General features: G+C 65.8%; 112 protein-coding genes and 5 tRNA genes (2 of these 117 only partly in view). 79 read left to right on the top strand and 38 right to left on the bottom strand.

Annotation, left to right across the window (positions count from 1 at the left end; all coding sequences use genetic code 11):
• The 4 genes in view from AC3IR9_RS03530 to AC3IR9_RS03545 are tightly spaced (at most 51 nt apart) and all read left to right on the top strand, a layout consistent with a single transcriptional unit that may run on beyond the window.
• Positions 1–428, top strand: the 3' portion of a protein-coding gene (locus AC3IR9_RS03530) for a TPM domain-containing protein (protein ID WP_489294089.1). It extends 61 nt beyond the left edge of the window; the window shows 428 of its 489 coding nt (coding positions 62–489); its start codon lies off the left edge, out of view; its stop codon occupies positions 426–428.
• Between the two features lie 51 nt (positions 429–479).
• On the top strand, positions 480–1370 hold the full coding sequence (lgt, locus tag AC3IR9_RS03535; protein WP_489294091.1) for a prolipoprotein diacylglyceryl transferase: 891 nt from the start codon (positions 480–482) through the stop codon (positions 1368–1370).
• Positions 1367–2161 carry a thymidylate synthase gene (locus AC3IR9_RS03540; protein ID WP_489294093.1) on the top strand — a complete coding sequence of 265 codons (795 nt, stop codon included), beginning with the start codon at positions 1367–1369 and terminating at the stop codon, positions 2159–2161. Before lgt ends, AC3IR9_RS03540 begins: the two co-directional genes overlap by 4 nt.
• Before the next feature lie 5 nt (positions 2162–2166).
• The gene (locus AC3IR9_RS03545; RefSeq protein WP_489295685.1) at positions 2167–2661 is read left to right on the top strand and encodes a dihydrofolate reductase; all 495 of its coding nucleotides are present in this window, start codon (positions 2167–2169) and stop codon (positions 2659–2661) included.
• A 66-nt stretch (positions 2662–2727) separates the two neighbouring features.
• Here AC3IR9_RS03545 and AC3IR9_RS03550 read toward each other — a convergent pair whose 3' ends face one another.
• The 10 genes from AC3IR9_RS03550 to AC3IR9_RS03595 all read right to left on the bottom strand — a co-directional run bounded on the left by AC3IR9_RS03550 (position 2728) and on the right by AC3IR9_RS03595 (position 12606).
• Entirely contained in the window at positions 2728–3366 is a 639-nt protein-coding gene (locus tag AC3IR9_RS03550) for a DUF1287 domain-containing protein (RefSeq protein ID WP_489295687.1), read from the bottom strand.
• Positions 3366–4373 carry a symmetrical bis(5'-nucleosyl)-tetraphosphatase gene (locus AC3IR9_RS03555; RefSeq protein WP_489294095.1) on the bottom strand — a complete coding sequence of 336 codons (1008 nt, stop codon included), beginning with the start codon at positions 4371–4373 and terminating at the stop codon, positions 3366–3368. Before AC3IR9_RS03555 ends, AC3IR9_RS03550 begins: the two co-directional genes overlap by 1 nt.
• A gap of 13 nt (positions 4374–4386) precedes the next feature.
• Positions 4387–4770 (bottom strand): Co2+/Mg2+ efflux protein ApaG, encoded by a 384-nt coding sequence (gene apaG, locus AC3IR9_RS03560; RefSeq protein WP_489294096.1) that lies wholly within the window; start codon positions 4768–4770, stop codon positions 4387–4389.
• A gap of 9 nt (positions 4771–4779) precedes the next feature.
• Positions 4780–5601, bottom strand: coding sequence for a 16S rRNA (adenine(1518)-N(6)/adenine(1519)-N(6))-dimethyltransferase RsmA (gene rsmA / locus AC3IR9_RS03565; protein WP_489294097.1), 822 nt, complete (start codon positions 5599–5601; stop codon positions 4780–4782).
• Positions 5598–6578, bottom strand: coding sequence for a 4-hydroxythreonine-4-phosphate dehydrogenase PdxA (gene pdxA / locus AC3IR9_RS03570; protein WP_489294098.1), 981 nt, complete (start codon positions 6576–6578; stop codon positions 5598–5600). The genes rsmA and pdxA overlap by 4 nt, the downstream gene beginning before the upstream one ends.
• Before the next feature lie 10 nt (positions 6579–6588).
• Entirely contained in the window at positions 6589–7944 is a 1356-nt protein-coding gene (locus AC3IR9_RS03575) for a peptidylprolyl isomerase (protein ID WP_489294099.1), read from the bottom strand.
• A complete protein-coding gene (gene lptD / locus AC3IR9_RS03580; protein ID WP_489294101.1) occupies positions 7941–10388 on the bottom strand; it encodes an LPS-assembly protein LptD in 2448 nt (815 codons plus the stop codon). Before lptD ends, AC3IR9_RS03575 begins: the two co-directional genes overlap by 4 nt.
• Positions 10389–10508: 120 nt before the next feature.
• The gene (locus AC3IR9_RS03585; protein WP_489294102.1) at positions 10509–11420 is read right to left on the bottom strand and encodes a histone deacetylase family protein; all 912 of its coding nucleotides are present in this window, start codon (positions 11418–11420) and stop codon (positions 10509–10511) included.
• 34 nt (positions 11421–11454) lie between these two features.
• Positions 11455–12009, bottom strand: a complete 555-nt coding sequence (locus AC3IR9_RS03590) for a cob(I)yrinic acid a,c-diamide adenosyltransferase (RefSeq protein WP_489294103.1) — start codon at positions 12007–12009, stop codon at positions 11455–11457.
• Positions 12010–12021: 12 nt separating this feature from the next.
• Positions 12022–12606 carry a hypothetical protein gene (locus tag AC3IR9_RS03595; RefSeq protein ID WP_489295689.1) on the bottom strand — a complete coding sequence of 195 codons (585 nt, stop codon included), beginning with the start codon at positions 12604–12606 and terminating at the stop codon, positions 12022–12024.
• Positions 12607–12701: 95 nt separating this feature from the next.
• On the opposite strand from AC3IR9_RS03595, the gene ubiH reads away from it, so the two are divergent.
• Positions 12702–13907 (top strand): 2-octaprenyl-6-methoxyphenyl hydroxylase, encoded by a 1206-nt coding sequence (ubiH, locus tag AC3IR9_RS03600; RefSeq protein ID WP_489294104.1) that lies wholly within the window; start codon positions 12702–12704, stop codon positions 13905–13907.
• The gene (locus AC3IR9_RS03605) at positions 13904–15079 is read left to right on the top strand and encodes a UbiH/UbiF family hydroxylase (RefSeq protein ID WP_489294106.1); all 1176 of its coding nucleotides are present in this window, start codon (positions 13904–13906) and stop codon (positions 15077–15079) included. Before ubiH ends, AC3IR9_RS03605 begins: the two co-directional genes overlap by 4 nt.
• Before the next feature lie 29 nt (positions 15080–15108).
• Here AC3IR9_RS03605 and AC3IR9_RS03610 read toward each other — a convergent pair whose 3' ends face one another.
• From AC3IR9_RS03610 to AC3IR9_RS03625, 4 genes are all read right to left on the bottom strand, one after another.
• Entirely contained in the window at positions 15109–15504 is a 396-nt protein-coding gene (locus tag AC3IR9_RS03610; RefSeq protein WP_489294107.1) for an EF-hand domain-containing protein, read from the bottom strand.
• 57 nt (positions 15505–15561) lie between these two features.
• A complete protein-coding gene (gene rlmM, locus AC3IR9_RS03615) occupies positions 15562–16608 on the bottom strand; it encodes a 23S rRNA (cytidine(2498)-2'-O)-methyltransferase RlmM (RefSeq protein WP_489294108.1) in 1047 nt (348 codons plus the stop codon).
• 24 nt (positions 16609–16632) lie between these two features.
• A complete protein-coding gene (locus AC3IR9_RS03620; protein ID WP_489294109.1) occupies positions 16633–17193 on the bottom strand; it encodes a nucleoside deaminase in 561 nt (186 codons plus the stop codon).
• Between the two features lie 87 nt (positions 17194–17280).
• Entirely contained in the window at positions 17281–19029 is a 1749-nt protein-coding gene (locus tag AC3IR9_RS03625) for a glutamine--tRNA ligase/YqeY domain fusion protein (RefSeq protein WP_489294110.1), read from the bottom strand.
• A gap of 275 nt (positions 19030–19304) precedes the next feature.
• On the opposite strand from AC3IR9_RS03625, the gene AC3IR9_RS03630 reads away from it, so the two are divergent.
• Together AC3IR9_RS03630 and msrA are read left to right on the top strand one after the other, a co-directional pair.
• Positions 19305–19571, top strand: coding sequence for a putative signal transducing protein (locus AC3IR9_RS03630; protein ID WP_038690397.1), 267 nt, complete (start codon positions 19305–19307; stop codon positions 19569–19571).
• 30 nt (positions 19572–19601) lie between these two features.
• Positions 19602–20255, top strand: a complete 654-nt coding sequence (gene msrA / locus AC3IR9_RS03635) for a peptide-methionine (S)-S-oxide reductase MsrA (protein WP_489295691.1) — start codon at positions 19602–19604, stop codon at positions 20253–20255.
• Positions 20256–20459: 204 nt separating this feature from the next.
• Here the strand turns inward: msrA and AC3IR9_RS03640 are convergent, their stop codons facing one another.
• The 5 genes from AC3IR9_RS03640 to ahpC all read right to left on the bottom strand — a co-directional run bounded on the left by AC3IR9_RS03640 (position 20460) and on the right by ahpC (position 25381).
• Positions 20460–21416: a transaldolase gene (locus tag AC3IR9_RS03640; protein ID WP_489295693.1), complete on the bottom strand. Its 957-nt coding sequence runs from the start codon at positions 21414–21416 to the stop codon at positions 20460–20462.
• Between the two features lie 52 nt (positions 21417–21468).
• Positions 21469–21876: a nucleoside diphosphate kinase regulator gene (gene rnk, locus AC3IR9_RS03645; protein WP_489294112.1), complete on the bottom strand. Its 408-nt coding sequence runs from the start codon at positions 21874–21876 to the stop codon at positions 21469–21471.
• 137 nt (positions 21877–22013) lie between these two features.
• Positions 22014–22970: a DNA-binding transcriptional regulator OxyR gene (gene oxyR, locus AC3IR9_RS03650; protein WP_489294113.1), complete on the bottom strand. Its 957-nt coding sequence runs from the start codon at positions 22968–22970 to the stop codon at positions 22014–22016.
• Between the two features lie 92 nt (positions 22971–23062).
• Complete coding sequence (ahpF, locus tag AC3IR9_RS03655; protein WP_489294114.1) at positions 23063–24655, bottom strand: alkyl hydroperoxide reductase subunit F; 1593 nt, start codon at positions 24653–24655, stop codon at positions 23063–23065.
• 162 nt (positions 24656–24817) lie between these two features.
• A complete protein-coding gene (ahpC, locus tag AC3IR9_RS03660; protein ID WP_489294115.1) occupies positions 24818–25381 on the bottom strand; it encodes an alkyl hydroperoxide reductase subunit C in 564 nt (187 codons plus the stop codon).
• 435 nt (positions 25382–25816) lie between these two features.
• On the opposite strand from ahpC, the gene prmC reads away from it, so the two are divergent.
• From prmC to pip, 3 genes are read left to right on the top strand one after another with little or no spacing between them, the layout of a single operon-like run.
• Positions 25817–26671: a peptide chain release factor N(5)-glutamine methyltransferase gene (gene prmC, locus AC3IR9_RS03665; protein ID WP_489295695.1), complete on the top strand. Its 855-nt coding sequence runs from the start codon at positions 25817–25819 to the stop codon at positions 26669–26671.
• A 54-nt stretch (positions 26672–26725) separates the two neighbouring features.
• The gene (locus AC3IR9_RS03670; RefSeq protein WP_489294116.1) at positions 26726–27079 is read left to right on the top strand and encodes a DUF5713 family protein; all 354 of its coding nucleotides are present in this window, start codon (positions 26726–26728) and stop codon (positions 27077–27079) included.
• A 41-nt stretch (positions 27080–27120) separates the two neighbouring features.
• On the top strand, positions 27121–28062 hold the full coding sequence (gene pip, locus AC3IR9_RS03675) for a prolyl aminopeptidase (RefSeq protein ID WP_489294118.1): 942 nt from the start codon (positions 27121–27123) through the stop codon (positions 28060–28062).
• Between the two features lie 108 nt (positions 28063–28170).
• Here the strand turns inward: pip and AC3IR9_RS03680 are convergent, their stop codons facing one another.
• Positions 28171–29058, bottom strand: a complete 888-nt coding sequence (locus tag AC3IR9_RS03680; RefSeq protein WP_489294119.1) for a LysR family transcriptional regulator — start codon at positions 29056–29058, stop codon at positions 28171–28173.
• 110 nt (positions 29059–29168) lie between these two features.
• Between AC3IR9_RS03680 and AC3IR9_RS03685 the strand changes: the two genes are divergently transcribed.
• A complete protein-coding gene (locus tag AC3IR9_RS03685) occupies positions 29169–30605 on the top strand; it encodes an MFS transporter (RefSeq protein ID WP_489294121.1) in 1437 nt (478 codons plus the stop codon).
• 63 nt (positions 30606–30668) lie between these two features.
• Entirely contained in the window at positions 30669–31331 is a 663-nt protein-coding gene (locus AC3IR9_RS03690; RefSeq protein ID WP_489294122.1) for a DUF7716 domain-containing protein, read from the top strand.
• A 37-nt stretch (positions 31332–31368) separates the two neighbouring features.
• Here the strand turns inward: AC3IR9_RS03690 and AC3IR9_RS03695 are convergent, their stop codons facing one another.
• Genes AC3IR9_RS03695 through AC3IR9_RS03710 form a run of 4 tightly spaced genes read right to left on the bottom strand, consistent with a single transcriptional unit; the run spans position 31369 to position 34234 of the window.
• Complete coding sequence (locus AC3IR9_RS03695) at positions 31369–32163, bottom strand: N-formylglutamate amidohydrolase (RefSeq protein ID WP_489294123.1); 795 nt, start codon at positions 32161–32163, stop codon at positions 31369–31371.
• Positions 32156–32707, bottom strand: coding sequence for an NUDIX hydrolase (locus AC3IR9_RS03700; protein ID WP_489294125.1), 552 nt, complete (start codon positions 32705–32707; stop codon positions 32156–32158). Before AC3IR9_RS03700 ends, AC3IR9_RS03695 begins: the two co-directional genes overlap by 8 nt.
• Complete coding sequence (locus tag AC3IR9_RS03705) at positions 32704–33657, bottom strand: 5'-3' exonuclease (protein WP_489294126.1); 954 nt, start codon at positions 33655–33657, stop codon at positions 32704–32706. The genes AC3IR9_RS03700 and AC3IR9_RS03705 overlap by 4 nt, the downstream gene beginning before the upstream one ends.
• A 1-nt stretch (position 33658) precedes the next feature.
• A complete protein-coding gene (locus tag AC3IR9_RS03710; protein ID WP_489294128.1) occupies positions 33659–34234 on the bottom strand; it encodes a nitroreductase family protein in 576 nt (191 codons plus the stop codon).
• Between the two features lie 330 nt (positions 34235–34564).
• On the opposite strand from AC3IR9_RS03710, the gene AC3IR9_RS03715 reads away from it, so the two are divergent.
• Together AC3IR9_RS03715 and AC3IR9_RS03720 are read left to right on the top strand one after the other, a co-directional pair.
• Complete coding sequence (locus tag AC3IR9_RS03715; protein ID WP_489294129.1) at positions 34565–36877, top strand: DUF1631 domain-containing protein; 2313 nt, start codon at positions 34565–34567, stop codon at positions 36875–36877.
• Positions 36878–37004: 127 nt separating this feature from the next.
• Entirely contained in the window at positions 37005–38090 is a 1086-nt protein-coding gene (locus AC3IR9_RS03720) for an NAD(P) transhydrogenase subunit alpha (protein WP_489294130.1), read from the top strand.
• Positions 38091–38123: 33 nt separating this feature from the next.
• Here AC3IR9_RS03720 and AC3IR9_RS03725 read toward each other — a convergent pair whose 3' ends face one another.
• Genes AC3IR9_RS03725 through AC3IR9_RS03735 form a run of 3 tightly spaced genes read right to left on the bottom strand, consistent with a single transcriptional unit; the run spans position 38124 to position 39453 of the window.
• Positions 38124–38555 carry a DUF3106 domain-containing protein gene (locus tag AC3IR9_RS03725; protein WP_489294132.1) on the bottom strand — a complete coding sequence of 144 codons (432 nt, stop codon included), beginning with the start codon at positions 38553–38555 and terminating at the stop codon, positions 38124–38126.
• Positions 38556–38557: 2 nt separating this feature from the next.
• On the bottom strand, positions 38558–38893 hold the full coding sequence (locus AC3IR9_RS03730) for a hypothetical protein (RefSeq protein WP_489294134.1): 336 nt from the start codon (positions 38891–38893) through the stop codon (positions 38558–38560).
• A complete protein-coding gene (locus AC3IR9_RS03735) occupies positions 38890–39453 on the bottom strand; it encodes an RNA polymerase sigma factor (RefSeq protein WP_489295697.1) in 564 nt (187 codons plus the stop codon). Before AC3IR9_RS03735 ends, AC3IR9_RS03730 begins: the two co-directional genes overlap by 4 nt.
• 129 nt (positions 39454–39582) lie before the next feature.
• Between AC3IR9_RS03735 and AC3IR9_RS03740 the strand changes: the two genes are divergently transcribed.
• The gene (locus AC3IR9_RS03740; RefSeq protein WP_489294135.1) at positions 39583–39891 is read left to right on the top strand and encodes an NAD(P) transhydrogenase subunit alpha part 2; all 309 of its coding nucleotides are present in this window, start codon (positions 39583–39585) and stop codon (positions 39889–39891) included.
• Complete coding sequence (locus tag AC3IR9_RS03745) at positions 39888–41342, top strand: NAD(P)(+) transhydrogenase (Re/Si-specific) subunit beta (protein ID WP_489294137.1); 1455 nt, start codon at positions 39888–39890, stop codon at positions 41340–41342. Before AC3IR9_RS03740 ends, AC3IR9_RS03745 begins: the two co-directional genes overlap by 4 nt.
• Positions 41343–41529: 187 nt before the next feature.
• Here the strand turns inward: AC3IR9_RS03745 and AC3IR9_RS03750 are convergent, their stop codons facing one another.
• Positions 41530–41949 carry a hypothetical protein gene (locus AC3IR9_RS03750; protein WP_489294138.1) on the bottom strand — a complete coding sequence of 140 codons (420 nt, stop codon included), beginning with the start codon at positions 41947–41949 and terminating at the stop codon, positions 41530–41532.
• A 117-nt stretch (positions 41950–42066) separates the two neighbouring features.
• On the opposite strand from AC3IR9_RS03750, the gene sufT reads away from it, so the two are divergent.
• The 3 genes from sufT to AC3IR9_RS03765 all read left to right on the top strand — a co-directional run bounded on the left by sufT (position 42067) and on the right by AC3IR9_RS03765 (position 45965).
• Positions 42067–42618 carry a putative Fe-S cluster assembly protein SufT gene (gene sufT / locus AC3IR9_RS03755; RefSeq protein ID WP_489294139.1) on the top strand — a complete coding sequence of 184 codons (552 nt, stop codon included), beginning with the start codon at positions 42067–42069 and terminating at the stop codon, positions 42616–42618.
• A gap of 61 nt (positions 42619–42679) precedes the next feature.
• Positions 42680–43777 (top strand): branched-chain amino acid aminotransferase, encoded by a 1098-nt coding sequence (locus AC3IR9_RS03760; protein ID WP_489294140.1) that lies wholly within the window; start codon positions 42680–42682, stop codon positions 43775–43777.
• A gap of 442 nt (positions 43778–44219) precedes the next feature.
• Complete coding sequence (locus tag AC3IR9_RS03765; RefSeq protein ID WP_489294141.1) at positions 44220–45965, top strand: S8 family peptidase; 1746 nt, start codon at positions 44220–44222, stop codon at positions 45963–45965.
• Positions 45966–46535: 570 nt separating this feature from the next.
• On the opposite strand, the gene AC3IR9_RS03770 is transcribed toward AC3IR9_RS03765, so the two are convergent.
• The 3 genes from AC3IR9_RS03770 to wrbA all read right to left on the bottom strand — a co-directional run bounded on the left by AC3IR9_RS03770 (position 46536) and on the right by wrbA (position 48053).
• Positions 46536–47021, bottom strand: a complete 486-nt coding sequence (locus AC3IR9_RS03770) for an asparaginase domain-containing protein (protein ID WP_259209029.1) — start codon at positions 47019–47021, stop codon at positions 46536–46538.
• A 115-nt stretch (positions 47022–47136) separates the two neighbouring features.
• Positions 47137–47466, bottom strand: a complete 330-nt coding sequence (locus AC3IR9_RS03775) for a DUF2069 domain-containing protein (RefSeq protein ID WP_489294143.1) — start codon at positions 47464–47466, stop codon at positions 47137–47139.
• Positions 47463–48053 carry an NAD(P)H:quinone oxidoreductase gene (gene wrbA / locus AC3IR9_RS03780; protein WP_489294144.1) on the bottom strand — a complete coding sequence of 197 codons (591 nt, stop codon included), beginning with the start codon at positions 48051–48053 and terminating at the stop codon, positions 47463–47465. The genes AC3IR9_RS03775 and wrbA overlap by 4 nt, the downstream gene beginning before the upstream one ends.
• Positions 48054–48218: 165 nt before the next feature.
• Between wrbA and AC3IR9_RS03785 the strand changes: the two genes are divergently transcribed.
• Entirely contained in the window at positions 48219–49493 is a 1275-nt protein-coding gene (locus AC3IR9_RS03785) for a YihY family inner membrane protein (RefSeq protein ID WP_489294145.1), read from the top strand.
• Positions 49490–50047: a TlpA family protein disulfide reductase gene (locus AC3IR9_RS03790; protein WP_489294146.1), complete on the top strand. Its 558-nt coding sequence runs from the start codon at positions 49490–49492 to the stop codon at positions 50045–50047. The genes AC3IR9_RS03785 and AC3IR9_RS03790 overlap by 4 nt, the downstream gene beginning before the upstream one ends.
• 21 nt (positions 50048–50068) lie before the next feature.
• Here the strand turns inward: AC3IR9_RS03790 and ppk2 are convergent, their stop codons facing one another.
• The 4 genes from ppk2 to hemA form a co-directional block, all read right to left on the bottom strand.
• Complete coding sequence (ppk2, locus tag AC3IR9_RS03795) at positions 50069–50848, bottom strand: polyphosphate kinase 2 (protein ID WP_489294148.1); 780 nt, start codon at positions 50846–50848, stop codon at positions 50069–50071.
• A 180-nt stretch (positions 50849–51028) separates the two neighbouring features.
• Entirely contained in the window at positions 51029–52726 is a 1698-nt protein-coding gene (locus AC3IR9_RS03800) for an O-linked N-acetylglucosamine transferase, SPINDLY family protein (protein WP_489294149.1), read from the bottom strand.
• 2 nt (positions 52727–52728) lie between these two features.
• The gene (gene prfA, locus AC3IR9_RS03805; protein ID WP_489294151.1) at positions 52729–53814 is read right to left on the bottom strand and encodes a peptide chain release factor 1; all 1086 of its coding nucleotides are present in this window, start codon (positions 53812–53814) and stop codon (positions 52729–52731) included.
• Complete coding sequence (gene hemA, locus AC3IR9_RS03810; protein WP_489294153.1) at positions 53792–55075, bottom strand: glutamyl-tRNA reductase; 1284 nt, start codon at positions 55073–55075, stop codon at positions 53792–53794. Before hemA ends, prfA begins: the two co-directional genes overlap by 23 nt.
• Positions 55076–55139: 64 nt before the next feature.
• On the opposite strand from hemA, the gene AC3IR9_RS03815 reads away from it, so the two are divergent.
• The 8 genes from AC3IR9_RS03815 (at position 55140) to ychF (ending at position 62111) form a co-directional block, all read left to right on the top strand.
• A complete protein-coding gene (locus AC3IR9_RS03815) occupies positions 55140–56837 on the top strand; it encodes a tetratricopeptide repeat protein (protein WP_489294154.1) in 1698 nt (565 codons plus the stop codon).
• Positions 56834–57496 carry a lipoprotein insertase outer membrane protein LolB gene (gene lolB, locus AC3IR9_RS03820; protein ID WP_489294155.1) on the top strand — a complete coding sequence of 221 codons (663 nt, stop codon included), beginning with the start codon at positions 56834–56836 and terminating at the stop codon, positions 57494–57496. Before AC3IR9_RS03815 ends, lolB begins: the two co-directional genes overlap by 4 nt.
• Complete coding sequence (gene ispE, locus AC3IR9_RS03825; protein ID WP_489294157.1) at positions 57493–58362, top strand: 4-(cytidine 5'-diphospho)-2-C-methyl-D-erythritol kinase; 870 nt, start codon at positions 57493–57495, stop codon at positions 58360–58362. Before lolB ends, ispE begins: the two co-directional genes overlap by 4 nt.
• 9 nt (positions 58363–58371) lie before the next feature.
• Positions 58372–58448, top strand: a tRNA-Gln gene (locus AC3IR9_RS03830).
• A 108-nt stretch (positions 58449–58556) separates the two neighbouring features.
• Positions 58557–59516: a ribose-phosphate diphosphokinase gene (locus AC3IR9_RS03835; protein WP_026070235.1), complete on the top strand. Its 960-nt coding sequence runs from the start codon at positions 58557–58559 to the stop codon at positions 59514–59516.
• Between the two features lie 108 nt (positions 59517–59624).
• Complete coding sequence (locus AC3IR9_RS03840; protein ID WP_489294159.1) at positions 59625–60239, top strand: 50S ribosomal protein L25/general stress protein Ctc; 615 nt, start codon at positions 59625–59627, stop codon at positions 60237–60239.
• Between the two features lie 81 nt (positions 60240–60320).
• The gene (gene pth / locus AC3IR9_RS03845) at positions 60321–60899 is read left to right on the top strand and encodes an aminoacyl-tRNA hydrolase (RefSeq protein WP_489294160.1); all 579 of its coding nucleotides are present in this window, start codon (positions 60321–60323) and stop codon (positions 60897–60899) included.
• Between the two features lie 120 nt (positions 60900–61019).
• On the top strand, positions 61020–62111 hold the full coding sequence (gene ychF / locus AC3IR9_RS03850; RefSeq protein WP_489294162.1) for a redox-regulated ATPase YchF: 1092 nt from the start codon (positions 61020–61022) through the stop codon (positions 62109–62111).
• 1519 nt (positions 62112–63630) lie between these two features.
• Here ychF and AC3IR9_RS03855 read toward each other — a convergent pair.
• The gene (locus AC3IR9_RS03855; protein ID WP_489294163.1) at positions 63631–66381 is read right to left on the bottom strand and encodes a TonB-dependent receptor plug domain-containing protein; all 2751 of its coding nucleotides are present in this window, start codon (positions 66379–66381) and stop codon (positions 63631–63633) included.
• A 184-nt stretch (positions 66382–66565) separates the two neighbouring features.
• Between AC3IR9_RS03855 and AC3IR9_RS03860 the strand changes: the two genes are divergently transcribed.
• The 47 genes from AC3IR9_RS03860 (at position 66566) to AC3IR9_RS04090 (ending at position 103844) form a co-directional block, all read left to right on the top strand.
• A complete protein-coding gene (locus tag AC3IR9_RS03860) occupies positions 66566–67579 on the top strand; it encodes a cyanophycinase (RefSeq protein ID WP_489294164.1) in 1014 nt (337 codons plus the stop codon).
• 97 nt (positions 67580–67676) lie between these two features.
• The gene (locus AC3IR9_RS03865) at positions 67677–68696 is read left to right on the top strand and encodes an isoaspartyl peptidase/L-asparaginase family protein (protein WP_489294165.1); all 1020 of its coding nucleotides are present in this window, start codon (positions 67677–67679) and stop codon (positions 68694–68696) included.
• Positions 68697–68834: 138 nt separating this feature from the next.
• Positions 68835–68920: transfer RNA gene (locus AC3IR9_RS03870), tRNA-Tyr, on the top strand.
• Between the two features lie 29 nt (positions 68921–68949).
• Positions 68950–69023, top strand: a tRNA-Gly gene (locus tag AC3IR9_RS03875).
• A gap of 47 nt (positions 69024–69070) precedes the next feature.
• Positions 69071–69146 (top strand) — tRNA-Thr (locus AC3IR9_RS03880).
• 38 nt (positions 69147–69184) lie between these two features.
• Entirely contained in the window at positions 69185–70375 is a 1191-nt protein-coding gene (gene tuf / locus AC3IR9_RS03885; RefSeq protein WP_489294168.1) for an elongation factor Tu, read from the top strand.
• Between the two features lie 101 nt (positions 70376–70476).
• Positions 70477–70552 (top strand) — tRNA-Trp (locus AC3IR9_RS03890).
• Between the two features lie 43 nt (positions 70553–70595).
• Positions 70596–71003 (top strand): preprotein translocase subunit SecE, encoded by a 408-nt coding sequence (gene secE, locus AC3IR9_RS03895; RefSeq protein WP_489294171.1) that lies wholly within the window; start codon positions 70596–70598, stop codon positions 71001–71003.
• A gap of 10 nt (positions 71004–71013) precedes the next feature.
• The gene (gene nusG, locus AC3IR9_RS03900; protein ID WP_019186115.1) at positions 71014–71574 is read left to right on the top strand and encodes a transcription termination/antitermination protein NusG; all 561 of its coding nucleotides are present in this window, start codon (positions 71014–71016) and stop codon (positions 71572–71574) included.
• 284 nt (positions 71575–71858) lie between these two features.
• Positions 71859–72287 carry a 50S ribosomal protein L11 gene (gene rplK, locus AC3IR9_RS03905; RefSeq protein ID WP_489294172.1) on the top strand — a complete coding sequence of 143 codons (429 nt, stop codon included), beginning with the start codon at positions 71859–71861 and terminating at the stop codon, positions 72285–72287.
• Positions 72288–72291: 4 nt separating this feature from the next.
• Positions 72292–72990: a 50S ribosomal protein L1 gene (gene rplA / locus AC3IR9_RS03910; protein ID WP_489294173.1), complete on the top strand. Its 699-nt coding sequence runs from the start codon at positions 72292–72294 to the stop codon at positions 72988–72990.
• A 388-nt stretch (positions 72991–73378) separates the two neighbouring features.
• A complete protein-coding gene (gene rplJ / locus AC3IR9_RS03915; RefSeq protein ID WP_489294175.1) occupies positions 73379–73918 on the top strand; it encodes a 50S ribosomal protein L10 in 540 nt (179 codons plus the stop codon).
• 62 nt (positions 73919–73980) lie between these two features.
• On the top strand, positions 73981–74349 hold the full coding sequence (rplL, locus tag AC3IR9_RS03920) for a 50S ribosomal protein L7/L12 (protein ID WP_489294176.1): 369 nt from the start codon (positions 73981–73983) through the stop codon (positions 74347–74349).
• Between the two features lie 317 nt (positions 74350–74666).
• On the top strand, positions 74667–78821 hold the full coding sequence (gene rpoB, locus AC3IR9_RS03925) for a DNA-directed RNA polymerase subunit beta (RefSeq protein ID WP_489294178.1): 4155 nt from the start codon (positions 74667–74669) through the stop codon (positions 78819–78821).
• An 89-nt stretch (positions 78822–78910) separates the two neighbouring features.
• Positions 78911–83155, top strand: a complete 4245-nt coding sequence (rpoC, locus tag AC3IR9_RS03930) for a DNA-directed RNA polymerase subunit beta' (RefSeq protein WP_489294179.1) — start codon at positions 78911–78913, stop codon at positions 83153–83155.
• Between the two features lie 378 nt (positions 83156–83533).
• Positions 83534–83908 carry a 30S ribosomal protein S12 gene (rpsL, locus tag AC3IR9_RS03935; RefSeq protein ID WP_017356008.1) on the top strand — a complete coding sequence of 125 codons (375 nt, stop codon included), beginning with the start codon at positions 83534–83536 and terminating at the stop codon, positions 83906–83908.
• Positions 83909–83920: 12 nt separating this feature from the next.
• Complete coding sequence (gene rpsG / locus AC3IR9_RS03940) at positions 83921–84388, top strand: 30S ribosomal protein S7 (RefSeq protein ID WP_489294181.1); 468 nt, start codon at positions 83921–83923, stop codon at positions 84386–84388.
• A gap of 137 nt (positions 84389–84525) precedes the next feature.
• On the top strand, positions 84526–86667 hold the full coding sequence (fusA, locus tag AC3IR9_RS03945; RefSeq protein WP_489294183.1) for an elongation factor G: 2142 nt from the start codon (positions 84526–84528) through the stop codon (positions 86665–86667).
• Between the two features lie 51 nt (positions 86668–86718).
• Complete coding sequence (gene tuf, locus AC3IR9_RS03950) at positions 86719–87909, top strand: elongation factor Tu (RefSeq protein ID WP_489294168.1); 1191 nt, start codon at positions 86719–86721, stop codon at positions 87907–87909.
• A gap of 334 nt (positions 87910–88243) precedes the next feature.
• Complete coding sequence (gene rpsJ, locus AC3IR9_RS03955) at positions 88244–88555, top strand: 30S ribosomal protein S10 (protein WP_010341589.1); 312 nt, start codon at positions 88244–88246, stop codon at positions 88553–88555.
• An 11-nt stretch (positions 88556–88566) separates the two neighbouring features.
• Positions 88567–89217 (top strand): 50S ribosomal protein L3, encoded by a 651-nt coding sequence (gene rplC, locus AC3IR9_RS03960; RefSeq protein ID WP_019186145.1) that lies wholly within the window; start codon positions 88567–88569, stop codon positions 89215–89217.
• A gap of 12 nt (positions 89218–89229) precedes the next feature.
• A complete protein-coding gene (gene rplD, locus AC3IR9_RS03965) occupies positions 89230–89835 on the top strand; it encodes a 50S ribosomal protein L4 (RefSeq protein WP_313217314.1) in 606 nt (201 codons plus the stop codon).
• Complete coding sequence (gene rplW / locus AC3IR9_RS03970; protein WP_489294184.1) at positions 89832–90131, top strand: 50S ribosomal protein L23; 300 nt, start codon at positions 89832–89834, stop codon at positions 90129–90131. The genes rplD and rplW overlap by 4 nt, the downstream gene beginning before the upstream one ends.
• A gap of 10 nt (positions 90132–90141) precedes the next feature.
• Positions 90142–90969, top strand: coding sequence for a 50S ribosomal protein L2 (rplB, locus tag AC3IR9_RS03975; protein WP_489294185.1), 828 nt, complete (start codon positions 90142–90144; stop codon positions 90967–90969).
• 6 nt (positions 90970–90975) lie between these two features.
• Positions 90976–91245, top strand: coding sequence for a 30S ribosomal protein S19 (rpsS, locus tag AC3IR9_RS03980; RefSeq protein ID WP_017355409.1), 270 nt, complete (start codon positions 90976–90978; stop codon positions 91243–91245).
• Between the two features lie 12 nt (positions 91246–91257).
• The gene (gene rplV / locus AC3IR9_RS03985; protein WP_489294186.1) at positions 91258–91593 is read left to right on the top strand and encodes a 50S ribosomal protein L22; all 336 of its coding nucleotides are present in this window, start codon (positions 91258–91260) and stop codon (positions 91591–91593) included.
• A 17-nt stretch (positions 91594–91610) separates the two neighbouring features.
• Positions 91611–92345, top strand: coding sequence for a 30S ribosomal protein S3 (rpsC, locus tag AC3IR9_RS03990; protein ID WP_489294187.1), 735 nt, complete (start codon positions 91611–91613; stop codon positions 92343–92345).
• 5 nt (positions 92346–92350) lie between these two features.
• Positions 92351–92764 carry a 50S ribosomal protein L16 gene (gene rplP / locus AC3IR9_RS03995; RefSeq protein WP_017355412.1) on the top strand — a complete coding sequence of 138 codons (414 nt, stop codon included), beginning with the start codon at positions 92351–92353 and terminating at the stop codon, positions 92762–92764.
• Positions 92764–92949, top strand: a complete 186-nt coding sequence (rpmC, locus tag AC3IR9_RS04000) for a 50S ribosomal protein L29 (RefSeq protein WP_489294189.1) — start codon at positions 92764–92766, stop codon at positions 92947–92949. The genes rplP and rpmC overlap by 1 nt, the downstream gene beginning before the upstream one ends.
• A gap of 11 nt (positions 92950–92960) precedes the next feature.
• Entirely contained in the window at positions 92961–93230 is a 270-nt protein-coding gene (rpsQ, locus tag AC3IR9_RS04005; RefSeq protein ID WP_489294191.1) for a 30S ribosomal protein S17, read from the top strand.
• A gap of 13 nt (positions 93231–93243) precedes the next feature.
• Positions 93244–93612, top strand: coding sequence for a 50S ribosomal protein L14 (rplN, locus tag AC3IR9_RS04010; protein WP_019186153.1), 369 nt, complete (start codon positions 93244–93246; stop codon positions 93610–93612).
• Positions 93613–93628: 16 nt separating this feature from the next.
• Positions 93629–93946 (top strand): 50S ribosomal protein L24, encoded by a 318-nt coding sequence (rplX, locus tag AC3IR9_RS04015; protein ID WP_228886387.1) that lies wholly within the window; start codon positions 93629–93631, stop codon positions 93944–93946.
• A gap of 11 nt (positions 93947–93957) precedes the next feature.
• Positions 93958–94500 (top strand): 50S ribosomal protein L5, encoded by a 543-nt coding sequence (gene rplE / locus AC3IR9_RS04020; protein WP_038690283.1) that lies wholly within the window; start codon positions 93958–93960, stop codon positions 94498–94500.
• 18 nt (positions 94501–94518) lie between these two features.
• Entirely contained in the window at positions 94519–94824 is a 306-nt protein-coding gene (rpsN, locus tag AC3IR9_RS04025) for a 30S ribosomal protein S14 (protein WP_489294193.1), read from the top strand.
• Positions 94825–95118: 294 nt separating this feature from the next.
• Positions 95119–95517 carry a 30S ribosomal protein S8 gene (gene rpsH, locus AC3IR9_RS04030; protein WP_019186156.1) on the top strand — a complete coding sequence of 133 codons (399 nt, stop codon included), beginning with the start codon at positions 95119–95121 and terminating at the stop codon, positions 95515–95517.
• A gap of 18 nt (positions 95518–95535) precedes the next feature.
• Positions 95536–96063, top strand: coding sequence for a 50S ribosomal protein L6 (gene rplF, locus AC3IR9_RS04035; RefSeq protein WP_489294195.1), 528 nt, complete (start codon positions 95536–95538; stop codon positions 96061–96063).
• Between the two features lie 95 nt (positions 96064–96158).
• On the top strand, positions 96159–96518 hold the full coding sequence (rplR, locus tag AC3IR9_RS04040) for a 50S ribosomal protein L18 (protein WP_489294197.1): 360 nt from the start codon (positions 96159–96161) through the stop codon (positions 96516–96518).
• Positions 96519–96676: 158 nt separating this feature from the next.
• Positions 96677–97219 (top strand): 30S ribosomal protein S5, encoded by a 543-nt coding sequence (gene rpsE / locus AC3IR9_RS04045; protein WP_489294199.1) that lies wholly within the window; start codon positions 96677–96679, stop codon positions 97217–97219.
• The gene (gene rpmD, locus AC3IR9_RS04050; protein ID WP_038690275.1) at positions 97212–97403 is read left to right on the top strand and encodes a 50S ribosomal protein L30; all 192 of its coding nucleotides are present in this window, start codon (positions 97212–97214) and stop codon (positions 97401–97403) included. Before rpsE ends, rpmD begins: the two co-directional genes overlap by 8 nt.
• 4 nt (positions 97404–97407) lie before the next feature.
• Positions 97408–97851 carry a 50S ribosomal protein L15 gene (rplO, locus tag AC3IR9_RS04055; protein ID WP_489294200.1) on the top strand — a complete coding sequence of 148 codons (444 nt, stop codon included), beginning with the start codon at positions 97408–97410 and terminating at the stop codon, positions 97849–97851.
• A gap of 3 nt (positions 97852–97854) precedes the next feature.
• On the top strand, positions 97855–99210 hold the full coding sequence (gene secY, locus AC3IR9_RS04060; protein ID WP_489294202.1) for a preprotein translocase subunit SecY: 1356 nt from the start codon (positions 97855–97857) through the stop codon (positions 99208–99210).
• A 362-nt stretch (positions 99211–99572) separates the two neighbouring features.
• Entirely contained in the window at positions 99573–99929 is a 357-nt protein-coding gene (rpsM, locus tag AC3IR9_RS04065; protein WP_489294204.1) for a 30S ribosomal protein S13, read from the top strand.
• Positions 99930–99941: 12 nt separating this feature from the next.
• A complete protein-coding gene (gene rpsK / locus AC3IR9_RS04070) occupies positions 99942–100331 on the top strand; it encodes a 30S ribosomal protein S11 (RefSeq protein WP_017355427.1) in 390 nt (129 codons plus the stop codon).
• A 14-nt stretch (positions 100332–100345) separates the two neighbouring features.
• Positions 100346–100975, top strand: a complete 630-nt coding sequence (rpsD, locus tag AC3IR9_RS04075; RefSeq protein WP_019186164.1) for a 30S ribosomal protein S4 — start codon at positions 100346–100348, stop codon at positions 100973–100975.
• A gap of 55 nt (positions 100976–101030) precedes the next feature.
• Positions 101031–102029 (top strand): DNA-directed RNA polymerase subunit alpha, encoded by a 999-nt coding sequence (locus tag AC3IR9_RS04080; protein WP_489294205.1) that lies wholly within the window; start codon positions 101031–101033, stop codon positions 102027–102029.
• A 201-nt stretch (positions 102030–102230) separates the two neighbouring features.
• Complete coding sequence (gene rplQ / locus AC3IR9_RS04085; protein ID WP_121042892.1) at positions 102231–102617, top strand: 50S ribosomal protein L17; 387 nt, start codon at positions 102231–102233, stop codon at positions 102615–102617.
• A 720-nt stretch (positions 102618–103337) separates the two neighbouring features.
• A complete protein-coding gene (locus AC3IR9_RS04090) occupies positions 103338–103844 on the top strand; it encodes a disulfide bond formation protein B (RefSeq protein WP_489294206.1) in 507 nt (168 codons plus the stop codon).
• Between the two features lie 385 nt (positions 103845–104229).
• Here the strand turns inward: AC3IR9_RS04090 and AC3IR9_RS04095 are convergent, their stop codons facing one another.
• Positions 104230–106356: a TonB-dependent receptor gene (locus AC3IR9_RS04095; protein ID WP_489294207.1), complete on the bottom strand. Its 2127-nt coding sequence runs from the start codon at positions 106354–106356 to the stop codon at positions 104230–104232.
• Between the two features lie 216 nt (positions 106357–106572).
• Here AC3IR9_RS04095 and AC3IR9_RS04100 point away from each other — a divergent pair, with 216 nt between their 5' ends.
• Positions 106573–107964: a class II 3-deoxy-7-phosphoheptulonate synthase gene (locus AC3IR9_RS04100; protein WP_489294209.1), complete on the top strand. Its 1392-nt coding sequence runs from the start codon at positions 106573–106575 to the stop codon at positions 107962–107964.
• A gap of 133 nt (positions 107965–108097) precedes the next feature.
• Positions 108098–109225 carry a mechanosensitive ion channel family protein gene (locus AC3IR9_RS04105; protein WP_489295699.1) on the top strand — a complete coding sequence of 376 codons (1128 nt, stop codon included), beginning with the start codon at positions 108098–108100 and terminating at the stop codon, positions 109223–109225.
• A 126-nt stretch (positions 109226–109351) separates the two neighbouring features.
• On the opposite strand, the gene AC3IR9_RS04110 is transcribed toward AC3IR9_RS04105, so the two are convergent.
• On the bottom strand, positions 109352–110346 hold the 3' portion of the coding sequence (locus AC3IR9_RS04110; protein WP_489294210.1) for an amidase. Its footprint extends 631 nt past the window's final position; 995 of the gene's 1626 nt are visible here — the last part of the coding sequence; the start codon falls outside the window, past its right edge; the stop codon is at positions 109352–109354.

Here is a 110346-nt window from a genome sequence, read left to right on the forward strand (position 1 = left end):
TGCAGGCGATCACCGATGCGATCACCACCGGTGAGCGCCGCCACGGCGGCCAGGTGATGTTCGCCGTGGAGGCCGACCTGCCACTGCGGGCGTTGTGGCAGCGGGTCAGCCCACGCCAGCGTGCCGAACATGCCTTCGCCCAGCTGCGCACCTGGGACACCGAACACAACAACGGCGTGCTGGTCTACCTGCTGCTGGCCGACCACGCCATCGAACTGGTGGCCGACCGCGGCCTGCGCGGCAGGATCGGTGAGGCGCAGTGGCAGCAGATCTGCGCGCACATGCAGCAGCGCCTGCGCCAGGGCGACCGGCACGCGGCGGTGCTGCTGGCCATCGAGGAGATTTCCGACCTGCTGGCCGGGCACTATCCGCCGATCGCCGGGTCCAAGGATGACGGCCTGCCGAACACGCCCCAGCTGCTTGGTTGAGGTGGGGCGGCTGTACCCCGAGAATAGCCGCTTACCTGCAAGGCATCGCCCATGATCTATTTCCACGACATCGACCCCATCGCCATCTCGCTCGGGCCGATCAAGGTGCATTGGTACGGCATCATGTACCTGCTCGGCTTCACTGCGGCCTGGTGGCTGGGGCGCAGGCGGATCGCGGCCGGGCGCCTGCCCGGGGTGGATGCCAACGGGTTCTCCGACCTGCTGTTCTACGCCATGCTCGGCGTGGTGGTCGGCGGGCGCGTGGGCTACATGCTGTTCTATGCGCTGGGCGATTTCCTGCACAACCCGCTGCTGCTGTTCAAGGTATGGGATGGCGGCATGAGCTTCCACGGCGGCCTGCTCGGGGTGCTGTTCGCGGCGTGGTGGTGGTCGCGCAAGCACCGCCTGCACCTGTTTGATACCCTCGATTTCGTCGCCCCGCTGGTACCGCTGGGGCTGGGCTTCGGCCGCATCGGCAACTTCATCGGCGCCGAGCTGTGGGGCAAATACACCGGCGGCAGCTGGGGCGTGGTGTTTCCCAGTGGCCTGCCGGCGCCGTTGAACGGGCTGGACATGGCCACGCTCAAGGCCGAGTTCGCCACCGGTGCGCTCAACCCGTACGCGCGCCATCCCTCGCAGCTGTATGAAGCGCTGCTGGAAGGGCTGGTGATGTTCGTGGTGCTGTGGGCGGTGTCGGCCAAGCCGCGCCATCGCTACGTGATCGGGGGCCTGTTCGCGCTGCTGTATGGCCTGTTCCGCTTCGCCGTGGAGTTCGTGCGCATGCCCGACAACGGCGTTTACGTCGCCTTCGACTGGCTGACCCGTGGCCAGATCCTGTGCGTGCCGCTGATCGCCTTCGGCTTGGTGCTGCTGGCGATGTCGCGCCGCGCCCCGGTGCTGCAGCCGGTGCTGCCGGTAGCTGGCGCAGAGGGCAAGGCATGAAGCCCTACCTGGACCTGCTCCAGCACGTGCTGGAACACGGCGCGGAAAAGTCCGACCGCACCGGTACCGGCACGCGCAGCGTGTTCGGCTGGCAGATGCGCTTCAACCTGGCCGATGGGTTCCCGCTGGTCACCACCAAGAAGGTGCACCTGCGGTCGATCGTCCACGAGCTGCTGTGGTTCCTGAAGGGCGATACCAACATCGGGTATCTGAAGGACCACCAGGTGCGGATCTGGGACGAGTGGGCCGATGCCAATGGCGACCTCGGCCCTGTGTATGGCAAGCAGTGGCGCAGTTGGGCCACCGCCGATGGCGGCAGCATCGACCAGATGCAGTGGCTGGTGGAAGAGATCAAACGCAACCCGGATTCCCGTCGGCTGGTGGTCAGTGCCTGGAACGTGGGCGAGCTGTCGCAGATGGCGTTGATGCCGTGCCACAACCTGTTCCAGTTCTACGTGCTGGACGGCAAGCTCAGCTGCCAGCTGTACCAGCGCAGCGGCGACATCTTCCTCGGCGTGCCGTTCAACATCGCCAGCTACGCGCTGCTTACCCACATGGTGGCGCAGGCGACCGGGCTGGGCGTGGGTGATTTCGTGCATACCCTGGGCGACGCGCACCTGTACTCCAATCACTACGAACAGGCGCGCGAACAGTTGTCGCGTAGCCCACGCGCGCTGCCGACGCTGTGGTTGAACCCGGCGGTGACCGACCTGTTCGGCTTCCAGTTCGACGACATCCGCGTCGATGGCTACGACCCGCACCCGGCCATCAAGGCACCGGTGGCGGTGTGAGTGCCATCAAGCTTTCGCTGATCGCAGCGCTGGATCGCACCCACGGCATCGGCCACGACAACCAGCTGCCGTGGCAGTTGCCCGATGACCTCAAGCGCTTCAAGGCGCTGACCCTGGGCAAACCGATCCTGATGGGGCGCAAGACCGCGCAGTCGCTGGGCCGGGCGTTGCCTGGCCGGCCCAACCTGGTACTGACCCGCAGCGGCCAGGTGCCGTTCGAGAGTATGCAGGCGGTGGCGTCGGTGGACGACGCATTGGCCTTCGCTGCTGCCAACGGCGCCGACGAACTGTGCGTGATCGGCGGCGGCGAGATCTATCGGCTGACGATGGCCCAGGCCACCGACCTGCACCTGACCTGGGTGGACACCACGGTGGCCGCCGACACCCATTTCCCGCCGGTCGATCCGACGTTGTGGGTGGAGGTGGCGCGCGAACACCACCCGGCCGATGCGCGCCATTCGGCGGCGTTCGACTTCGTGGATTACACCCGCCGCCGATAACGCCGGGCGTGGGCCCGGCATGCCCACGCCGGCGCGCATCGAAAGGCAGCCGGGCAGAGCCCGGCGCTACGCTGGCGGCCGGTAATGGCCGATGATGGTATGGGCGAACAACAGGTCTTCTTCCTGCGTGCCGCGCGCGATGTTGTGCAGCACCAGCGGGGTGCCGTCGCTGCGCTGCCGGTCCGAGACGATCCCCACATGCAGCAGTCCGTTGCCGGTGAGCTTCCAGGCCACGATGTCGCCGGCGGCATAGTCGCTGGCGCGTGCCGACGCGTGCTGCTGCCAGCCGTGGCGCTCGAACCAGCGCATCAGGTTGGGCACGCGGCGATGGTCGATGTTGCGGTCCGGGCGGGACAGCCCCCACAGCGCCGGATAGGCGCTGAAATGGCCGCGCATGTCTTCATGGATACGCTGCTGCAGGTCCAGGCCCTGCACGCGCAGCGCACGCACGATCACATCGGTGCACACGCCACGGTCGAGCGCGACGTCGCCCCCCGGATAGCCCAGTACGGTGTAGGCCGGGTCGTAACGCACGGTCTGCCCGATCTGGGCGCGTGCGGCCGCCACCAGCGGTGGTGAGGCCGTCACCGGCGCCGATGCAGTCGGGCGGTCCTCGGCGACATCGCCCGCCGGTGCGGGAACGCGCTGGCAGGCTGTGGCCGAAGCGACCAGCAGGCCGACCAGCAGCCACTGCCGGGCCCGGATCACGCCGGGGTCGGGGTGCTGCCGCCGGTGTCGCCGGCCGGTTCCGGGGCACGCCGCGGTGGCTGCCCGCGTGGCCCGCGCTCGCGGCGCTGGCCCTGCTGGGGTTGGCGCGGCGGACGGCCGTTGGCGTGATCGCCTTCGCCGGCCGAGCGTCGTGCCGGCGCACGCGGCGGGTTCACCGGACGCGGTACATCGCGCCCCGGTACCTGCACCACGCGCAGTTCCTCGGTGTCCAGCTGCAGCGCGGTCAGCTTGCCGCCCCACACCGCGCCGGTATCGATGGCGTGCACGCCCTGGGTGATGGTCAGGCCGAGCGCGGACCAATGGCCGCACACGATCTTCAAATCGCGCTCGACCCGGCCCGGCACTTCAAACCAGGGGTACAGGCCCTGTTCCTGGGTGCCCGGCGTCCCCTTGTCTTCGATCCCGATCCGGCCGCGTGGGGTGCAGTAACGCATCCGCGTGAACAGGTTGATGATCGCGCGCGAACGGTCGTAGCCGGACAGGCCCGGCGACCAGACGGGCTTGTCGCCGTACATGTTGCGGAACAGCTTGCGATAGCCGCTGCCGTGCAGCTGCACTTCCACTTCGCGGGCGTGCTTCTCGGCCAGCTGGGTCGTCCACTTCGGGGCCAGCCCGGCATGCACCATCATCCAGCCCAGTTCGCGGTCCACATGCACCAGCTTCTGCAGGCGCAGCCATTCCAGCAGCACGTCGCGGTCCTCGGCCTGCACGATGCGCAGCAGGTCCGGGTTGACCTTGCGCTGCTCTTCCTCGGTGCGTGCACCCACGGCCAGCAACGATAGATCGTGGTTGCCCAGCACCACCACGCTGCTCTCGCGCAGCGAGTGGACCAGGCGCAGGGTCTCCAGCGACTGCCCGCCGCGGTTGACCAGGTCGCCGCAGAACCACAGCGTATCGGCCGCGGGGTCGAAGCGGATTTTTTCCAGCAACCGCTGGGTGACGTCGTAGCAGCCCTGCAGGTCGCCGATGGCCCAGACACTCATGCGTGCGCCTCCATCAGTGCAGTGTGCGAGGAACGGTCAACACGAACGGCGCGATCGGCGCGGCGAACTCGGTGCCATCGTCGGCCACCATGTCGTAGTGCCCCTGCATCGTGCCGTGTTCGGTTTCCAGCATGACACCGGAGGTGTAACGGAAGTCTTCACCCGGGCGCAGCCGTGGCTGCTCGCCGATCACCCCGTCGCCGTCCACATGTTCGGTGCGGCCGTTGGCATCGGTGATGCGCCAGTGGCGCGCGACCAGGCGCGCGGCGACGCGGCCGCGGTTGTGGATGCGGATCGTGTAGGCGAACGCGTAGCGCCCGTCCTCCGGCGTGGACTGGTCGTCGAGGAAACGCGGGGCGACCTCGACCGAGATCGCATAGTTTGCAGCGTCGTTCATGCGGGCAGTTTAGAGGGTGTCGGGTGCGTGCGGAACGTTGGCCAGGGCAATGAACTGCGCCACCTCCAACTGCTCGGCCCGCGCATCGCTGCGTACCCCGGCCGCCTCGAACTGCTCGGCCGTGACCACGTTGCTGAGTGCGTTGCGCAGGGTCTTGCGGCGCTGGCCGAACGCGGCACGGACCACCTCGGCGAAACGCTTGCGGTCCAGGATGCCGACCGTGGCCGGATCACGCGGAACCAGCCGCACGACGGCCGAGTCGACCTTCGGCGGCGGCCGGAACGCGCCTGGCGGCACCACGAACAGCGAGGTCACCTTGCACCAGGCCTGCAGCATCACGCTCAGGCGGCCATAGACCTTGCTGCCCGGATCGGCGGCCATGCGGTCGACCACTTCCTTCTGCAGCATGAAGTGCATGTCGCGGATCACCGTGGCGTGCTCCATGGCATGGAACAGGATCGGCGAAGAGATGTTGTAGGGCAGGTTGCCGACCAGGCGGATCTGCCCCCCGGCGGCCAGCGCGGTGAAATCCACCTGCAGCACGTCGCGGTGGATGATGGTCAGCTCGCCCAGCGGTTCGGCCGCGGCAGTCAGCGGCGCGATCAGGTCGCGATCGAATTCGATCACGGTCAGGCGTGGATGGCGGCGCAGCAACGGCAGGGTGATCGCACCCTGGCCCGGGCCGATCTCGACCAGGCGGTCGTCGTCTTTCGGGCTGACCGCCAGCACGATCTTGTCGATATAGCTGCGGTCGGCCAGGAAGTGCTGGCCGAGCTGCTTTTTGGGCGGCGCGGTGAACCCGCCAGCCGAGGAGGAATACGAGGAAGTCATGGCGTCAGTGTACGTTGCCGCGCCAGCTGGGCACACAGCGCAGTGGCGGCGAGGAGGCTGGAAGGGTCGGCAATGCCACGGCCGGCCAGGTCCAGTGCGGTGCCGTGGTCGACCGCAACGCGCGGGTAGGGCAGGCCCAGGGTGATGTTGACGGCCTGTTCAAAGCCGCTGTATTTGAGGACCGGCAGGCCCTGGTCGTGGTACATCGCCAGCACCGCGTCGAAGCCGGCCAGCTTGGCCGGCAGGAAGGCGGTGTCGGCCGGCAGCGGGCCGATCAGGTCCATGCCCTCGGCGCGCAGGCGCGCCAGCAGCGGAATGATCAGGTCCAGCTCTTCCCGGCCCAAGTGGCCGTCTTCGCCGGCATGCGGGTTCAGCCCGAGCACGGCGATGCGCGGGGCGGCGATGCCGAACTGCCGGCGCAGGGCGTCGTGCACGGTATGCAGGGTGCGGGCCAGGCCGTCGCGGGTGATCGCGTCGGCTACCGCGCGCAGCGGCAGGTGGGTGGTGGCCAGGGCCACGCGCACGATGTCGTTGGCCAGCATCATCACCACCTGCACGCCGGCCTGGTCGGCCAGCAGCTCGGTGGTGCCGCTGTAGGCGATGCCGCCCTGGTTGATCACGGCCTTGTGCACCGGGCCGGTCACCACCCCCTGCAGCTCGCCGGACAGGCAGGCCTGGCCGGCCTGCAGCAGGGCGCCGATCACCGCGCTGGCGTTGGCCGGGTCGGTGTGGCCGAAGCGCGAGGGGGTGGCATTGCCTACTGCGCGCAACGGCAGATCGCCCGGCTGGCGGGCGATGGCGTCTTCAGGCAGGAGCTGCAGTGGCAGCGACAGCGCCGCGGCAGCGGCGTGCAGGGTGTGCGGGTCGGCAAAAGCAAGCAGCCGGCAATCGGTGCGCGGCTGCTGTGCCAGTCGTACGCAGAGTTCCGGGCCGATCCCGGCGGGCTCGCCCGGTACCAGAGCGAGCTGCGGGATCATCGGCCGGTACTCAGGACTTCGGCGGGGTAGGGGTGGCAGCGCCTTCGGCGCCGTCAGCACTGCCGGTGCGCAGGTTCACGTAGGCTTCGCCACGCAGTTCCTGCAGGTAGCGGTTGTACTCTTCTTCCAGCTTGCGGCGACCAATGGTCTCGCGGATCTGGGCGCGCTCGTTGTCGGTGGTGGAATCGGTCTGGCGCGTGGCAACGCGCTGCACGATGTGCCAGCCGGCATCGGTGCGGAACGGCTGGCTGACGCCGCCGTCGGCCACGCCGGACACCTGCTTGCCGAATTCCGGACCGAACGCATCGACCGGGAACCAGCCCAGGTCACCGCCCTGGCCCTTGCTGTTGTTGTCCTCGGAGGACTCCTTGGCAACCGCGTCGAATTCGGCACCGCCGGCGATGCGTGCACGCAGGGTGTCGATCTTGGCCTTCGCCGCCGCGTTGTCCTGCTGGTCGGTGATGCGCACCAGGATATGGCGACCGTGGTACTCGGTGATGGTCTGGCCGCCGGCAGCGGCGCTGGCATCGCGCACTTCCACCAGCTTCAGCAGCTGGAAGCCGCTCGGGCCGCGGATCGGGCCGACTACATCGCCGGCCTTCATCTGGGTCATCATCTGCGCGAACGCATTGGGGATTTCATCCAGCGAGCGCCAGCCCAGGTCGCCGCCTTCCAGCGCGTTGGGGCTGTCGGAGTAGCGCACCGCAGCGGCGTTGAAATCCAGCTCACGCTTGTCCAGCAGCGCCTTGACGCCATCGGCCTTCTTCTGGCCGGTGCCGATCTGCTCGGCGGTGGCGCCTTCGGGCAGCGCGATCAGGATGTGCGCCAGGTGGTACTGGGTGCCCACGTTGGCCTGCTGCTTCAGCGCGGCATCCACTTCACCTTCGCTGACGCTGATGCGGCTCTGCGCGAAGCTCTGGCGCAGGCGCTGCACGGTGATTTCATCGCGCACCGAATTGCGGAAGTCGTTGAAATCGATGCCGTCATGGGCCAGGCGCTGGCGCAGGGCGTCCAGGTTGGAGCCGTTCTGCTGGGCGATCGCGTTCAGGGCCTGGTTGAGTTCCTGGTCGCTGATCTTGATCCCGCTGCTTTCGGCACGGGCCACCTGCAGCTTGACCAGGACCAGGCGTTCAAGCACCTGGCGGCTGAGCACGTCTTCGGGCGGCAGCTGGGCCTCGCGGCCGGCGTACTGCGCCTTGATGTTCTGGACCGCACGGTCCAGTTCGCTCTGCAGCACGACGTCTTCATCGACGATGGCGGCAATACGGTCCAGCGGCTGGGCCTGCTGGGCCTGCACCTGCAACGGTGCCGAGACGGTGGAAACCGCAAGCAGGGAAGCGAGTAGAACAGGGAAGGTCTTGGTCATGGGATCAGGTTCGGATCGTAGTCTTCGCGGTCAGCGCCAGTATTGCTGGGCGGCACGAGATAGAGGTCGTCTCGGTAGTACCCGAGAATAGCACGGCGCAAGGTGCGGTCCGTGTTCTGGCCAATGGAGCTCAAGCCCTTGAGCACGAACTCGATCTGGAAGGAGTTGTTGAGTTCGCCCTCGCGGTTGCGGACGTAGCGGCGGGCGATGGCGCGGACCGCCAGGCAGCAGCTGTCCCACTGCACGCCACCGATGATTTCCAGTGGAGCCTTGTCTTCCAGGGAGTAGTAGTAACGCCCCACCACGCTCCAGGTCGGGCTGATCGGGTACAGGAAGGACAGGTCCACCTGTTCCAGCAGGGTACGTTCTTCCTTGGTCGCGGTGGCCGAGGCCAGTGCGTTCAGGCGGTGGCGGTAGGTCAGGTTGACCACGCCGTCGTTGGACATCAGGTAGCGCGCACGCACGCTGGCCAGGTCCTCACGCTTGTACTTGGGGTCCCACTGGTAGGTGGCGCCCAGGTTCCAGCGGTCGTTGATGGCGTAATTGGCATCGGCGATCCAGGCCGACTTGCCCTTCTCCACCTGGCTCGGATTGTTGGGCAGGGTCACCTTCGAATCATCGAAGTACAGGATCTGGCCGATGCTGCCGGAGAAGCGCTCGCGGCCGGTGGTCTGGTCGATGAAACGGGTGCTCAAGGCCATGGTCAGCTGGTTGGCATCGTTCTGGCGGTCGGCGCCGGTATAGCGCGAATCGCGGAACAGCTGGCCCCAGCTGAAGGTGAAATCACGGGTGTCGAAGATCGGCAGGTCGCTCTGGTCGCGGTAAGGCGTGCGCAGGTAGAACAGGCGCGGCTCCAGCGTATGCAGGAACGATTTACCGCCCAGGGTGGTCTCGCGGTCGAAGAACATGCCCGCGTCCAGGCTGGCCACCGGCAGGCTGCGGCTGGGCGAGGTGTTGCCGCGCAGCTGGTCCGGGGTCGGGTTGGTGATGCCGGCGGCGGTCAGGTTCTGCAGGCGGATCTGGTCGGCCAGGCCCTGGTCCAGGTCGTAGGCGGTATAGCGCCACGCCACGGTGGGGGTGACATACCAGGACGGGCCGCTGAAGGGCATCGACACGTACGGCTTGATGTCCAGGCGCGAGCCGTTGAAGCGCGGCAGCACCTGGCCGGTGCGCTCGTACTCGCCGGCGGCGTCGAACTTGACGTTGACGTCGTCATGGGTGAACCGCACCGCTTCGGCGTAGACGCCGGTTTCCAGCCACGGCAGCAGCGGCTTGTCCCAGGTGAAGAACGCGCGCGGCTGACGCGCATAGGGCAGGGCGTCTTCGTTGAGGGTGTAGTCGGTGAGCTGCCAGTAATCGGCCATCAGGCCGCTGGTCCAGTTTTCACCGGTGCCGTAGATGCCGACCTGGCTCTGCAGGTTGGAGGCGGTCACGCCCAGCAGCTTGCTGGAGAAATCCTCGGTGTAGCGCTCGTCGCTGACCCAGGCCAGGTTGGCGCGGGCCTGCCAGTGGTCGTTGATGTTGTGGTAGCCGTTGAACTCGACCTGCCCACGGTCCTTGTCGCGCAGCTTGTCGTTGGGCAGGTAGGCGGTGTGCAGCTCGCCGCGGCCACCGTCGTACAGATAGCGGAATTCATTGTCGAGCATGAAACCGCGCTTGCTCATGTAGCGCGGGGTCAAGGTGTCGTCGTAGTTCGGCGCCAGGTTGAAGTAGATCGGCTGGGCGTAATCGAAGCCGTTGCGCCCGGACAGGCCCAGCTCCGGGTACAGCAGGCCGGTCTGGCGACGGTCGTCGATCGGAAACTTGAAGTAGGGCGCCCACAGCACCGGCACCTTGCCGATGCGCAGGATCGCATTGCGTGCGGTGCCGAAGCCTTCGTCGTTGTCCACTTCGATCTGCGGCGCCGACAGCGTCCAGACCGGCTGGGACGGGTCGCAGGTGGTGTAGGTGGAGCGGTGCATCTGCCCGACCGCCCCCTGCAGGTCGACCGATTCGGCGCCGCCGTTGCCGCGCCGGGAGACCAGCTGGTAACGGATGTCGCTGATCTTGTGGGTGTCCGCTTCCTGGTTGCCTTCGGCACGCTTGGCCACCATCCGGATCGAGGAATCCTGGTAGCGGACGTTGCCCTCGGCGATGTAGTTGCCGCTTTCGGTATCGAAACTCAGGTGGTCGGTGCCCAGGAACTGGTCGCCGCGCTTGAGCGCCACGTTGCCCTGGTACTGCGGCACCGTGGAGGTACCAAACAGCTGGTCGCCCTCGATGTCGGTGTCCTGTTGGTCACGGGCGGCGGCCGCCGCCTTGTCGGGCTTGGGGGCATCGGAGAACACGGGCAACACATCGGTGGCCGGGCACAGGCCCCAGTTCACCGGTTTGTCGTCGGCCATGGCCGGCAGGCAGATGGCGATGCTCAGGGGGAGAGGCAGCAGGCGGAGGGCTCGGCGCACGCGGGAGTCGGATTCAGACGAAAACGGATCGTAGCTTGCCCCATCCCTTGCATAGGGGCAATGAAGGCCCCGGCCGGCAAAGGGTTCAGGTTCATGCGCGAGGCCGGACCGCGCAGCGGGTCAGCGCAGCTGGCCCACGTGCGCCACGCTGCATTCGGCCAAGGCCTGCAGGTCGTAGCCGCCCTCCAGCATCGATACCATCCGGCCGCCCCCGTGGCGCCGGGCCAGCGCCCGCAGCTCGGCGGTGATCCAGCCGAAGTCGTCGGTCTCCAGCATCAGATCGGCTTGCGGGTCGCGCATGTGCGCATCGAAGCCGGCCGAGATCAGCAGCAGCTGCGGGCGGAAATCGTCGATCGCCGGCAGCATCTCGTCGGCCCAGGTGTTGCGGAAGCGGAAGCCGCCGCTGCCCGGTGGCAGCAGGATGTTCATCAGGTTGCCGACGCCCCGGTCGCGGCGCAGGCCCGAGTTGGGGAACAGCCCGGCCTGGTGGGTGCTGTAGTAGGCCACGCCCGGGTCGGCGGCGAAGATGTCCTGGGTGCCGTTGCCATGGTGGACGTCGAAATCGACGATGGCGATGCGTTCCAGCCCGTAGCGGTCGCGCGCATAGGCCGCGGCCACGGCGATGTTGTTGAACAGGCAGAAGCCCATCGCGGTGCCTGCACTGGCATGGTGGCCGGGGGGGCGGACCGCGCAGAACGCGACCGGGTCCTCGCCCAGCATCACCGCATCGACGGCGGCCACGCCGGCGCCGGCGGCATGCAGGGCGGCGCTGGCCGAGCCGGGCGAGGTCAGGGTGTCCATGTCCAGCAGCCGCAGCGGCTCGGTCTGTGGGCTGAGGACCCGGTCGATCAGTTCGCTGTCATGCACCCGGGCCAGCTCGCCCAGCTTGGCCGGCGGCGCGTCGCGCCAGTCCAGCTGGTCCGGGTAGGCCGCATGCAGGGCGTCGAGCACTACCTGCAGGCGTTGCGGGCATTCGGGGTGGCCGCGGCCGGGATCGTGTTGCAGACAGGCGGGGTGGGTGAAGACCAGCATGCGGGCAGGGGTTCCGGTGGGGCGGTGGGGGCGATCAGGCGTGGCGGCGTTCGTGTCGCCACAGGACTTCGCCGTGGCCATCGGCACGGGCCAGCACCCGCGCCAGCACGAACAGCAGGTCCGAAAGCCGGTTGAGGTAGCCGATCGCCTCGGCGCGGACGGTTTCCTGCCGTGCCAGTGCCACGGTGTCGCGTTCGGCACGGCGGACGATGGTGCGGGCCAGATGGCAACGCGCGGCGGCTTCGCCCCCGGCCGGCAGGATGAACTCCTTCAATACCGGCAGGTCGGCGTTGTAATGGTCGAGCTGGCGCTCCAGTGCCGCGATGTCTGCCGCCTGGATCGCGGCATGGCCAGGAATGCACAGCTCGCCCCCCAGGTCGAACAACTGGTGCTGCACGGTGGTCAGCAGCGCGCGCACGTCGTCGGGCAGGGCGACGGCCAGCAGCACGCCCAGCGCCGAGTTGGCCTCGTCGACCGTGCCGTAGGCGCTGACCCGCAGTGCATCCTTGGGCACCCGACTGCCATCGCCGAGCCCGGTGCTGCCGTCATCGCCGGTACGGGTATAGATGCGCGAAAGCCGGTTGCCCATCGCAGCGCCGGCTCAGTGCAGCACGTCGTGGCGGGCCTGCAGCAACTTGCCGACCTGTTCGGTGGCCAGTTGCAGCGCCGCCGCCAGGCCGACATAGATCGCCGCGGTGCGCAGGTAGGGGACGAACCAGTCGGCGTAATTCTGCAGCCAGCCGGCCACGGTGGGTTCGGCCACGCTGTCGCTGCTCCAGTAGAAGCCGCCCTGTGCCAACAGATGGCAGGCCGCGACCGCCGCGACCAGCAGCAGTGCGCCCTTGGCCAGGGTGCTCCAGTGCGCACCGTGGTAGCCCTGGCGCAGCAGCATGCCGCCGGCCCACAGGGCGAAGTACGCCGGCAGCAGCATCCAGGTGCCCGGCGACACGCAGTAGTGCTGCAGGTACTGCTGGCCGCTGCTGCTGATGACCAGGATGTCGATGACGATGGCCAGCACCATCAGCAGCGGGAAGGCCCAGCGGGTCCAGCTGCGCAGGTAGAAGCCGCCGATGAAGAACACCGCCCAGGACGCGTCGGGGATCGCCATGAAATGGTTGACCCGGGTCGCAGCCAGCAGCAGCACGAGCACGGACAGGACGAAGGCGCGTTGGGCAGGGGTGGTCATGGCGGCGACGGGAAGGGGTTGATCGTTCATTCTAGCGCCTGCTGCGGCATGCCGCCGCACGCCCCCGCCCCGGCCGACCCCTTATCATGGGCGGCATGAGTGAACGACATGATGTAGTGATCGTGGGCGGTGGCCTGGTCGGCGCCAGCCTGGCCATTGCCCTGGACCGCGCCGGGCGCGAGGTAGGGCTGGTGGAAGCCACGCCGCCGGGCACGCTGCCGGCGGTGTTCGACCAGCGCAACCTCAGTTTCGCCGCGGCCACGGTCAACGCCCTGACCGCCTTGGGCGTGATGCCGTTGCTGGGCACGGCGCCCGGCGCGATCACCCGCATCCATGTCAGTCGCGCCGGCGACTTCGGCCGCGTGCAGATGGACGCGGCCCAGTACCAGCGGCCCTGGTTCGGGCAGGTGGTGGTGGCACGTGATTTCGGCCAGGCGCTGGAAACCCGCTTGGCCAGCCTGCCGCACCTGACCCGTTATCGCCCGGCGCGCTTCGTGCGGCTGGGTGCCACCGTCGAGGGGTATCGGCAGGTGTTCATCGCCGATGACCACGGCGAGCGCTGCCTGCTGGCCCGGCTGGTAGTCGGTGCCGACGGGACCCGCAGCGGGGTGCGCGAGGCGCTGGGCATCGGCGTGGACGAGCATGATTTCCAGCAGACCCTGTTCGTCTCGCGGGTGCGCAGCGCGCGCGTGCCCGATGGCACCGCGTTCGAGCGTTTCACCGATACCGGCCCCACCGCACTGTTGCCGCGTGGCGACCGCCACTACGGCGCGGTGCACGGCGTGGCCCGCGACCAGGCCAAGGCAGTACTGGCGCTGGACGATGCGGCCTGGCTGCAGCGGCTGCAGGACGCCATCGGCTGGCGCGCCGGGCGGCTGCTGGAAAGCGGCCCGCGCAGTGCCTATCCGTTGATCCAGGTGCTGGCCCGGGCGCTGGTCGGCGAACGCGCGGTGTTACTGGGCAATGCCGCGCAGACCATCCATCCGCTGGGGGCGCAGGGGTTCAACCTGGGGCTGCGCGACGCGCTGACCCTGGCTGAACTGATCGCCGAGGCCGACGATGCCGGCGCCGATGCGCTGCTGCAGGCCCATGTGGCCCGGCGCCAGGAAGACCGCCAGCAGACCATCGCCTTCTCCGGCGGCCTGGCCCGCTTGACCAGCAATCCGGCGCCGCTGATGCGGCCGCTGCGCAGCCTTGGCCTGCTGGCGGCGCAGGCCACGCCGATGCAATCGATGCTGGTCGGCGGGGCGATGGGCTACCGCGGTGACGTACCGGCGCTGTGCCGGGAGGGTGGCGCATGAGCCGGCGCGCGCGCGATGTGATCGTGGTGGGCGGCGGCGTGGTCGGTGCGACCTGTGCGCTGGCCTTGGCCGACGCAGGCCTGCAGGTGACGTTGGTCGAGGGCCGCGAGCCGGCACCCTGGCAACCCGGGCAGCCCGACCTGCGCGTGTATGCGTTTGCACCGGACAACGCACAGTTGCTGGTGTCGCTGGGGGTATGGCCGAGCGTGCTGGCCGCGCGTGCCTGTGCGTATCGGCGCATGTGCGTGTGGGATGCGGCCGGTGGCGATGACCTGCGTTTCGATGCCGACCGGCTGGGCCGGGAGCAGCTGGGCTGGATCGTCGAAAACGATCTGCTCGTTGATCGCCTGTGGGCCGCGTTGCCCGCTGCCGGCGTGCAGGTATGCAGCCCGGCGCGGGTGGATGCGCTGGAGCAGGACGCGGACGGCGTGCGCCTGCGCCTGGAGGATGGACGACGACTGGAGGCATCGCTGGCAATCGCCGCCGACGGTGCTGAATCCACGTTGCGTCGCCTTGCCGGGCTGGAGGTGGTACGCCAGGACTACGGCCAGCGCGGCGTGGTGGCCTACGTTGATTCGGAAAAGGATACGGAGGCCACCGCCTGGCAGCGCTTCCTGGTGACCGGGCCACTGGCGGTGCTGCCGATTGGCCCGCGGCGCAGCTCGATCGTGTGGACGCTGCCGGATGCGGAGGCCGACCGGATGCTTGCGCTGGACCCGGCCGCGTTCGACCGCGAACTGACCCATGCCTTCGCCGGGCGGCTGGGGACGATGACGCTGGCGTCCAGGCGGGCAGCCTTCCCGCTGCGTCGGCAGCTGGCCACCGCTTACGTCGCCGGCCGCGTGCTTGCACTGGGCGATGCGGCGCACGTGGTGCATCCGCTGGCCGGGCAGGGCGTCAATCTGGGCCTGCGCGACGTTGCCGCGCTGCGCGAAACGGTGCTGCAGGCGCAACGGCATCGCCAGGACGGGATGTCGCCGCACCGCCTGCAGCGCTGGGCACGCGAACGCCGCAGCGAAAATGCCGTGGCCGCCTACAGTTTCGATGCGATCAACAAGGTGTTTTCCAACGACGAACTGCACCTGACCCTGGCCCGTGGCCGCGCGCTGGGCTGTGCAGGCAAGCTGCCGCCGCTGGTGTCGTTGTTATGGAAGCGCGCCGCCGGGGTGTGATGCATCTCCACGCATGGCGTGGACGCCGTTCAATCCACCCACCAGCCGGCCAGGTCGGCGCGGTCCAGCTTGCCGCGCCGCTTCACGTCCAGCGCAGTGAACTCATCGGCCAGCGCCGGATTGGCCTGCGCCTCTGCGCGGCTGATGAAGCCGTCGCCGTCCACATCCAGCGTGGCGAACGCGAAGCGGTACTGGCCCACCACGCTAACCGGCTGCACCGAACGCACCGTCACCGCCGCTTCGCCGGCCGGCGCGGGCAACGTCACCTGGTGGGTCACCCGACCCTCGGACAGGGACTGGGTGCGCACGCTGGCGGGCACCTCGCGCAGTGGTTCGCTGATGGCCGGGGCCGGTGTGTAGGCCTGCGCCGCGGCCAGGGTGGGCAGCGACAACAGCAGCATGCTCAGGCAGGAACGAGGACGCATCATTATCTCCAGGCATGACGGGGGTGGAGCCTGCCGGGCAGAGCCCGGCCGTTGCACTCAGCGCATCGGCGAGGCCAGTACGGTGATTTCCTCGCGGTCGTGATACAGCTGTTTGGCACGCACCACCAGCGGCTTGCCGGCCTGTTCCTGGAACAGGTCCAGGCACATCCGGGTTTCATCCCAGCGCTTCTTCATCGGCAGCTTGAGGTTGAAGATCGCATGTTTGCACCAGCCCTCGCGGAACCAGGTGGCCATGCGTTCGGCGACCCGTCGCGGCTGCTCGACCATGTCGCAGACCATCCAGTCCAGCGGTGCGTCCGGCTGCCAACGGAAGCCATCGGCACGCAGGTGTTCGACCAGCCCGCCTTCCAGCACGTGCTCGCGCAGCGGGCCGTTGTCCACGCTGATCACCCGCACGTGCTGGCGGGTCAACACCCAGGTCCAGCCACCGGGGGCTGCGCCCAGATCGGCCGCACGCATGCCGGGCTTGACCAGCAGCTCGCGTTCTTCGGGCGTCATCAGGGTCAGCAGCGCCTCGTCCAGCTTCAACGCCGAACGCGACGGGGCATCGGGAAGCAGCTTCAGGCGCGGAATGCCCAGCGCCCACGGCGCGCTGTCACGGGTATCGGCCACGCACACGAATGCATGGCGACCGTCGACAAACACGATGTGCAGGCGGGGCAGGCCGGTATTGGGTTTGTCGGTGAGCAGGCCGGCCTTGCGCAGCGCCGGGCGCAGCGCATTGCCGAACGCCCGGGCCAGCCCGGCCAGTGGCTTGCCAGCATCCGAATCGGGATGCTCCACCCACATGTCGCCGAAGCGCAGCTGGCCCTGCAGGGCGGCGATGATCGGGGTGATGCGGTCGCTCGGATCCAGCTGCGGCAGCTCGGCCACCACCACCAGCTTCTGCCGGGCGAAGATCAGCGAACGCCACGGCAGCGCCTTGGACAGCGCCGCGCCTTCGTCGGTGGCAAACAGTACGTAACCGTCGTTGCGCTGGGTGCGCGCGTAGCCGGCAATGCCGGCGTAGGCCGCGCGTTCGGACAGTTCCCCGGCCAGCTCCGGCTCGAAACCCTGGCGGCATAGACACAGCAGGCCGCTCATGCGGTCGCGCCCGAAGCGCGGTAATCAGTAATGCGCACCGTTGATCTCCCCGTATTGGCGCAGCACGGCACGCGCAGCATCACGCTCAAGCCCGCGTACGACTTCAATGCCACGCTTGTTGAGTTCACCCACCCAGTCGGCCGGCAACGGGCCTTCATCGAACGGGGTCAGTTCTTCTACGTCCTGTGCGCTGGCACCAATGAGCAGGCGGTCGATGCCGGCCCAGATGGTGGCGCCATAGCACTGGCAGCACGGCTGGGACGACGTCGCCAGGGTGATCGGGGCCAGCACATCGTTCAGGCGCGGGGTCTGCAGGCGCTGCTGGGCCAGCATGTAGGCCATGTTCTCCGCATGCGCCAACGAGGTGGTGTGCGGCATCACGCGGTTGACGCCGGCGGCGATCACCTTGTCTTCCGGGCCGAACACCACCGCACCGAACGGGCCGCCGCTGGCGTGCTCGACGTTCAGCCGCGACAGCTCGATGGCCAGTGCGACCTTGGCTTCATCGCCCGGATAGCGCCGATCAAGGTCGATCTGGTCGTGGATCCAGGCGGGCAGGGTGAGGTGGACTTGCGCGTACAGCATCGGGGCGGGGGCCTCTTCAAAAAGGGTGCAGACCGTAGCTCCACGCCGTGCGTGGATGTCTCTGCGGCCGGGTGAAACCTGGACGGCTCAGGCCGACCAGGTGTCGCGCAGGGTCACGCTGCGGTTGAACACCGGTGCGGTGGCGGTATGGTCACGGCGATCGGCGACGAAGTAGCCGGTACGCTCGAACTGGAACGCCTGCTCCGGCACGGCACTGGCCGCAGCCGGCTCGATATAGCCGGTGACGGTGCGGCGCGATTCGGGGTTCAGGTAATCGCGGTAGGTCTTGCCGTCCGATTCATCGTCCGGGTTGGGCACCGAGAACAGGCGGTCGTACAGGCGGATCTCGGCCGGGACGGCATGTGCCGCGCTGACCCAGTGGATGGTGCCCTTGACCTTGCGGTTGGCGCCTTCCATGCCCGGACGCGACTCAGGGTCCAGCCAGCCGCGCAGCTCGGTGATGGTGCCATCGGCATCCTTGACCACCTCGTCGCAGCGGATGATGCCGGCGCCGCGCAGGCGCACTTCGCCGCCCGGCACCAGGCGCTTCCAGCCCTTGGGCGGTACTTCGGCGAAGTCCTCGCGCTCGATCCACAGCTCGCGCGCGAACGGCACCTCACGGGTACCAAAGGATTCATCCTTCGGATGGTTGGAGAAGGTCAGCGTTTCGGCGTGGCCATCGGCCAGGTTGGTCAGCACCAGCTTGACCGGGTCGATCACCGCCATGCGACGCGCAGCGGCGCTGTCCAGGTCTTCGCGCAGGGCGCCTTCGAGCACGCTGAAATCGATCAGCGAATTCTGCTTGCTGATGCCCACGCGTTCGGCGAACAGGCGCATCGCCGCCGGGGTGTAGCCACGGCGGCGCAGGCCCTGCAGGGTCGGCATGCGCGGATCTTCCCAGCCATCCACCAGCTGTTCGGTGACCAGCGCCATCAGCTTGCGCTTGCTCATCACGGTGTAGTTGATGTTCAAGCGCGAGAACTCGATCTGGCGCGGCTTGGCCGCTTCACGCGGCAGCCCGCGCTCCACCAGCGGTGCGGTCAGTGCGGCGTCATGGGCGAAATCGACGTTGTCCACGCACCAGTCGTACAGCGGGCGATGGTCTTCAAATTCCAGCGTGCACAGCGAGTGGGTGATGCCTTCGATGGAATCGCCCAGCGCATGCGCGAAGTCGTACATGGGGTAGATCGGCCAGGCGTTGCCGGTGTTCTGGTGCTCGACGTGCTTGATCCGGTACAGCGCCGGGTCGCGCAGGTTGATGTTGCCGCTGGTCATGTCGATCTTGGCGCGCACGGTGCGCGCGCCGTCCGGGAATTCACCGGCGCGCATGCGCCTGAACAGGTCCAGGCTTTCTTCCACGCTGCGTTCGCGGTACGGGGACGGGCGGCCCGGCTCGGTCAGGGTGCCGCGGTAGGCACGCACTTCCTCGGCCGACAGGTCGCACACATAGGCCTTGCCGTCGCGGATCAGCTTTTCGGCGGCCAGGTAATAGGCGTCGAAGTAATCCGAGGCGTGGCGCAGTTCGTTCCACTCAAAGCCCAGCCAGCGCACGTCGTCCTGGATGGCGGCGACATACTCGGGATCTTCCCTGGCCGGGTTGGTATCGTCGAAGCGCAGGTTGCACACGCCGCCGAACTCGCCGGCGATGCCGAAGTTCAGGCAGATCGACTTGGCATGGCCGATGTGCAGATAGCCATTGGGCTCGGGCGGGAAGCGCGTCTTGATCGCGACGTGCTTGCCGGCGGCCAGGTCCTCGCGAACGATCTGACGGATGAAATCCCGCTTTTCGTGGGTTTCCGGAAGGGCGTCGGTGGGGGCGGCAGTAGGCTCGGACATGATGCGCGGGTCGCAATGAAAAGGCAGAAAGACCAACAGTTTAGCCTGTCGCGAAGCGACAGGCTAAACGGGTAGTGCCGGCCGCTGGCCGGCTCTGCACGAGCCAGCAAGGAACCGGTAGTGCCGGCCGCTGGCCGGCTCTGCACAATGCCGGCAGTAAGAGGAGCCGGCCAGCGGCCGGCACTACCGGGCGCCTTCCGGTCGGTGGGGGCCGCGGGTCGGCACGCCTTCAGCCCCCGGGGGTATGCTGGGACCACACCCGCCGGAGCCCGCCCATGCACGTGATCTACCAGGCCGACAACCTGTTTGACGCCCATCTGGTCAAGCACGCGCTGGAGGACGCGGGCATCCCCGCGTTCGTGTTCGGCGAGTCGCTGCTGGGCGGCATGGGCGAACTGCCGCTGTTCGGGGTGCTGCGGGTCTGCGTGCCGGACCTGGCCCGCCCGGAGGCCGAGGGCATCGTGGCCGGGCTCGACTTGGGTGGCGCCCCGGACGACCCCATATTCGACGGTGACGAAAGCGCCGGCCTGTTACCGGCCTAGGAGAACGCCATGTTGGGGATTGCCAAGGGCCTGCTGGGCATCGGAGCGTTCAAGCAGCGCCTGCCGCGGCCGGAAGAGGCGCTGTCGGGCCGCGAGCACGCGCTGCCGCTGCACAACCAGCATTACGTCAACAGCCACCCGCTCAAGGACGGTTTTGCCGGCCTGCAGCGCATCCGCGTGGCGATGGGCTGTTTCTGGGGCGCCGAGCGCAAATTCTGGACCCTGCCGGGGGTGTACTCCACCTCGGTGGGCTACGCCGGGGGGGCCACCCCGCACCCAACCTACGAAGAGGTCTGCTCGGGCATGACCGGGCACACCGAGATCGTGGAAGTGGTGTTCGACCCGGCCATCATCTCGCTGGCGCAGGTGCTGCAGGTGTTCTGGGAAAACCACGACCCCACCCAGGGCATGCGCCAGGGCAACGACGCCGGCACCCAGTACCGGTCGGCCATCCACGCCACCAGCCAGGCCCAGTTCGACGCGGCACTGGCCAGTCGCGACGCCTACCAGCAGCGGCTGAGCGAGGCCGGCCTCGGCCCGATCACCACCGAAATCGCGTTCCCGGCGCCCGAGTATTACTACGCAGAGGACTACCATCAGCAGTACCTGGCCAAGAACCCGAATGGCTACTGCGGCATCGGCGGCACCGGGGTGAGCTGCCCGATCGGCGTGGACATCACGTAGAGCCGACCGTTGGTCGGCTGCAGGACCACGTAGAGCCGACCGTTGGTCGGCTGCAGGATCACGTAGCGCCGAGCGTTGGTCGGCTGCACATGCCCCTGCGCGGGTCGACGGCAGCCGACCAACGGTCGGCTCTACGATCCGGTCCGCATCAACCAGAAAGGCCCCGCAATGCGGGGCCTTTTGTCGTCCAGCAACCCGGCGCGCTTACAGCCGCTCGCGGATCGTCTGGCGCAGCGCGTCCAGGTCCTTGGCAAACGCATCGATACCGGTCGCCAGCTTTTCGGTGGCCATGGCGTCGGCGGCCAGGTCGGCGGCAAAACGCGCCGCATCCACCGGCGTCACCGACACCGGTTCCGCTGCTCCGGCCACCAGCCTGCGCGGTAGCGCGCCGTGCTCGGCGTCCAGCTTCTCCAGCAGATCCGGCGAAATCGTCAGGCGATCACAGCCGGCCAGCGCCTCGATCTGCGCCGTCGAACGGAACGAGGCCCCCATCACCACCGTCGCCGAACCCCGGCGCTTGAACTCGGCGTACACCCCGCGCACGAACACCACACCCGGATCGGCATCGATGTCGGCCGGGCTCTGCCCGTTGGCCACATACCAGTCCAGGATGCGCCCCACGAACGGCGAAATCAGGAACGCGCCGGCCTCGCTGCAGGCCAGCGCCTGGGTCGGATTGAAGATCAGCGTCAGGTTGCAGTCGATGCCTTCGGCCTGCAGTACCCGCGCGGCCTCCACGCCCGCCCACGTTGCCGCGATCTTGATCAACACCTTGCTGCGCGGTACGCCGGCAGCCGCGTACATCGCGATGAACTGGCGCGCCTTGGCCACCGTCGCCTCGGTGTTGTGCGCCTGGTCCGCGTCGACCTCGGTCGACACCCGCCCCGGCACCAACGAGCTCAACAGCGTGCCCACGCCCACCGTCAAACGATCGGCCACCGCATGCACCACCGTCTCCCGCTCGCCCGGCTGCGCCCGGCCCCAGGCCAGCTCGCGCTCGATCAGGTCTGCGTACACCGGCAGGTCCAACGCCTTCTTCACCAGCGTCGGATTGGTCGTGCAGTCGACCGGCTTCAAGCGCTTGATCGCCTCGTAATCGCCGGTATCGGCCACCACGACGGAGAGGTCACGCAACTGGGTGAGTTTGGACGGAGAAACGATGCTCATTGCGACTCCTGGTACGAAAACGGGAACCTGCGCGGCGGCAGGAAGGTCAGGCGTTGGGCTGGTTGTGGACCGCAGTCACGCGCAGGCGCAGTTTGCGACCACCCGGAGCGTCCCAATCCATGGTCTGGCCGACCGCCAGGCCGAGCAGGGCAGTGCCCACCGGCGCAAGGATCGACACCTTGCCCTGTTCCACGTCGGCTTCGCGCGGAAAGACCAGCGTCAGTACGTGCTTCTCGTTCTGCAGCTCATCTTCGCATTCCACGCGCGAATGCATCATGACCACGCCCTCGGGCATCTGCTCCGGCGCCACCACCGTGGCCCGGTTGAGTTCTTTTGCCAATGCGATCGCAGCCGGGGTCTGGGCGACCGCCGGGGACTCGAGCATGGCGTCCAGCCGATCCATGTCGCGGCTGGAAACAGTGATGGACGGCGGCAGCCCGCTGGAAGTGGACATGTGAAGCTCCTTGCGATTAGTGATGGCCCATGCAAAAGGCGGCGCCTGCTGGCGCCGCCTGGGTTCTATTGTGCTGCCTATCGAAGACGGATGCGACCCGTTGGCCAATCCTGCCGATGCGGCAGGTTCAGCGTCGCTCAGGCGCTGTGTACGGGCAGCCCCGGCCGCTCGCCGGCGAGCTCGGCGTTTTCGATCGTGAACAGCTCCTGCGGCAATCGCTTGAACTGCTGCGCCAGCTGTTCGAGGAATCCGGTCATGGCCGAACTGCGGCGCCATGCCATCGCGATCCGGCGGCTGGGCCGGTCATCGCCGCTGAAGTCGAGCAGCCGGATGTTCTCCGAACGCGGCACCGGCGGCTTCACCGACAACGTCGGCAGCAGCGTGATCCCGACATCGGCAGCCACCATCTGCCGCAGTGTTTCCAGGCTGGTGGCACGGAACTCGGATTTCTCGTTGGCCCCGAACAGGCGGCAGACCGCCAGCGCCTGGTCGCGCAGGCAATGCCCGTCTTCCAGCAGCAGCAGCTTCTGCGAGGACAATTCCTGGACATCCAGGTGCTGCCGGCGGGCCAGCGGATGCTGGCCGGAGACCGCCAGCAGGAAGGGCTCCTCGAACAGGAACTCGGCGTGCAACTGGTCGTCATCCAACGGCAGCGCGAGCAGCGCCGCATCCAGCCTGCCTTCGCGCAGCCGGGTCAGCAGTTCGTCGCTTTTTTCTTCCACCAGCAGCAGCTCCAGCTGCGGGAAGCGTTCGCGGATGTTGGGGATCACATGCGGCAACAGGTACGGCCCCAGCGTGGGGAAGATCCCCAGCCGCACCGTACCGGCCTCCGGGTCACGACTGCGCCGTGCCGCTTCCTTCAGCTGCTCCACCTCGGCCACGATGGTGCGCGCACGCGCCGCCGCCTCGACCCCGGCCGGGGTCAACATCACTTTGCGGGGAGCACGTTCCACCAGCGGCAGGCCGAGCTCGTCCTCCAGCTTGCGGATCTGGGTGGACAGGGTGGGCTGGCTGACGAAGCACGCCGCCGCGGCGCGGCCGAAGTGCCGGTGGTCGGCCAGTGCCACGAGGTATTTCAGATCACGTAGGTTCATTTCCTTGGACCTCTAAGCGGTAATGGACCGGGTGACGGCGTGGCTTACCCAGCAAAAGTACAAGGCTCCCAGCGAACCGGGAACCGGACGTATCAGGCAGCTTCGGCGACAACGCCGCTGCTCTTGGGTACGGATGTACGGATCAGGTGGTCGAACGCACTGAGCGCGGCGGTGGAGCCGGCACCCATCGCGATGATGATCTGCTTGTACGGAACGGTAGTGCAATCTCCTGCTGCGAATACGCCGGGAACGCTGGTCTGGCCCCGATCATCGATGACGATTTCGCCACGCGGCGACAGTGCCATCGAATCCTTCAGCCATTCGGTGTTGGGCAGCAACCCGATCTGCACGAAGATGCCTTCGAGCTCGACCCGGTGCGCATCGCCACCGACGCGGTCCTGGTAGACCAGCCCGGTCACCTTCTGGCCATCGCCCAGCACTTCCTGGGTGAGGGCGCTGGTGATGATGGTGACGTTGCCCAGGCTGCGCAGTTTCTTCTGCAACACTTCATCGGCCCGCAGTCTGTCATCAAATTCCAGAAGGGTCACATGCGTCACGATGCCGGCCAGGTCGATCGCCGCTTCCACGCCGGAGTTGCCGCCGCCCACCACCGCCACGCGCTTGCCCTTGAACAACGGGCCGTCGCAGTGCGGGCAGTACGCCACGCCCTTGTTGCGGTACTGGTCTTCGCCGGGCACGTTCATCTGGCGCCAGCGCGCGCCGGTGGACACGATCACCGAGCGCGACTTCAACGACGCACCGTTTTCCAGCACGACTTCGACCAGGCCATCATCGCCGGCCGGCTTCAGTGCGGTGGCGCGCTGCAGGTTCATGATATCCACCTCGTACTCGCGCACATGCTGTTCCAGCGCGGCAGCGAGCTTGGGGCCCTCGGTTTCCTTGACCGAAATGAAGTTCTCGATCGACAGGGTGTCCAGCACCTGGCCGCCGAAACGCTCGGCCGCCACACCGGTACGGATGCCCTTGCGTGCGGCGTAGATCGCCGCGGCCGCACCGGCCGGGCCACCGCCGATCACCAGCACGTCAAAGGGTGCTTTGACGGCGATCTTCTCGGCGTCGCGTTTGGCCGAACCGGTATCCAGCTTGGCCACGATCTGTTCCAGGCTCATGCGGCCCTGGTCGAAGAGGGCGCCGTTGAGGTACACCGTCGGCACCGACATGATCTGGCGCGCCTCGACCTCGGCCGGGAACAGCCCGCCGTCGATCGCCACGTGCTGGATGCGCGGGTTGAGCACCGCGGCCAGGTTCAGCGCCTGCACCACGTCCGGGCAGTTCTGGCAGGACAGCGAGAAATAGGTCTCGAACCTGAAGTCGCCTTCCAGGTTCCGCACCTGCTCGATCAGCTCGGCGGTGGCCTTGGACGGATGCCCGCCAACCTGCAGCAGGGCCAGCACCAGCGAGGTGAACTCATGGCCCATCGGCAGCCCGGCAAACGCCAGGTGGATGTCCTGGCCCGGCGTGGTCAGCGCGAACGACGGCGTGCGCTGGTCGCTGTCGCGGAGCACCTGCAGGGTGATCTGGGATGACAGCGATTCCAGGGTGTTCAGCAGTTCCAGCATTTCCTGCGACTTGGCACTGTCGTCGGCATGCGCGGTGATCTGGATCGGGCGGGTGACGCGTTCCAGGTAGGTCTTCAGCTGGGACTGGAGGTTGGCATCCAACATCGAGAAACTCCTTCGTTCAGGCAAGCAGGCGGCGTCAGCGCACCCCAAGGATGCACCTGCGCGACGTGGGGGTGAACCCAAACCGGCGCGCGGGCACCGGCTTGGGTTCACCCCCATCCCCGTCGAAACGGGAATGGGGATGGAAAACGGCTTGGATCCCGCTTAGATCTTGCCGACCAGGTCCAGCGACGGGGTCAGGGTCTTCTCGCCTTCCTTCCACTTGGCCGGGCACACCTGGTTCGGGTTGGCGGCGGTGAACTGGGCCGCCTTCAGCTTGCGCAGGGTCTCGGAGACGTCACGGGCGATCTCGTTGGAATGGATCTCCAGGGTCTTGATCACGCCTTCCGGGTTGATGATGAAGGTGCCGCGCAGGGCCAGGCCTTCTTCTTCAATGTGCACGCCGAAGGCGCGGGTCAGCTGGTGGGTCGGGTCGCCGACCAGCGGGAACTGGGCCTTGCCGACGGCCGGCGAGGTTTCGTGCCACACCTTGTGCGAGAAGTGGGTATCGGTGGTGACGATGTAGACCTCGGCGCCGGCCTTCTGGAACTCGGCGTAATGGTCGGCCGCGTCCTCGATCTCGGTCGGGCAGTTGAAGGTGAATGCGGCCGGCATGAAGATCAGCACGGACCACTGGCCCTTCAGGGTGCTGTCGGAGACCTTGATGAACTCGCCATTCTGGTAGGCGTTGGCTTCAAACGGCTTGATCGGGGTGTTGATGAGCGACATCGTTATTCCTCTTGGTGAAGGGGGTGGGTGAAGCGACCAACACAGGTTAGCGGCTCCTTTCCCATAAGGACAATCCATTGATTGCATCTATACGATAGATGGAGTCTATCAAAACGGCCTGATCCGGCGATGAATATTCGCCCCGATATCCTGCATTGCCCTTGCAGGACTAAGGCTGGCTGACGACAGGGGCTGTTCGGCGCAATAGTCCCTGCTTATTCCCTAGGGGTGTTGCATGAACGATTGGGGCAGCGGGCGCGCCAGGAAACCCTCGTTTGGCCTTTAAATCGATAGCGATGAGGTATCGACATAGGTTCCGTAATCCAGTCAATCAATGGATTTTCGGCGCAGCGGACGCCTCATCGCCCCTGTTGCCGGCCCGGCCGGGAGCATCCGGTGCACTACACTGCGCGCCCGCTTCCTGCCCGGCCCGCCATGACCGCCGCCTCGCGCGATGTCCGCCAACTGATTGCCGATGCCGCCGTCGCCCTGCCCGGGGTGGAAGGCCGGCATGAGGCCGAGTTGCTGCTGCTGGCGGTGCTGGGGCGTGAGCGCAGCTGGCTGTTCGCCCATGCCACCGATCCGGTCGACCCGGCCGATGCCGCTACCTTCCACGCGCTGCTGGCACGTCGCCAGGCCGGCGAGCCGGTGGCCTACCTGCTCGGGCATCGGGGTTTCTGGACACTGGACCTGGCCGTCAGCCCGGCCACCCTGATTCCGCGCCCGGACACCGAACGGCTGGTTGAACTGGCGTTGGAGCGGCTTGCTGCCGACCGACCGTTGGCAATCGCCGACCTTGGCACCGGCAGCGGTGCCATCGCGTTGGCGGTGGCCCGCGAGCGCCCGCTGGCCCGCGTGACCGCCACCGACTTCAGTGCCGCCGCACTGGCCGTTGCCCGCGCCAATGCGGCGCGCAACGCGGTGCATAACGTCCACTTCCTGCACGGGTCGTGGTGGGCACCGCTGGCCGGGATGCACTTCGACCTGATTCTGAGCAACCCGCCGTACATCGCCAGCGACGATCCGCACCTGCGCCTGGGCGACCTGCGGCATGAGCCGATCACCGCGCTGGCGGCGGGCATCGACGGCCTGGACGACATCCGCCTCATCGTGGCGGGTGCGGCCGCGCACCTGCTGCCACACGGTGGGTTGCTGATCGAGCACGGCTGGGACCAGGGTGTGGCGATCCGCGCGCTGTTTGAACAGGCCGGGTTCGTGCAGGTGCACACCGCGCAGGATCTGGAACACCGCGACCGGGTGACCTGCGGCTGTCTGCCGGGCGTGCGCTGACGCTGCCTGAAACATCGCGCGGGTAGAATGGCGATCCACTCGAAAGGAAGCGCCATGACCACTGCCAGCCCCTCGGTTTCGCACGCGCAGCTGCAGTCCCACCAATTCCTGGCCGACATGGTCGAGGATGCGTACTTTCCGCCGGCGCTGGTGGCGCGAGGCCAGCAGATCCTGCTGCGCCTGTGCGAACGCATCGAACGCGAACGCCCGGCCGACGGCGCCGCGCTGATGGCGCTCACCCATGCCGCCACGCACGAGTTCAACGTGCTTGGCGAAGCATTCGAAGCGCAGGACAGCGAGCTGGAAACCGCGGCGCGCGAAAACATCGGCGCCGATTTCGAGCTGATCGCACGCAGCTATGGTTTCGATGTGGATGTCGATGATCTGACCAGCCCGCGCGAGTGGTGAATCCGCTCGTCCGCGCCTGTTCCCAACAACGGAGTTCTGTCATGCGTACGCTGTATCCCGCCATCACCCCCTACGACGTGGGCACCCTCAAGGTCGATGATCGCCACACGCTGTATTTCGAGCAGTGCGGCAACCCCGACGGCAAACCGGTGGTGATGCTGCACGGTGGCCCCGGTGGCGGCTGCAGCGAGAAAATGCGCCAGTTCCACGACCCGGCCAAGTACCGCATCATCCTGTTCGACCAGCGCGGTGCCGGGCGCTCGACCCCGCATGCCGATCTGGTCGACAACACCACCTGGGACCTGGTGGCCGACATCGAGACGCTGCGCGAGCACCTCAAGCTGGATCGCTGGCAGGTGTTCGGCGGCAGCTGGGGTTCGACGCTTGCCCTGGCCTATGCACAGACCCACCCGCAGCGCGTGACCGAACTGGTCCTGCGCGGCATCTTCATGCTGCGCCGCTGGGAGCTGGAGTGGTTCTACCAGGAAGGTGCCAACCGCCTGTTCCCGGATGCCTGGGAGCATTACCTCGCGCCGATCCCGTCGGTGGAGCGCCACGATCTGATCTCCGCTTTCCACCGCCGCCTCACCAGCGACGATGAGGCCACCCGGTTGGCCGCCGCCAGGGCGTGGAGCGTATGGGAAGGCGCCACCAGCTTCCTGCACGTGGACGATGATTTCGTGAACAGCCACCAGGATCCGCAGTTCGCGCTGGCCTTCGCCCGCATCGAAAACCACTACTTCGTCAACGGCGGTTTCTTCGAGGTGGAAGAGCAGCTGCTGCGCGACGCGCACCGCATCGCCGACATCCCCGGGGTGATCGTGCACGGCCGCTACGACGTGGTGTGCCCGCTGCAGAGCGCCTGGGAGCTGCACAAGGCGTGGCCGAAATCCACGCTGGAGATCAGCCCGGCCGCGGGGCATTCGGCCTTTGAAGCGGAGAACGTGGACGCATTGATCCGCGCAACCGATCGTTTCGCCTAGCCGATCGTGCCGACCAACGGTCGGCACCTACGCGGTAGGCCACGACCGTTGGTCGTGGCACGCGGGATCCGTGCATGCCGACCGACCGTGCCGACCCACGGTCGGCACCTACCAAGTTCCGGCCAACAGGGCGTCGGCCAGTACCTTCAATTTCGGCGAGGCCTGCCGCGACGGCGGGTACACCAGCGACAACGCGCGGCTGCGGCCCTCGAAGGGTTGCAGCACCCGCTGCAGGCGGCCGTCGGCCAGTGCATCGGCTACCGCGAAATCCATCACCTGCACGATGCCGATGCCGGCGATTGCACCCTCCACCAGCGGGTCGCCACTGTCGAACACCATCCGCGCCGGCGGGCTGAACTCCCGCAGGTGGCCATCGCCTTGGCGGAACTGCCAGTCCACCTGGCGTCCACTGCGCAGGTTGCGTACCGCCAGGCAGGTGTGGTCCTGCAGTGCATCCACCGTGGCCGGAGCGCCGTGGCGGGCCAGATAGTCCGGCGAGGCCACGGTCACCCAGTGCAACGGCCGCAGCGTGCGCGCCACCATTCGTACATCGCTGATCGGGCCGGTGCGCAACGCGGCGTCGAAACCTTCCTCGACCAGGTCCACCAACCGGTCATTCAACACCAGCTCGAACTGCAGCTGCGGATGGGCGGCCATCAACTGCCCGGCCAGCGGCACCAGCACCTTGCGCCCGAACATCGATGGCGCGGTCAGCTTGAGGACTCCCGAGGGCGTGCATGGCCGGTCGCCCAGCCGCCGCTCGGCATCCTCCAGCCCGCACAGCAGTGGCGTGCAGTGCTCCACGAACTGGCGCCCGTCCGGGGTCAGGCTGACGTTGCGGGTATTGCGGTGGAGCAGGCGCACGCCCAGTGCCTGTTCCAGCCGGCCGATCGCCCGCGACAGCCCGGATTGGCTGATCCCCAGTTGCCCGGCGGCCACGGTGAAACTGCGCGCCTCGGCCACCTGCACCAGCATGCGTACGGCATTGAGATCCACGGCAGTCCCTCATTAATGCGAAAAGGCATGACAGAAATCGAATTATCCGTATTTATTTGTTGCCCGTCATCAATGAGACTGCGCCCCTTCCCCTGCATTTCCCCCTTGGCATGACCGATTCCTCCCGCTCTTTTCCGCCCCGGTTGGCACTGACCCTGCTGGCGATGGCCCAGCTGATCATCGCGCTGGACGCCACCATCATCTTTGTCGCCCTGCATGAAATGGGCGTGCAGCTGCAGATCAACGCCCAGCAGCTGCAGTGGATCGTCAGTGGCTACACCGTGGCGTTTGGCGGCTGCCTGCTGCTGGGCGGCCGCGCGGCCGATCTGCTCGGGCGTCGCCGCATCTATCGGGTGGGCATGGCGCTGTTCGCGCTGGCCTCGCTGGTCGGCGGCTTCAGCAACAGCGCCTGGCTGCTGATCGCCGCGCGCGCGGTGCAGGGCATCGGCGCGGCGTTGCTGTTCCCGGCCACGCTGGCATTGATCAACACGCTCTACGCCGAAGGTGCGCCGCGCAACCGCGCGCTGGCGATCTGGTCGATGGCCAGCGCCGGTGGCTTGGCACTGGGTACGTTGCTGGGCGGCGTGCTGACCCAGAGCTTTGGCTGGTCCTCGGTGTTGCTGGTGATCGTCCCGTTCGCCAGTGCCTGTGCGTTGTTCGGTGGCTGGTGGCTGCCGCGCGATCCCGCGGTACAGTCCGGCCGTTCCTTCGATCTGGCCGGCTGCCTCACCGTGACCGTTGGCGGCAGCCTGTTGGTGACCACGCTGGTGCAGGGTCCGGAGTGGGGCTGGCTGGCGCCGCGCACGCTGGGGTGCCTGCTGCTGTCGGCCGTGCTGCTGGCGATGTTCGTGCAGATCGAGAAGCGCAGCCGCGACCCGCTGATGCAGTTCGCGCTGCTGCGCCTGCGCAGCCTGCGCGCGGCGATGCTGTTGACGATGCTGTTCATGAGCAGCTTCGGGGTGCAGTACTACTTCCTGGCGTTGTACTTCCAGGACGGGTACGGCTGGAGTGCACTGCAGGCCGGGCTGGCGTTCCTGCCGCCCACTCTGGTGTGCACGTTTGGCATCCGGATCACCGAACGCATGCTCATGCGCCGTTCGCCCCGCCAGGTGTTGTCGCTGGGCATGGCCGCCGGTGCGATCGGCATTGCCGCGGTGGCCGTGGCCTTGCCTTACGGCGCTACCTACTGGGCGTTGCTGCCAGGCATCGTGGTGCTCAGCATCGGCCAGGGCATGACCTGGACGGCGATGTGGATCGTGGCCGGGCAGGGCGTGCCGGCAGCACAGCAGGGCGTGGCCTCGGGCATGGCCGCCACCGCGCAGCAGATTGGCGGTGCACTCGGGTTGGCCGTGCTGGTGATGCTGGCCAACGCCGGTCGCAATGCCGGTGCGGCCGGCACCAGCCCGGAAGCGCTGCATGGCCTGGTCAACGCGCAGTACGGCGCGGCGGTGTTCGCGCTGCTCGGGGTGGGCGTGGCGGTGTGGTTGCGACCGCAGCCGCGGCCGGACGGTGCGGCCCTGCAACCGGCCTGCGCCACCGAACGGTAGGCACCGACGGTTGGTCGGTGCGCCGGGTGCCTCTACCATCGCGGTTTGCCCGGACGCACCGCCATGACCGAATTGCTCACCCTGACCCAGACCCTGGAGGCCATCGCCGCATGCAGTGACGATGGCCAGGTGTGGGAGCGTCACGCCTGGGTGCATGCAAGCGACGGCGATGCGCGCCAGGGCCGCTTCTGGCTGGCCGGCCACGACGCCGAGGACGAGGAGGATGCCGAAGGCGTGCATCCGTTCGCGGCCACGCACGGTCTGCGCCACTACCTGGAGGGCGCCACGTTCGCCGATGTGCTCAGCGTGCAGAAACGGCAGCAGCCGTTGTCGACCGTGGACGACTACGCACGCGCGCTGGACCACTACAGCGAAGAGGATGCGTTTCTTGAACGCCCCGGGTTGTCGATGGCGTACGGCGATGCGCCGCAGGATGAGCTGGCCCGTGCGCGCGCCGAAGGGCTGTCGCCCGGGTTGTATGCCGCCTTCGACCTGACCTTGGAGACGGTTGAGCCGGCACAGCGCAAAACAGCGGCCAGCCTGGTGGCTGAGGTAAAGGCGCTATCGGTGGGCGAGGCGCTGGCGCAGGTGCGTGCGCTGCCGCTGGCAGTGGCCTGCAACGTCGATCGCGCGGCGAGCGCCGAACTGCAGGCGCGCTTCGCGGCGATCGGGCTGGCGCTGCGGGTCACCGGCTATCGTTCGTTCCCGTGGCAGCCCATGAGGTAGAGCCGACCGTTGGTCGGCTGCCGTACCACCGCCGCGTTCAACCAAACCCCGGCGCCAACGGCTGCAACAGCCGCGCCAGCCGCCGTGCCCAGGCCTGCTGCCCGGCGGCGTTGGCAATCAGGTCCTGGCGGATCTCCAGTTCCACGTGCGCCAGCCCACGTGCTTCGGCGTGCACCGGGATCGCATAGTCGGTGGCGTCGCTGACCGCATAGGGCTGGTTGTCGCCCACCACCAGGTCACCTTCGGCCTGCAAGGCGTGCATCAACGCATGCGCAAAACGCGCATCACGCTGATACAGCACGCCGGCGTGCCACGGCCGCGCCACGCCCTGCATCGCCGGAGTGAAGCTGTGCATGGCAATCAGCACCGTGGGGATGCCGGCTGCGGCGCGGGCATCCAGTTCGGTGGCAATGCGGCCGTGGTACGGCGCGAAGATGGCCTGCACGCGCGCGTCCTGTGCCGCGTCATCCAGCCCCTGGTTGCCGGGCACCACGGTGCCGTCGCTGAGCGGTGCGAACCGCCCCGGCGCGCCCGGCGGGCGATTGCAGTCGATCACCAGCCGCGAATAGGTCTGGGTGATCGCCCAGGCGTCAAGCAGGCGCGCCAGTTCCACCGTGACCCCGGCAATGCCGATGTCCCAGCCGATGTGGCGGTCCAGTTCAGATGCCGGCAGGCCCAGGTTGCCCATTGCGGTCGGCACCTGCTGGCCCGCATGGTCGGCGATCAGCAGGTACGGCGAGCGTCCCCGCGCCTGGTGCACGGTGAACGGTGCCGGGTCGGACGGCCCCAGCAGCGCGCCCGGCGTGATCGGTGGGGCGAACGAATCAGCCACGCGGGGTGCCGTCCAGATGGTGTTCGATCATCCACAGCCCGGCCCACAACTTGGCGTCCAGCTCGTAGCCCTGGCCCATTTTCTCGACCAGCCAGGCCGCGGCCTGGGTGCGCGGGATCTCGTGCACGGTGATGTCTTCGCTGGCATCGCCGCCGCCTTCACCCACCTTGCGCAGGCCGGTGGCGCGTACGAAGGCGATCTTCTCGCTGCTGGCACCGGAGGAGGTCGGGCCGATCATCAGCACCTCGGCATGCGCGGCGGTCCAGCCGGTTTCTTCTTCCAGCTCGCGCACCGCCGAGGCTTCGATCGACTCGCCGGCGTCGATATCGCCGACCAGGCCGGCCGGCATCTCGATGGTGTTGGCCTGCAGCGGCACCCGGAACTGTTCAACGAACAGCACGTTGTCCTCGGGAGTGACGGCAATGATGATCGCAGCCAGGCCGCCGGCGTGGGTACGTTCGCTGTATTCCCACGTGCCGCGCACGACCATGCGCTGGTACTTGCCTTCGTAGACGACCTGGGGGGCTTGCGTGTTTGGGCTCATGCGAACTCGCTGGCAATGGAAGGGGAGTCGGACAGGCCTGCGGCGCTGAACAGCCGGCGGCGGGTCAAGGGGCCGAACCGCAACGCGTCGCACAGGCCCTGCAGCATCTGCGGGTCGGCACCGCCACGGGTGAAGTCAGGCTGGTTGCTGTCCAGCGGCGCATCCAGCGCGAGGGTGGTCAGCTGCCGCCACAACAGCGCGTGTTCGCGCTGTTCGCGTAGCCGTACCGCCATCTGTGCCGCACCGCGCAGGCGCAGGAACGGCACTTCGTCCAGGCGCTCGTACAGGGTGTCCAGGCTGCCGAAATGGGCCAGCAGCACCGCCGCCGACTTGGCGCCCACGCCGGTGACCCCGGGGATGTTGTCCACCGCATCGCCACACAGCGCCAGGTAGTCGGCGATCTGGTGCGCGTGCACGCCGTGGCGGGCCTTGACCCCGGCCATGCCCCAGCGCTGGTTGCGCGCGTAGTCCCACTGTTCGTCCTGCTCCAACAGCAGCTGCGACAGGTCCTTGTCGGCCGAGACGATCACCCCGCGCATGCCGTCCTGACGACGCGCATGCAGCGCGCTGCCGATCAGGTCGTCCGCTTCGTATTCGTGGTGGGCCAGCACCGCCAGCCCGAGCGCGCCGCACAGTGCCTTGCAGTGCGCGAACTGGCGGCGCAGGGCGTCCGGCGCAGGATCGCGGTTGGCCTTGTAGGCGGCATACAGGCGGTGGCGGAAGCAGCTGTCCAGCGCTTCGTCGAAGGCGATGGCGATATGCCGCGGGCGCTCGCGTTCGAGCAGGTCCAGCAGGAACCGGGCGAAGCCGTGCACCGCGTTGGTTGGCCAGCCTTGCTGGTCCTGGAATTCATCGGGCATCGAATGCCAGGCACGGAACACGTACAGGCTGGCATCCACCAGGTACAGCGGGGGCCGCGAGACGGGCGATGCGGAACCGGGAATGGACACCTCAGCCCACCCAGTCCTGCAGCAACGCTGCCGGATCCGGGCGCTCGCGCTCCGGGGCCGGCGCCTGGGGCGTCCCGATATGGATGAAGCCGGCGATGCGCTCGTTGTCGGCCAGGCCCAGATGCGCCTGCACGGCCGGGTCGAAGGCCATCCATGCGGTCAGCCACTGGGCACCGAAGCCGAGCGCCTGGGCGGCCTGCAACAGTGCAAAACAGACGCAGCCGGCGGTCATCAGCTGTTCCTGCTCGGGGATCGTCGCCTCCGGCGCCAGCCGCGCCACCACCGTGATCACCACCGGGGCATGCGAAAAACGCCGCCGATCCTTCTCGAGCTGGGCCTCGCTGGCATGCGGGTCGCGCTGGCGGGTGCGGTCCACCAGGAAGGCACCCAGACTGTGACGTGCATCGCCGGCGATCCGCAGGAAGCGGAACGGCACCAGCTTGCCGTGGTCGGGTACGCGCGAGGCGGCGGCCAGCATGCGCAGCAGGGTGTCCGGGTCGGGGCCGGGTTCGCCCAGTTGCCGGGCGGGAACCGAACGGCGGGCGTCCAGGGCTTGCAGCGCAGGGGGAACAGGCATGGGGGCTCGATCAAACAGTACGGTCCGCCAATTATAGTCGCGTCGGTTTGTGACGCCGGCGCCTGGCCATTGCGTGCCATTTGCGGTAAATCGTGATGAACATCACCTAATCAGCGGTATTCCTTCACGTGGCTGTACTCGCATCGCCGCGGCGCTGGCCGTACGATACAAGGCCTGCCGGCACCCGGTCATGAGGTTCAAAGTGCGGACTGCTTCACTGTCCCATACCGGTGGGCCGACCTACCATCCGGACTGCGGTGCCTGGGGGGCGCCGAGGTCCTTTGTTTCCATGCTGCATTCTGTGCCTGCGAGGGTGGGGAGCCTTTTCGCATGATTGCCACGCCCAATGCATTGGGGCAGCCGGGTCGTGACCCGGCGCTGTTGAAGCTTGCCCGCGAGGCCGCGCTGCCGGCGTTGACCGAGTCGTTTGCGACGGTGCTGGCCCGCTTTGACGACGTCTTGTTCGACCGTGCCGGCACTGCCGGCGCGTCACAGTTGCTGTTCCTGGATGGCATGCGCGAGTTGCGCCGCCGCCGTGAGGACATCGTGGCCGGTTTCCGCGGCCACCTGTTGCTGGCCTGGGACGCCCTGGACCGTGCCGAGCCGCTGTCGGCCGAGGCCACCCTGGCCGGCCAGATCGAGGACGGGCTGAGCCTGGTGCCCGAGCATGTGCTGGAGTCGCGGTTGGCGGTGCGCAATTTCGCCACCGTGCTGCTGCGCGACTGGAAGCCGGTGCTGGCGCGGCTGGACCGTCGCCTCGGTTGGATCGCCGGCAGCCTGGAGTTGAACGCCGACAGCAACCCGATCAGCCCGGAACATATCGGGGTCGCCATCCATGAGGCCTTCGCCGACTGTGAACTGGCCCCGGAAGTGCGCCTGGTGCTGATCAAGTTGTGCGAGCGCGACCTGCACGCCCCGATCGGCAAGCGGTACGAGGTCCTGGACGAAAAACTGGCGGCGGCCGGCGTGATGCCGCACATGTCCGCGCCCCGCCGCCCGGCACCGCGCCCGCCGGCACCCCGGCATGAACTGGACGACCTGGTGGAGGCGCTGGACCCTGACATGCTGGGCGGCGCTGGCGAGGATGCCGCCGCCCCCGCGTGGGCGCGGCGCTTTGCCGACCGCTGGGCCGAAAGCCGCGGGCGCATGCAATCCACACCGGCCGGGCATCCTGCCGGCGAGTCGGGTGAGTCGATCAGCACCAATCCGGGCATGCTGCTGGAGGCGCTGCATGAACTGCTGCAGCAGACCCGGCATGTGCGCGAGGACGCCACCTCGGCGGCCAGCGTGGCGGTGGGCCAGCAACGCCCGCTCAGCCAGCGCGAAATGATGTCGGTGTTGTCGCTGCTGCAGGCCACGCCGAGTGCAACCCTGCGCGCGGCGATCGGTGAGGACGGCGAGTCCCTGGCGCAGCGGCTGAAGAGCGAAGTGCTGTCTGGCGCGACCCGGTTGGGCGTGGACCCCTCGCAGGCGCGGCTGGATCCCCAGGACGAAGATGCCATCGACCTGGTCGGCATGCTGTTTGACGTGATGCTCGATGAGCGCGACCTGGAAGGCCGCTCGCGCGAGTTGATCGGCCGCCTGGTGGTGCCGTTCGTCAAGGTGGCCATGCTCGATCGCCGCATGTTCGTGCAGAAGACCCACCCGGCACGCAAGCTGCTCAACTCACTGGCCGAGGCCTGCGAAGGCAATACCGGTGAAAGCCAGGCCGAGCGCGTGCTGATGGGCAAGGTCGAGGAAATCATCGAACGCCTGGTGGCCGAGTTCAACGAGAATCTGGCGATCTTCCTGACCCTGGAAGAAGAATTCCGCGATTTCCTGGCCCAGCACCGGCGCCGCATCGAAATTGCCGAGCGCCGCGCCGCCGAGACCCAGCGCGGCCAGGAAAAGCTGGAAATGGCCCGCAACCGATCGGCCGCCGAGCTGGACCGCCGCATCGCCGATGCCACCCTGCCGCAGGCCATCGGCGAGTTCCTGCGCCAGCCCTGGCAGCACCACCTGACCCTGACCGTTCTGCGCGAAGGCGAAGAAGGCGCTTCGGTTGGCGAGGCGCTGGCACTGGCCGACGGCATGCTGGAAGAAGTCGCCGAGGCGCGCCGGAAGATCGTCGGCAAGCCCTGGCTGCAGGCCTGGCACCCGGCATTGCGCAAGGTGTTTGCCAGTGTCGGCGTGCATGCCGATGCCGCCGCCGGCGCGATCGACATCCTGCACGACACCCTGCAGGCGATCGCCGAATCGCGCCCGGAACTGGAACGCGCGCTGCCCGAACTGCCGCAGGTGGTGTTGCCATCGCCGCCGGCACCGGAAAGCCCCGCAGTCGAACTGGGCGGCAAGGTGGATGTGAGCGATTTCGACAATGCCGATGCCGACCGCTTCCGCAGCATGGAGATCGGCAACTGGTTGGACTTCGTCGACAAGGACGGCAAGGTCCAGGCCGGCAAGCTGTCCTGGGTGAGCCCGATTTCCTCGCGGCTGCTGTTCGTCAACCGCCGCGGCGTGCGCTTCTGCGTGGCCTCGCCCGAGGAGCTGGCGGTGATGGTGCGGCTGGGGCGCCTGCGTGCGCATATCGACGACGGCGCCTTCGACAGTGCCATGCAGGGCGTGATCGACCGCCTGGACAGCAAGAGCGCGACCGTGCATTGAGGCGGGTGCCGGGCGTCGCGCGGTTGCCGGGCTTGGCCCGGCCCGTCAGCGTCGGTCTGGATGCCAGGCGTGCGTGCGCCGATCAGGTTACGATCAGCCCACAATCGGCTGATCGTCGGGGACAAGCATGGCTGTCGAGGTGGTAGTGGTGAAGGAAGGCGCGCCGGGCGAACGGCGCGTGGCGATGACGCCGGAGACGGCGCGCAAGTTGGCTGCGCTCGGCGCAACGACGTGGTTCGAACCCGGTGCGGGCCAAGCGGCCGGCTTTCCTGATCAGGCCTATCTCGATGTCGGCGCGCAGCCGGCCGATGCGGCGCGGCTGGGCAGCGCCGACATCGTGCTGTGCGTTCAGCCGCCGACCACCGCACGGCTGGGCCAGCTTAAATCCGGTGCCAGCCTGGTCGGCATGCTGCACCCGCAGGCCGATACCGAACGCGCCGGGATGATCCAGTCGCGTGGCCTGCAGGCGTTCCCGCTGGAGCGCCTGCCGCGCACCACGCGCGCCCAGTCCATGGACGTGCTCAGTTCGCAGGCCGGCATGGCCGGCTACAAGGCAACCCTGATTGCCGCCCAGCGCGCACCGCGCTTCTTCCCGATGCTGACCACCGCCGCCGGTACCATCCGCCCGTCACGGGTGCTGGTGGTGGGCGCCGGGGTGGCCGGCCTGCAGGCCATTGCCACCGCACGCCGGCTGGGCGCGCAGGTGGAAGGGTTTGATGTGCGCCCGGAAACCCGCGAGCAGATCGAGTCGCTGGGCGGCAAGTTCCTCGACCTGGGCGTCAGCGCGGTGGGCGAGGGCGGCTACGCGCGCCCGCTCACCGAAGAGGAACGGGCCGAACAGCAGCGTCGCCTGGGCGAGCACCTGCGCCTGGTCGATGTGGTGATCTGCACCGCGGCGGTGCCGGGGCGCCCGGCGCCGAAGATCCTCAGTACCGCGATGGTGCGCGGCATGAAGCCCGGCAGCGTGGTGGTCGACCTTGCCGCCGAAACCGGCGGCAACTGCGAGGCCACCCGCCCCGGTGAGGTGGTGGACCTGGAAGGGATCACCATCGATGGCCCGCTCGACCTGGCCAGCATGGGCGCGGTGCACGCCAGCGAGATGTATGCCCGCAACCTGTACAACTTCGTCGCGTTGTTCCTGAAGGACGGCGCGATCGTATTCGATTGGGACGACGAACTGCTGGCCAAAACCCGGTGGGTGGCCGAGGCGTAACGCCAGCCCCAGGCAGCCACGCCTGGCGTGGCGCTAGCGTTTCGGCGGCGCCGGCGGCAGTTCCTTCACCGGATTGGCCTTCAACCAGTCCTGGCGTTGCTCCGGAGTCATCTTGCCCCACCGTGCGCGCAGATCATCGCGCTGGGCCGGGTTGAGGTCGCGCATCTGCGCGAACAGCGCACGTGCCTGTTCGCGCTGCTCCGGGCTCATGCTCTCGAAGCGGTGGCGACCGCGCCGGGCCAGCTCGCGCTGCTCGGGGGTCATGGTCTGCCAGCGCTGGCCGTGCTGCAGCATGCGCTCGCGCTGCGGCGGCGAGGCGTCGTTCCAGCGGTCGCGCACCGGTGCGATCAGGGCCTCGCGCTGCTGTGGCGTCAGCCGCTCCCACTCGGGCAGGGTGGGGCTCTGGGCGCTGCTGGCTGCGCTTGCCGACAGCAGCGCCAGGGTGAGAATCCATCGCGGTGTCATGTTCACTCCATTGCCAGGTCGGTCGTGCCCAGCCACACGTACAGGTCGGGATTCTCGTCGAGCACGTCGCTGCTGTCATCCAGCGCCGTGGCGGCACTGGGGGTGGCCGGCGCGCTGGGCGGGTTGGCGGTGAAACTGTAGCCCAGGGCGAGCGCGGCCACGGCCGAACAGGCCGTGGCCATCCACCAGCCGTGCGCGCGGGCGCGGCGCGGTGCGGCCGCCTGGCGGGCGCTGCGCAGCCGCGCCAGGGTGGCCGGTGACAACTGCTGCAGGGCCTCCCCGTGCAGGGCATGCAGGGCGGCGTCATCGTGGATGGGCGGGGCGATGGGGCGGCTCACAGTTCGATCTCCAGTTGCTGCTGCAGCGCCTGCCGGGCGCGCGAAAGATGGGTTTTGACCGCGCCTTCGCTGCAGCCCATGGCGGTGGCGGTGGTGGCGCCATCCAGCTGTTGCAGCACGCGCAGGGTGAAGGCTTCGCGCTGGCGGGCGGGCAGTTCGCGCAGTGCCTGCACCAGCTGCGCGTACTGTTCGCGCTGTTCATGCGCCTGTGCCGGGCCCGGCGTGTGGTCGGCCCAATCGATGTCGTGGTCGCCGTCGACCTCGTCGCTGCTGCGCCAGAAGCGCAGCCGGAAGCCGCGGCGGCGCTGCAGGTCGACCACCCGGCGGCGCAGGATGCTCCAGAACAGCGGCGCCCACTCGGCGGCGGGTTTGTCGCGGTAGGCAAGCATCTTCAACATGCTGTCCTGCACCGCATCGAGCGCATCATCACGCTGGCGCAGGCCGGCCTCGGCGAAGCGGAACGCACGTGGCCCAACCCCGGCCAGGAACACATCCAGCGTTGCCGGCAGCGTCGCGTCGGTCGGGTCGGACAGCGTCGGTAGGGTGGGGCTCACCAGCACAGGGTAGCGCTCGCGCAAGGGGATACAGTGACAACGCCCCGGGGCCGCTGCGGTTGACCGGGCTGCAGAACGGTTCAGCGCATGGTTATGATGGGCGGGACGGGATGTCCGCCTGGGAGAGTGACTGCAATGAGCGACGGGTTCGTGGCGTTGTATATCTTCATGTTGGCCGCCATTGCCGGCCACGTGATCATTTCGCGGGTGCCGGTGATCCTGCATACCCCTTTGATGTCCGGGTCCAACTTCATCCACGGCATCGTGCTGATCGGCGCGATGGTGGTGCTGGGCCACGCGGAAACCCCGGTGGAGAAGATCATCGGCTTCATCGCCGTGGTCCTGGGCGCGGGCAACGCAGCCGGTGGCTATGTGGTCACCGAGCGCATGCTGGACATGTTCAAGCCCAGCGCCAGGCGCGGTGCCGGGGAGAAGGCGCCTTGAACGTGAGCACCGCACAACTGCTGCAGTGGCTGGTCCAGGTGAGCTACCTGGTGGCTGCCACCCTGTTCCTGCTCGGCCTGCAGCGCATGGCTTCGCCGATGACCGCGCGCAGCGGCATCCGCTGGGCCGGGCTGGGCATGCTGATCGCCACCGTGGCGACCTTCTTCCTGCCCGAGCTGCACAACATCCCGCTGATCCTGGCGGCGGTGGCGATCGGCACCGGCGTGGCCTGGTGGTCGGCCAAGCGCGTGGCGATCACCGACATGCCACAGATGGTGGCCCTCTATAACGGCATGGGCGGCGGCTCGGCCGCGGCGATCGGTGCGGTGGAACTGCTGCGCTTTTCGTTCCTGACCAACCGCGACACCACCCACTGGAGCGAACAGGCCATTGCCGACCTGGCCGCGCGCCAACCCTCGGCCACGGTACTGGCGCTGGCCATCGTCGGCTCGGCGATCGGTGCCGTGTCGCTGTCCGGCTCGATCATTGCCTGGGCCAAGCTCGACGGCCGGCTGGATCGACGCGTCACCTTCCCCGGGCAGCAGGTGTTCAACCTGCTGGTGGCCGTGGCGATGGTGGTGCTCGGCATCTGGGCGGGCGTCACGCTGAGCCCGGTGGCGATCGTCAGCTTCTTCGTGGTGGCGCTGGCGCTGGGGGTGTTGATGACCCTGCCGATCGGCGGTGCCGACATGCCGGTGGTGATCTCGCTGTACAACGCGTTCACCGGCCTGGCGGTGGCCTTTGAAGGCTATGTGCTGGGCAACGAGGCGTTGATCATCGCCGGCATGATGGTCGGCGCGGCCGGTATCCTGCTGACCCGGTTGATGGCCAAGGCGATGAACCGGCCGATCAGCGGGGTGCTGTTCTCCAACTTCGGTGGGGGCGGCGTCGCGCAGGAGATCAGCGGCGCGCAGAAGCCGATCGAGGCCAGCGACGTGGCCGCGATGCTCGCCTTCGCCGAGCGCGTTGTGGTCGTGCCCGGCTACGGCATGGCCGTGGCCCAGGCCCAGCACAAGGTCTGGGAACTGGCGCAGCGGTTGATCGAGCGCGGCATCAAGGTGAAGTTCGCCATCCACCCGGTGGCCGGGCGCATGCCCGGGCACATGAACGTGCTGCTGGCCGAAGCGGGCGTGCCGTATGACCTGATCGCCGACATGGACGACATCAACCCCGAGTTCCCCAACACCGACGTGGTGCTGGTGATCGGCGCCAACGATGTGGTCAACCCGGTCGCGCGCACCGACCCGGCCAGCCCGATCTACGGCATGCCGATCCTGGACGTGGTGAATGCGCGCAACGTGGTGGTGATCAAGCGTGGCAAGGGCACTGGGTTTGCCGGGATCGAGAATGCGCTGTTCTACGCCGACAACGCCCGCATGCTGTACGGCGATGGCGCCGGTGCGGCCAGCGCGCTGGTCAGCGAGCTGAAGGCGCTCGACGGGGGGCATTGAGTGGGCGTTGGGCCGTCACGACCAACGGTCGTGACCTACCGGCGTGTGGACGGTCATCGGGGTCACGACCAACGGTCGTGACCTACCTGCATGGGTGGATGGTCATCGGGGTCACGACCAACGGGGGTGACCTGCCGGCGTGGGCGGACCATCATCGGTAGCCCACGACCGTTGGTCGTGGGGGGCGTTACTTCGCCACCCACCACCCAATCACCAGCGCCACGCCCAGCCACAGCACCTCGGCGGCGCCGTTGGCCAGCTGGATCAGCGTCCAGGCCATGAACGGGCCCATCCGCAACGCTGAATCCCACGGGCTGAGGCCCATCGACCCGCCCAGATAGGCCGAGGCGATGCCCCAGTTGGCCGCCAGCGCAACCAGCACCGTTGCCAACAGGGTCAGTGCGACCCTGGCCGGACCGGCGCGGAAGCTGCCGATGCGCAGCATGAACGCGATGTCCAGCGCGGCCAGAACGGCCATCCAGCCGGCCTGGCGGCCGCTGAGCAGGGCAATGAACAACCAGGCCAGGGTGGCCGTCAATACACCAAGCAACAACATCGGGGGCCAGAGCCAGTGGCGGCTCCGGACAGGCACGGACGTGGATGACATGCAATCTTCCTGTGAGTGCCCACAGGATACCGGCTTGCGCGCCGACCGGCGCGTGGCCGGCCGCTGGGCTAAAATGATCGCCTTGCGGGAATTGGCCGCGACCCCATATCCATCCACATGTACTCCCGTAGCAGTGAACCCGTCCACTTCGAACGCGACTGCGAGGCCGTCATGGTCCCGCAGGGCGAAACGGTCACGCTGCCCGCCGGCAGCTATGGCTACATCACCCAGGCCCTGGGTGGCAGCTATACCGTGTTCGTCGAAGGCAACCTGTTCCGCATCGCCGGCAAGGATGGCGACGCCATCGGCAAGGAACCGCCGCCGGCGCTGGAACTGCCCGACAACGCCTCCGATGAAGAAGTCGAAAAACTGGTGTGGCAGCAGCTGCGCACCTGCTTCGACCCCGAGATCCCCTTCAACATCGTCGACCTGGGCCTGGTCTATGACGTGGACATCAAGCACCTGGACGATGGCCAGCGCGAGATCGATGTGACCATGACCCTGACCGCGCCCGGCTGCGGCATGGGCGATATCCTGGTCGATGACGTGCGCAGCAAGCTGGAAATGATTCCGACGGTGGCCGAGGCCGACGTCGAGCTGGTGTTCGACCCGCCGTGGGGCCGCCACATGATGTCCGAGGCCGCCCGGCTCGAGACCGGCATGCTGTAATGGCTGGCCGCCGCAAGACGCAGCGGCCAGCGTTCCCCGTAACCAGAACAGGAAATATCCGGTGTCCCAGTCTTCTGTGAGCTTCACGACCACCCGTTCCGCCCAGCCGCGCAGCAGCGAGGAGCGTGATCGCATCCTGGCCGCCCCCGGTTTTGGTCTGCACTTCACCGACCACATGGTGGAAGTGCGCTGGGACAAGGACACCGGTTGGCACAACGCCAGCGTGCGCCCGTACGGCCCGCTGCAGCTGGACCCGGCCGCCGCGGTGCTGCATTACGGCCAGGAAATCTTTGAAGGCATAAAGGCCTACCGCCACGCCGATGGCTCGATCTGGACCTTCCGTCCCGATGCCAACGGCCGTCGCCTGCAGCGGTCGGCGCAGCGCCTGGCGCTGCCGGAGCTGCCGGTGGACATCTTCGTCGAATCGCTCAAGCAGATGATCGCCGTGGACGCCAGCTGGGTGCCGTCGGCCGACGAATCCAGCCTGTACTTCCGCCCGTTCATGATCGGCGATGAAGCCTTCCTCGGCGTGCGCGGCGCGCACAAGGCCGGTTACTACGTGATAGCCAGCCCGGCCGGCCCGTACTTCGCCAAGGGCGTGGCCCCGGTGTCGATCTGGCTGTCCACCGAATACGCGCGTGCGGCCAAGGGCGGCACCGGTGCGGCCAAGTGTGGTGGCAACTACGCCGCCTCGCTGCTGCCGCAGCAGAAGGCCCAGGCGCAGGGCTGCTCGCAGGTGCTGTTCCTGGACCCGGTCGAGGGCAAGTACCTGGAAGAACTGGGCGGCATGAACGTGTTCCTGGTCTACAAGGACGGCACCCTGGTGACCCCGGCGCTGTCGGGCAGCATCCTGGAAGGCATCACCCGCGAGAGCATCCTGCAGCTGGCCCGCGACCGTGGCATGAAGGTCGAAGAGCGCAAGGTCACCATCGAGGAGTGGAAGCAGGGCGTGACCTCCGGTGAAATCGCCGAAGTGTTCGCCTGCGGCACCGCCGCAGTGGTCACCCCGATCGGCCAGCTCAAGGGCGAGGGCTTCGCGGTGGGCGACATCAATGCCCCGGCCGGCGAAGTGACCCTGTCGCTGCGCAAGGAGTTGACCGACATCCAGTACGGCCGCCTGCCGGACCGTCACGGCTGGCTGGTGCGACTGGACGCCTGAGCCAGGCGCCCCGCAAGCGCCCCCAAACCCGCCTGGCAACAGGCGGGTTTTTTCATGCCCGCCGATGGATGGCAGTGTGCGTTGTCCATCGGTAGTAACCGTGCGCAGGCCCCGTCGCGCAAGGCTTGTCCGGTTTCTGGCGGTGGCGACAGCCGAAATGGCCGCTGCATGGCTCATGCAGACCCATCGAAAGGCGCCAAGTTCCTTCACTTTCACAAACCGTCGACCCGGAAAGTCTCAGATCCGACATTTCATGTCACTGAAGTGCGGCTGAAAGATTGTTGATCCCGCGATGACCCACTAGCGTCACTGCGGGCGGTTTGATTTCAGGGGAACCGATCCAACAACCGGTGCCGATCCGTGCCATCGCTTCAACAGCCACCGGATCGGCGCTGGATTCTCAGCCGCATTGGCGGCAACCACTGTCTGAAAGGGAAATCCGATGTCTCATGATCCGCAACCGCGTTTGCGTCAGCGTGCATTGGTTGTACTGGGCGCGTCCGTCCTCTCCACCCTGCTGCTTGCCGCCCCGGCGTTCGCCGGCGATGTGCAGCTGAGTGGCCTGTCCTCGGCACCGACCCATCAGCGCTTCATCGTCAAGTACAAAGACGGTTCCAACCTGGTCGCCACGCCGACCGCACTGGCCACCTCGCTCAAGGCCGCCGCCTCGGCGGTGCCGGCCGCGCAGGGGCGTGCGCTGGGCCTGCAGAAGCTGCGCCAGCTGGCCATCGGCCCGACCGTGCTCATGGCCGACCGCCCGCTGGACGCGGCAGAGTCCGAGCTGCTGATGCGCCGCCTGGCGGCCGACCCGAACGTGGAATACGTCGAGGTCGACCAGCTGATGCACGCCACCCTGGTGCCCAACGACACGCGCCTGTCCGAGCAGTGGGGCTTTGGCACCAGCAACGCCTCCATCAACGTGCGGCCGGCCTGGGACAAGGCCACCGGCACAGGCGTGGTAGTGGCAGTGATCGACACCGGCATCACCAACCATCCCGACCTCAACGCCAACATCCTGCCGGGCTATGACTTCATCAGCGACGCGGCAATGGCCCGCGACGGCGGTGGTCGCGACAACAACCCCAACGATGAAGGCGACTGGTACGGGGCCAACGAGTGCGGCTCGGGCATCCCGGCGTCCAACTCCAGCTGGCACGGCACCCATGTGGCCGGCACGATCGCCGCGGTGACCAACAACAGCACCGGCGTTGCCGGCACGGCGTTCAATGCCAAGGTCGTGCCGGTGCGCGTGCTCGGCAAGTGCGGTGGCTACACCTCCGACATCGCCGATGCGATCGTGTGGGCCTCCGGCGGCACGGTCAGTGGCGTGCCGGCCAATGCCAATCCGGCCGAAGTGATCAACATGTCGCTCGGCGGCGGTGGCAGCTGCTCGACCACCTACCAGAACGCGATCAACGGTGCCGTCTCGCGCGGCACCACCGTGGTGGTGGCGGCGGGCAACAGCAACACCAACGTGTCCTCGTCGGTACCGGCCAACTGCGCCAACGTGATCGCGGTAGCCGCGACCACCTCGGCCGGCGCCCGCGCCAGCTTCTCCAACTACGGTGCGGGCATCGACGTCTCGGCGCCGGGCCAGGCGATCCTGTCCACCCTCAACAGCGGCACCACCGTGCCCGGCACGGCGTCGTATGCGTCCTACAACGGTACCTCGATGGCGGCGCCGCACGTGGCCGGCGTGGTCGCACTGGTGCAGTCGGTGGCACCGACCGCGCTGACCCCGGCGGCCATCGAAACCCTGCTGAAGAACACCGCACGGGCATTGCCGGGCGCGTGCAGCGGCGGTTGCGGTGCAGGCATCGTCGATGCCGATGCGGCGGTCACCGCAGCCATCAACGGCACCGGCCCGGGACCGGGTACCGGCACCGTGCTGCAGAACAACGTGCCGGTGACCGGCCTGGGCGCGGCCAGTGGTGCTTCGCTGGCCTACACCGTGACCGTGCCTTCGGGGAGTTCGCAGCTGAAGGTGACCATCGCCGGCGGCAGTGGTGATGCGGACCTGTACGTGCGTTCGGGCAGCGCCCCGACCGATACCGTCTACAACTGCCGCCCGTACCTGAGCGGCAACAACGAGACCTGCACGATCACTTCACCGGCGGCCGGTACCTGGCACGTGCGGGTGAAGGGCTACTCGACCTTCTCCGGGGTCACCCTGACCGCGCAGTACTGAGCCCAGATCCCTCTCCAATGGGCACGCCCCGGCTTCGGTCGGGGCGTTTTTTTTTGGGTATTCTTTTTTTAGAAGCTGAAAGCCGGAGCCGGAGCCGGAGCCGGAGCCGAAGCCAGAGCTTGAGCCGAAGCAGGATCAACGGCCGCGCGTTTGTGCCTGCGCTGGCTTGGCTGGGTACGGGTGGGTCGGCGGGACACGCCGCAAGTACGTCCGTGTAGGCTCGTGAGCGCCATCCATGGCGCCCAACGGTCCCGCCAACCCACCCGTACCCAGCCTTTGACAGTGTGCTGGGGCGCAACGAAAGAGCGGCAACTTCGAACGTGTGCGTGCTGCTCTGCGCTGTGCTGCTTTGGCCCTCGCCACGGCCACCGACTCACTGTCGAGGGTGGGGGTGTGTGGGTTCGCGGGACCGTTGGGCGCCATGGATGGCGCTCACGAGCCTCCAGGGATGGATTTACGGCGTGTCCCGCAAACCCATACACCCCCGCCCAGCTAAGTGCGCAGGGAAGTGCAGCTTTGGGCTTCTGCCTTTGACGGCAACCAGCGAACAGGAAAAAACCGTGCCGCGAATCAGGCTTCTTCGAACCGGTTTGCTGCCACGTTCTTGCGCACGTGCTCCGGGTTCCAGATGCGGCCGTTCATGGCGATATACACGCCACTGGCCAGCGACTGCACCGCACCGATCGCACAACCGATGTTGAACTCCGCATCCGATCCGCGGAAACGCGCCGGGCTCAGTGCGCCGGTCATCACGATGGTCTTGTCGGCGATGCTCTTGAGCACCTGCCCGGTCTGCACCATCGAATCGGTGCCGTGGGTCACCAGCACGTGGCGGGTGGGCTGCGCGGCGATGGTCGCGCGGATCAGTTCGCGGTCGTCGTCGGTGATGTGCAGCGAGTCCTTGCGCAGGATCGGGATCACGTTGAAACGGAAGGTCACGCCCAACTCGCGCAGAATCATCCCGATCTGTGGATCGCCGATCTGGTAATCCGACTTGTCGTCGAAGTAGATCTTGTCGATCGTGCCACCGGTGGTGATGATCAGTAGTTCTTCCATTGCAGCAATCCTGGTTGACAGTGAGCCGCGCGGATTACCGCGCCATGCGCCAATGATACGGCGCAGCGCCCCCCGAGTCAGGGGGCGGCCGCGAAGCGGCACGCATGCGATGAGCTTACCCGAAGCGCCGGCGCAGGCCAGGGCCGCTGGCCACGCCGATCACTGCCAGCGCCAGTAGCAGCTCCGCCCACGCCCACAGCGCGGTTTCCGGATGGCTCCAGGCGCTCATCACCCCATGGCTGAACCAGAACAGGGCCAGCACCCCGGCCCAGAAAGCGGCCTTGCCGCGCCGCAGCCACACCCCCAGCGCGAGCAGCAGCGCCGGCAGGGTGAACACCAGCTGCGTGGCCAGCCAGTGTTTATCGTGGGCGAACCACACCGCGTATACCGCCGCCAACGCCAGCAACAGCAGCGTCAGCACCGTTTCCTGCGCGCGGCCGCTCATGCCAGCCGCCGTGCGATGTCGGCCACGCGCCGGCCCAGCGCACGCGCCAGGATCGCCTCATCCTCGCTCGGCACCGGGTTGTCGTCGGCGCCGGCCACATGACTGGCACCGTAGGGCGTACCGCCAGTGGTGGTGTGGCTCAACGCCGGCTCGGTAAACGGGATGCCGACGATCAGGCAGCCATGGTGCAGCAGCGGCACCTGCATCGACAGCAGGGTCGATTCCTGTCCGCCGTGCAGCGATGCGGTCGAGGTGAAGACCGCCGCCGGCTTGCCGACCAGGGTGCCGTTGACCCACTCGGCACCCAGTCCATCCAGGAAATGCTTGACCGGCGCGGCCATGTTGCCAAAGCGCGTCGGGCTGCCCAGGATCAGGCCATCGCATTGCGCCAGGTCGGCCACGTCCACGTAGGGGGCGCCGTCTTCGGGCACCGGCGGGCGCGCGGTCTGGGTCACCGCCGCCACCGGTGGCACCGTGCGCAGGCGCGCGCTCATGCCCGGCACCTCGCCGATGCCGCGCGCGATCTGGCGGGCCAGCCGGGCCACCGAACCACCGCGGCTGTAGTACAGCACCAGGATTTCCGCCATCGCGCATCATCTCTTCGGGACCAGTGGCCAGTATGGCGATGCCGGCCGCCGAGGGCGAGCGTGTATCGGTACACCGGCATCTTCCGCGACGCCCGGTACCGGCCATGCACCGGCAGACCTTCTGGAACACGTGCCCGTTCCCCCGCATCGGGTACCCTTGCGGCGATGGAACCCCTCGACACCGTCAACCTGTGGATGGAGCGCGTACGTGATCGGCCGCGCGCCGCCAGCTTCGGCCGCTTCCTGTGGCGGCGCTTCCTGGATGACCGTCTGTTCCAGGCGGCCGCATCGCTGGCCTACACCACCGTGTTCGCGCTGGTCCCGCTGGCGATCGTCGTGTTCGGCGTGCTGTCGGCGTTTCCGGTGTTCGACCGCTGGAGCGACCAGCTCAGCGACTACGTCTTCTCCAACTTCGTACCCAACGCCGCGCGTGCCGCCGAAGGCTACCTGCGCCAGTTCTCGGCCAGCGCGGGGCAGCTCACCGCCGCCGGTTTCATCGCCCTGGTGGTATCGCTGCTGATCACCCTCAACAGCGTCGAGCAGACCTTCAACCAGATCTGGCGGGTGAATTCGGGGCGGCCCAAGCTGACCCGCTTCCTGGTCTACTGGACCGTGCTGACCCTCGGCGCGATGCTGGCGGCCGCATCACTGGCGGTATCGGCACGGGTGTTCGCGCTGCCGTTGTTCGGCACCAGCGAGGGCCGCTGGCTGGCCAACCTGTCGCTGACCGTGGCACCGATCCTGATCGAGTTCGTGTGCATCATGCTGGTCTACCGGGTGGTGCCGCACCACACGGTGAAGTGGCGCCACGCGGTGCCCGGCGCGATCCTGGCGGCGGTGATGCTGGAACTGGTGAAGTGGGGCATGGGCGCCTACCTCGGCAGTTTCCAGTCCTACCAGAAGCTGTATGGCACCGTCGCCTTCGTGCCGATCCTGCTGCTGTGGATCTATCTGTGCTGGGTCTCGGTGTTGCTGGGCGCATCGCTGGCATCCTCCATTGCCGCGTTCCGCTACCAGCCGGCGGACCTGCGCTTGCCCACCGGCTATGAAATCTACGGCCTGCTGCGCCTGATCGGGCGCTTTCAACAGGCACGCGTGGAAGGGCACAGCCTGGACGACGATGAAATCCTGCGGCTGGAGCCGATGCTGACCGACTCGCTGCTGCAGACCATGCTGTGCGACCTGGAAGCGATCCGCGTGGTGCGCCGGGATGAGCGGGGCCAATGGTTGCTCGCGCGCGACCTGGACAAGCTCACCCTGGCCGACCTGTACGAAACCACGCAGATGCGCATCCCGGTGCGCGAAGCCTACCTGCCGTACCGCGACGACACGCTTGGCCAAGCCTCCGTGCTTGCGCTGGATACGCTGCGGCTGCCCCTGCGCGAGCTGCTCAAGCGCCGCGTCAGCGACATCTATTCCACCCCTGGAGACACACCATGAGCGCCAAGCCCCTGCTGCTGGCCATCGGCCTGCTGGCCCTGGCCGCCTGCAACAAGCCCGCCGCACAGCCCGATGCCGCCGCGACGGCCGCCCCACCCACGCCGATCGCCGAACCGGCCGCCGAACCGCCCGCGGCCACCGAGCGCAAGACCGTCCAACAGCCGCGCCTGGTACTGCCGGCGCTGGATGGCAGCAGCTACGACCTGGCCGCACATCGCGGCAAGTGGGTGGTGGTCAATTTCTGGGCGACCTGGTGCGCGCCGTGCCGCAAGGAGATGCCGGAACTGTCGGCGTTGCATGCGATGCGCAGCGAGATCGAGGTGGTCGGCCTGGCGTATGAAGATATCGAGCCGGTCGAAATGAAGGCGTTCCTGGACAAGCACCCGGTCACCTATCCGATCGTGATCGTGGACACCTACAACCCGCCGGAGGATTTCGCCATCCCGCGCGGTTTGCCGTTGACCTACCTGATCGCGCCCGATGGCAAGGTCGCCCAGGAGTTCCTCGGCCCGGTCACCGCGCATGACATCGAGGTGCGGATAAAGGAAGGCTGAGCTGCCGGGCAGCGCCTGGCACTACGGAATCTCAACCTCCTTGATCGGCGCCAGCACCCCGAACTGCTCCTTGTGCAGCTTGCCCTTCAGCGGCGGCAGCGCCAGCACCGGCTCGTCCACGCCGGTGTCGGGCAGGCGATCCAGCAGGTTACGGACCAGCCCCAGCCGGCCACGCTTCTGGTCGTTGAAATCCACCAGCGTCCACGGCGCTTCATCGCGGTGGGTGGCGCGCAACATGGTCTCGCGCGCCTCGGTATAGGCGCTGTACCTGCTGCGTGATTTCAGGTCCACCGGCGACAGCTTCCAACCCTTCAGCGGATCCAGGTGGCGCTCGGCGAAGCGTTTTTCCTGCTGCACCTGGTCCACGCTCAACCAGTACTTGAACAGCAGGATGCCATCGTCGACCAGCAGCTTCTCAAACACCGGTGCCTGCGCCAGGAACGCGTGGTACTGGTTTTCGGTGCAGTAGCCCATGACCTGCTCGACGCCGGCACGGTTGTACCAGCTGCGGTCCATCAGCACGATCTCGCCCGCGGCGGGCAGGTGCGACACGTAGCGCTGGAAGTACCACTGCGTGCTCTCGCGGTCGGTCGGCTTGGGCAGTGCCACCACCCGGCATTGGCGAGGGTTGAGGTGTTCGCTGATCGCCTGGATCACCCCGCCCTTGCCGGCCGTATCGCGTCCTTCAAACAGCACCAGCACGCGCTGCCCGGTGTGTTGCACCCAGCGCGCCATCGCGGTGAGTTCCAGCTGCATGGGTTCCAGCAGGGCCTGGTATTGCTTGCGCTTTAGCTTGCCCATCCACGTGCCTCGGTCATCCACAAGGGAAGCACGAGCCTAGCGCGGCAGTGGTTCAAACGGTGTCGGGATCGCCGGGGACGGCAGGCGGTCGGTGCACCCGCAGATCGACCGGCCCCCGTTGGATCGGCTGGCCACCGATCTGCACCGGCGATGCGGCCATCGGCACGCCCACCGCCAAGCTCATGCCACGCCCTGCCAGCCGCGCTCGCGGGCAAGCGTTTCGACCACGGCGCTGAAATCGCGCGCAAACCCGGCCATGTCGAACAGTCCGCTGTCCCGCCGGCGCTGCGCCAGTTCGTCGCGCAGCGCCGCCAGCGCCTGGGCGTCGTTACCCAACGCAATGGCCGTGGCGATGAAGGCGCGGTCGTCGGCCACGTTCATGCGGGCCAGGCCCAGGTGGTGGTTGAGGCTGCCGGCCACGCGCGAGGCAAACGTCGCGCCGGGGCAGGTCAGCACCGGGCAGCCGGCCCACAGTGCGTCCGAGGCGGTGGTGTGGGCGTTGTAGGGGTGGGTGTCCAGGAACAGGTCGGCATGCTGGTAGCGCGCCAGGTACTGCGGGTGCGGCAGCTTGCGCATGAACACCAGTCGCGCCGGATCCAGCTGCGCCTGGCGCGCGGCACTGCGCAAGCGGGCATCGGCATTGCCCGGCCCGGACAGCAGCCACAGCACGCTGCCGGGCACCCCGTGCAGCACCGCGAACAGGCGCTGCACGCTGCGCGGGTTGAGCTTGTAGCTGTTGTTGAAACAGCACAGCACCACGCCCTGGTCGGGCAGGCCGCAGTCTGCGCGCGAGGGCGCAGGAAGCAGCGGGCGGGTGCAATCGGACGGCTGGAACGCGCGCGGCAGGCGGCGCACGTCTTCGCTGAAACCCGCGTCCAGCACGTCGGGCAGCACGAACGCGTCGGCCAGCACGTGGTCGATCCACGCCGCCCCGGAGGTGCCGGGGTAGGCCAGCCAGTTCACCTGCACCGGGGCCGGGTGCATCGCCAGCACCGCCGGCGTGCCACCGCCGCCCCAGCCACGCAGGTCGAACAGCACGTCGATGCCGGCCGCACGGATACTTGCGGCAATCTGCTGGTGCGGTTGCGCGTCCACCGCATGCAGCTGGGTTGCCGCCGCCTGCAGGCGCACGCGGATGTCGCTGCCGTCATCGGTGTTGAGCGCGAACAGATGCAGGTCGATCGCGCCCTGCGCACGCAGCTGCTCCAGCAGTGCCACGGTCAGCAGGCCGGTGGGGTGCGCACCAAAGCCATTGGACAGGAACCCGACCCGCAGCCGGCCCTGCGCACGCACGCGTACCGGCGAAAGTGGCACCACGCTGGCAGCGATGCCCGCCGCGCGTTGCCGCGCGCAGGCCAGCTGTTCGGCCGGGCTGCTGTCTTCGCTGAGGAAGGCGAATGGTTCGACCACCGCCTGGCCCTGCGCGACGGCCTGGTGCACCTGTGCCGAGAGCGGCTCGAGGTTGCGCCAGTCGCACAATCGACGCTGCCAGTTGAGCAGCTGCGCGGTGATGTAAGGCTCCCCCGGCAGCAGGGTGTGTGCGTGCCGGTAGGCGTCTGCGGCGGCCTCCGGCTGGCCGGCATCTTCCAGGGCATGGCCCAGCCACAATGCGATGCCCGGATGCTGTGGCGCCCGGTTGGAGGCCTGGCGCAGCAGGTGGGCGGCCTCGTCGTGGCGGCCCTGCATCCAGCGCGCACGGCCCAGGCGTGCCAGCGCCTCGGGATGTTCGCCGCGCAGCTGCAAGGCGCGCGTGGCCGCCTGTTCGCCGGCCGCGACATCACCGGCTTCCAGCTCGGCATCGGCCAGCATTACCCAGGCGATGAAATCGGACGGCTGCCGTTGCACCGCCAGGCGCAGCTGCTGCCGTTCGGCATCCATGCTCAGGTGCCCGCCGCCAGCTGCGCCAGTTCGTCGGCCTGGTGTTCCTGGATCAAGCGCTCGACCAGCGTGTCCAGCTCGCCGGCGATGATGTTGGGCAGGTCGTACAGGGTCAGCCCTTCCACCCGATGGTCGGTGATCCGGCCCTGCGGGAAGCTGTAGGTACGGATGCGCTGGCTGCGGTCGCCGCTGCCCACCTGCAGGCGGCGGCTTTCAGCGGTGGCGGCGGCCTGCTTGCTGCGCTCGCTGTCCAGCAGCTGCGCCTTGAGCCGCTTCATCGCCTTGTCGCGGTTGGCGTGCTGGCTGCGTTCGGTCTGGCACTCCACCACCACGCCACTGGGCAGGTGGGTGATGCGGATCGCCGATTCGGTCTTGTTGACGTGCTGGCCACCGGCGCCGGAGGAGCGGAAGGTGTCCACCCGCAGGTCGGCCGGGTTGATCACGATCTCGTCGACTTCATCGGCCTCGGGGATGATCGCCACTGTCGCCGCCGAGGTATGGATGCGGCCCTGCGACTCGGTGGCCGGCACGCGCTGCACCCGGTGCGTGCCCGATTCGAACTTCAGCTTGGAATACGCACCGCGCCCGACCACGCGCGCCACTACTTCCTTGTAACCGCCGTGTTCGCCCGGGCTGTCCGATTCGATCTCGACCTTCCAGCCCTGGCGCTCGGCGTAGCGGGCATACATGCGGAACAGGTCGCCGGCAAAGATCGCCGCTTCGTCGCCGCCGGTGCCGGCGCGCACTTCCAGGAACAGGTTGCCGTCATCGCGCGGGTCGCGCGGGACCAGCAGCAGCGCCAGGTCGCGGTCCAGTTGTTGCAGCCGCTGCTCGGCGGCGGTGATCTCTTCTTCGGCCAGCTCGCGCAGGTCGGGGTCGCCGCGCATGGCTTCGGCGGCAGCCAGGTCGGCCTTGGCACGTGCTTCATCGGCCAAGGCGGTGGCGATCGGCTGCAGCTGCGCGAACTCGCGCGAATAAGCACGGAAGCGATCGTTGTCGTTGACCACGCCCGGGTCGGAAAGCAGGCGTTCGAGTTCTTCGCGGCGTTCGGCCAGCGCTTCCAGCTTACGGCGCAGGGTCGGCGTCATCAGTCTTCACAGCAGGATGGAGGTAGCCCGGCTTGGCCGGGAACAGGCGCTCGGCGGCGCGGGTCAATTCAGTATCGCCGCTCAACGCGGCCGCGCGCAGCGCGGCAGTGGGCGGGTGCAGCAGGCGGTTGGTCAGGCCATGGGCCAGCAGCTCCAGCACTTCCTCCGGCGATTTGCCGTGGGCCAGCTGCTGGCGGGCCTTGTCCAGCATCTCCACGCGGGTCGCCTCGCCATAGGCGCGCAGTTGCCGCAGGGGTGCCTGGTGGGCGCTGGCCTGCAGCGTTTCGACAAAGCGCGCGACCTGCAGCTCGATGATCGCTTCGGCTTCGGCGGCCGCTTCGCGGCGGCTGCGGCGGTTGTCTTCCACCGCCCGCTCAAGGTCATCCACGGTGTACAGGAAGGCATCGGGCAAATCGCCCACGCCGGCGTCGATGTCGCGCGGCACGGCCAGGTCGAACAGCAGCATCGGCTTGTGCTTGCGGGTCTTCAATGCGGCCGCCACGTGCGCCCGGGCGATCACCGGCTCACGCGCAGCGGTGGCCGAAAACACCACGTCCGCTTCGCCCAGGTGGCGTTCCAGTTCGGTCAGCGGCAGCGCCACGCCGCCATGCCGGCTGGCCAGGTCCTGGGCGTGGGCGAGGGTACGGTTGGCGATCAACAGCCGGCGCACCCGGCCCTCGCTGAGGTGCTTGGCTGCCAGCTCGATGGTTTCCCCGGCCCCCACCAGCAGCACGGTGGAATCTTCCAGCCGCGCGAACGAGTTCTGCGCCAGGCGCACCGCCGTGGAGGCCACCGACACCGGGTTGGCGCCCACGCGGGTATCGGTACGCGCACGCTTGGCCACCGAGAAGGTCTGCTGGAACAGCCGGTCCAGTCGCTGGCCGAGCAGGCCGTGGTCGCGCGCGATCGCCCAGGCATCCTTGACCTGGCCCAGGATCTGCGGCTCGCCCAGCACCATCGAATCCAGCCCGGTGGCAACCCGGAACAGATGGCGCACCGCGTCGGCGTCGGCGTACTGGTACAGGTAGCCGTGCAGCTGTCCGGCATGGCTTTCCAGCCACTGCGCCAAGGCGTCGCCGGAGTCGGCCACGGCATACAACTCGGTGCGGTTGCAGGTGGACAACAGCACCGCTTCGGCCACCTGCGGGGTATCGCGCAGCGACGCCAATGCCTGGGGCAGGGCGTCGCCGCCAAAGGACGCGCGTTCGCGCAGCTCCACTGGCGCGGTCTGGTGATTCAGTCCGAGCACCCACAGGGTCATTGTTCAGTTGCTTGCGATAAGCTGCTGGCCATTCAAGTCGCCATTTTAAGGCCAGAAGCCCCCGATGCCCGCATTGATTCGCATCTCCAGCGTTCTGTTGCTGTCCCTGTCCGTCGCCAATGCCCTGGCAGCCCCCCCTGCGGGCCCGCCCGCGCCCGCGCCGGACAAGGCCACGACCGCCGAGCTGGCGCCGTTGACCCCGGTGATGGCCGGTGAGTTCGCCCTGCAGGCCGGCAAGCTCGGGGATGCCGCGCGCTGGTACCTGGAGGCGGCCGAGGCGGGCGCCGACGACGCCGGGCTGGCCGAGCGCGCTACCCGTATCGCCATGCTGGCCGACGATGACAAGCGTGCCGCCCGCGCGCTGGCCCTGTGGCAGGCCCGTTCGCCGCGGACCCTGGCCATGCGCAGCAGCGCGGCCGCGCTGGACATGCGCCGCAACGATGTGAAGGCCGCGCGCACCGAACTGGGCGCGCTGCTCAAGGATCCCGACCCGCGTGGCTGGAAGTTCGCCATGGCCGCGCTGATCGGCGGTGGCCGCGACCCGGCGGTCCCGGCGCAGGTGCTGGGCGGGTTGGTGGACGACAACGCCATCCCCGACCAATTGGAGATCTGGCAGGAGTTTGGCCGGCTGGCGATGCGCATGGAACGGCCGGAGCTGGCCCGGCGCATGGTCGATGAGGTGGTCAGGCGCTTCCCCAACGAGCCGCGCGTGGCGCTGCTCAACGCCAGCCAGTTGAGCCAGTCCGGCAAGACCGAGCAGGCGCTGGCGCTGTTGCGCGGCGTGGAGCCGCGGTCGCGGCAGGACCCGGAACTGCGCAACGCACTGGCGATCGCCTACGACAGCATGGGCGATGCGCGCTCGGCCGCACGCGTGCTGGCCGTGGGCCCGCAGGATGTACAGACCTACGGCATGCGCGCCTCGCTGCTGGCCAAGCAGCAGGACAACGCCGCGCTGCTGGCGCTGTACAAGGACCTGTCGGCCAAGGCCGCCAAGCCCGATCCGGCGCAGCGCCTGCTGCTGGGCAAGATCGCTGAATTCCTCAAGCGCCCGGGCGAGGCGGTGGACTGGTACCACAGCGTGCCCGGCGGCGACGAACTGGACGAAGCGCGCCTGCGCGCGGCCAATGCGCAGTATGAGGTGGGCCGTCCGGACAAGGCCTTCGCCGAAGTGCATGCGATCCAGTCCGACGCCAGCGTCGATGACCAGGCCCGTCGCGATGCCTACCTGCTCGAAGCCGAGCTGCGCCTGCGTGGCGATGACCTGCCCGGCGAACTGGATGCACTGGCGCGTGGCCTGGCCGCCTATCCCGATGAAAATGCACTGCTGTACGCCCGCGCGCTGGCCTGGGAGCGCCGCGACGACGTGCCGCGCGCCGAGGCCGACCTGCGCAAGATCCTGGTCACCGAGCCGGAAAACGTGGCTGCGCTCAACGCGCTCGGCTACACCCTGGCCGACCGCACCCAGCGCTACCAGGAGGCGCTGGAACTGATCGACCGCGCCCGCGTGGCCGAGCCGGACAATGCCGCCATCGTCGACAGCTACGGCTGGGTGCTCTACCGCCTGGGCCGCAACGAAGAGGCACTGGTACAGCTGCGCCGCGCCTGGACCCTGACCAAGGATGCGGAAATTGCCGCACATGTGGGCGAGGTGCTGTGGGTGCTGGGACGCAAGGAGGAGGCCCGCCGTTTCCTCGATGAAGCCCGCAAGCTGGACCCTGACAACCGCGCCCTGCAGCGCGTGATCGAGAAGTACGGCGCATGAACCTGCATTTGCTCAAGGCCGGCAGCGCGCTGGCGATGGCCGTCGCGTTGTCGGCCTGCGTTTCGCTGGACGAGCGCAAGGCGCCGGCCGCGCCCACCGTGGTGGAGACCGTTTCGGCCCAGGCCGAGCAGGCCGAAGCGGCGCGCGTGGCCGCGTTGCAGGGCCAGCCCCGATGGACCTTCCAGGGCCGGGTGGCGATCAACAAGGGGCGCAACGGTGGCAATGGCCGCATCGACTGGCAGCAGGATGCGCGCCGCTACGTGGTGGAACTCAGTGCACCGGTGACCCGCCAGAGTTTCCGGCTGATGGGCGATACCCACGCCGAGGCCGGGCGTCTGGAAGGGCTGGACGGCGGTCCACGCGAGGGCGAGGACGCACAGCAGCTGCTGCTGGAGGCGACTGGCTGGGACATCCCGGTCAACCAGCTGCCCGCCTGGGTGCGGGGCATGGTGGCTGACGACGCCGCACCGGCCGAGCGGGTCGAGCGCGACGATCAGGGCCGGCCGCGCCGGGTCGAGCAGATGGGCTGGCAGGTGCAGTACCTGGACTGGTACCCGGCCGAAGGCAACCGTCCGATGCTGCCGCGGCGCATTGAAGCGGTCAGTGGCGACGCCAAGGTGCGCCTGGTGGTCGACAGCTGGGTGCTGGGCACTCCATGACCGCGCTGGACCTGAACGAACGCTGGTCGTCGTGGCCGGCCCCGGCCAAGTTGAATCTGTTCCTGCAGATCACCGGCCGCCGACCCGACGGCTACCATCAGCTGCAATCGGTGTTCCGCCTGCTCGACTGGGGGGATCGGATCGGCCTGCGACTGCGTGAGGACGGCCTGATCCGCCGCCACGGGGTCTCCGCAGCGGGGGTGGAGGAGGCCGATGACCTCGCCGTGCGTGCCGCATATTTTTTGAAAAATGCTGCCAACGTCGCGCAAGGCGCTGACATCAGTATCGAAAAAATCATTCCAGCCGGTGGCGGCTTTGGCGGTGGTTCATCCGATGCGGCCACCGTACTGGTGGCATTGAACCGCCTGTGGGGCGCCGGCCTGGACGTGGAGGCGCTGGCTGCGCTGGGTCTCAGCCTGGGCGCGGACGTGCCGGTTTTCGTGCGCGGTCACAACGCCTGGGCCGAGGGCGTGGGCGAACTGCTCACCCCGATCGCCCTGCCTCCGGCCTGGTATGTGCTGGCCGATCCCGGCGTCCATGTGCCGACCCCGGCACTTTTTGCAGATCCGCATTTGACGCGCGACGCCCCAGTGGCGAAAATAGCGGACTTCGCTTCCGGGTCTTTGCTCGGGAATGCGTTCGAGCCGGTACTGCGCCGTCGCGAGCCCGCCGTAGAGGCAGTGCTTGCAGCGTTGAGCAGGATCGGTCGGGCACGACTCACCGGGTCGGGAAGCGGTTGTTTCGTCGAGTTCGCCAGCCGCACTGCCGCAGAGCAGGGCCTGGCGCGGTTGCCGGAAGAACTGCGGGCATGGGTAGCTGTGGGCATGGAGCGCTCGCCACTGCTTGATGTACTCGAGCGTTATTGATTTTGATGCAGGGGCGTCGCCAAGAGGCCCAAGGCACCAGGTTTTGATCCTGGCATTCGGAGGTTCGAATCCTCCCGCCCCTGCCACTTGCGGATGACCGCCGCGTCCCATGCGCATGCCTGCGCGGGCACGGCCGGCCCTCCGCAGTGTTTGTCACCGAGTTCTCCACATCGCTCCCGCCCGAGACCGTCATGATGCAAGAACACCCCAACCTGCTGGTATTTTCCGGCAACGCCAACAAGCGCCTTGCGCAGAGCATCTGCAAGGAACTGGGGGTGCGGCCGGGCAAGGCATTGGTGTCGCGCTTCTCCGATGGTGAGGTGCAGGTCGAAATTGAAGAGAACGTCCGTAAGCAGGACGTCTTCGTGATCCAGCCGACCTGCGCACCGAGTGCGGAGAACCTGATGGAGCTGCTGGTGCTGATCGATGCGCTCAAGCGTGCGTCGGTCAACAGCGTCACCGCGGTGGTGCCGTACTTCGGTTACTCGCGCCAGGACCGCCGCATGCGTTCCTCGCGTGTGCCGATCACCGCCAAGGTGGCCGCCAAGATGTTCAGCGCCGTCGGTGCCGACCGGGTACTGACGGTGGATCTGCATGCCGACCAGATCCAGGGCTTCTTCGACATGCCGGTCGACAACGTGTATGCCTCGCCGCTGCTGCTCGCCGATATCTGGCGCGCCTACGGCACCGAAAACCTGATCGTGGTGTCCCCGGACGTGGGTGGCGTGGTACGTGCTCGTGCCGTGGCCAAGCGCCTGGACGATGCGGACCTTGCGATCATCGACAAGCGCCGTCCGCGCGCCAACGTCTCCACCGTGATGAACATCATCGGTGACGTCGAAGGCAAGACCTGCGTGATGGTCGATGACATCGTCGATACCGCCGGCACCCTGTGTGCGGCTGCCGCGGCGCTGAAGGCGCGCGGCGCCCTCAAGGTGGCGGCGTACTGCACCCATGCCGTGCTCTCGGGCCCGGCGGTGGACAACATCAACAACTCCCAGCTCGATGAGCTGGTGGTGACCGACACCATCCCGCTGCGTGAAGAAGCGCGGGTGTGCAGCAAGATCCGCCAGCTCAGCGTGGCGGAAATGCTGGCCGAAACGATGCGTCGCATCGCCTTCGGCGAGTCGGTCAGCTCGCTGTACGTGGATTGATTTTCTCCTGCCTGCCGGCAACGGCAGGCAGGGTCCCGGGTACTTCTGGTCGCGGAAGTACCTTTATCCGCCCGGCCCTCAGGCTGGGCAACAACTGGTAGTAAAACAATGTCCAAGACCCATGAAATCAAGGTCACCGCTCGTGACGTGCAGGGCAAGGGTGCGAGCCGCCGCCTGCGTCACGCCGGCGTGATCCCGGCCGTCGTGTACGGCGGCGATGTCGCTCCGATCAACATCAACCTGGACCACAACCAGATCTGGCTGGCCCAGTACAACGACTGGTTCTACTCCTCGATCCTGGACCTGAACCTGGATGGCCAGATCACCAAGGTGCTGCTGCGTGACATGCAGCGCCACCCGTTCAAGCAGCTGATCATCCATCTGGATTTCCTGCGCGTGAACGAGAACGAGGTTCTGACCGCCAACGTCCCGCTGCACTTCATCAACGAAGACACCTCGCCGGCTGGCAAGGCTGCCGACGTCGTGGTCACCCACGAACTGAAGGAAGTGACCGTCAGCTGCCTGCCGAAGGACCTGCCGGAGTCGATCAACATCGACCTGGGCGAGCTGAAGGCTGGCGACGTGATCTACCTGTCGGACATCAAGCTGCCCAAGGGCGTTGAGATCCCGGCCCTGGCCCAGGGCAAGGACCACGACGACGCGATCGTCACCGCCAAGCTCGGCAAGGAAGACGCTGCCGACGAAGCGCCGGCCGCAGAGTAAGTGTTTGCGGCGCCTGCCTTTCGGGGCGGGCGCCGTTTTTTGTATGTGCCGGCACAGGGCTGGTACCGACGAAGAAGAGTGATGACAGGATTGCGATTGATCGTTGGCCTGGGTAATCCCGGCCCCGAGCACGCCCAGACCCGGCACAATGCCGGGTTTCGTTTCATTGACGCCCTGCTGGAACAGGCCGGCGCGCGCTGGAGCGTGGACAGCAAGCTGTTCGGCGAGACCGCCAAGGTCGATATCGCCGGGCAGGCGGTGTGGTTGCTCAAGCCTGCCACCTTCATGAATCTCAGTGGAAAATCGGTCACCGCCGCGCAGCGCTTCTGGAAGATCGAACCCGAACAGACCCTGCTGGCCCACGACGAACTGGATCTGCCACCCGGCGTGGCCCGGCTCAAGTTCGATGGTGGCCACGGCGGCCAGAATGGCCTGCGCGACACCATCCGTCTGCTCGGCCACGGCCAGTTCCACCGCCTGCGCATCGGCATCGGCCACCCCGGCCACAAGGATCGCGTGGTGCCCTGGGTACTGGGGCGTGCCAGCAAGGACGATGACGTGTTGATCGGCCATGCCGTTGATGACGCCATCCAGGTGATGCCGCTGGCAGTGAAGGGCGACTTCAGCGAGGCGATGAAACAGCTGCACACCCCAAAGTAAACCGGTAGGTACCGACCGTTGGTCGGTACGCGCTGCCCCCACCGCCCCCGAGAATGATTGGAAAAACCGCGCCCACCATCGCCGTTTCCCCAATCACTTTCACCCCAGAGGTTGTCAAAGATGGGTATCAAATGCGGCATCGTCGGCCTGCCCAACGTCGGCAAGTCGACCCTGTTCAATGCGCTGACCAAGGCCGGCATCGCCGCGGCCAATTTCCCGTTCTGCACGATTGAACCGAACGTCGGCATCGTGCCGGTGCCGGACCCGCGTCTGAACGAACTGGCCGCGATCATCAACCCGCAGAAGGTCATCCCGACTGCAGTGGAGTTCGTGGACATTGCCGGCCTCGTGGCCGGCGCGGCCAGTGGTGAAGGCCTGGGCAACAAGTTCCTCGCCCACATCCGCGAGGTGGATGCGATCACCCATGTGGTGCGCTGCTTCGAGAACGCCGACGTCATCCACGTCAACAACAAGGTCGACCCGCTGTCGGATATCGACACCATCGACACCGAGCTGGCCCTGGCCGACCTGGACAGCGTCGAGAAGGCGCTCAACCGCGCCGAGCGCGCCGCCAAGGGCGGCGACAAGGACGCGGCGGCACGCAAGCCGGTGCTGGCCAAGCTGCAGGCTGCGCTGGCCGACGGCAAGGCCGGGCGTTCGGCCGGCCTGGACGAGGAAGAGCAGGCGCTGGTGCGCGACCTGTTCCTGCTCACCCTCAAGCCGGTGATGTACATCGCCAACGTGCTGGAAGACGGCTTCGAGAACAACCCGCACCTGGACGCCGTGCGCGCCCGCGCCGCCACCGAAGGTGCGCAGGTGGTGCCGGTCTCGGCGGCGATCGAAGAAGAGCTGTCGCAGCTGGACGACGAAGACCGGGATACCTTCCTGGCCGACCTCGGCCTGTCCGAGCCCGGCTTGAACCGCGTGATCTATGCCGCCTACCAGCTGCTGGGCCTGCAGACCTACTTCACCGCTGGCGTGAAGGAAGTGCGGGCCTGGACCGTGCGCAAGGGCGCTACCGCCCCGCAGGCCGCCGCGGTGATCCACACCGACTTCGAGAAGGGCTTCATCCGCGCTGAAACCATCGCCTATGACGACTTCATCAAGTACAAGGGCGAAGCCGGTGCCAAGGAAGCCGGTCGCCTGCGCCTGGAAGGCAAGGAATACCGCGTCCAGGAAGGCGACATCCTGCACTTCCGCTTCAACGTCTGAGTTCATCGCACGTTGATGCCCGCAGCGCCCCGCCTTGAGCGGGGCGTTTGCGTTCCGGGCTCCCATCGCGGCGCACTGGACAAAAAACAACCAGCTTTGAAAACGACTGGTGTGCATGGCTCCGCACCACTTGTCCACAACAAACCCCCACCGCTTTCCACGTACCGTGTGGAAAACACGTGCACCGGTAGTGTCGGCCGCTGGCCGACAACCTCGCGACTCCGCTCGCTGGCAGGGTGGACAATTTATGACCACCGTCGGGAACCCTTGCAGCGCATCGCTCACACAGGCTTGTCCACAGCAAACCCCCCTCGCTTTCCACGCATCGTGTGGAAAACCCCACACGTGCCTGGACAAAAAATCACCACGCCTTGAAACCCTTGCCGTGGTTGGCTTGCACCCACTTGTCCACACCAAACCCCCACGCCTCTCCACGTGGGGTGTGGAAAACATGCTGGCGGGTTTTCACGCACCGGCCGCCAAGGGGCCACGACGCTCGCGGCATGCCCAAGCGAAGACACCACCGCAACCACCAACCCGGAACCCCGGCGCAGCGCAGACGTTTTTGGTTTTTAGCGCACAGCGCCGGACGATGGTGGCAACAGCGTCACCACCAACGGTGGTGACCTACCTCCGCAGGGGAGTCGGCACCCACGGGCAGTAAACGCTGGCAACCCACGGCAAACATCGAAGCGCGCATCCGCATTCCGCAAGCCAAGGGCCCCCGACGCTCGCGGCATGCCCGAGCGAAGACACCACCGCAATCACCAACCCGGAACCCCGGCGCAGCGCAGACGTTTTTGGTTCTTAGCGCACAGCGCCGGACGATGGCGGCAACAGCGTCACCACCAACGGTGGTGACCTACCTCCGCAGGGGAACAGGCACCCACGGGCAGTAAGTGCTAGCAACCCACAGCAAACATCGAAGCGCGCATCCGCGTACCGCAAGCCGCGCCCCTTGGCGGCCGGCAGGTCCTTGGCAAAATAAAGGAGGAGGCCGGCGCCGCAGGCGTCGGCCGGGGGACATTTGCGAAAGGGCCTGCCGGCCGCCAAGGGGCCCGGACGCTCGCGGCATGCCCGAGCGAAGACACTGCAGCAACCACCAACCCGGAACCCCGGCGCAGCGCAGACGTTTTTGGTTCTTAGCGCACAGCGCCGGACGATGGTGGGAACAGCGTCACCACCAACGGTGGTGACCTACCTCCGCAGGGGAACTGGCACCCCACGGCAAATAACGGAGTACGCCTTTACATTCCGCAAGCCGAGCCCCTTGGCGGCCGGCAGGTCCTTGGCAAAATAAAGGAGGAGGCCGGCGCCGCAGGCGTCGGCCGGGGGACATTTGCGAAAGGGCCTGCCGGCCGCCAAGGGGCCCGGACGCTCACGTCATAGCCAGGCGAAGGCCCCCGCAAGCTGCTGTCGCCCGGTGGGTGAACCTCTCCCCAAACATGGGAGAAGAACCAAAAAAAAGACGGAGGCAATGCCTCCGTCTTTTCGTCCGCATCCGCTGCAACCGCGCCGCTTACAGCGCCGTACCACCAAACTTGTGCGTGTACTGCAGGTTCACCGTACGGCCCACCGTATCGAACCACGACACGTCGTAGTACGGGTAGGACGTATACGTCACATCCTTCGGCGGCATCTTGTTGCCTACGTTCACCACCGACAGCGACAGGCGCGAATGGTCGTCGAAGCGATACTGCACCGACACGTTGTACCGGTACGTCGCGCCGATCCACGGACTGTCGCCGCTCTCCGGATCAAAACTCTCGTCATAGCTGTCGTAGGTCGGCAGCTTGCCCAGCCGCGACCCATACAGCGTGGCCGACCATGCTGCGTTTTCCCAGGTGATGCTGGCGCTGGTCTTGGTGCGCGGAATGTCGAACCCGCTGTTTACCGCGAACTTGTCCTCCACCACGTCACCGTCGAACTGCTGGAAATCGTGCGTCTTCACCCAGGTGTGGTTGCCGCTCAGGATGAAATCGCCGAGCCCGGTGCTCAGCCGATAACGCAGCCCCACATCGATGCCCTGGGTGGTTTCGCGCGCGATGTTGATTGGGCTGACGTGCACCCCATACAAGCGGCCGTCGCTGGTACGGGTGACGCGGCTGATCGCATCCACGCAGGTCGGCGAACTGGCATCGGCGCTGCCCAGGCGGCAGGTCGCCTCATCGCGCAGGATGCTGCCCACGTCCATGTCCTGCACCTGGTCGCGCATGTCGATGTCGAACCAGTCCACCGACAGGTCCAGCCCGATCGCCGGCGACCACACCAGTCCGGCGCTCCACGACGTGCTGGTTTCCGGGTCCAGCTTGCGGTTGCCTTCGCGGGTGCGGATCAGGTTCTCTTCGTAGTCCGAGCAGTCCTCGGCCTGGTCCAGCTGGCAGTTGTAGTAGTCGTTGTTGCTGGTCTCATCGTTGCCCGGCCCGGCATACACGTAGTGCAGGTCCGGCGCGCGGAACGCGGTGCCGTACGAGCCGCGCACCAGCAGCGTGTCGATCGGGCGCCATTCGATGCCGCCGCTCCAGGTCGCCTTGCCGATCGTATTGCCCGAATACCGGTACTGGTCGAAGCGGCCGGCCACGCTCACATTGAGCGTGTCGTGCAGCGGCAGGCGCAGCTCGGCGGCGGTGGCCCAGCGGTTGCGGCTGCCGTGCCCGTCCGAGTCCTTCCAGCTGTAGTAGTAGTACTGGGTGGCCAGCGGATCGGGATTGAGCGCGTAGGACTGGTTGCCGAACTCGGCGGTGGCGGCGAAACCGGCCTTGCCGCCGGGCAGCTCGAACAGCTCGCCGTTGGTCAGGGTCAATGCGGCGGTGTCGGTGCGCGATTTGGGCGTGTAGGTGGTCCTGGCGGCAATCGAGTCGTACTCGCCACGGCTCAGCGGCCGGTACAGGCGCGCCGGGTCGGCGTTGAAGATCGGGAACACGTTGTCGTCGTCATCGGTGTACTCACCCAACTGCTCGCCCAGCAACAGCGCGTTGGCCTTGGAGGCGATGATCTGCGGCCAGCGGATCGATGACTGGTACTGCGAATGGCTCAGCGAGGCTTCGTAATCCCAGTTCGCCCCGAGGCTGCCCTTGAAACCGGTGGTGACGCTGAAGGTCTTCTGGGTGCTGCGGATCATGCCGTTGCGCAGCCCGCCCATTTCTTCGGGCGAGAACTGGCGCTGCCAGAACTCCACCTGGTCGGTGGCCTGGTTGTAGAAGTAGCCGTCTTCGTTGCCGTCGGCCGCCATGCGGCCCCACTGGGTGACGTCGCGCATCAACGCGATGTCGTGGTACCCCATCTGCACATCGGCGAACCACGCCGCGCCGTTGTCGAAGGCATAGTTCAGCGACGCATAGCCGTTCGCCCCGCGACGCTTGCTGAGCATCGTGCCGTAGCCGATGGATTTGTCGCTGCCGCAGTAGAAGCCGTAGCGCGGGCGCTCGGCGTACTGGGTACTGCCGCGGTTCTGCCCAGCCAGCGCATCGCAGGTGGCCTGGCCCGGGTCGAGGTAATCGTCGTTGTAGTCGGTGCGCAGGTACGCGCGGCGCGGGATGCGCGCGCTGTCGGTCGGCGCGTCCAGGGTCGAATCCTGCTGGCTGCGCTGATAGGCCCACAGGGGCGTCTGCGACTGCAGTTCGACGCTGTACACCGCGCTGAAGCGGCCGGCATCGACGCCGCTGGCCAGGCTGATGTCGAACGACTCGCCGCCACCTTCGGTGGTGGTTCCCATGCGGACATCGACGGTGGTGCCGTCCACGCGCTTTTTCAGGATGAAGTTGACCACCCCGGCGATGGCATCGGAGCCGTAGATCGCCGAGGCGCTGCCGGTCAGCACTTCAATCCGCTCGATCATCCCGAGGGGAATGTTGGAGACGTTGGTGAAGTTGCTGCGGCCCTGGAAGGGCATCGGGAAGTCGGCGATACGGCGGCCGTTGACCAGTACCAGGGTGTGGTTCGGGCCCAGCCCGCGCAGGTCGACCTGCTGCGCGCCCGGCGAGAAGTCGGCGCCGCTGGCCGACTGCTGGCTCTGGGTTTCACCCCCGTTCTGGGTCATCGAGCGCAGCACGTCCGGCACGCTGGTGAAGCCGCTGGCCTGGATCTGCTCGGCCGTGATCACCGTCACCGGTGCCGGGCCTTCCACCTGTGCCCGCGGAATGCGCGAGCCGGTGACCTGCACCGTGTCCAGCTGTTGTACCCCGGGAGCCGCTGGGGCCTGTGCGCCCGCAGTTGCGGCCACACCCATCAACGCCAGCTGGATCGACCACGCCATCGCCTGTTTACGCATGAGAATTCTCGAGAAGATAAGTCGGCCTCAGGGGAGGCCCGGCCCCCATTCACTTTTCGCGAATGGACGGCGCGCATTTAACGCCTTTTTTACGGGGTTGACCACTGGCAATTTCTCTGGCAAAGAGTGAAAGCGCTTACACCCGGTTTTTGTTCAGTTTTCCATCCGATTCAGGAGGCAAAACATGGGTCGCCGATCACGTCGCGTCGCCTGGATCCTTGCCGTGCTGTTGGCCGGCGGGGCATTGACCGCGCAGGCCCAGGCCGGGGCCGGCCTGCAGCACGCCGGCTACCGTTATTACGACGTCGGCGATCTGGATACCGCGCCGGCCGCCCATACCGAGCCGGCGATGATGCTGATGGGCGGCGGCGAATGGGTACCCGAGGCGTTCCACTGGTGGCTGCAGAAGGCCGGGCACGGGCGGGTGGTGATCCTGCGCGCCTCCGGCGGCGACGACCTGCAGCAGCGCCTGTACCGCGACATCGGCGGCGCGGCCTCGGTGCAGACGCTGGTGTTCGACCACCGCCGTGCCGCCGACGACCCGGCGGTGTTGCGGGTGGTGGCCGCGGCCGATGCCATCTTCATCGCCGGCGGCGACCAGTCGCGCTACATCCGGTTCTGGAAGGGCACCGCCTTGAACGAGGCGCTCAATGCCCACGTCCGTGCCGGCCGCCCGATCGCCGGCACCAGCGCGGGCTTGGCCATCCTCGGCGGCTACAGCTACGGGGCACTGGACGGTGGCAGCCTCACCTCCGCCCGCGCGTTGCACGATCCGATGGGCAGTGGGGTGACATTGGACAGTGACTTCCTGACCCTGCCGTACCTGTCCAACGTGGTCACCGACACCCATTTCGGCAAGCGCGACCGCCTCGGGCGCCTGATCGTGTTCGTGGCCCGTGCGGCCCGCCAGAGCGGGCGCGAGGACATGGTCGGCATCGGCGTGGACGAAGACACCGCGCTGTGCATCGAGGCCGATGGTCGCGGCCGGGTGTTCAGCAGGGACGGGGGCTATGCCTGGCTGGTGATGCCCCGGCATACCGCCGAGCGCCTGCGCGAGGGCGAGCCGCTGGACTTCCATGCAGTTCCGGTGACCGGAGTAGGCAGTGGCAGCCGGCTGCACCTGGAGGGTTTCCAGGTGGAGGATGCGGCCTTCCAGATGACCGCCGACATCCGCGGCGGCAGCCTGGAGCTCAGGTAGCTCACGCGCGTGGGGCATGGGGCAGGGCGATGTCACCCTACCCACGGCGCGCTGCCGTCGCCATGATGGGGGTCCGCCCCATCAGAGTGCGTTGCCCATGTCCCGTTCAAGCACGTTGCTGCTCTCGCTGTGTCTGTCGATCCCGCTGGCTGCCAGTGGCGCTGCGGCCGAGCCGGTACTGGTCATCCACGGCGGCGCCGGGGTGGAGCGCAAGGACCTCTCACCGGCCGAAGAAAAGGCTGCCCGCGCCGCGCTGCGCCAGGCCCTGCTTGCCGGCCATCAGGCCTTGGCTGCCGGCAAGCCGGCGCTGGAGGCGGTCACCGCCGCCATCACCGTGCTGGAGGACGATCCCACCTTCAATGCCGGCAAGGGGGCTGTGTTCACCCACGACGGGCGCAATGAACTGGATGCATCGCTGATGGATGGCGCCACGCTCAAGGCTGGTGCGGTGGCCGGGGTGCAGCGGGTGCGCAATCCAATCCTGCTGGCCGAGGCGGTGATGCAGCACTCGCCACACGTGATGATGGTCGGGCAGGGCGCCGAAGCCTTCGCTGCCAGCCAGGGCGTGACCCTGGTGGACCCGGCGTACTTCCGCACCGACAAGCGCTGGCAACAACTGCAAAGGGCGCTCAAGGAAGAGGCCAGTGGCCAGGCCCATGCCGATCTGGAGACCGCCCGCCACTTCGGTACCGTCGGGGCGGTCGCGCTGGACGCGCAGGGCCACCTCGCGGCCGGCACCTCCACCGGTGGCATGACCAACAAGCGTTATGGCCGGGTCGGCGACTCCCCGATCATCGGTGCCGGCACCTATGCCAACGCCACCTGTGCGGTGTCCGGAACCGGCTGGGGCGAGTACTACATCCGCACCGCGGCCGCGCATGACATCTGTGCGCGCATGGAATACCTCAAGCAGGGTCCGGTGGACGCCGGCCGTGCGGTCATCAACGAGCGCATTCCGGCATTGGGTGGCGACGGCGGTGCGATCGTGCTGTCCGCGGACGGTCGCGCCGCCACGCCGTTCAACACCCAGGGCATGTACCGCGGCTGGATCGGCGTGGAGGGCGTGCCGCACGTGGCGATCTTCGCCGACGAAGCCCTGCCGCTTCCCGGCCAGTAACCTGTCCTGGCGGGGCGATTGCCGGCTCATGTGAAAAAGTTGAAAAAGAGTGTTGACAGAACCCGCATTCACCCCCAAAATTCACGGCTCTTCCACCCCATACCGAAAACGCTTCGGCGCCAAGGAACAGGGTGGTAAGGAGGGATACCCAAGCGGCCAACGGGGGCAGACTGTAAATCTGCTGGCTTACGCCTTCGGTGGTTCGAATCCACCTCCCTCCACCAGTTTCAATGTTGTGGCAAAAGCTTCCGATGCGGGAGTAGTTCAATGGTAGAACCTCAGCCTTCCAAGCTGATGGTGCGGGTTCGATCCCCGTCTCCCGCTCCATTGAATGAGTTTGATTGTATTCAAATTCATGCCATAATAGAAAACTCGCTCACGTAGCTCAGTCGGTAGAGCACCTCCTTGGTAAGGAGGAGGTCGAAGGTTCGATTCCTTTCGTGAGCACCATCTAGTGCACCAATCCAGACGATTCGAGATAAGCAGCCATGGCCAAGGGTAAGTTCGAGCGCACCAAGCCGCACGTCAATGTCGGCACCATCGGTCACGTCGACCACGGCAAGACCACGCTGACCGCCGCACTGACCAAGCTCGGTGCCGAGCGCTTCGGTGGCGAGTTCAAGGATTATTCCGCGATCGACGCCGCGCCGGAAGAAAAGGCTCGTGGCATCACGATCTCGACCGCACACGTCGAATACGAATCCGCGAACCGTCATTACGCCCACGTCGATTGCCCGGGCCATGCTGACTACGTCAAGAACATGATCACCGGTGCTGCGCAGATGGACGGCGCGATCCTGGTCTGTTCGGCGGCTGACGGCCCGATGCCGCAGACCCGCGAGCACATCCTGCTGTCGCGTCAGGTTGGCGTGCCGTACATCGTTGTCTTCCTGAACAAGGCTGACATGGTGGACGACGCCGAGCTGCTCGAGCTGGTGGAGATGGAAGTCCGCGAACTGCTGAGCAAGTACGACTTCCCGGGCGATGACACCCCGATCATCTCCGGTTCGGCCCGTCTGGCGCTGGAAGGCGATCAGAGCGACATCGGCGTGCCGGCCGTGATGAAGCTGGTCGAGGCGCTGGACACCTGGATCCCGACTCCGGAACGCGACGTGGACAAGGCATTCCTGATGCCGGTCGAAGACGTGTTCTCGATTTCCGGTCGCGGCACCGTGGTGACCGGTCGTATCGAGCGCGGCATCATCAAGGTCGGCGAAGAAATCGAAATCGTCGGTATCCGTCCGGTCCAGAAGACCACCGTGACCGGCGTGGAAATGTTCCGCAAGCTGCTCGACCAGGGTCAGGCAGGCGACAACGCCGGTCTGCTGCTGCGCGGCACCAAGCGTGACGACGTCGAGCGTGGCCAGGTTCTGGCCAAGCCGGGTTCGATCAAGCCGCACACCCAGTTCGACGCCGAAGTCTACGTCCTGTCCAAGGATGAAGGCGGCCGCCACACCCCGTTCTTCAAGGGCTACCGCCCGCAGTTCTACTTCCGTACCACCGATATCACCGGTGCGGTCGAACTGCCGGAAGGCGTGGAAATGGTCATGCCGGGCGACAACGTCAAGATGGTCGTCACCCTGATCAATCCGGTGGCAATGGATGAAGGCCTGCGTTTCGCCATTCGTGAAGGCGGTCGTACCGTCGGCGCCGGCGTGGTCTCCAAGATCCTGCTGTAATTTCGCACCACCCGGCGGTTTCACAGCTGCCGGTCTCGCGAATGGCGGGCCGGGAACCTCGGTCCGCCTTCGCCGTCTAAGGGAAGGCAGTTTTTTTCAGTACGCCAGTAGCTCAATTGGCAGAGCAGCGGTCTCCAAAACCGCAGGTTGGGGGTTCGAGTCCCTCCTGGCGTGCCACTTCTCCCTTCCAGCGGCCATGCCGCCTCAGTAGCCGAGCCGGATGAACAGCAAGATCGAGCATTCCAAAGACAACACCTCCAAGGGAGGTGATATCGTCAAGTACGCCGCCGCAGCCATTCTGGTGCTGGCGGGTCTTTTTGCTTGGTATTGGTTCGGAACCCCTGAGCATACCTCCCAGAATGCATGGGCCGGTCCGCTGCGCGGTCTGGCCGTTGTCGTTGGCCTGGTGGCCGGCGTTGGCGTGTTCATGTTGACCGGCAAGGGTCGCGACACGCGTGAATTCCTTTCCGAGTCTCGTTTCGAGCTGCGCAAGGTTGTCTGGCCGACCCGTCAGGAAGCCATCCGCATGACCTGGGTGGTGATCGTGGTTGTGATCATCCTCAGCCTGCTGCTGGGCGGATTTGACTTCGTGATTCAGAAAGCGACCCAGTGGTTCCTGGGTCGATAAGGAGAAACCAGTGAAGCGTTGGTACGTCGTTCACGCCTATTCGGGCTTCGAAAAGTCGGTTGCGCAGGCTCTGCGCGATCGCATCGTGCGTGACGAGATGCAGGAGCGCTTCGGTGATGTCCTGGTCCCGACCGAGGAAGTGGTCGAAATGCGCGCAGGTCAAAAGCGCCGTTCCGAACGCAAGTTCTTCCCGGGTTACGTGCTGGTCCAGATCGAGACCCACGAAGAAAACGGCATTCCGCGCATCGACAACGAAAGCTGGCACCTGGTGAAGGATACGTCCAAGGTGATGGGCTTCATCGGCGGCACCGCCGACCGTCCGTTGCCGATCCGCGACGAAGAGGCTGCTGCCATCCTGGACCGTGTTCAGGAAGGTGTTGAAAAGCCGCGTCCGAAGGTGCTGTTCGAGCCGGGCCAGATGGTCCGCGTCACCGAAGGCCCGTTCAACGACTTCAATGGCGTGGTCGAAGAAGTCAACTACGAGAAGAGCCGTCTGCGCGTCTCGGTGCTGATCTTCGGTCGTGCCACCCCGGTCGAACTCGAGTTCGGCCAGGTCGAAAAGGCCGTCTGATCGTCTCGCCGGGCAATGCCCGGCGGAGAAATCGTAGCGCCGGGCTCTGCCCGGCCATGCATCATGCCCCAGCGGGGCAGAGCCCCGCTTTACGGCCTGCCTGTTCAGGCAGGTGGGCGAAAATCTGATATGATGCGCGGCTTCCTGCCAGGAAGCTGGCAAAAGCAAGGGCCGCCGCGAGGTGGCCTTCTGCGTGAATTCAAAACGCGATGCCGGGACGCGTGATTCCCGGTCCGATGGGGAGCCTGTTGTCGTAAGGCGCTTGCACCCGGAGAGATACTCACATGGCAAAGAAAGTTGTCGGTTATATCAAGCTGCAGGTCAAGGCCGGTCAGGCCAACCCCTCGCCGCCGGTCGGTCCTGCGCTGGGTCAGCGCGGCCTGAACATCATGGAATTCTGCAAGGCCTTCAATGCTGCAACGCAGAAGCATGAGCAGGGTCTGCCGGTGCCGGTGATCATCACGGCCTATTCGGACCGTACGTTCACCTTCATCACCAAGAGCACCCCGGCTGCGGTGCTGCTCAAGAAGGCTGCTGGCATCTCCTCGGGCTCCAAGCGCCCGAACACCGACAAGGTGGGCAAGGTGACCCGTAAGCAGCTGGAAGAGATCGCCAAGACCAAGGAAGCCGACCTGACGGCCGCCGACCTGGACGCCGCGGTGCGCACGATTGCCGGTTCTGCCCGTTCCATGGGCCTCGTGGTGGAGGGTTAAGAAGATGGCACAGACCAAGCGTGAGAAGGCCATCAAGGCCGCCGTCGTCCCGGGTAAGGCATATGCCTTCGAGGACGCAATCAAGATCCTGAAGACCGCTACCAAGGCCAAGTTCGTCGAGTCCTTCGACGTCGCTGTGCGCCTGGGCGTGGACGCCAAGAAGTCCGACCAGCAGGTGCGCGGTTCCACCGTGCTGCCGTCGGGTACCGGCAAGAGCGTGCGCGTTGCCGTGTTCGCCCCGGCCGGTGCCAAGGCTGACGAAGCCCTGGCCGCTGGCGCCGAAGCCGTTGGCATGGAAGACCTGGCCGAGAAGATGCAGGCCGGCGATCTGAACTACGACGTCGTCATCGCCACCCCGGACGCCATGCGCGTCGTGGGTAAGCTGGGCACCGTGCTCGGCCCGCGCGGCCTGATGCCGAACCCGAAGGTCGGCACCGTGTCGGCCAACCCGGGTGAAGCGGTCAAGAATGCCAAGTCGGGCCAGGTGCGTTACCGCACCGACAAGGCCGGCATCATCCATTGCACCATCGGCAAGGCCGACTTCGCCGAAGACGCGCTGAAGTTGAACCTGCAGGCGCTGCTGATGGACCTGATCAAGGCCAAGCCGGCAACCTCCAAGGGCCTGTACCTGCAGAAGGTGTCGGTCAGCTCGACGATGGGCCCGGGCGTCACCGTCGATCCGTCGTCGCTGACCCTGAAGTAATTGTTTGACGCCGGTGCCAGGCCCAGGCTTGGCACTGGCGAATTTTGAAGGCAATCCGAGTGGGGCCCGCCCTGCGGAGATAGCCGTCAAAGACCGCAGGCGCGGTCAGTACATACCGGCGACGGGCAGGGATGCTCGCATTGGCAAGGAGTCGCCGCCGGCGCAGTACCGATCGCTTAATCGATTCCCCCGGGAATCACCCTGCGTAGATGGTGCCCTTCTGGAGTTTTTCTGGTTCACGCACGTCTGGGTTTTTCCCAGGTTGGCCATCCAGGTCTAGAACGGCCCACCCTTGGAACATCACCTGATGTTCCCGGCGTCCAGGACGGATGCCGCCCAGGACCGCACACGGCAGGAGCCGTAAGCGGAGTTCAATTGGAGGAGTGCAATGGCTCTCAATCTGTCCCAGAAGCAAGAAGTAGTCGCGGAGCTGGCAGAAGTCGCCGGTAAGGCACACTCCTTGATCGCAGCCGAATACGCTGGCACCACGGTCTCCCAGATGACCGCGATGCGCAAGCAGGCACGCGAAACCGGCGTTTTCTTGAAAGTTGTCAAGAACACGCTGGCGGCACGTGCAGTGGAAGGCACCGAATACGAATGCGCCAAAGACGCCCTCGTCGGTCCCCTGCTGTACGCGTTCTCGCTTGAGGAGCCCGGCGCAGCCGGTCGCCTGATCAAGGATTTTGCCAAGACCAACGACAAGCTGCAGGCGAAAGTCGTGGCCATCGGCGGGGAACTGTTCCCGGCTGGCCATGTCAACGTCCTCGCCTCGCTGCCGACCCGTGATCAGGCCCTGGCCATGCTGGCCCGCGTCCTGGCCGAGCCGGCCACGATGTTTGCCCGCGCCGTCAAGGCCGTGGCCGACAAGCAGGGTGGTGGCGATGAAGCCCCCGCCGACGCTGCCGAGCCGGTCGCCGAGACCGCCTGAGTCGACGTTTCCGTGGTTCCTGACGGAACCTCAACCCAGAAAATTATCCAAAGGTAATCAAAATGTCCCTTACCAACGAACAGATCGTCGACGCAATCGCCGAGAAGTCCCTGATGGAAGTGATGGAGCTGGTCAAGGCCATCGAAGAGAAGTTCGGCGTCTCCGCCGCTGCTCCGGTTGCTGCTGCTGGCCCGGCCGGCCCGGCTGCCGTTGTTGAAGAGCAGACCGAGTTCGACGTCATCCTGAAGTCGGCTGGCGAGAAGAAGGTCGAAGTCATCAAGGCTGTCCGCGCCATCACCGGCCTGGGCCTGAAGGAAGCGAAGGACCTGGCAGAAGCTGGCGGCATGATCAAGGAAGCCGCTTCGAAGGACGACGCTGCCAAGTTCAAGAAGGACCTGGAAGCTGCTGGCGCGACTGTCGAAGTCAAGTAAGCAGATCCTTGCCTCGCCATCGAATCACGGCGATGCAGCCAAGGCTGGGGGCGTAAGCCCCCGGCCTTTGGTCGTTGTTGCGCGGTCGGTTCGACGCGCGCGTAAAGCCGACCGGTGGTCGGCTGGCCTTGATCGATTTGCGTAGAGCCGACCGTTGGTCGGCTGACCTTACCGGCCCCAAGCCGGCAAGTTGGTAGTTGGAAGTAGCAAGAGAAGGCGTGCTGGTGCCGGCAATACCAGCGACTTCCAACTGACAATTTTCATGTTCCCTTCGGGCCGCGCCTGCACGGCGGCCCGCACAGCCAAGGTGAGACCCCATGACGCAATATTCGTTCACCGAAAAAAAGCGTATCCGCAAGGATTTCGGCAAGCAGCGCTCGATCCTCGAAGTGCCGTTCCTGCTGGCCATCCAGGTGGATTCCTATCGCGAATTCCTGCAGGAAAACATTGATCCGGCCAAGCGCCGTGATCTGGGCCTGCACGCCGCCCTGAAGTCGGTGTTCCCGATTGCCAGCTACAGCGGCAACGCTGCGCTGGAATACGTCGGTTACAAGCTGGGCGACCCGGTCTTCGACGAGCGCGAATGCCGCCAGCGCGGCATGAGCTACGGCGCGCCGCTGCGCGTGACCGTGCGCCTGGTGATCTACGACCGCGAGTCGTCGACCAAGGCCATCAAGTACGTGAAGGAGCAGGAGGTCTATCTCGGCGAAATCCCGCTGATGACCGACAACGGCACCTTCATCGTCAACGGTACCGAGCGCGTCATCGTGTCGCAGCTGCACCGTTCGCCGGGCGTGTTCTTCGACCACGACCGTGGCAAGACCCACAGCTCGGGCAAGCTGCTGTACAGCGCCCGCATCATTCCCTACCGCGGCTCCTGGCTGGACTTCGAGTTCGACCCGAAGGACGCGCTGTTCACCCGTATCGATCGTCGCCGCAAGCTGCCGGTGTCGATCCTGCTGCGTGCGCTGGGCTACAGCAATGAAGAAATGCTGGCCGAGTTCTTCGAGATCAACACCTTCCACATCAATCCTGATGAGGGCGTGCAGCTCGAACTGGTTGCCGAGCGCCTGCGCGGCGAGACCCTGAACTTCGACCTGGCCGACGGCGACAAGGTCATCGTCGAAGCTGGCAAGCGCATCACCGCGCGCCACGTCAAGCAGCTGGAAGCCTCGGGCATTGCCGCCCTGGCCGTGCCGGACGATTACATCGTCGGCCGCATCCTGTCGCACGACGTCGTCGACGCCAACACCGGTGAACTGCTGGCCCAGGCCAACGACGAAATCACCGACGAGCAGCTGCAGGCCTTCCGCAAGGCCGGCGTGGATGCCGTGGGCACCCTGTGGGTGAACGATCTGGATCGTGGCCCGTACCTGTCCAACACCCTGCGCATCGATCCGACCAAGACCCAGCTGGAAGCCCTGGTCGAAATCTACCGCATGATGCGTCCGGGCGAGCCGCCGACCAAGGATGCCGCGCAGAACCTGTTCCACAACCTGTTCTTCACCTTCGAGCGCTACGACCTGTCCACGGTCGGCCGCATGAAGTTCAACCGTCGTGTCGGTCGCAAGGCTGTCACCGGCGAAGCCGTGCTGTACGACCGCAAGTATTTCGGCGAGCGCAACGACGAAGAGTCCAAGCGCCTGGTCAACGAGCTGGGCGACAGCTCGGACATCCTGGAAGTGATCAAGGTCCTGACCGAGATCCGCAACGGTCGCGGCGTGGTCGATGACATCGATCACCTGGGCAACCGTCGCGTGCGTTCGGTCGGTGAAATGGCCGAGAACGTGTTCCGCGTGGGCCTGGTCCGCGTCGAGCGCGCGGTCAAGGAGCGCCTGTCGATGGCCGAGTCCGAAGGCCTGACCCCGCAGGAACTGATCAATGCCAAGCCGGTCGCCGCTGCCATCAAGGAGTTCTTCGGCTCCTCGCAGCTGTCCCAGTTCATGGATCAGAACAACCCGCTGTCCGAAGTCACCCACAAGCGTCGCGTCTCGGCCCTGGGCCCGGGCGGCCTGACCCGTGAGCGTGCCGGCTTCGAAGTGCGCGACGTCCATCCGACCCATTACGGCCGCGTCTGCACCATCGAAACCCCGGAAGGCCCCAACATCGGCCTGATCAACTCGCTGGCCGTGTACGCCCGCACCAACCAGTACGGTTTCCTTGAAACCCCGTACCGCAAGGTCGCCGACGGCAAGGTCTCCGACGAGATCGAGTTCCTCTCGGCCATCGAAGAAAACGAGTACGTCATCGCCCAGGCCAACGCCCTGACCGATGCCAAGAGCGTGCTCACCGAGCAGTTCGTGCCGTGCCGTTTCCAGGGTGAATCGCTGCTCAAGCCGCCGGCGGAAGTCCACTTCATGGACGTCTCGCCGATGCAGACCGTGTCGATCGCCGCCGCGCTGGTTCCGTTCCTGGAACACGATGACGCCAACCGTGCACTGATGGGCGCCAACATGCAGCGCCAGGCCGTGCCGACCCTGCGTGCGCAGAAGCCGCTGGTGGGTACCGGTATCGAACGCGCCGTGGCCCGTGACTCGGGTGTGACCGTGAACGCCCGTCGTGGCGGTGACATCGTGCAGATCGACGCTGGCCGCATCGTGGTCAAGGTCAACGAAGCGGAGATCACCGACGCCACCGACGCCGGCGTGGATATCTACAACCTGATCAAGTACACCCGTTCCAACCAGAACACCTGCATCAACCAGCGTCCGCTGGTGGAAGTGGGTGACGTGGTGGCGCGTGGCGACGTGCTGGCTGACGGCCCGTCCACCGACATCGGCGAACTGGCCCTGGGCCAGAACATGCTGATCGCCTTCATGCCGTGGAACGGCTACAACTTCGAAGACTCCATCCTGCTTTCCGAGCGCGTGGTGGAAGAGGATCGTTACACCACGATCCACATCGAAGAACTGACCTGCGTTGCGCGTGACACCAAGCTGGGGCCGGAGGAAATTTCCGCCGATATCCCCAACGTGTCCGAGCAGGCGCTGAACCGTCTGGACGAATCGGGCGTGGTGTACATCGGTGCCGAAGTGCGCGCCGGCGACATCATGGTCGGCAAGGTCACCCCGAAGGGCGAAAGCCAGCTGACCCCGGAAGAGAAGCTGCTCCGCGCGATCTTCGGTGAGAAGGCTTCGGACGTGAAGGATAGCTCGCTGCGCGTGCCGCCGGGCATGGACGGCACTGTCATCGACGTGCAGGTCTTCACCCGCGACGGCATCGAGAAGGACAAGCGTGCCCGTCAGATCGAAGAGTCTGAAATCAAGCGCGTCAAGAAGGACTTCGACGACCAGTTCCGCATCCTGGAAGCGGCCATCTACGCACGTCTGCGTTCGCAGATCGTGGGCAAGGTCGCCAATGGTGGTGCCAACCTGAAGAAGGGCGACGTCATCTCCGACGCGTACCTGGACGGCCTGAAGAAGGCTGACTGGTTCGTGCTGCGGATGAAGGACGACGACGCCTCCGAAGCCATCGAGCGCGCGCAGAAGCAGATCCAGGCGCACGAGAAGGAATTCGAGCGTCGCTTCGCCGACAAGCGCGGCAAGATCACCGCGGGCGATGACCTCGCCCCGGGCGTGCTGAAGATGGTCAAGGTGTTCCTGGCCGTGAAGCGCCGCATCCAGCCGGGCGACAAGATGGCCGGCCGCCACGGCAACAAGGGTGTGGTCTCCAACGTGGTGCCGGTCGAGGACATGCCGTACATGGCCTCGGGCGAAACCGTGGACATCGTGCTGAACCCGCTGGGCGTACCGTCGCGTATGAACATCGGCCAGATCCTGGAAGTGCATCTGGGCTGGGCCGCCAAGGGCCTGGGCCGCAAGATCCAGGGCATGCTCGAGGCCCAGGCCGCGATCAGCGACCTGCGCAAGTTCCTGGACGATGTCTACAACCACGACAAGACCCAGCACGCCAACCACGTCGACCTGACCCAGTTCAGCGACGAGGAACTGCTGCGCCTGGCCGACAACCTGACCGACGGCGTGCCGATGGCCACCCCGGTGTTCGACGGTGCCACCGAAGCCGAGATCAAGCACATGCTTGCCCTGGCCGACCTGCCGCTGAGCGGCCAGACCCAGCTGTTTGACGGCCGCACCGGTGAGGCATTCGATCGCCACACCACCGTGGGCTACATGCACTACCTGAAGCTGAACCACCTGGTCGACGACAAGATGCACGCCCGTTCGACCGGCCCGTACTCGCTCGTTACCCAGCAGCCGCTGGGCGGCAAGGCGCAGTTCGGTGGCCAGCGCTTCGGTGAAATGGAAGTCTGGGCGCTGGAAGCCTACGGCGCGGCCTACACCCTGCAGGAAATGCTGACGGTGAAGTCCGATGACGTGCAGGGCCGCAACCAGATGTACAAGAACATCGTCGACGGTGAGCACGAGATGGTCGCGGGCATGCCGGAATCCTTCAACGTTCTGGTGAAGGAAATCCGCTCGCTGGCCATCAACATGGAACTGGAAGACAGCTGATGGTGCAGGCGCGGCTGCCCCGGCAGCCGCGCCGCCCGTTCGTGTGTTGACAGCCCATCGACAAGATTTCCTCCTTTCGGAGAAACACCATGAAAGACTTGCTCAACCTCTTCAACCAGCCGCGACAGACGCTGGACTTCGACGCGATCAAGATCGCGCTGGCCTCGCCGGACCTGATCCGTTCGTGGTCCTTCGGCGAAGTGAAGAAGCCGGAAACCATCAACTACCGTACCTTCAAGCCGGAGCGTGACGGCCTGTTCTGCGCCGCCATCTTCGGACCGGTCAAGGACTACGAGTGCCTGTGCGGCAAGTACAAGCGCATGAAGCACCGCGGTGTCGTGTGCGAAAAGTGCGGCACCGAAGTCACCCTGGCCAAGGTGCGCCGCGAGCGCATGGGCCACATCGACCTGGCCTCGCCGGTCGCGCACATCTGGTTCCTCAAGTCGCTGCCGTCGCGCATCGGCCTGATGCTGGACATGACCCTGCGTGACATCGAGCGCGTGCTGTACTTCGAAGCCTACGTGGTGACCGAGCCGGGCCTGACCGTCCTGGAACGCCGCCAGCTGCTGACCGAAGAACAGTACCTGCAGGCCCGCCAGGAACATGGTGACGACTTCGATGCCGCCATGGGCGCCGAGGCCGTGTACGAACTGCTGCGCACCATCGACCTGCAGTCGGAGATGGTCCGCCTGCGCGAAGAAATCGCCAGCACCGGTTCGGAAACCAAGCTCAAGCGCCTCACCAAGCGCATCAAGCTGGTCGAAGCCTTCCTCGAGTCGGGCAACCGTCCGGAGTGGATGGTCATGACCGTGCTGCCGGTGCTGCCGCCGGACCTGCGTCCGCTGGTGCCGCTGGACGGTGGCCGCTTTGCGACCTCCGACCTGAACGACCTGTACCGCCGGGTCATCAACCGCAACAACCGCCTGCGCCGCCTGCTTGAGCTGAACGCGCCGGACATCATCGTGCGCAATGAAAAGCGCATGCTGCAGGAATCGGTCGATGCGCTGCTGGACAACGGCCGTCGCGGCCGTGCCATCACCGGTACCAACAAGCGCCCGCTGAAGTCGCTGGCCGACATGATCAAGGGCAAGCAGGGCCGGTTCCGTCAGAACCTGCTGGGCAAGCGCGTGGACTACTCGGGCCGTTCGGTCATCGTGGTCGGTCCGTACCTGCGCCTGCACCAGTGCGGCCTGCCCAAGAAGATGGCGCTGGAACTGTTCAAGCCGTTCGTGTTCGCCAAGCTGCAGCGTCGTGGCCTGGCCACCACCATCAAGGCCGCCAAGAAGCTGGTCGAGCGCGAAGAAGCTGAAGTCTGGGACATCCTGGAAGAGGTCATCCGCGAACATCCGGTGATGCTGAACCGTGCGCCGACCCTGCACCGTCTGGGCATCCAGGCGTTCGAGCCGGTGCTGATCGAAGGCAAGGCCATCCAGCTGCACCCGCTGGTCTGCACCGCGTTCAACGCCGACTTCGACGGTGACCAGATGGCCGTCCACGTACCGCTCTCGCTGGAAGCCCAGCTGGAAGCGCGTGCGCTGATGATGTCCACCAACAACATCCTGTCGCCGGCCAACGGCGAGCCGATCATCGTGCCCTCGCAGGACGTCGTGCTGGGTCTGTACTACATGACCCGCTCGCTGGTGAACAAGAAGGGCGAGGGCATGGCCTTCGCCAACATCGCCGAAGTGAAGCGTGCCTATGACAACCGCGTGGTGGAACTGCACGCACGCGTCAAGGTCCGCATCACCGAAGTGGTGACCGACGAGGACGGCAACAAGCAGAACAAGACCTCGATCGTGGAGACCACGATCGGTCGCGCCCTGCTGGCTGAAATCCTGCCGGAAGGCCTGCCGTTCGCGCTGGCCAACACCGAGCTGACCAAGAAGAACATCAGCCGCCTGATCAACTCCAGCTACCGCCAGCTGGGCTTGAAGGACACGGTCGTGTTCGCCGACAAGCTGATGTACACCGGCTTCGCCTACGCGACCCGCGCCGGCGTCTCCATCGGCATCGACGACATGCTGATCCCCGATGAGAAGAAGGGCATCCTCACCGAGGCCGAAGCCGAAGTGCTGGAAATCCAGGAGCAGTACCAGTCGGGCCTGGTCACCGCCGGCGAGCGCTACAACAAGGTGGTCGACATCTGGTCGCGTACCAATGAACGCATCGCCAAGGCGATGATGGACACCATTGGTACCGAGAAGGTGGTCAACGCCGAGGGCGAGACCATCGACCAGAAGTCGATGAACTCGCTGTACATCATGGCCGACTCCGGTGCGCGTGGTTCGCAGGCGCAGATCCGCCAGCTGGCCGGTATGCGTGGCCTGATGGCCCGTCCCGATGGCTCGATCATCGAGACGCCCATCAAGGCCAACTTCCGTGAAGGCCTGAACGTGCAGGAGTACTTCAACTCCACCCACGGTGCCCGTAAGGGTCTGGCCGATACCGCGTTGAAGACGGCGAACTCGGGTTACCTGACCCGTCGCCTGGTCGACGTGGCGCAGGACGTGGTCATCACCGAGGTGGATTGCGGTACCACCGAAGGCCTGACCATGACCCCGATCGTGGAAGGCGGCGACGTCGTGGAGCCGTTGAAGGACCGCGTGCTGGGTCGTGTGGTGGCCGAGGACGTGTTCCTGCCGGGCAACGACGAAGATCCGATCGTGACCCGCAACACGCTGCTGGACGAGGCCTGGGTGGCCAAGCTGGAAGACGCCAGCGTGCAGTCGGTGAAGGTCCGTTCGACCATCTCCTGCGCCTCGCCCTTCGGCGTGTGCGCGCATTGCTACGGCCGCGATCTGGCTCGTGGCCACATCGTCAACATCGGTGAAGCGGTCGGCGTCATCGCCGCACAGTCGATCGGTGAGCCGGGTACCCAGCTGACCATGCGTACGTTCCACATCGGTGGTGCGGCATCGCGTGCGGCAGCGGTAGACAGCATCACCGTCAAGACCACCGGTACGGTCAAGTTCACCAACCTCAAGTCGGTTGAACACGCCAGCGGTTCGCTGGTGGCGGTGTCGCGTTCGGGCGAAATCTCGGTGCTCGATGCCCATGGTCGTGAGCGCGAGCGTTACAAGCTGCCCTACGGTGCCACCATCACCTCCAAGGATTCCGACTCCGTCAAGGCTGGCCAGACCGTGGCCAACTGGGATCCCCATAACCACTCGATCGTGTCCGAAGTGGCTGGTTTCATCCGCTTCATCGACTTCATCGACGGCGTCACCGTCATCGAGAAGACCGACGAACTGACCGGCCTGGCATCGCGTGAAATCACCGATCCCAAGCGTCGTGGTTCGCAGGCCAAGGACCTCCGTCCGATCGTGCGTATCGTGGATGCCAAGGGCAATGACCTGACCATCCCCAACACCGATCTGCCGGCCCAGTACCTGCTGCCGCCGCGCTCCATCGTCAACCTGCAGGACGGCGCCGCCGTCGGCGTGGGCGACGTGGTCGCCAAGATCCCGCAGGAAGCGTCCAAGACCCGCGACATCACCGGTGGTCTGCCGCGCGTGGCCGATCTGTTCGAAGCCCGCAAGCCGAAGGACCCGGCGATCCTGGCCGAGCGTTCGGGCATCATCAGCTTCGGCAAGGACACCAAGGGCAAGCAGCGCCTGATCATCAAGGACACTGATGGTTCCGAACACGAAGAGCTGATCCCGAAGTACCGTCAGGTGATCGTGTTCGAAGGCGAGCACGTGACCAAGGGCGAAACCATCGTGGACGGCGAGCCGAGCCCGCAGGACATCCTGCGTCTGCTGGGTGTCGAACCGCTGGCCGCTTACCTGGTCAAGGAAATCCAGGACGTGTACCGCCTGCAGGGCGTGAAGATCAACGACAAGCACATTGAAGTGATCACCCGCCAGATGCTGCGCAAGGTCGAGATCACCGACCAGGGCAGCAGCAAGTTCCTCAATGGCGAGCAGGCCGAGCGCCAGCGCGTGATCGAGGAAAATGCACGCCTGAATGCCCGCAACGAACTGATCGCGCGTTTCGATCCGGTCCTGCTGGGTATCACCAAGGCGTCGCTGGCCACTGAATCGTTCATCTCGGCGGCCTCCTTCCAGGAAACCACCCGCGTGCTGACCGAGGCTGCCGTCCGCGGCACCAAGGACAACCTGCGCGGCCTGAAGGAAAACGTCATCGTCGGCCGTCTGATCCCGGCCGGTACCGGTCTGTCCTACCACGCCAACCGCCGCCGCAACGCGAGCGGGCTGACCGATTCGGAAATGCAGACCCTGGCCGGTACCCAGGCAGCTGCAGCCCCGGTCGTGGCCGTGGTGGCAGCGGAAGTGGCGGTGGAATCCACCGACGCCGAGCAGGCCGAGGATTGATTCACCACGCCGGCTCCGGCCGGTAGGTCCCGACCGTTGGTCGGGACATGCAGGTAGGCCCCGGCCGCTGGCCGGGGTAGGGCACCACCGTTGGTGGTGCCGCACCGGAAAAACGCATCGGTGGAATAACCGCCACCAATGCGGTAGGATGCCGCCCGGCTCATTCAATGGGCCGGTTGACAACCTGAACGGGGGGCACGGAAAAGGCTCCCCTGTAACGGCCCGGGATCAGGGCTGGCTTGGCGTGTGCGCATTTGACTGCGTTTTCGCCGGGTTGCTACAATCGTCTGTCTCAGCAGGCCGGAAGCTCGGTCTGCTCGCACATTTCCGCATTCATGGCCGGTTTTTTCACTGGCCTCTCTCAGAAGAACATTACTGATGGCGACGATCAATCAGCTTGTCCGCAAGCCGCGGCAGGCAACCACTTATAAGAGTGCCTCCCCGGCGCTTGATAAGTGCCCCCAGCGCCGTGGTGTCTGCACGCGCGTGTACACCACTACTCCGAAGAAGCCGAACTCGGCGCTTCGCAAGGTTGCCAAGGTTCGCCTGACCAACCAGGAAGAAGTGATTAGCTACATCGGCGGCGAAGGCCACAACCTGCAGGAGCACTCCGTGGTCCTGATCCGTGGCGGTCGCGTCAAGGATCTGCCGGGTGTGCGTTACCACACTGTGCGTGGCTCGCTGGACGCCTCCGGCGTTGCAAAGCGTCGCCAGGGCCGTTCCAAGTACGGCGCCAAGCGTCCGAAGAGCTAAGGGAAAGTACACATGTCTCGTAAAGGTAATACGCCGCAGCGCGCAGTCCTGCCGGATCCGAAGCACGGAAGCGAAACCATCGCCCGTTTCATCAACATGGTCATGCTGAGCGGCAAGAAGTCCGTCGCTGAGAAGATCGTCTACGGTGCCATGGACGTGATCGGTGAGAAGAACCCGAACTCCGTCGAGCTGGTGCAGAAGGCTCTGGAGAACGTGGCTCCCTCGGTCGAAGTGAAGTCCCGCCGCGTCGGCGGTGCCACCTACCAGGTGCCGGTCGAAGTGCGTTCGTCGCGCAAGATGGCGCTGGCCATGCGTTGGCTGATCGACTCGGCGCGTAAGCGTGGTGAAAACACCATGCCCAAGAAGCTGGCTGCTGAACTGCTGGATGCCTCGGAAAACCGTGGCGGCGCCATCAAGAAGCGCGAAGAAACCCACCGCATGGCCGAAGCCAACAAGGCATTCGCGCACTACCGCTGGTGAGTTTGACGGCCTTGTAAAACAGGCGCGGCAGCACCATTGAGGTGCTGCCTCGCGGCCCCAGAAGGGCTGCGCCAATCCGAAGGCCGCCGAAAGGCGGCGTTCGGCCATCCGAATTCCAAGAAATTGAGAGGCTCCCCGTGGCCCGCAACACTCCCATCGAGCGTTACCGTAACTTCGGCATCATGGCTCACATCGATGCCGGCAAGACCACCACGTCCGAGCGCATCCTGTTCTACACCGGCAAGAGCCACAAGATCGGTGAAGTGCACGACGGCGCCGCGACCATGGACTGGATGGAGCAGGAGCAGGAACGTGGCATCACGATCCAGTCCGCTGCCACCACCGCGTTCTGGAAAGGCATGGACAAGTCCCTGCCGGAGCATCGCTTCAACATCATCGACACCCCCGGACACGTTGACTTCACCATCGAAGTCGAGCGCTCGCTGCGCGTGCTCGATGGCGCGGTGTTCGTGCTGTGCGCCGTCGGTGGCGTGCAGCCGCAGTCGGAAACCGTGTGGCGCCAGGCCAACCGGTACAAGGTGCCGCGCATTGCGTTCGTCAACAAGATGGACCGCACCGGTGCCAACTTCACCAAGGTCGTTGGCCAGCTGAAGGCCAAGCTGGGTGCCGTCGCCGTGCCGATGCAGCTGCCGATCGGCGCTGAAGAAGGCTTCAAGGGCGTGGTCGACCTGCTCAAGATGAAGGCCATCCATTGGGATGAAGCCTCGCAGGGCATGAAGTTCGAGTACGTGGAGATCCCGGCCGAGATGAAGGAAGAGGTCGAAGAGGCCCGTACCTTCATGATCGAAGCCGCTGCCGAAGCCAGCGAAGAGCTGATGGAAAAGTACCTGGGCGGCGAAGAGCTGACCGAGGCCGAAATCATCGAAGCCCTGCGCGTGCGCACCCTGGCCACCGACATCGTGCCGATGTTCTGCGGCTCGGCGTTCAAGAACAAGGGCGTGCAGGCCATGCTGGACGGCGTGGTGCAGCTGCTGCCGTCGCCGATCGACGTGCCGGACGTGACCGGTACCGACGTCGATGACGAAACCATTGCGCTGAGCCGCAAGTCCGACGACAAGGCACCGTTCTCGGCGCTGGCCTTCAAGATCATCACCGACCCGTTCGTCGGCGCGCTGACCTTCTTCCGTGTCTATTCGGGCACGTTGAATGCAGGCGACCAGCTGCTGAACTCGGTGAAGGGCAAGAAGGAGCGCATCGGCCGCATCCTGCAGATGCATTCCAACGATCGCGAAGAGATCAAGGAAGTGCTGGCCGGTGACATCGCCGCGGCCGTGGGTCTGAAGGACACCACCACCGGTGACACGCTGTGCTCGCAGGATCACCCGATCATCCTGGAGCGCATGGTGTTCCCGGAGCCGGTGATCTCGATGGCCGTCGAACCGAAGACCAAGTCCGACCAGGAAAAGATGGGTCTGGCCCTGGGTCGTCTGGCCCAGGAAGATCCGTCGTTCCGCGTCAAGACCGACGAAGAATCCGGCCAGACCATCATCTCGGGCATGGGCGAGCTGCACCTGGACATCATCGTTGACCGCATGAAGCGCGAGTTCAACGTGGAAGCCAACGTCGGCAAGCCGCAGGTGGCCTACCGCGAAACCATCACCCTGGCTGACGTCAAGTCGGACTACAAGCACGCCAAGCAGTCCGGTGGTAAGGGTCAGTACGGTCACGTCGTGATCGAGCTGTCGCCGATCACCGCTGAAGACCGTGCCAACGAGAAGCTCGCCGCCGGCATCAAGGACGACTTCCTGTTCATCAACGACATCACCGGTGGCGTGATTCCGAAGGAGTTCATTCCGTCGATCGAAAAGGGCCTGCGCGAAACCATCACCAGCGGTCCGCTGGCCGGCTTCCCGGTCGTGGACGTCAAGGTCAAGCTGGTGTTCGGCTCGTACCATGACGTTGACTCCTCGGAAATGGCGTTCAAGCTTGCCTCCTCGATGGCCTTCAAGCAGGGCTTCAACAAGGCCAAGCCGGTCCTGCTGGAGCCGATCATGAAGGTCGAGATCGTGACCCCGGAGGATTACCAGGGTGACGTGATGGGCGATGTGAGCCGTCGTCGCGGCGTGCTGCAGGGTTCGAGCACCACCGGTGACGGGTCGGCCAGCATCATCAACGCAATGATTCCGCTGGGCGAAATGTTCGGTTACGCCACCTCGCTGCGTTCGCAGACCCAGGGTCGCGCAACGTTCACGATGGAATTTGACCATTACGAGCCGGCACCGAACAACATCGCCGAATCCGTGATGAAGAAGTCCTGAGCATCTGCTCAGGCTTCACCTCCCTCTTTCTGATATCCAAGGTATACAACAATGGCAAAGGGTAAGTTCGAGCGCACCAAGCCGCACGTCAACGTCGGCACCATCGGTCACGTCGATCACGGCAAGACCACGCTGACCGCCGCACTGACCAAGCTCGGTGCTGAGCGCTTCGGTGGCGAGTTCAAGGATTATTCCGCGATCGACGCCGCGCCGGAAGAAAAGGCCCGTGGCATCACGATCTCGACCGCACACGTCGAATACGAATCCGCGAACCGTCATTACGCCCACGTCGATTGCCCGGGCCATGCTGACTACGTCAAGAACATGATCACCGGTGCTGCGCAGATGGACGGCGCGATCCTGGTCTGTTCGGCGGCTGACGGCCCGATGCCGCAGACCCGCGAGCACATCCTGCTGTCGCGTCAGGTTGGCGTGCCGTACATCGTTGTCTTCCTGAACAAGGCTGACATGGTGGACGACGCCGAGCTGCTCGAGCTGGTGGAGATGGAAGTCCGCGAACTGCTGAGCAAGTACGACTTCCCGGGCGATGACACCCCGATCATCTCCGGTTCGGCCCGTCTGGCGCTGGAAGGCGATCAGAGTGACATCGGCGTGCCGGCCGTGATGAAGCTGGTCGAGGCGCTGGACACCTGGATCCCGACCCCGGAACGCGACGTGGACAAGGCATTCCTGATGCCGGTCGAAGACGTGTTCTCGATCTCCGGTCGCGGCACCGTGGTGACCGGTCGTATCGAGCGCGGCATCATCAAGGTCGGCGAAGAAATCGAAATCGTCGGTATCCGTCCGGTCCAGAAGACCACCGTGACCGGCGTGGAAATGTTCCGCAAGCTGCTCGACCAGGGTCAGGCAGGCGACAACGCCGGTCTGCTGCTGCGCGGCACCAAGCGTGACGACGTCGAGCGTGGCCAGGTTCTGGCCAAGCCGGGTTCGATCAAGCCGCACACCCAGTTCGATGCCGAAGTCTACGTCCTGTCCAAGGATGAAGGCGGCCGCCACACCCCGTTCTTCAAGGGCTACCGCCCGCAGTTCTACTTCCGTACCACCGATATCACCGGTGCGGTCGAGCTGCCGGAAGGCGTGGAAATGGTCATGCCGGGCGACAACGTCAAGATGGTCGTCACCCTGATCAATCCGGTGGCAATGGATGAAGGCCTGCGTTTCGCCATTCGTGAAGGCGGTCGTACCGTCGGCGCCGGCGTGGTCTCCAAGATCCTGCTGTAATCTGTTAGACTCTGCGCCCCGATGTTGCCTGGGTAGGGCATCGGGACGCACTTACAAGGGAAAAGAGGCGCAGGAAGTGCCTCGTGTTCCCCGGACCAGGAAGGGTCGCGCCATTCAGGCAGTGTCAGCAGGGACCCCCTGTTGACCGCCGCGTTGTATGCGCGCTATACTTTTTGTCTGGGCAGATCGGGAGACCGGTCTGCCTCGATTTTTGAGGTCTACGGAAAGATCTTGTCGCCGCGCGGAATGTGCGGCGTCTGCATTCAGGATATTCATGGGACAAGGCAACCCAGAGGCCTTGTCCGTCGCTCTTTTAACGAAGGAACCCACCGTCATGGCGGACCAAAAGATCCGGATTCGGCTGAAGGCGTTCGATCATCGTTTGATCGACCGTTCGGCCAGCGAGATCGTAGAAACGGCAAAGCGGACCGGCGCGCAAGTGCGTGGCCCGATCCCCCTGCCGACCAAGATCGAGCGTTACACCATCCTCGTTTCCCCGCACGTCGACAAAGACGCGCGTGACCAGTACGAGACCCGCACGCATAAGCGCGTGCTTGACATCGTTGATCCGAACGACAAGACCGTGGACGCGCTGATGAAGCTCGAACTGGCTGCCGGCGTCGACGTTCAGATCAAGCTGACCTGAGGACTACGACCATGACGAAGAAATATTCGTTGGGCTTCGTGGGCCGCAAGGCTGGCATGAGCCGCGTGTTCACCGAAGATGGCCAGGCCATCCCGGTGACCCTGATTGAAGCAACCCCCAACCGCATCGCGCAGATCAAGACCGTCGAAGCTGACGGCTACAGCGCCGTGCAGGTGACTGTCGGCGCGCGTCGCGCTGCCCTGGTCAACAAGCCGGAAGCCGGTCACTTCGCCAAGGCGAAGGTCGACGCGGGCCGTGGCCTGTGGGAATTCCGCGTTGAAGACGCGCAGCTCGGCGATTTCGCCGTTGGCGGCGAAGTCAAGGCGGACATCTTCGAGGTTGGCCAGAAGGTCGACGTCCAGGGTGTCACCAAGGGTAAGGGCTTCCAGGGCACCATCAAGCGCTACAACTTCCGTATGGGCGATGCAACCCACGGTAACTCGCTGTCGCATCGCGCGCCGGGTTCCTTGGGCCAGCGCCAGACCCCGGGTCGCGTTTTCCCGGGTAAGAAGATGTCCGGCCACATGGGTTCGGTGCAGCAGAGCACGCAGAATCTTGAAGTGGTGAAGGTCGATGTCGAACGTGGTCTGATCGCAATCCGTGGTGCCGTTCCGGGCGCAGCGGGTGGCGATGTGATCGTTCGTCCGGCTAGCAAGGCATAAGGAGAGATGACGATGGAACTCGTTATCACGGGTAGCAACAACAAGGTCTCGGTCTCCGATGCCGTGTTCGGTCGCGATTTCAGCGAAGATCTGGTTCACCAGGTCGTCGTTGCTTACCGCAACGCCGGTCGCGCCGGCACCAAGGCACAGAAGACGCGTTCTGAAGTGGCTGGTACCACCAAGAAGTCGAAGAAGCAGAAGGGCGGCGGTGCGCGTCATGGCGCGCTGACGGCTCCGATCTTCATCGGCGGCGGTGTCACCTTTGCGGCCAAGCCGCGCAGCTTCGAGCAGAAGGTCAACCGTAAGCAGTACCGTGCCGCCATGTGCGCGATCCTGTCCGAGCTGAACCGCCAGGGCCGTCTGACCATCGTGGAGTCCTTCGATGTCGAAGCGACCAACACGAAGGCGCTGATCGCCAAGTTGGCCGGCCTGGAAGTGGGCAAGCGCCCGCTGATCGTCACTGAGGACGCCTCCGAGCACCTGTACCTGTCGGCGCGCAACATTCCCTACGTGGAAGTGCGTGACGTGCAGGGCCTGGACCCGGTGTCGCTGGTCGGTGCCGACACGGTCGTCATCACCGCTGACGCGGTCAAGAAGGTCGAGGAGTGGCTGGCATGAGCAGCAACGAAAAAATCTTCAGCGTGCTGCGTGCTCCGCGAGTCTCCGAAAAGACCGCGCGCCTGCAGGAACATTCCAACCAGTATGTCTTCGAAGTCTCGAACGAAGCCACCAAAGCCGATGTAAAGGCCGCGGTTGAGCAGTTGTTCGACGTCAAGGTCGAAGCGGTCAACGTGCTGAACGTGAAGGGCAAGAACAAGTCCTTCCGTAACCGCACCGGCCGCCGCGGCGATTGGCGCAAGGCGTACGTGCGTCTCGCCGATGGCCAGTCCATCGATGTAACGGCCAAGGCCTGAGGTACATCCCATGCCATTGATGAAATTCAAGCCCACTTCCCCCGGCCGCCGTTCGGCCGTGCGCGTGGTTACGCCCGATCTGCACAAGGGCGCACCGCACGCAGCGTTGCTGGAGCCGAAGAGCAATTCCGGTGGTCGTAACCACCACGGTCGCATCACCACCCGTCATATCGGTGGTGGTCACAAGCAGCATTACCGCGTCATCGACTTCAAGCGCAACAAGGAAGGCATTCCGGCGCGCGTGGAACGCATCGAATACGATCCGAACCGCACCGCCCATATCGCCCTGCTGTGCTACGTCGACGGCGAGCGCCGCTACATCATCGCACCGAAGGGCCTGAAGGCCGGTGACCAGGTGATCGCGGGCTCGGATGCGCCGATCAAGGCGGGCAACACCCTGCCGCTGCGCAACATCCCGGTCGGTACCACTGTCCACGGCATCGAACTGAAGCCGGGCAAGGGTGCACAGATCGCGCGTGCCGCCGGCGCCGCCGTGCAGCTCGTCGCTCGTGAAGGCATCTACGCCACCCTGCGCCTGCGCTCGGGTGAAATGCGTAAGGTGCCGGTCGAGTGCCGCGCCACCATCGGTGAAGTCGGTAACGACGAGCACAACCTGGAAAAGCTGGGCAAGGCTGGCGCCAAGCGCTGGCGCGGTGTTCGCCCGACCGTTCGTGGTGCTGCCATGAACCCGGTTGACCACCCGCACGGTGGTGGTGAGGCGAAGGCCGGCCAGGGTAATCCGCATCCGGTCACCCCGTGGGGTGTTCCGACCAAGGGTTACAAGACGCGCAAGAACAAGCGCACCCAGCAGTTCATCGTCCGCGATCGTAGGGGCTAATCGACCATGGCACGTTCACTCAAGAAAGGCCCGTTCGTCGATCACCACCTCGTCAAGAAGGTGGAGGCCGCTGCGGGTAGCAAGAAGCCGATCAAAACCTGGTCGCGCCGTTCGATGATCCTGCCGGAAATGGTAGGCATCACCATCGCCGTTCATAACGGTAAGAACCACGTTCCGGTGCTCGTCAACGAGAACATGGTCGGCCACAAGCTCGGCGAATTTGCCATCACCCGGACCTTCAAGGGCCACGGTGGTGACAAGAAGTCGGGCAAGTAAGGAGAGATGACAATGGAAGCGAAAGCAATCCTGCGCTCCGCGCGCATCTCTGCGCAGAAAGCCCGCCTGGTCGCAGACCAGGTGCGCGGCCTGCCGGCCGAGCGTGCGGTCAACCTGCTGAAGTTTTCGGATAAGAAGGCTGCCCACCTGATCAAGAAGGTGGTGGAGTCGGCTATCGCAAATGCCGAAAACAACCAGGGCGCTGACGTCGACGAGCTGAAGGTACAGACCATCATGGTAGATGAAGGTCCGACCCTGAAGCGTTTCATGGCGCGGGCGAAAGGCCGCGGCACCCGCATCCTCAAGCGCACCAGCCACATCACTGTGGTTGTGGGCGCCGCCAAGTAAGCGGAAAGGAAAACACCATGGGTCATAAAGTTCATCCGATTGGTATCCGCCTCGGCATCTCCAAGGACTGGAACTCCAAGTGGTACGCCAACAAGGGCGAGTTCGCTGGTTTTCTGGCGGCCGACCTGAAGGTGCGGGAAATGCTGCGCAAGAAGCTCGCGCAGGCCGGCATCAGCAAGATCCTGATCGAGCGTCCGAACAAGACCGCTCGCGTGACGATCCACACTGCCCGTCCGGGCGTGGTGATCGGCAAGCGCGGTGAGGACATCGAGAAGCTGCGTAAGGAAGTGAGCGAAATGATGGGCGTCCCGGCGCACATCAACGTCACCGAAGTGCGCAAGCCCGAGCTGGACGCACAGCTGGTTGCCGAGTCGATCGCGCAGCAGCTGGAGCGTCGCATCATGTTCCGCCGCGCAATGAAGCGCTCGGTCGGCAACGCGATGCGTCTGGGTGCCCTGGGCATCAAGATCAACGTGGGTGGCCGCTTGAATGGTGCAGAAATCGCCCGTTCGGAGTGGTACCGCGAAGGTCGCGTGCCGCTGCACACGCTGCGTGCCGACATCGACTACGGCTTCGCTGAAGCCAAGACGACCTACGGCATCATCGGCATCAAGGTCTGGATCTACAAGGGCGAAGTGTTTGATTTCTCCCAGGTTGGCCAGGAAAAGCAGGACGATTCCCCGTCGCGCAACGATCGTAACGATCGCGGCGACCGTGGTGACCGTCAGCGCCCGGCTCGTGAAGCGAGGTAACGACAATGTTGCAACCCAAGCGAACCAAGTACCGCAAGGTACACAAGGGCCGTAACGACGGCCTGAGCTGGAGCGCCAACGCTGTCAGCTTCGGCGAGTACGGCCTGAAGGCAACCGCTCATGGTCAGCTGACCGCGCGTCAGATCGAAGCGGCTCGCCGCTCGATCAGCCGCTACGTCAAGCGCGGCGGCAAGATGTGGATCCGAGTGTTCCCCGACAAGCCGATCACCAAGAAGCCCATCGAAGTCCGAATGGGTTCTGGTAAGGGCAACGTGGAATACTGGGTCGCCCAGATCCAGCCCGGCCGCATGATCTATGAAATTGAAGGTGTGGATGAAAGCGTGGCTCGCGAGGCGTTCCGCCTGGCGGCTGCCAAGCTCTCCGTGACCACCACCTTCGTGACCCGGACGGTGATGTAATGGATATCAAACAACTTCGCGAAAAGTCGGCTGACGATCTGAAGTCCCACTTGACCGATCTGCGTAAGGAGCAGTTCTCGCTCCGTATGCAGCAGGTTACCGGGCAGCTGCCGAAGACTCACGAAACCCGCCGGGTCCGCCGCGAGATTGCTCGCGTCAAGACCCTGCTCGGCAGCACCAAGTAAGGATGGCCGCGATGAGCGACAATACTGAAAACAAAGCGCTGCGCACGGTCGAAGGCCGTGTCGTCAGCAACAAGATGGACAAGACGGTCACCGTGTTGGTGGAACGCCTGGTCAAGCACGCCCTGTACGGCAAGTACATCAAGCGTTCGACCAAGCTGCACGCCCACGATGCTGACAACGCCTGCAACGAAGGCGATGTCGTGCGCGTGACTGAAATTGCTCCGATGTCCAAGACCAAGAACTGGCGCGTGGTGGAAGTCATCACCCGTTCGGCTGAATAAGGAGACCTGAATCATGATCCAGATGCAGAGCTACCTTGACGCCGCCGACAACTCCGGCGCCAAGGAACTGATGTGCATCAAGGTGCTCGGTGGCTCCAAGCGCCGTTACGCGCACATCGGTGACATCATCAAGGTCACCGTCAAGGATGCAATCCCGCGCGGCAAGGTCAAGAAGGGCGAAGTGTATGACGCCGTCGTGGTGCGTACCCGCAAGGGTGTGCGTCGCGCCGATGGCTCGCTGATCCGTTTCGATGGCAACGCCGCGGTCCTGCTCAACAACAAGCAAGAGCCGATCGGCACCCGCATCTTTGGACCGGTGACCCGTGAACTTCGTTCTGAGAAGTTCATGAAGATCGTCTCGCTCGCTCCCGAAGTGCTGTGAGCGACAGGAGATAATCATGGCTAACCGTATCAAGAAGGGCGACCAGGTTGTCGTCAACACCGGCAAGGACAAGGGCAAGCAGGGCGAAATCGTCCGCGTCGACGGCGATCGTGTGATCGTTGCCAACGTGAACATCGTCAAGCGCCACACCAAGCCGAACCCGCAGGCAGGCGTTGCCGGCGGCGTGGTCGAGCGTGAAGCGTCGATCCATATCTCCAACGTGAATGTGCTGAACCCGGCTTCGGGCAAGGGCGAACGCGTTGGCTTCAAGGTGCTGGAGGATGGACGCAAACTGCGTGTGTTCCGCTCCAGCGGTGAGGCGCTCGACGCCTGAGGAATGGACTGATGAATACCCGTCTCGAAAAGTTTTACAAGGAAGAAGTGGTGCCGGCGCTGATGAAGCAGTTCGGCTACACCAATCCGATGCAGGTTCCGAAGCTGGTCAAGGTCACCCTGAACATGGGTGTCGGCGAAGCGGCCACGAACAAGAAGATCCTGGAAAACGCCGTCGCTGACATGGCCAAGGTCTCCGGCCAGAAGCCGATCGTGACCAAGTCCCGCGTCTCGGTGGCTTCGTTCAAGATCCGCGATGGTTGGCCGATCGGCTGCAAGACCACGCTGCGTCGTGAAAAGATGTACGAGTTCCTGGACCGCCTGATCAACATCTCGCTGCCGCGCGTGCGCGACTTCCGTGGTGTGTCCGGTCGTTCCTTCGACGGTCGCGGCAACTTCAACATGGGTGTGAAGGAACAGATCATCTTCCCGGAAATCGACTTCGACGCTGTCGACGCGATCCGCGGTATGGATATCGCCATCACCACCACCGCCAAGACCGATGCGGAAGCGAAGGCGCTGCTTGCAGCGTTCAAGTTCCCGTTCCGTAACTGATACGTCGAGGAATTCGAAATGGCAAAGACCTCCATGGTCAACCGTGATCTGAAGCGCGCCAAGCTGGCCGTCAAGTTCGCTGGTAAGCGTGAAGAGCTGAAGAAGATCATCTCCAGCACGACCGCGTCGTACGACGAAAAGGCTGAGGCCGTGATCAAGTTGCAGAAGCTGCCGCGCGATTCGTCGCCGAGCCGCCACCGCAACCGTTGCGTGCTTTCCGGTCGCGCCCGTGGCGTCTACAGCAAGTTCGGCCTCGGCCGCAACAAGCTGCGCGAAGCCACCATGCGTGGTGACGTGCCGGGCCTGCGCAAGGCCAGCTGGTAAGGGATTCGTCCCGAAACCTGCCGCGCATCCCCTGGATGCGGGGCAGGGGGATTGACCGGTTCATTCAGGTTTGTCCCCAATTGAAGGGCCCGACGCAAGTCGGGCTCTTTTTGCCGTATACTCCCGCTTCTCACCGGCCCGCAAGGGGCGGTCGCAGAGCGGACCGTTGGTCCGCTGGCGTGTAGAGCGGACCGTTGGTCCGCTGACCAACAAGCAACAGGGTTCTGGCCCGTTCCCAGGAAAACAGCAAGATTTTCGCGAAAGCGGATATCGGTGCACTCAAAGGTATCGACTATGAGCATGACTGATCCCATCGCCGACCTGCTGGTACGCATCAAGAATGCGGCCGCGGTTGGCAAGCAGACGGTGAAAGCACCGTCGTCCAAGATCAAGGTGGCAATCGCAGAGGTGTTGAAGGCCGAGGGCTACATCACCGACCTGCGCGTGACCAAGATCGAGAACAACAAGGCCGAGCTTGAAATCGTCCTGAAGTACTTCGAGGGCAAGCCGGTCATCGAGACCCTGAAGCGCTTCTCGCGTTCGGGTCTGCGCCAGTACCGTGGCAAGTCCGAGCTGCCGAAGGTCCTCAACGGCCTGGGCATCTCCATCATTTCCACCTCCAAGGGCATCATGACTGATGCGCAGGCGCGCCAGTTGGGCGTCGGCGGCGAAGTCCTGTGCTTCGTGGCCTAAGGCGAGAAGGAAAATACTATGTCCCGCGTAGCCAAGAAGCCGGTCAACCTGCCCCAGGGCGTTGAACTGAACATCCAGCCGGAATCCGTCAGCGTGAAGGGCCCCAAGGGCACCCTGTCGCTGCCCAAGGTTGCTGGCGTTGAAATCACCGTCGACAACGGCGTTGCCAGCCTTGCCGCCAACGATCCGAGCCTGCTTGCCCTCACCGGCACCGTGCGCGCGATCCTGGCCAACATGGTCAAGGGCGTCACCGACGGTTTCGAGCGCAAGCTTGAGCTGGTCGGCGTCGGTTACCGTGCCGCCATGCAGGGCAAGGACCTGAACCTGTCGCTCGGGTTCTCGCATCCGGTCCTGTTCGTGGCGCCGGAAGGCATCACCATCAGCACCCCGACCCAGACCGAAATTCTGGTCCAGGGCACCGACAAGCAGCAGGTTGGTGAAGTGGCTGCCAAGATCCGTGGCTTCCGTCCGCCGGAGCCCTACAAGGGCAAGGGTGTGAAGTACGCCGGCGAAGTCATCATTCGTAAGGAAGCCAAGAAGGCCTAATCAGGCGCGGGATCTTCCACGGACGCCTGGCCATTGCCGGTCGGGCGTCTCAAAGCAAAAGCCCGCTTTACTTCAGCTTTCAAGGAACTCAAATCATGAGCATCAACAAGAACATCGCCCGCCTGCGTCGCGCCAAGTCGACCCGTGCACACATCCGCATTCTCGGCGTGCCGCGTCTGTCGGTGCTGCGCACCGGTCAGCACCTGTACGCCCAGGTCTTCACCGCCGATGGCTCCAAGGTGCTGGCAGCTGCCAACACCACCCAGGCCGACGTCAAGGAAGGCCTGAAGAACGGCAAGAACAGCGATGCCGCCGTCAAGGTTGGCAAGCTGGTCGCCGAGCGCGCCAAGGCTGCGGGCATCGAGAAGGTCGCTTTCGACCGCTCGGGCTACCGCTACCACGGTCGCATCAAGGCACTGGCCGATGCAGCCCGCGAAGGCGGCCTGCAGTTCTAAGGGATAAGGAAGCAGGGCATGTCCCTGCTTCCGCCTGCCTGCCGGCGCGGGTTGCGCCGGGCGACGTCCTTCTTATGCAGGGGCGATCGCAACACCGCACCATTCCACAGCTATAAGCGGCCTTGAGCCGTACATACTCAATCAATCAAGGAATCAACATGGCAGAAGAACGTCAGCCGCGGGGTCGCGATCGCGACCGTAACCGCGAAGAGAAAGTCGACGACGGCATGATCGAGAAGCTGGTCGCGGTCAACCGCGTCAGCAAGACCGTCAAGGGCGGTCGCCAGTTCACCTTCACCGCACTGACCGTGGTCGGTGACGGCGCAGGCAAGGTTGGCTTCGGCTACGGCAAGGCACGTGAAGTGCCGGTCGCCATCCAGAAGTCGATGGAGCAGGCGCGCAAGAACCTGGCCGACGTCGATCTGAACAACGGCACCCTGTGGCATGCGGTCAAGTCCGGCCACGGCGCAGCCCGCGTGTTCATGATGCCCGCCTCGGAAGGTACCGGCGTCATTGCCGGTGGTGCCATGCGCGCCGTGCTGGAAGCAGTTGGCGTCAAGAACGTGCTGGCCAAGGCCGTCGGTTCGCGCAACCCGATCAACCTGGTTCGCGCCACGCTGAAGGGTCTGTCGGAAATGCAGTCGCCGGCCCGCATTGCAGCCAAGCGCGGCAAGAAGCTGGAGGATCTCAACCATGGCTAATGACACCACCAAGACCGTCAAGGTCCGTCTGGTTCGCGGCCTGCGTGGTGCTCAGGCGCGTCACCGTCTTTCGGTGCGTGCGCTGGGCCTGGGCAAGCTCAATGATGTGCGTGAACTGAAGGACAGCCCGCAGGTTCGCGGTCTGATCAACAAGGTCCACTACCTCGTCAAGGTTGAGGAATAATCCAATGACCATGCATCTCAATGAACTGAGCCCGGTTCCGGGCGCCCGCACCGTTCGCAAGCGCGTCGGTCGCGGCATCGGCTCCGGCCTGGGCAAGACCTGCGGCCGCGGCCACAAGGGTTCGTTCGCCCGTAAGGGTGGCGGCAAGATCAAGGCAGGCTTCGAAGGCGGCCAGACCCCCATGCAGCGTCGTCTGCCGAAGGTCGGTTTCCGTTCCAAGATTGCCAAGGACACTGCCGAAGTGTTGTCCTATCAGCTGGACCGTCTGGACGCGGGCGAGATCGACTTTGCCGCGCTGCGCGCTGCCAAGCTGGTTCCGAGCACCGCAAAGCGGGCCAAGATCGTCATGAAGGGCGGCCTGACCAAGGCGTTCACCCTGAAGGGCATCGCCGCAACGGCCAGTGCCAAGGTCGCGATCGAAGCTGCCGGCGGCAGCGTACAGGAGTAAGACATGGCGCAGGCTGGCATTGGTAACCTCGGCGGCGGGCTCGGCAAGTTCACGGAACTTCGCCAACGTCTGCTGTTCGTCATCGGGGCATTGATCGTCTACCGCATCGGCTGTTATGTGCCGGTGCCGGGCGTCAATCCCGATGCCATGCTTGCGCTCATGGAGGCGCAGGGTGGCGGCATCGTGGACATGTTCAACATGTTCTCGGGCGGCGCCCTGCACCGCTTCAGCATTTTCGCGCTGAACGTGATGCCGTACATTTCGGCGTCCATCGTGATGCAGCTGGCGGTCCATATCTTCCCGGCATTGAAGGCAATGCAGAAGGAAGGTGAGTCGGGCCGTCGCAAGATCACCCAATATTCCCGCATCGGTGCCGTGTTCTTGGCAGTGGTGCAGGGCGGCAGCATCGCGCTGGCGCTGCAGAACCAGGTGTCGCCGAGCGGCGCCGCGGTTGTCTACGCACCGGGCATGGGCTTTGTGCTCACCGCCATCATCGCGCTGACCGCCGGTACGATCTTCCTGATGTGGGTTGGCGAGCAGGTCACCGAGCGTGGCATCGGCAACGGCGTGTCGCTGATCATCTTCGCCGGCATCGTCGCCGGCCTGCCGGGCGCGGTCATCCACACCATCGAGGCGTATCGCGATGGCAACATGAACTTCATCTCGTTGCTGCTGATCGTGCTGGTGGTGCTGGCCTTTACCTACTTCGTGGTGTTCGTCGAGCGCGGGCAACGTCGGATCACGGTCAATTACGCGCGCCGCCAGGGCGGTCGCAACGCGTACATGAACCAGACCTCGTTCCTGCCGCTGAAGCTGAACATGGCGGGCGTGATCCCGGCCATCTTTGCCTCGAGCATCCTTGCGTTCCCGACCACCCTGGCCATGTGGTCCGGCCAGGCCAGCTCGGCGACGTGGTTGCAGAAGGTGGCCAATGCGCTGGGTCCGGGCGAGCCGCTGCACATGATCGTGTTCGCTGCGCTGATCAGTGGTTTCGCGTTCTTCTATACCGCGCTGGTGTTCAATTCGCAGGAAACCGCCGACAACCTGAAGAAGTCGGGCGCGCTGATTCCGGGCATCCGCCCGGGCAAGGCGACCGCCGACTACGTGGACGCGGTGCTGACCCGTTTGACCGCTGCCGGCTCGCTGTACCTGGTGATCGTCTGCCTGCTGCCGGAAATCATGCGGACCCAGCTCGGCGCCTCGTTCTACTTCGGCGGCACCTCGCTGCTGATCGTGGTGGTGGTGGTGATGGACTTCATCGCGCAGATCCAGGCGCACCTGATGTCGCACCAGTACGAGAGCCTGCTGAAAAAGGCCAACCTGAAGGGCGGCAACCGCGGCGGTTTTGCCCGCGGCTGATAAGCCTGTTACACTTTCGTCTTCCTGACGTGATGGTCCTCCGCTCCGCGGACTCTGGCCACACAAACGAAGGGCGGCCCCCGCAGCGGTTCCGGGTGGGGGTGAGATCGGGTCGTCCTGCGCTGGAGTAGCGCGGGCGTCACCAGAGAAGGGCACCTCGGTGCAGTTTCTTCGGTGTCAACCTGGTCCGGCGCCGGAGCCTGGGCACACTCCCTGGGCCGGGTTCGTGAAACCTTGTGTTTCACGGGCTTCCAAGTAAACCGGAACCTTGTTAGTATCGCTGGCTCACTTTTTGATCCATCCTGCCGGATTGGCGTGCCCTTGGCGCGCTGTCGGCCATCACTCAGCTGGAGAATCGCGTCATGGCGCGTATTGCAGGCGTCAACCTGCCAGCCCAGAAGCACGTCTGGGTCGGGTTGCAAAGCATTTACGGCATCGGCCGTACCCGTTCGAAGAAGGTCTGCGACGCCGCAGGCGTGACCTCGACCACCAAGATCCGCGATCTGTCGGAGCCGGAAATCGAGCGTCTGCGCTCGGAAGTCGGCAAGTACATCGTGGAAGGCGATCTGCGCCGTGAAATCGGTATCGCGATCAAGCGCCTGATGGATCTGGGCTGCTACCGCGGCCTGCGTCACCGTCGCGGCCTGCCGCTTCGTGGCCAGCGCACCCGTACCAACGCCCGCACCCGCAAGGGCCCGCGCAAGGCGATCAGGAAGTAAGGGACCTAAAACATGGCTAAGCCCGTCGCTAAGACCAAGAAGAAGATCAAGCGCGTCGTCACTGACGGCGTCGCCCACGTCCACGCTTCTTTCAACAACACCATCGTGACCATCACCGACCGTCAGGGCAATGCTCTGTCGTGGGCGACTTCCGGTGGCGCTGGCTTCCGCGGTTCGCGTAAGTCCACCCCGTTCGCTGCCCAGGTGGCTGCCGAGAAAGCCGGCCGTGCCGCGCTGGATTACGGCGTCAAGTCCCTGGAAGTCCGAATCAAAGGCCCGGGTCCGGGTCGTGAGTCGGCCGTGCGCTCGCTGAACAACGTGGGCTACAAGATCACCAACATCATCGACGTGACGCCAATCCCGCACAACGGGTGCCGTCCGCCGAAGAAGCGTCGCGTCTAAAGGAGCGATAAGAAATGGCTCGTTATATCGGTCCTACCTGTAAGCTCGCCCGCCGCGAAGGCGCCGACCTTTCCCTCAAGAGCCCGGCGCGCGCGCTGGACTCCAAGTGCAAGCTGGAGCAGAAGCCCGGCCAGCACGGCGCCACTGCCCGTAAGGGCAAGCTGTCCGACTACGCTACCCAGCTGCGTGAAAAGCAGAAGGTCAAGCGTATCTACGGTCTGCTGGAGCGTCAGTTCCGCAACTACTACAAGAAGGCCTCGACCAAGAAGGGCAACACCGGCGAGAACCTGCTGCAGTTGCTGGAAACCCGTCTTGACAACGTCGTTTACCGCATGGGCTTCGCAGTGACCCGTCCGGCTGCTCGTCAGCTGGTCTCGCACCGCGGTGTCACGGTCAACGGCAAGTCGGTGAACCTGGCTTCGTACCAGGTCAAGGCTGGCGACGCCGTCGCTCTGTCCGAGAAGGCTGCCAAGCAGCTGCGCGTTCAGGAAGCCCTGACCGTGTCTGCCACGCACGACCTGCGTCCGTCGTGGGTTGAAGTGGATTCCGGCAAGTTCGCCGGCATCTTCAAGGCCGTGCCGGATCGTTCGGACCTGCCTGCGGATATCAACGAAGCGCTGATCGTCGAGTTGTATTCGAAGTAATTCACATTGGAGAATCCCCGGCGACGGCCGGGGATTCACTAGGAGAACCCGCAACATGACGGTTACCGCCAACCAGGTTCTGCGTCCTCGTGGTCCGCAGATCGAACGCCTTACCGATACCCGCGCCAAGGTCGTTATCGAACCCTTGGAGCGTGGTTACGGACATACGCTGGGCAATGCCCTGCGTCGCGTGCTGCTGTCGTCCATCCCGGGCTTCGCCATCACGGAAGTTGAGATCGACGGCGTACTGCACGAGTACACCACGCTGGAAGGCTTGCAGGAGGACGTGCTTGAAGTCCTGCTCAACCTGAAGGACGTGGCCATCCGGATGCACACTGGCGACAACGCGACGCTGTCGCTGTCCAAGCAGGGTCCGGGTGTCGTGACCGCTGCCGATATCAAGCTTGATCACAACGTCGAAGTTCTGAACAACGACCATATCATCTGCCACCTCACCAAGGATGTGGCGATCAATATGCGTTTGAAGATCGAACGTGGTTTCGGCTACCAGCCGGCGGCCGCGCGTCGTCGTCCGGATGAAGAAACCCGTGCCATCGGTCGTCTGGTTCTGGACGCGTCGTTCTCGCCGGTCCGTCGCGTCGCCTATTCGGTGGAAGCGGCCCGCGTTGAACAGCGTACCGATCTGGACAAGCTGGTGCTGGACATCGAAACCAACGGCACGATCGATGCCGAGGAAGCCGTGCGTACTGCCGCGGATATCCTCAGCGATCAGCTGTCGGTCTTCGGTGACTTCACCCACCGCGATCGCGGTGCTGCCAAGCCGGCCAACAACGGCGTGGATCCGGTGCTGCTGCGCCCGATCGACGATCTGGAATTGACCGTCCGCTCGGCCAACTGCCTGAAGGCAGAGAGCATCTATTACATCGGCGATCTGATCCAGAAGACCGAAGTGGAGCTGCTCAAGACCCCGAACCTCGGCAAGAAGTCGCTGACCGAGATCAAGGAAGTCCTCGCACAGCGCGGCCTTTCGCTTGGCATGAAGCTGGAGAACTGGCCGCCGGCCGGTGTCGCCCAGCACGGCATGCTCGGCTGATCCAGCGCGACGCAAGATGCTTGACCCCGCACCTTCGGGTGCGGGGGCTTTACCCGCAAGATCTCGCACCGACAGGCCGATAGCCTGCGGTGACGGTCGGCCAGGAGGGCCGGCATCGGACCAACCGCAGTCCAAGCAGCAACGCCAGGATGGCGACAGCGATACCCAACCGATTCAACATTCAATCAAGGAAATACTCCCATGCGTCACATGAAGTCCGGCCGCAAGTTCAACCGCACCAGCGCCCACCGCGAAGCAATGTTCAAGAACATGGCGGCGTCGCTGTTCAAGCACGAGCTGATCAAGACCACGCTGCCGAAGGCCAAGGAACTGCGCCGCGTCGCTGAGCCGCTGATCACCCTGGCCAAGGTTGATTCGGTTGCCAATCGTCGTCTGGCCTTTGCCCGTCTGCGCGACAACGAAGCTGTAGGTAACCTGTTCACCACCCTGGGCCCGCGTTACGCGAGCCGTCCGGGCGGCTACCTGCGTCTGCTGAAGTGCGGTTTCCGCGCTGGCGACAACGCTCCGATGGCCTACGTCGAACTGGTCGACCGTCCGGCTGCCGTGGCTGAAGCCGTCGAAGAATAATCGACGCGTAACACCCCGTAATTCGGTGAAGAACCCGGCCCAGTGCCGGGTTTTTCCGTTTCTGGGGGCGGTTGAGGCTACGTCCAAAGCCAAAGCGGCGGCCTGTGATCTCTGGGGGCGAGGGCATGGGTGAGTCCGCGGGACACGCTGCAAGTACCCCTCCGGGGCCCGGCCACGCCGCATGGCGGCGCGGCGTTCAGTCGTGCGCGAGGCAGTGCCTCGCAAGCGCACGCCTTCACCCATGTAAGCTCCGGCGCCGCATCCATGCGGCTCAGGGTCCCGCACACTCACCCATGCCCTCGCTCGACAGTTGGCTGGTACGCCGGCTTAAGGCCGCTGCGACTGCGACGGCAACGTCCAATTCAAGTTCAAGCGCACCTTCCCCCTTTCACTCCATGGGGAGGGTGAAGCTACAGCCATGGTTGCAGTCGTCAGCGCCGGCGGATGGAGCGTCGACTAGGTGGCTGCTTCGGCCATCCGGGTGCATGACAATTCTGGGCGAGCGGGGCCTGGCGCCGCTCGCCTGTCCAGGATCAATGACTAGCCGCGCTGCCTTTGCAGTTGTAGTTGCTCTTGCATCTGGCACGAGGTCAGGCGCGATACGGCGGATAAGCACAACGCGCTGTCTGGTCCACCGGGCCGATAGCCGGTAGCCGCGCACGGACCGGGCCGCGTGGTGGCCTGCTAATCTTGCTGCCTGGACTTTGACGAGTGTTGGCAATGAATCCACTGCGCTGGAATTACCGCGCCCAGTTCCTGCTGGGGTTTTTGATCTGTGCCGGGCTGCTGGGCTATGCGATCTTCCTGCAGCTCAAGATGGGGCTGGAACCGTGCCCGTTGTGCATCTTCCAGCGCATTGCGTTTGCTGCGCTGGGGCTGCTGTTCCTGATCGGCGCGCTGCATGGGCCGCGCGAGCCGGCCGGGCGCAAGACCTATGGCGTGCTCGCGCTGCTCGCCGCCGCGGTGGGCATCTATATCGCCGGCCGCCACGTCTATGTGCAGCTGCTGCCCAAGGATATGGGCTCCAGCTGCGGCCCGCCGCTGGCCTTCCTCAGTGAAACCATGGGCCCGCTGGAAGTGTTCCGCACCGTGCTGACCGGCACCGGCGACTGCGGCAACATCGACTGGCAGTTCCTCGGGCTGACCATGCCGATGTGGAGCCTGGTGTGGTTCGTGCTGCTGGCCGGCTGGGCGTTGTTTGCGTCGTTCCGCCGCATCAAGCGCTGATCGACCCGACGCGCACCACGGTCGGCTCTACCGTGTGGTTCCAATTCAGCGCCAGATGTTCAACCCGCCCATGTAGAGCCGACCGTTGGTCGGCTGCCTTTGAGGCCCCGGGGATCTGATGCAAGCCGACCAACGGTCGGCTCTACCGTGTGGTTCCAATTCAACGCCAGATGTTCCGCCCGCCCGCGTAGAGCCGACCGTTGGTCGGCTGCTTTTGAGGCCCCGGGGATCTGATGCAAGCCGACCAACGGTCGGCTCTACCGTGTGGTTCCAATTCAACGCCAGATGTTCCGCCCGCCCATGTAGAGCCGACCGTTGGTCGGCTGCTTTTGAGGCCCCGGGGATCTGCAGCAAGCCGACCAACGGTCGGCTCTACCGGGAGGCTTCAGAAATCCTGCTGCAGGCTCAGGTACGCGCCGCGGCGCGGGCCCCATTGCGGGGCGAACACGCCGATGCCGCCGCCGTCGCGTAGCTGGTAGCTGCGGTCCAGGGCGTTGACCAGCGCTACCTGTGCATGCAGCGGATGGCCGCTGTCGGCGTTGAAGTCATGCGCCGCGCTGAGATTGACCTGTAGGTAGGACGGCAGCTCGCCGCCGTTGGGCACGCCCTCGATGTCCGAGCGCAGCCCGCTGCCGAACACGTAGTTGGCCCCCACCCGGTTGTGCCCGGCGAAGGCATAGCTGATGCCGCCCGACGACGTCAGCTTCTGGTCGTGGTCCAGGTGGATCCAGTTGTCCTGCACGTAGGCCAGGGCCTCGGGGTCCAGGTTGTACTGGCCGGTGATCACCTGCTTACCCATCGCTTTGTTGTAGGCGGCGTTGACGTACGCGCTGAGGGGACCGTTGCTGTAGTCCGCGCTGAATTCCACCCCACGGATATGCCCGTAACGGTAGTTGAACGTGGAGTAGATGTAGGCCGCGCCGAACTGGCCCTCGTCCTGCAGGCGGTCCACCCGACGGTCGTACGCATCCAGGCCCACGGTGAGGTGCGGGCCGAACTGCTGCGACACGCCCACGTCGAGGTAGTCGCTGCGCTCGGACAGCGGTGTGTTGTTGCCCGTACCCGGCTGCTGGTTGGTGGTGCCGTCGTAACGGGCGATGTCGCTGCTGGCTACCAGTTCGCTGGCCGGTGGGGTGAAGTAGCGGGAGTAACCTGCGTGCACGGTGGTGCTGTCGCTGGCGTTCCAGACCACGCCCAGGCGCGGGCTGAGCTGGCCTTCGCTGCTGCCGAAGGCGGTGTAGCGATCACCGCGCAGGCCGTAGTTGAGCGTCCAGTCATCGCCGATCCGCCACTCGTCCTGTACATACAGCGCCGTGGTGCTGGCGTGGAACGCGCCGGCATCACCGATCACGATCGGCGTGGTGCTGGCCTGCTGGCCGTCGGCGTCCACCGGGAACACCCACGCCGTGCTGCCCGAGCGGGCCTGTTCGTTGTTGCTGTAGACGCCGTAGCGCAACGTGTGGTCCTGGCCCAGCGGCGTGGAAAAGTCGGCCTGCAGCGTGCTGGCGCGATTGCTGCGCTCGACCTGTGAGGCGACGCCGTTGAAGACCAGGTCGCCGGCGATGTCCGGGTTGAAGGCCAGGTCGCTGTAGCGCTGGCCGGCCGATACTTGATAGGCGGTCTCGCCGAGGGTGCCCTGCAGTACCAGCATGCCAAAGCGGGTGGATTCGTTCTGGGTTTCGTCCAGCCGCGAGGAATCCAGGCCGGTGGTATCCAGGTAGCCGAACTGGGGTTGCTGGCCGGGGTTGGTCGGAATCTGGAAGCGGTTGTTGGCGAAACCGGCGAACACGCTCAGGCGCGTGCTGTCGTTGACCAGGTAGGTCAGGTCGGCGAATGCCTTGCCCTGGTGGGTGTCGTCGTGGCTGGGCCGACGCGAGGCGGTAGGGTTCTCCAGGCCGACCGCGTTCTGGTCGTAGTTGCCGGTGAGATACCAGCTCCAGCGGCCCTGGTTGCCCCACCAGGAGGCGTTGGGATTGACCTTGCCGAACGACCCGGTGGTGATCCCGGCGCTGCCACCGTTGCCGAGCTCGGCGCCGCTGCGGGTGGTGATGTCGACCACTGCCGCGGTGCGCTCGCCGAACTGGGCCGGCAGTGCGCCGTCCATCAGCCGGATGCTCTTGATGGTGCGGGCGTCCAGGGTCTGGCCGAAGCCGGAGATCGACTCGGGCAGCAGCACCCCATTCAAGCGGTACTGCAGGTTGGCGTGGTCGCCACGCACGTGCACGCCGCCGTAGCTGTCCTGGACCACGCCGGGCGCCTGCAGCAGCACCTGGCTGAGCGGGGCGGAGGCGCCCAGGGGCTGCTTCTGGATGTCTTCGGCGGTGATCTGGTACTGGCTGCTGCCGATATCCGGCGACAGCGCATTGCGCGCCTGGTCGAGCTGGGCGCTGACGGTGACCGCGTCCAGGTCGGTGACGGCAGGGGTAGCGGTGGCCGGCGCGGCGGCCAGTGCAGGCAGGCTGGCGAAGGCCAGGGCGGTGAGGATGCCGGTAGCAAGCAGGGAAGGCTTCATAGGGATGTCTTGAGGGCTGGGCAAGGGGAGGGGCCGGCCTGGCAAGTGTTACTCCGTAACAAATCATGCGCCTGTCCCGGGGCCGATGGACGTGCCGGTCGTGGCCGCTCGCGCAGGTTGTTTTCCAGCGTTCAGCCAACGCCGATCCGGACCCGGCCCTTTGCGGCGGGGGCCGGCTCTGCGACCATGATCGGCCCCCACCCCCGGAAGTCTGCGATGAGCCCGTCCGTCCCGCCTGTAGCCGATCCTGTCGCGACCGCTGTCGATACCGCCTGGTCGCCGGAGAGCTGGCGCGGCAAGACCGCCCTGCAGATGCCGACCTACCCCGATCCGCTGGCGCTGGATGCGGCCCTGCACGAACTCAAGCGGCTGCCGCCGCTGGTGACGTCCTGGGAAATCCTGGCCCTCAAACAGCAATTGGCCGATGCGCAGGAGGGCAGGCGCTTCCTGCTGCAGGGCGGCGACTGCGCCGAGAACTTCAGCGACTGCGAATCCACCACCATCTCCAACCGGCTCAAGGTACTGCTGCAGATGAGCCTGGTGATGGTGCACGGCATGCGCAAACCGGTGATCCGCGTGGGCCGCTTTGCCGGCCAGTACGCCAAGCCGCGCTCGGCCGATACCGAAACCCGCGATGGGATCACGCTGCCGAGCTATCGGGGCGATGTGATCAACGCACCGGAGTTCACCGAGGCCGCGCGCCTGCCGGACCCGAAGCGGATGCTGCAGGCACACGCGCATTCGGCGATGACCATGAACTTCGTGCGCGCGCTGATCGATGGCGGCTTCGCCGATCTGCACCACCCCGAGTACTGGAACCTGGACTGGGTGCAGCATTCGCCGCTGGCGGCCGATTACCAGAAGATGGTCGGCTCGATCGGCGATGCGGTGCACTTCATGGAAACCCTGGCCGGGGCGCGGGTGCACAACCTCAACCGGATCGATTTCTACACCTCGCACGAAGCGCTGCTGCTGCCCTACGAGCAGGCGCTGACCCGCCAGGTACCGCGCCAGCACGGCTGGTTGAACCTGAGCACGCATTACCCGTGGATCGGCATGCGTACGGCGGCCCTGGAGGGGGCGCACGTGGAATACCTGCGTGGCGTGCGCAACCCGATCGCGATCAAAGTGGGGCCGTCGGTGCAACCGGACCAGTTGCTGCGCCTGATCGACGTGCTCAACCCGGATGACGAGCCCGGCCGCCTGAGCTTCATCCATCGCATGGGTGCGGCGCAGATCGCCGAGAAGCTGCCGCCGCTGCTGGAGGCGGTCAAGCGCGATGGGCGGCGCGTGCTGTGGGTATGCGATGCGATGCACGGCAACACCGAGAGCACCAGCAACGGCTACAAGACGCGTCGCTTCGACAACGTGCGCGGCGAGGTGGAGCTGTCCTTCGACCTGCACGCTGCCGCCGGTACGCGGCTGGGCGGCGTGCACCTGGAGTTGACCGGCGAGGACGTGACCGAATGCACCGGTGGTGCGCGAGAGCTGACCGAGCGCGATCTTGAGCGTGCGTATCGTTCGTCGGTGGATCCGCGTCTGAACTACGACCAGTCGCTGGAGATCGCCATGGCGATCGTGCGCAAGCAGCAGCACTACGCGGGCTAGGTTGCATCGCAGCCACGCACGGCGTGGCTGTAGCGGTCGTCCACACGCGGCTTACATTCGGCTGACGTGCCGGTCATGGCCACGCTGGCACCCTGCGCTCTTACCTTGAAGATCGCAGGAGTGTGCCGTGACCGTGGACGGACAACATGCGGCGTTGTATCTGTGGCCGATCGGCATCGCGCTGGCCGTGGGCGTGTGCGGGTGGTGGCTGCTGATGGCGTTGACCCGCCGGCTCAAGGGCCGTGACTACCGACGTGCGCGCATCGCGCGGGTGATCAGCCGGCCGCTGGCCTTCGCACTGCCCATGCTGGTCTTGATTCCCGCGCTTGAGGCGACGCCGCTGGCCGGCCACTGGCTGGACCAGTCGCTGCGGCTGCTGCACATCGGGCTGACCGCCTGCGTCATCTGGTTGCTGGTGCGTGCTGTGGCTGCCGGCGAGCAGGCGATCCTGCGCGATCATCCGATGGAGGTGGCCGACAACCTCGACGCGCGGCGCGTCCAGACCCAGACCCGCGTGCTCAGTCGGGTGCTGATGGGCGCGATCATCCTGGTCGGCGTGTCGTTGATCCTGCTGACCTTCCCGATGGTGCGCCAGATCGGCACCGCGTTGCTGGCCTCGGCCGGCATCATCGGCCTGGTGGCGGGCATTGCGGCCAAACCGGTGTTCGGCAACCTGATTGCCGGCCTGCAGATTGCCGTGACCCAGCCGATCCGGCTCGACGATGTGGTGATCGTGGAGGGCGAATGGGGCCGGGTGGAGGAGATCAACAGCAGCTATGTGGTGGTGCGGGTGTGGGATGAGCGGCGGATGGTGGTGCCCTTGACCTGGTTCATCGAACATCCCTTCCAGAACTGGACCCGGCGCAGCGCCGACCTGCTGGGCACCGCGTTCCTGTGGCTGGACTACCGCGCCCCCATTGCCGCGCTGCGCGCCGAGCTGGTGCGCATCTGCAAGGGCGAAGCATTGTGGGATGGCCGGGTCTGCGTGACCCAGGTGACCGAAACCACCGACCACTCCGTGCAGGTGCGCCTGCTGGTCAGTGCGCGCAACTCCGGCGACGCCTTCGACCTGCGCTGCATCGTGCGCGAACGCATGCTGGATTTCCTGGCCCGCGAGCATCCGCAGGCACTGCCGCGCACCCGCGCCGAGCTGTTGCAGCAGCCGGACCCCAGCCTGCGCGGCCGGCGCTCGCAACCGGCCGAGGAGGTGCGTTCGCCCGGCGCCGAAGACGGGGCGCCGGCGGAGGTGCCTGAGCGGTAGGCGCCGACAACAACGGTAGGAGCCGACCGTTGGTCGGCTCGCGCGGTCACCGGCCATGCATCCGCATCTCACGCGTCCCGCACGACCAACGGTCGTGCGCTACCGGTGACGGCCATGCGCTACCGGTTACGGTGGGCTGGTATGCGGCAGCAGCAGATGGGTGCCGAAGCGCGGCGGGCGCCGCGCGCGGGTGCGTTGCTCGTAGGCGTAGGCCAGCTCGATCAGGCGCGGTTCGCTCCAGGCGGTGCCCATGAACAGCAGCCCCAGCGGCAGGCCGTTCACGTGCGCCATCGGCACGCTCAGGCTCGGGTAACCGGCGACGGCGGCGGCACTGTAGCTGCCGCCGGGGAATTCATCGTGGCCACCGGCGCGGATCGGCCAGGCAACCCCGGTGGTCGGCGCGATCAGCGCATCCAGTTGCTGCCCGCGCAGGGCGGCATCGATGCCTTCGGGGCCGGCCAGGCGGCGTGCGGCGCTGCGTGCGGCGATGTAGGCCGGGTTGCCCAGGCCGGGGCTGCTGGCAGCGGTCTCCATCAGGTCCTGGCCAAACGGCAGCAGCTCGGTGTCGGCGTGGTCGCGGTTCCAGGCAATCACCTGGTCGATGTCGCGGACCGGCGCGTTGTAGGTGGTCAGGTAGCGTTGCAGCCCCGCCTTGAATTCATGCAGCAGCACGATGCGTTCGGCGTCTTCCCACTGGCCGTCGGTGGGAAGCTGCACCGGCACCACGATGGCGCCGGCTTCGCGCAGGACGTCGATGGCGTGCTGCAGCGCCGGTGCAATGCCGGGGAGGGTATCCAGCGGGCTCTGCAGCACGCCGATGCGCGCGCCACGCAGGCCGTCCGGGTTGAGGCGCAGGGTGTAGTCGTACACGGCGCGCCCGGGCATGGTGGCGGTGGCCGGGTCGGCATCGTCGCGGCCGGCCATGGCGGTCAGCATCGCGGCGGCATCGGCGACGCTGCGGGTCATCGGCCCGGCGGTGTCCTGGCTGAAGGAGATCGGGATGATGCCTTCGCGGCTGACCAGCCCGACGGTCGGCTTGAGCCCGACCACGCCATTGATCGCGGCCGGGCAGACGATGCTGCCGTCGGTCTCGGTCCCCACGGCGGCCGCGGCCAGGTTGG

Source organism: Stenotrophomonas sp. GL_101 (assembly GCF_057835675.1).

Excerpts from the sequence above, each read along its gene's own strand:
- rplQ (WP_121042892.1), top strand. The coding sequence starts at position 102,231 with ATGCGTCACATGAAGTCCGGCCGCAAGTTCAACCGCACCAGCGCCCAC.
- AC3IR9_RS03620 (WP_489294109.1), bottom strand. The coding sequence starts at position 17,193 with ATGCTGTACGCGCAAGTCCACCTCACCCTGCCCGCCTGGATCCACGAC.
- ubiH (WP_489294104.1), top strand. The coding sequence starts at position 12,702 with ATGAGTGAACGACATGATGTAGTGATCGTGGGCGGTGGCCTGGTCGGC.
- rplL (WP_489294176.1), top strand. The coding sequence starts at position 73,981 with ATGTCCCTTACCAACGAACAGATCGTCGACGCAATCGCCGAGAAGTCC.
- AC3IR9_RS04095 (WP_489294207.1), bottom strand. The coding sequence starts at position 106,356 with ATGAAGCCTTCCCTGCTTGCTACCGGCATCCTCACCGCCCTGGCCTTC.
- rplN (WP_019186153.1), top strand. The coding sequence starts at position 93,244 with ATGATCCAGATGCAGAGCTACCTTGACGCCGCCGACAACTCCGGCGCC.
- AC3IR9_RS03790 (WP_489294146.1), top strand. The coding sequence starts at position 49,490 with ATGAGCGCCAAGCCCCTGCTGCTGGCCATCGGCCTGCTGGCCCTGGCC.
- pdxA (WP_489294098.1), bottom strand. The coding sequence starts at position 6,578 with ATGATCCCGCAGCTCGCTCTGGTACCGGGCGAGCCCGCCGGGATCGGC.
- AC3IR9_RS03840 (WP_489294159.1), top strand. The coding sequence starts at position 59,625 with ATGTCCAAGACCCATGAAATCAAGGTCACCGCTCGTGACGTGCAGGGC.
- AC3IR9_RS03750 (WP_489294138.1), bottom strand. The coding sequence starts at position 41,949 with ATGTCATCCACGTCCGTGCCTGTCCGGAGCCGCCACTGGCTCTGGCCC.
- rplF (WP_489294195.1), top strand. The coding sequence starts at position 95,536 with ATGTCCCGCGTAGCCAAGAAGCCGGTCAACCTGCCCCAGGGCGTTGAA.
- rpoB (WP_489294178.1), top strand. The coding sequence starts at position 74,667 with ATGACGCAATATTCGTTCACCGAAAAAAAGCGTATCCGCAAGGATTTC.
- rplD (WP_313217314.1), top strand. The coding sequence starts at position 89,230 with ATGGAACTCGTTATCACGGGTAGCAACAACAAGGTCTCGGTCTCCGAT.
- rnk (WP_489294112.1), bottom strand. The coding sequence starts at position 21,876 with ATGTCCACTTCCAGCGGGCTGCCGCCGTCCATCACTGTTTCCAGCCGC.
- AC3IR9_RS03540 (WP_489294093.1), top strand. The coding sequence starts at position 1,367 with ATGAAGCCCTACCTGGACCTGCTCCAGCACGTGCTGGAACACGGCGCG.
- ahpF (WP_489294114.1), bottom strand. The coding sequence starts at position 24,655 with ATGTTGGATGCCAACCTCCAGTCCCAGCTGAAGACCTACCTGGAACGC.
- AC3IR9_RS03690 (WP_489294122.1), top strand. The coding sequence starts at position 30,669 with ATGACCGAATTGCTCACCCTGACCCAGACCCTGGAGGCCATCGCCGCA.
- rlmM (WP_489294108.1), bottom strand. The coding sequence starts at position 16,608 with ATGAGCGGCCTGCTGTGTCTATGCCGCCAGGGTTTCGAGCCGGAGCTG.
- rplW (WP_489294184.1), top strand. The coding sequence starts at position 89,832 with ATGAGCAGCAACGAAAAAATCTTCAGCGTGCTGCGTGCTCCGCGAGTC.
- AC3IR9_RS03720 (WP_489294130.1), top strand. The coding sequence starts at position 37,005 with ATGGCTGTCGAGGTGGTAGTGGTGAAGGAAGGCGCGCCGGGCGAACGG.
- rplP (WP_017355412.1), top strand. The coding sequence starts at position 92,351 with ATGTTGCAACCCAAGCGAACCAAGTACCGCAAGGTACACAAGGGCCGT.
- rplA (WP_489294173.1), top strand. The coding sequence starts at position 72,292 with ATGGCACAGACCAAGCGTGAGAAGGCCATCAAGGCCGCCGTCGTCCCG.
- tuf (WP_489294168.1), top strand. The coding sequence starts at position 69,185 with ATGGCCAAGGGTAAGTTCGAGCGCACCAAGCCGCACGTCAATGTCGGC.
- AC3IR9_RS03775 (WP_489294143.1), bottom strand. The coding sequence starts at position 47,466 with ATGAGCGGCCGCGCGCAGGAAACGGTGCTGACGCTGCTGTTGCTGGCG.
- pip (WP_489294118.1), top strand. The coding sequence starts at position 27,121 with ATGCGTACGCTGTATCCCGCCATCACCCCCTACGACGTGGGCACCCTC.
- AC3IR9_RS03835 (WP_026070235.1), top strand. The coding sequence starts at position 58,557 with ATGCAAGAACACCCCAACCTGCTGGTATTTTCCGGCAACGCCAACAAG.
- ppk2 (WP_489294148.1), bottom strand. The coding sequence starts at position 50,848 with ATGGGCAAGCTAAAGCGCAAGCAATACCAGGCCCTGCTGGAACCCATG.
- AC3IR9_RS03590 (WP_489294103.1), bottom strand. The coding sequence starts at position 12,009 with ATGGGCAACCGGCTTTCGCGCATCTATACCCGTACCGGCGATGACGGC.
- rplV (WP_489294186.1), top strand. The coding sequence starts at position 91,258 with ATGGAAGCGAAAGCAATCCTGCGCTCCGCGCGCATCTCTGCGCAGAAA.
- AC3IR9_RS03770 (WP_259209029.1), bottom strand. The coding sequence starts at position 47,021 with ATGGAAGAACTACTGATCATCACCACCGGTGGCACGATCGACAAGATC.
- AC3IR9_RS03670 (WP_489294116.1), top strand. The coding sequence starts at position 26,726 with ATGACCACTGCCAGCCCCTCGGTTTCGCACGCGCAGCTGCAGTCCCAC.
- AC3IR9_RS03595 (WP_489295689.1), bottom strand. The coding sequence starts at position 12,606 with ATGACCACCCCTGCCCAACGCGCCTTCGTCCTGTCCGTGCTCGTGCTG.
- prmC (WP_489295695.1), top strand. The coding sequence starts at position 25,817 with ATGACCGCCGCCTCGCGCGATGTCCGCCAACTGATTGCCGATGCCGCC.
- rpmC (WP_489294189.1), top strand. The coding sequence starts at position 92,764 with ATGGATATCAAACAACTTCGCGAAAAGTCGGCTGACGATCTGAAGTCC.
- AC3IR9_RS03605 (WP_489294106.1), top strand. The coding sequence starts at position 13,904 with ATGAGCCGGCGCGCGCGCGATGTGATCGTGGTGGGCGGCGGCGTGGTC.
- AC3IR9_RS03855 (WP_489294163.1), bottom strand. The coding sequence starts at position 66,381 with ATGCGTAAACAGGCGATGGCGTGGTCGATCCAGCTGGCGTTGATGGGT.
- AC3IR9_RS03715 (WP_489294129.1), top strand. The coding sequence starts at position 34,565 with ATGATTGCCACGCCCAATGCATTGGGGCAGCCGGGTCGTGACCCGGCG.
- oxyR (WP_489294113.1), bottom strand. The coding sequence starts at position 22,970 with ATGAACCTACGTGATCTGAAATACCTCGTGGCACTGGCCGACCACCGG.
- rplC (WP_019186145.1), top strand. The coding sequence starts at position 88,567 with ATGACGAAGAAATATTCGTTGGGCTTCGTGGGCCGCAAGGCTGGCATG.
- AC3IR9_RS03765 (WP_489294141.1), top strand. The coding sequence starts at position 44,220 with ATGTCTCATGATCCGCAACCGCGTTTGCGTCAGCGTGCATTGGTTGTA.
- sufT (WP_489294139.1), top strand. The coding sequence starts at position 42,067 with ATGTACTCCCGTAGCAGTGAACCCGTCCACTTCGAACGCGACTGCGAG.
- ahpC (WP_489294115.1), bottom strand. The coding sequence starts at position 25,381 with ATGTCGCTCATCAACACCCCGATCAAGCCGTTTGAAGCCAACGCCTAC.
- AC3IR9_RS03555 (WP_489294095.1), bottom strand. The coding sequence starts at position 4,373 with ATGAGTGTCTGGGCCATCGGCGACCTGCAGGGCTGCTACGACGTCACC.
- AC3IR9_RS03710 (WP_489294128.1), bottom strand. The coding sequence starts at position 34,234 with ATGCCTGTTCCCCCTGCGCTGCAAGCCCTGGACGCCCGCCGTTCGGTT.
- apaG (WP_489294096.1), bottom strand. The coding sequence starts at position 4,770 with ATGAACGACGCTGCAAACTATGCGATCTCGGTCGAGGTCGCCCCGCGT.
- rpsN (WP_489294193.1), top strand. The coding sequence starts at position 94,519 with ATGGCAAAGACCTCCATGGTCAACCGTGATCTGAAGCGCGCCAAGCTG.
- AC3IR9_RS03865 (WP_489294165.1), top strand. The coding sequence starts at position 67,677 with ATGTCCCGTTCAAGCACGTTGCTGCTCTCGCTGTGTCTGTCGATCCCG.
- AC3IR9_RS03630 (WP_038690397.1), top strand. The coding sequence starts at position 19,305 with ATGCACGTGATCTACCAGGCCGACAACCTGTTTGACGCCCATCTGGTC.
- AC3IR9_RS04080 (WP_489294205.1), top strand. The coding sequence starts at position 101,031 with ATGACGGTTACCGCCAACCAGGTTCTGCGTCCTCGTGGTCCGCAGATC.
- rpoC (WP_489294179.1), top strand. The coding sequence starts at position 78,911 with ATGAAAGACTTGCTCAACCTCTTCAACCAGCCGCGACAGACGCTGGAC.
- rpsM (WP_489294204.1), top strand. The coding sequence starts at position 99,573 with ATGGCGCGTATTGCAGGCGTCAACCTGCCAGCCCAGAAGCACGTCTGG.
- AC3IR9_RS03785 (WP_489294145.1), top strand. The coding sequence starts at position 48,219 with ATGGAACCCCTCGACACCGTCAACCTGTGGATGGAGCGCGTACGTGAT.
- rplB (WP_489294185.1), top strand. The coding sequence starts at position 90,142 with ATGCCATTGATGAAATTCAAGCCCACTTCCCCCGGCCGCCGTTCGGCC.
- lgt (WP_489294091.1), top strand. The coding sequence starts at position 480 with ATGATCTATTTCCACGACATCGACCCCATCGCCATCTCGCTCGGGCCG.
- tuf (WP_489294168.1), top strand. The coding sequence starts at position 86,719 with ATGGCAAAGGGTAAGTTCGAGCGCACCAAGCCGCACGTCAACGTCGGC.
- AC3IR9_RS03575 (WP_489294099.1), bottom strand. The coding sequence starts at position 7,944 with ATGACCAAGACCTTCCCTGTTCTACTCGCTTCCCTGCTTGCGGTTTCC.
- rpsC (WP_489294187.1), top strand. The coding sequence starts at position 91,611 with ATGGGTCATAAAGTTCATCCGATTGGTATCCGCCTCGGCATCTCCAAG.
- rpsQ (WP_489294191.1), top strand. The coding sequence starts at position 92,961 with ATGAGCGACAATACTGAAAACAAAGCGCTGCGCACGGTCGAAGGCCGT.
- AC3IR9_RS03815 (WP_489294154.1), top strand. The coding sequence starts at position 55,140 with ATGCCCGCATTGATTCGCATCTCCAGCGTTCTGTTGCTGTCCCTGTCC.
- rpsK (WP_017355427.1), top strand. The coding sequence starts at position 99,942 with ATGGCTAAGCCCGTCGCTAAGACCAAGAAGAAGATCAAGCGCGTCGTC.
- rpmD (WP_038690275.1), top strand. The coding sequence starts at position 97,212 with ATGGCTAATGACACCACCAAGACCGTCAAGGTCCGTCTGGTTCGCGGC.
- rpsG (WP_489294181.1), top strand. The coding sequence starts at position 83,921 with ATGTCTCGTAAAGGTAATACGCCGCAGCGCGCAGTCCTGCCGGATCCG.
- wrbA (WP_489294144.1), bottom strand. The coding sequence starts at position 48,053 with ATGGCGGAAATCCTGGTGCTGTACTACAGCCGCGGTGGTTCGGTGGCC.
- rpsS (WP_017355409.1), top strand. The coding sequence starts at position 90,976 with ATGGCACGTTCACTCAAGAAAGGCCCGTTCGTCGATCACCACCTCGTC.
- AC3IR9_RS03610 (WP_489294107.1), bottom strand. The coding sequence starts at position 15,504 with ATGCGTCCTCGTTCCTGCCTGAGCATGCTGCTGTTGTCGCTGCCCACC.
- AC3IR9_RS03685 (WP_489294121.1), top strand. The coding sequence starts at position 29,169 with ATGACCGATTCCTCCCGCTCTTTTCCGCCCCGGTTGGCACTGACCCTG.
- ispE (WP_489294157.1), top strand. The coding sequence starts at position 57,493 with ATGACCGCGCTGGACCTGAACGAACGCTGGTCGTCGTGGCCGGCCCCG.
- hemA (WP_489294153.1), bottom strand. The coding sequence starts at position 55,075 with ATGACCCTGTGGGTGCTCGGACTGAATCACCAGACCGCGCCAGTGGAG.
- rplX (WP_228886387.1), top strand. The coding sequence starts at position 93,629 with ATGGCTAACCGTATCAAGAAGGGCGACCAGGTTGTCGTCAACACCGGC.
- rplO (WP_489294200.1), top strand. The coding sequence starts at position 97,408 with ATGACCATGCATCTCAATGAACTGAGCCCGGTTCCGGGCGCCCGCACC.
- AC3IR9_RS03725 (WP_489294132.1), bottom strand. The coding sequence starts at position 38,555 with ATGACACCGCGATGGATTCTCACCCTGGCGCTGCTGTCGGCAAGCGCA.
- AC3IR9_RS03700 (WP_489294125.1), bottom strand. The coding sequence starts at position 32,707 with ATGAGCCCAAACACGCAAGCCCCCCAGGTCGTCTACGAAGGCAAGTAC.
- AC3IR9_RS03800 (WP_489294149.1), bottom strand. The coding sequence starts at position 52,726 with ATGGATGCCGAACGGCAGCAGCTGCGCCTGGCGGTGCAACGGCAGCCG.
- secE (WP_489294171.1), top strand. The coding sequence starts at position 70,596 with ATGAACAGCAAGATCGAGCATTCCAAAGACAACACCTCCAAGGGAGGT.
- AC3IR9_RS04090 (WP_489294206.1), top strand. The coding sequence starts at position 103,338 with ATGAATCCACTGCGCTGGAATTACCGCGCCCAGTTCCTGCTGGGGTTT.
- prfA (WP_489294151.1), bottom strand. The coding sequence starts at position 53,814 with ATGACGCCGACCCTGCGCCGTAAGCTGGAAGCGCTGGCCGAACGCCGC.
- rpsL (WP_017356008.1), top strand. The coding sequence starts at position 83,534 with ATGGCGACGATCAATCAGCTTGTCCGCAAGCCGCGGCAGGCAACCACT.
- secY (WP_489294202.1), top strand. The coding sequence starts at position 97,855 with ATGGCGCAGGCTGGCATTGGTAACCTCGGCGGCGGGCTCGGCAAGTTC.
- rplR (WP_489294197.1), top strand. The coding sequence starts at position 96,159 with ATGAGCATCAACAAGAACATCGCCCGCCTGCGTCGCGCCAAGTCGACC.
- rpsJ (WP_010341589.1), top strand. The coding sequence starts at position 88,244 with ATGGCGGACCAAAAGATCCGGATTCGGCTGAAGGCGTTCGATCATCGT.
- AC3IR9_RS03740 (WP_489294135.1), top strand. The coding sequence starts at position 39,583 with ATGAGCGACGGGTTCGTGGCGTTGTATATCTTCATGTTGGCCGCCATT.
- AC3IR9_RS03585 (WP_489294102.1), bottom strand. The coding sequence starts at position 11,420 with ATGCTGGTCTTCACCCACCCCGCCTGTCTGCAACACGATCCCGGCCGC.
- rplJ (WP_489294175.1), top strand. The coding sequence starts at position 73,379 with ATGGCTCTCAATCTGTCCCAGAAGCAAGAAGTAGTCGCGGAGCTGGCA.
- rplK (WP_489294172.1), top strand. The coding sequence starts at position 71,859 with ATGGCAAAGAAAGTTGTCGGTTATATCAAGCTGCAGGTCAAGGCCGGT.
- ychF (WP_489294162.1), top strand. The coding sequence starts at position 61,020 with ATGGGTATCAAATGCGGCATCGTCGGCCTGCCCAACGTCGGCAAGTCG.
- rpsE (WP_489294199.1), top strand. The coding sequence starts at position 96,677 with ATGGCAGAAGAACGTCAGCCGCGGGGTCGCGATCGCGACCGTAACCGC.
- AC3IR9_RS04100 (WP_489294209.1), top strand. The coding sequence starts at position 106,573 with ATGAGCCCGTCCGTCCCGCCTGTAGCCGATCCTGTCGCGACCGCTGTC.
- AC3IR9_RS03860 (WP_489294164.1), top strand. The coding sequence starts at position 66,566 with ATGGGTCGCCGATCACGTCGCGTCGCCTGGATCCTTGCCGTGCTGTTG.
- rsmA (WP_489294097.1), bottom strand. The coding sequence starts at position 5,601 with ATGACTTCCTCGTATTCCTCCTCGGCTGGCGGGTTCACCGCGCCGCCC.
- pth (WP_489294160.1), top strand. The coding sequence starts at position 60,321 with ATGACAGGATTGCGATTGATCGTTGGCCTGGGTAATCCCGGCCCCGAG.
- lolB (WP_489294155.1), top strand. The coding sequence starts at position 56,834 with ATGAACCTGCATTTGCTCAAGGCCGGCAGCGCGCTGGCGATGGCCGTC.
- AC3IR9_RS03625 (WP_489294110.1), bottom strand. The coding sequence starts at position 19,029 with ATGTCCGAGCCTACTGCCGCCCCCACCGACGCCCTTCCGGAAACCCAC.
- rpsD (WP_019186164.1), top strand. The coding sequence starts at position 100,346 with ATGGCTCGTTATATCGGTCCTACCTGTAAGCTCGCCCGCCGCGAAGGC.
- rplE (WP_038690283.1), top strand. The coding sequence starts at position 93,958 with ATGAATACCCGTCTCGAAAAGTTTTACAAGGAAGAAGTGGTGCCGGCG.
- rpsH (WP_019186156.1), top strand. The coding sequence starts at position 95,119 with ATGAGCATGACTGATCCCATCGCCGACCTGCTGGTACGCATCAAGAAT.